Source organism: Variovorax sp. GW821-FHT10B04 (genome assembly GCF_059415645.1).
Map to the genome: position 1 here is coordinate 1 of NZ_JBWKNQ010000012.1, position 113,472 is coordinate 113,472.

Below are 113,472 nucleotides of genomic sequence, written 5' to 3' on the forward strand. Positions count from 1 at the left end.
GCAGATGCCGACCCCGAGCACATTCGTTGGTACAGGAAGGTCCGCTTCGGAGCAACCTGAACTTCCGCTTAGGGCCCAAAGCTGCCGGTGAAACTTCGTCAAAGCGGTCATTCAACGAGACTGGCCGCAAGCTGACGCGCTTAAAAGAAATAATCCCTACACAAATAAAATTACTTGCAAGGCCGAACTTTTGGGAAAAGCTTGTCCATCTCCATCTGAGTCATGACTTTCGGCAATGGGTCTGACTCTGGAAGCCCATCAGGCCGAAGCCGGTATGGCTTTGGCGGAATTTCATTAGGGCAGCCGGCCGTAGACGGAGGTAGCGAAGCAGCCAATGCGAAGAAGCGTTCCCGCCATGGCTGCCTAGCAACATTGACATTGATCCAAACTTCGTATGAGCGACGTTTTTCTATCCACGAAAGTAGCGATATCGCATTGCCGGAAGGTGCTTCCAAGACCACTAACCGCGCCGGCATTCCGTTCACACGCTCTGGCTCATCTTCTGGCTTTCGCCAAGCACTAGAGCCATCTGCGGACATGTCGTGCTCAAACAAAGTTACCACATACCCTTCCGGGGTGCGAAAGCCACGGTATAACCTCGATTTTTTTTCACCGACGGCCTCTGGCATGAGGCCCAAGCTTTTTAGCTGAGCAAACGGGGTATTTTTGATGCTGACTGGAGGAAAATCCAAACCAGCCTTGTCCAAGTCTATTTTTCGGTAATTTATGTTGAACCGTTTTAAGTCCGCTTCACAGACCGGAAGAAAGCCTTTTTCTCTTATTTGCGCAGCTTTCGTCAACTCGAAATCCGCGTAGTTTGGCGCGTCTGGAGGAGGCCCCAACCCGCAGAAATCTGTGGCACTGTGAGCACTGAAACCGAATGTACTGCTTATGAGAAAATATACAAAATATGCGAAATGCTTTTTCATTTACAAGGATCTAATACTTATTCATTGATAGTGCAGCAAATACCGCAATGCGGAATTTCAGCTCCGTCCGCTTTTTGGCCGGTAGCAGACAGTTTGCCTGCGGCATGAAAGCTTGATGCTAGCAAACCGTTGACGGCCATTTGGGTTAGTTTTTCTGCGATTGACGCGCCTCGAAAAACGCGTTGAATGTCCCCTCGTGGCATAGCTCGGCCTGATAGAGATCTCGGCCCATTCCCGAGGTGTCGGCGGTTCGAACCGTCTGCCTCAACAGTTGTCTCCGGAACGCCCGCAAGGCTTTCTTTCCAACCTCGCCATCGGTGTCTACCGGTGGCGGGGTTTTCTTTGGCAGGTCGAAAAGCATGAGCACCAAGAAACCCGGCGAGCAGGTCATCCAGGCCATCGCAAACCTTCAGGCAGTCGGCGCCACGCCCACGCGCAAGACCATTGCAGAGGAGGCCGGCCTGCCGCTGTCGGTCATCGACTGGCACCTGCGCGCGCAGCGCGATCTTGGCCGGATCCACTCGCCCGCGAACGCCGTGTGGAACGTCGTGCACCAGCAGCACGAGGACCGCGCCATCTCGTGCACGCACCTGCCCGGCGGGCGGGTGAAGCTGGAGATCGGTGACGCCTGCATCGAGATGAGCCTGCGTGAGGGCCGCATGGTTGCCATGGCGACCGGCGGCATCGCGCTGTCGTTCGGTAAGTGATCCCAATCCGTCCGATAGAGCGCGCCAGCAGCACGGCCACGCCAGACTTCGCTTCGGCTCGATTTCAGATGCGCGGCGATTCGCACGGGCATCTGTGGATTGCCATCTGCCTGGTTGTGGTCGACGGTCAGAAGTACCGCGGCAGCGCTCGGGCGTACGTGATGGGCGAGGTCGACACGATCGCACTCGCGCAGGTTCTCGAAGCTGAAGCGCTGGAAGACGCGCGGCGTCTTGTTGCCGCAAGGAGGCTCCCGCACGACGGGCTTGGAACAACACCCCCGTAGTGTTTGCGCGTTGCAGGACCGGTGCAGATCATGCTCCGCATGATTCCGGCCTTTCATCCACTCACCCGCAACCGTCCGCCTTCCGTGAAAGGGCGTGGCTAATGGCGCGTCGCACCGACATCGACTGGTCTCCGATCCAGCGCGCCTATCGTCTCGGCAACCAATCGAACAAGCAGCTCTCTGAGGTCTTCAAGGTTGACGCTGCGACGATCGGTCGGAAAGCCAAGAAAGACGGCTGGGTTCAGGATAAGCGGAAAGATGTGCAGGCCGTCACTGACAGCGTGCTGATCCAGGCAACAGCCAATGCAACCCCGGGTTCGGGCAATGCAACCCCCAAAGTCAATCCGAATGCAACCCCCACTGCATTGGAGATCAAGGTCGCGGGAACAGTGGCGGCGGAGAAGGTCATGGCGCACCGCGTCGGGCTCCGCCGCCTGGCTGATCTCTGGAACAAGCTGGTCGGCGAAATCGAACTGATGACCGACAGCGCGGTGGTCCTGAAAGAGTTCGTTGACGCGATCGACGAGAGCGGCCCGACCGAGTCTGGCGGCTGGTACACCGACAAGAAGGCCGCGATGATGCAGGCCATCCTCGGCGCGCCCGACCGCATCGACAGCCTGAAGAAGCTGGCCGAGATCGACGAGCGCATCCGCAAGGGTGAACGTGAGGCGTTCGGCATCCAAGCCAACCCGGGCGATGAACCCGACGCGCTGGCGTCGCTCATTGCATCGTTCGGTCGCAGTGCGCTGCCGGTGGTCCATGAGGTGCCTGACGATGTCTGACGCATCGCAGACCCATTGGATGGTGCCGACCACGCCCACCGAGCTGGCGGTGTGCCTCTCCGATCCCATGTGGCGTATCTGCTCAGGGCAGATGTACCGCATCATGATCAAGGCCGGCGATGACGCGCAGGGTTCGGTCATCCCGTTCATCCCGAACCTGTCTCAGCGCCGGCTGCTAAAGCGGCTGTGGCACCGCAATATCATCCTTAAAGCCCGTCAGCTGGGCTTCACGACGCTCGTGGCCATCCTCTGGCTCGACCACGCGCTCTTCAATGCCGACCAGCGCTGCGGCATCATCGCGCAGGACCGGGAGGCTGCCGAAGCCATCTTCCGGGACAAGGTCAAGCTCGCCTATGACCGGCTGCCCGATGCCATCAAGGCGGTGCTGCCCCTTGCTCGCGACAGCGCGGCGGAGTTGCTGTTCTCGAATAACTCGAGCATCCGCGTGGCCACGTCCATGCGGTCCGGCACCATCCACCGGCTGCACATCAGCGAGTTCGGGAAGATCTGCGCCAAGTTCCCGGACAAGGCTGCTGAGGTCGTCACCGGGTCGCTACCAGCGGTACCCGACGACGGCATCGCGATCATCGAATCGACCGCGGAAGGTCGCGACGGCGAGTACTACAAGATGACCCAGCGCGCGATCGGCATGGCCGACGCGAAGACGCCGCTGACCATCATGGACTACCGCTTCCACTTCTTCGCGTGGTGGCAGGACCCAGCGTACCGCCTCGAGTCGACCCACGTGGTGATGACCGACCGGGACCGCGAGTACTTTGCCGTGGTCGAGGCGGCGTGCTCGACGACGCTCGCGCCCGCGCAGCGCAACTGGTACGTCGCCAAGCGCGACAGCATGTTCAGCGGCGACGAACAGAAGATGTGGCAGGAGTACCCCAGCACGCCCGCCGAGGCGTTCCAGGTCTCCACCGATGGCAACTACTTCGCCAAGCAGGTGGCCGCGGTGCGCAGGACCCAGAGACTTGTGCGCGTGCCGGTGCTCGAAATTCCGGTGAACACGTTCTGGGACATCGGAAACGGTGATGGCTGCGCGATCTGGTGCCACCAGCAGGTCGGCGCGGAAGACCGCTTCATCAACTACCACGAGGCGCACGGCGAGTCGCTGATGTACTACGTCAAGTGGCTCAGGGACACGGGCTACCTGTTCAACAAGCACTTCCTGCCGCACGACGCGGCCCACAAGCGGCTCAGCGACACGAACAACAGCACAGAAGAGATGCTGAACGAGCTCGGGCTCGTCAACACCGTCATCGTGCCCATCATCACCGACTTGAACACCGGCATTCAGATGGCGCGGAAGCACTTCGCATCGTCGGTCTTTGACGAGGAGGGCACGAAGCTCGGATTCAGCCGGCTCGAGAACTACAAGAAGAAGTGGAACCGCGCTGATGGCCGATGGGGTGACGAGCCTGACAAGGCCAACGGCTGCAGCGAGGGCGCAGACGCGTACCGGCAGTTCGCCCAAGCCAAGGAAGGCCAGCTCATCACCATGGCCGGGCGCACGTATCAGAGCGCCCGCCGCGCGCCTCCTGACTGGCGCTCATAGAGACCGCAATGAACCTCATCGACAATACCGACCAACCTGACAGCGATGGCCTGTCGCTCGAGACCTTCACGAGCTACTTCCGCGAGATCGACCAGCAGCCCGCCTGGCGAGCAAAAGCCGATCGCGAGATGGACTACGTCGACGGCAATCAGCTCGACAGCGAGATCCTGCGCAAGCAGGCGATGGTGGGCATGCCACCAGCGATCGAGCCGCTGATCGGCCCCGCCATCGACAGCGTGCTCGGCCTCGAGGCGAAGACGCGGACGGACTGGCGCGTCATCCCCGACAGCGACAAGGCGGGCGACGACGTGGCGGCGGCGCTGAACCACAAGCTCAACCAGGCAGAGCGGCACAGCAAAGCCGACCAAGCGTGCAGCGACGCTTTCAAGCCGCAGGTCGCAGTGGGCGTCGGCTGGGTGGAGGTCTCGCGCGAGTCGGACCCCTTCAAATATCCGTATCGGTGCAAGGCGGTCCATCGCAATGAGGTCTGGTGGGACTTCCTGAGCGTTGAGCCGGACCTCAGCGACGCGCGGTACCTCGTGCGCCGGAAATGGATTGACCGATCGCAGGTCGCGCTGAAGTGGCCGGACAAGGCGGAGCTCGTGCGCCTGGCCTCGAATCGCTGGTTCGGCATTCAGGACATGACGCTGGATGGCGGCGGCAGCACGAACCTCGCGATGTCGATGGTCGACGAGCGCGGCTGGAGCGTCGAGGAGCAGCAGTGGCGCGACATCGAGAACAAGCGCGTGTGCATCTTCGAGGTCTGGTATCGGGTCTGGGTGCGCGCGATCGTGCTGAAGGCGCCGGACGGGCGCATCGTCGAATACGACTCGGCCAACCCGGTCCACAACCAGGCCATCGCTTCGGGCGTCATTCGCCCTGAGTCGGCAGTGGTCTGCAAGATGCGCGTCTCCATGTGGATGGGCCCGCACAAGCTTTCCGACGGTCCCACGCCATACCGGCACAGCAAATTTCCCTATGTGCCCTTCTGGGGCAAGCGTGAGGACCGAACCGGAGTTCCCTACGGGCTTGTGCGCGGCATGATGTACATGCAGGACAACGTCAATGCGACCCAGTCGAAGATCCGCTGGGGGCTTTCGGCAGTGCGGACCACACGCACCGCTGGCGCCGTGTTGCAAGAGGACGAGGCTTTCCGGCAGAACATCGCGCGCATCGATGCGGACATCGTGCTCGATCCCGCGGCGATGGCCAAGAATGGCGCCGTGTTCAAGGTCGAGCGCGACTTCCAACTGAATGAGCAGCAGTACAAGATGCTCGCGGACTCGCGCATCGGTATCCAGCGCACCAGCGGCATCGCTGATGTCATGCAGGGGCGCAGCAGCTCGGCCACGTCGGGCGTGCAGGAAGCCACTCAGGTCGAGCAGGCGACCCAGGCGCTGGCCGACCTGATGGATAACTTCCGCACGGCGCGCATGGCCGTCGGCGATCTGCTGGTTTCCCTGCTCATCGAAGACATGATCGGCAAGGAAGAGGAGGTCATCATCTCCGGCAAGGGCTTGAAGCCGGATCGCGTGATCCGGCTGAACACGCCGGCGGTTGATCTGGACACCGGCTTGCAATATCTCGACAACGATGTCGAGCGGACCAAACTGAAGATCGACCTGCAGGATGTGCCCAGCACGCCGTCGTTCCGTTCGCAGCAGCTCGCCGCGATGTCGGAGGCTTTCAAGTCCATGCCTCAGCAGTACCAGGTCATCGCGCTGCCGCACCTGCTGAACCTGATGGACGTGCCCGACAAGGAGGACATCATCCAGGCGATCCAGCAGGCGGCCGAACAGATGACGCCGGAACAGATCCAGCAGAAGATCGACGAGGCAGTGAAGCTGGCCCTGTCGCAGTCGGGCGCGGAGCTGAAGGCGCGCGAGCTCGAGCTGAAGTACTCGCCCGCCATGCTGGATGCGCAGGTGCGGCAGATGGTCGCCAACGCGTTCAAGATCAACGTCGAGGCGCTCTACTCGGCGAACCAGACTGCCGCGTCGCTGGTGATGAACCCGGCGATCGCGCCGGTCGCTGACGTGGTTGCGCAGGTGTCCGGCTACCAGGCGCCGTCACCGGCCGGCGTGGACCCGAACCTGCCGATCCCCACGGGTCTGCCAGCGCCCGTCGCCACTCAGGCGCTGCCTGGCACTCACACGAACACCAGCCCTACGCAGCCGCCTGTGCCACAGACGCCGCCCGGTCCGTTGGTCGGCAGCGAAACCTTGCGCACGTCGGACAACGCGGGCGCCGCGATGCCATCGTGACACGCGCGGAACGACCAACACCCCCTTAGTGGTAGTCGCGCGGCACGCGCGTGGTTACCTTCCATCTCCAGCAACGTCGTGATGACGTGGCACCCGCAACGTCGTGAGACGAGGCGTATCCCACGAGATGGAGGGCGGGGCTTCGGCCCCTTACCCGAATCTTGGACCTCACTGCGGCCACGGCGATATGTGGCAGAGGATCAAGTTGAAGCTGGACCCAATCGAGCAGTTCTACGAAGCCCACAAGGATGCCGACGGCAACCTGAGTGATGCAGATAACGCCCGCATGCTGATGCTGGACGTTCAGGGCGATACCGGCGCCGTCGTGCGGCCGGAAGGTGGTGCGCCCGACACCACGCTGGTCACTCCGCCCGTTGCGGCTCCTGCCGCCCCTGCGGTCCCCGATCCCAATGCCGCCGCGCCAGTTGCTGCTCCTGCAGCCGCTGCTGGCGCACCTGCGGAACCTGTGCCCGTTGTGCTCGCGAAGGATGGTGTGCACACCATTCCCTTCGAGAAGCTCAGCCAGGCGCGCGAGACCGCAAAGCACTGGGAGACGGTGGCGCAGCAGACGCGCGCCGAACTCGATGCCCTGAAGAATGCGCCGGCCCCTGCGCCCGCAGCTGTTGTCGCAGCGGCGCCTGTCGCTCCGGCAGGAGATGCAGCAGCGGTGCCGGCCGACGTGTTCGGGGACTACTCGGAAGAGGCGATCGCGAAGGGCGTGGCAACCCTCGTGGATGCGAAGGTCAAGGTGATCACCGAAGCGCTCGAAGCGAAGTTCACGTCTGCGCTGGCACCCGTCCAGCAGAAGGCCGTGATCGACGCCAACGCCGCGCACTACTCGGCGATCTACACGGCCCACCCGGATGCCGACAGCGTGGTCGAGAGCGCCGAGATGAAAGCGTACATCGACTCGCAACCCACCTTCATGCGTGCTGCGATGCAGGACGTGCTGGAGAAGGGCACGGCGGATCAGGTGGTCGAGCTGCTCGATACGTACCGCAAGGCTCACCCGGCCATCGCGGCACCTGCAGCTGCACCAGCGGCAGCGCCCGCAGCTGCTCCAGCTGATGCGGCTGCGGAAGCGGCTGCGAAAGCGAAAGCCCTCGTTGCGGCGGCCAAGTCGGCGACGCCCACCAGCCTGTCGGATCTTCCGGCGGGCTCGGCGGCGCATCACGACGAAGCCGCCGCCATCTTGGAGATGTCGGACGCGGCCATCGCCGAGAAGTTCGCGGGCAAGAGCCCCGAGCAGATCCGCGACCTGATGAGCCGGCTGCTTTGAACCCATTCGTGCACCGCCGTGAGGCGGAGCCAGTCCTCAATACGGAGTTTTCATGACCCAAACCGTCATTCCCTACGGCTCGCCGCTCGCAGTGCGGTTGCAGTCGGCCGGCCTGTTCGCTGCCAACATGCAGCGCAACACCACGCTCAACCGCCTCACGGGCAAGTTCTCCCAGCAGAGCGATGCCGAATCGGTCCTGAAGCAGCAGTCCAGCAACGACTATCCGATCGTGCGTTGCATGGATCTGACCAAGACCGCTGGCGATGAAATCACCTTCGACCTGATCAACCCCATGGGCGGCAAGCCGATCATGGGCGAGCGCATGGCAGAAGGCCGCGGTCGCAGCATGTCGTTCACCCAGGACAAGCTGCGGATCAACCAGACCCGCTACCCCATTTCGGCCGGCGGCCAGATGACCCAACAGCGCACGCCTCACCAGCTGCGCCGCCTGGCGCGCGCGCAGGGTCAGAGCTACATGGACCGCCTGCAGGATCAGCTGACGCTGGTCCACATGGCCGGTTCCCGCGGCTACCACAACAACATCGAGTGGGCCGTGCCGTTGGCCAACGATCTGGACTTCGCCGACATCTGCGTGAACACGGTGAAGGCACCGACGCGCAACCGCCACTTCCTGTCGACGGGCACTGGCATAGAGCTGGTCAACGCGGCCGGCAACGAGATCGGCATCGCGACCACCGACGTGCTGAATTCGGACGTGGTCGACGCGCTGCGTACCTACCTCGACTCCATGCCGCTGCCGCCGCCCGCCGTCATCTTCGACGGCGACAAGATGGCTTCGGACGCGCCGGTCCGTGTGCTGCTGGTCTCCAGCGAGCAGTACACCTCGTTTGTGAAGTCGACGAACTTCCGCACGCTGCAGGCCAATGCGATGGCGCGCGCCTCGTCGGCTGGTGGGAACCCGCTGTTCATGGGGGAAGCCGGTCTGTGGAACGGCATCCTGATCGTGAAGATGCCGAAGCCGATCCGCTTCTACGCCGGCAGCAGCCTGCGCTGGTGCCCGAGCTACACGAGTGAGGTCGAGACCACGACCGACCTCGTGCCCGCATCGTTCGGCACCACCTATGCGGTGGACCGCGCGATCCTGCTGGGCGGCCAGGCGCTGGCGGAAGCGTTCGGCAAGAACGGCCACACCGGCAATCCATTCTTCTGGAGCGAGAAGCTGCTGGACCACGACGACAAGCTGGAAGTCCTGATCGGGATGATGGCTGGCAAGTCGAAGGTGCGCTTCGAAGTCGACTACGGCGACACGAAGCAATACACCGACCACGGGATCATCGTCATCGACACGGCGGTCGCCATCAGCGGCCAGTAAGCGACAGGCCCGGCTTCGCGCCGGGCTTCGCTGCGAACCCTCGCACCAACCCTTCTTCCCCTTCAGGAGCCTGTCATGGTCACTGTCAACAAGAAATACATCGCCAGCCAGGGCCGCTTCGGCGGCACGCCATATGGCAATGCCACCCTGCATTCGTTCAAGCTGGCCGCGCTCGCTGGCGGCGTCCTCATCGATTCCGACAAGGCCACCGCGCCGGCCGTCGGCGATGTGATCCGCATCGGTATCCTGAATGCCGGCCTCTACATCGTCGATGGCAAGGGCATCGTCTCCACGGCGTTCACGGCGGCCACGAACTGCAAGGTCGGTTTCGCCTATGTGGACGGTGTCGACGATGCCACCGTGCCGCAGGACGACGACTATTTCCATGCCGCGCTGTCCCTCAACGCGATCGGCCGCACGGAATCGAACAACAACACCGTCGTGCCGCTCACGCTGCCGAAGGACGCCTACCTGATCTTGACCTGGGCGGGCGCGGCCAACGCCGCAGCCGGCGTCCTCGACTACATCGTGTCCGGCATCGAGAGCGGACCCAAGTAATTCCCCACGCACCCCAACCCACGGGCGGACTGGCTTTCACGGGCTCGTCCGCCCTTTTTGCTCAGGATCACCATGAAGAAAATCTTGCTCCTCGCCGCACTGGCGCACACGGTCAATGCCGCCTACTGCGCGGCGCTCGGCGACACCAGCCAGGTGCCGTGGGAGGAGGCGCCGCAGTGGCAGAAGAACAGCGCCGTGTTGGGCGTTGAGCTCCATCTCGAGAACCCGAACCTCGGGCCGCAGGCCAGCCATGAAGCCTGGCTGAAGGTCAAGGCGGAGGAGGGGTGGGCCTACGGTGAAGTGAAGGACGTGGAGAAGAAGCTACATCCGTGCTTCGTTCCGTTCGAGCAGCTGAGCCAGGCGCAGCAGGCCAAGGACTTCATCTTCCGCGCGGTCGTCCTGGCCGGCGCGGTGCTGTACGACACGCTGGGCGAACTCCCAGAGCCGGTCGTCGACACCTTCACGAAGGTCATGGTCAAGACGCACGTCGAGGGCAAGACGCCGGTGAAGTATGTGGGCCTGCGGGAGGTCTACACCGACGGCCTCTTCGGCACGCAGATCCTGTTCCGTCGCGACGAGACCAAGCTGGTGCCCGATGACATCGCGCACAAGATGTTCAAGCACCCGTCGGTCTATGAGCCCGGCGACGCGGCGGAGGCCGTCGAGGTGCCGGTGCCGGCCGCGGAGAAGAAGGCGGACAGCTCGGAGGAGGATCTGCAGAACCTGCGCGACCAGGTGGCGGCGATGGACAAGACCTCGGTCATTGCCTACGCGCAGAACCACTACCGCATGGACTTCTCCAAGCACGCCACGCTGGACTCGCTGCGCGCCAAGCTCATCGGCCTGATCGATCAGTACGGCGCCGCGCAATGACCCTCGCCGATCTGATCGCGCAGTTCCGCACGGATGCGGACGACACCGTTGCGCCATTCTTCTGGTCCGACGAGAGCGTCGCGGGCTGGTTGAACGAGGCGCAGGAAGAAGCTTGCATCCGTGCGAAGCTGATCTTCGACGCCAGCACGCCGGCGGTGTGCGCGATCGTCGTCGTCGCGGGCACTTCGGTGTATCCGCTGCATCCGGCAGTGCTCGACATCAGCTACGCCACGCTGGTCGACCAGACGGAGGTCGTCGAGCTCGGGCGCACCGACCGTATCGAGCAGTCCCGGCTGAACCCGCATTGGCGCGTCGATGTCGGCCGGCCGACTGCGCTGATCCAGTACGACACCTCGATCGAGCTGAACGCCAAGCCGCCGGTCGCCTATGCGCTGCGGCTCGAGGTCAACCGATTGCCGCTGGAGCCGATGAAGGTGAGCGAGCCGACCACGGCCCGGCCCGAGATCGCGGCGGTCCATCACCGGCACCTGGTGCTGTGGGCGCTGCACCGCGCCTTCAGCAAGCCTGATGCCGAGACGATCGATCCGGCGCGCGCGACGCTCGCCGAGAAGGCTTTCGAAGCGGTGTTCGGCCGCCGCCCTGACGCGAACCTGCGGAAGAGCGAGCAGGCCAACCTGCCGCACGTCAACAAGGTGTTCTGGGGCTGACCATGGCGGCGGACCTCACCTACACCGGCTTCGCCGGCATTCAGAACACGCTCGACGCCAAGAGCCTGGGCACGGGACGAGTCGCGGATGCCGTGGACGGCTACTTCGATGCCGCGCGGGTCTTCGAAGCGCTGCCGGTGCCTGCGGCGCGCGATGGCGTCGCCTGGCGCACGACCTGCGGCACGCTGGGTGTTGCGGCGGACGGGGCGCTCTATCGGATCGGCAGCCCCTCCATCGCGCTGTCGGCGCAGCTGGCCGGCGACCACCTGGCCGGTGCCACGCTCAGCGGCGTGTCCTTCATCACGGACGGCGAGCAGGGGCTGATCATTTCGACCGATGGTGTGCGGCCATGGGGCTTTCCAGAGCCGGTGCCTGCGATCACGCTCGGTGCCGGTGCGCTGTCGGCGGGAATCTACCGCGTGGCATGCACGTGGGTGCTCGACGATGGCCGTGAGAGCAGCGCGACCGTCGTCGATGTGCAGGTGGCCGAGGCGTCGTCCCTGATCCTGACGCACATGACGGCAGCGCCTGCGGCGGCCGTGCTGGCGCGGGTGTATGTCTCGGATGTCGACGGAGCAGAGCTGTATCAGCGGCGGGAGGTCGCCGCGGCGCTGGCCAGCGTGACCGTGTTGGCGCTCGGTGAGGCCGGGCCCGTGCTCGAGAACGCGGAAACAGCGCCGATGCCAGCGGGCCGTTGCGTTGCCATCTGGGGCGCCCGCGTCGCGGTGGCCGCCGGCAATGAGGTGCTGGTGTCCGTGCCGTACCAGCCGCACCTGCATCAGGCCCTGCTGCGGTTCCGGTTCGAAGGCGAGGTCCGTGCCCTGGCGGGCGTGGACAGCGGCCTCGTCGTCGGCACGTCGGTGGGCACCTGGTTCCTGCCTGGGCTGGACGCGCAGGCTGCAGCGCTCTTCCGCCTGAATGACTCACCAGTGCTGCTGCAGAACCCCACGTTCGTGCGCGCCGGCGACTTCCCCCACGGCGATGGCACCTTGCCCGCCGGCGCGCTGCTGGTGACCCGCCAGGGCGTGCTCCACGTTTCCGACGCTGGCGAGGCCATGCCGGTGACCGCCAACGTCTTCCACATCCCCGCAGGCGAGCGCGCATCCGGCGCGGTCGTGCCACTCGGCGGCGGGGCTCAGTTCATTTTCACAGTCGAGGAGTGACCCCATGACCGTTCGTCTCAGTTCCAACCTTCGCCGCTTCCTGGCGGGCTCGGGCTCGCTGAAACAGGCTCTCACCAACGCGGAGATCCGCGTCTACACCGGCGCGCAGCCGGCCAGTGCTGATGCGGCACCCACCGGCACGCTGCTGGTGACCTACACCGCTGCCGCCGCCGCGCGCGTCGCAGAGGCGCAGGCCGTCGGCACGGTAACGCTGGCCGGTGCTGGCGGCTCGGTGAACACGCTCACGATCGGCGGTGTCGCGGCCATCGCCGCGGCGGTACCGTTCACGACCGACCTGGCGACCACCGCCGGGCTGCTGGCCACCGCGATCAACGAATATCAGTCGAGCGAGGAGTTCTTCGCGGTCGCGGCCGGCGCGGTCGTGTCGATCTATGCGCTGCCCGGTACCGGCGCCACCGCCAACGCCAAGGTCATCGCCACCACCGTCACGACGATGACGGCCACGCCTGCGAACTTCGCGGGCGGCACGGCGGGCTCGAATGGTTTGACGTGGGGTGCGGCATCGACTGCCGGCGTGCTGCCGCGGCTCGCCAGCCAGACCGCATCGGGCGTCGGCGTGGCCGGCGGCAACGGCGGCTGGTTCCGCATCGTCTCGGGCGCGGCCGACCCGAACACGGCCAGTCCGTCGCACCCGTTCGTGTTCCGCGTGGATGGCAGCATCGGCGTGGGCGCGGGCAACGGCGACATGACGCTGGAGGGCAGCAGCTACTTCGGTGCGGACGCGACCCACACGATCGCGACCTTCACCGCGTCGATCCTGAACCCGAGCTGATATGCCGACGCCGGTCGCCGTCTCCCCGGCGGTATCGCTGACCCTCACGGGTCGGTACCTCATCGCCGACAATGTCCCCGGTGCCGCGCTGTATGGCGATGCGTCGTCGGGGCTGCTCGTCATCGGCGCGTCGCTGGTCACTGGCACGGAGACGGACTCGCGCGTTGGTGTCGTGGAATTCGCAGGCGGCGCCGCGTTCACGCAACTGCCACGGGGCAGCCTTTCGGACATTGCGTCCACGAACCCGGTTTCGCTCGCTGGCTGGCCACATGCGACCACGCCGCGCGTTGCTGCCGCCATCGGCGGCGCCGGCGGGCGAATCGTGCTGTGGGAGAAGACCGGCAGCACCTGGGCCGTGAAGGCGAGTCTTTCAACGCCAAGCGGCGGTGTGCGGGTAGTCAGCTTCGATCCGACCACCGGCGACCTCTACGCCGTCAATTCGAACATCGGCGGCACCTTCGCGACCTATCTGCTGGCGCCCAGTGCCGGCGCGTTGACGGCCTCACTTGTTGTGAGCAACCCGGCCAGCATCACCAATGCCGGTAGCAACTATGGCTACGGCAATGCGTGCGTCGCGACGGGCAAGTTCGTGCTCCACAACGGCAGTTCGACGATGGCTGTCGGCGGACCATCGGGCTCGACCACGTGGGTGCAGACGGCTACGCCCCCGAACTCGCCGCCGGTCGTGGTCAACCCGCTCCATGCGCACTCGGCGCTCGTCTACTGGGCTCCGGCCGAGTCGCCAGCGAAGTTCTATTCGGCCGATCCGGTGACGCTGGCAAACGTCGGCGTTGTGACGAGCACCGCGAGCGGGCCTTCGTATCACTGGGTCGGCGTCAAGAACTCGAGTGCGAGCCTGATTGCTTACCGCAATGAGTCGTCGAACCGGCTTGACGTGTACAGCACGGCGGACACCTCCGACTTTCAGACGATCGCGCCGCTCACCGGCACGACGATCATGGCGCTCGGCGGCGGCGCGCTCGCCGTATTCGACAACTACTACGACGCGGGCCCGCTGCTGCGCGTCTATCCCTACATCGTGGCTCCGGCGCCGACCAACACCGTGTCGGACGGCGCGGTCGGTGTGCGCGTGAGCACGGTAGGCGAGGCAATCAGCGGCGAGAACGGCATTCGGCTGAATGCTGCTGGCGCGCTCTCGGCGGTGGCCACGGTCGCCGGCACGCGTGGGCCGTCGACATCGGTCGCCTACGGCGTGATCGGCGCTCAACTGGGCGTGGATGCCGCGGCCGGTGCGCCGCAGGCAGGCACGGCCATCGGCGCTGCCGTCAGCGTCACGGGGACCATGCAGCCCGGGCAGGGCATGCGCGGCGGCATCTCGGCGCTGGTCGGCAGCAGCGGCACGGCGGCGAGCGGGCGGCTCAGCGTCGGCGCCATCACCACGACCGTCAGGGCGGCCAGCACTGGGCGCACCCTCACCTCGGCGCGCGGCGCAGCTGCAGTCGCTGTCGGCGCCGCTGGCGCTGTGCGTGCCACGACCTCGGCGGCTGGCAGCCTGGGCGTGCTGGTCACGGCCGCCGGAACGCGCGGCACCGGCACGACGGCTTCGGGCGCAGTCTCGGCGGCTACCGGCGCAGCGGCCACCGCGTGTCTCGGCACGCGCGCGTCGGGCCGCGTGGCGGTTGCTGTTTCCGCCGCCGGGCGCGCCGCGCGTGTGCGCATCCGCCGCGGGTACCTCATGGGCCCATACGCGGCGATGGCGCGGCACACGATCGATGCTGTTGGCTACGCCGTTGTCGACGGCGCTCCTCTGGTGCTCGGCGCCGGCACGCTGGGGCTGGACGGCGCGGCCAACATGCCCGCGGCTCTCACCACGCGCAGCTCTGACTTCGGCGACCCGCGCGCCAAGAACTTGCCGCTGGTCTGGCTAGACGCCGACCTCTCCGCCGACGCGGTGCTCACCGCATCGAACGAGCAGCGCAGTGACACCTACCCCGTGGCCTATGTCGCCACGGCATTGACGACGCGCGTGACGCTGGGCCGCGGCTCTCAGGGGCGGTACTGGCAGCTCACGGTGCAAGGGCAGGGCGGCGCGCTGCGGTTGCGCGCCTTGGAGGCCATCGGGGGCAGCAAGCCCACGCGGCGAACGAAGTAAGGAACAGACGTGGCAGCAGAAGACATCATCAACGCCGCACAGGTGAACATTGCATCGACAGTCAGCCAACTGCAGTCGATGGTCACCGAGCTGCGCGGCATCGCAACGGCGGCGCCGGTCATCTCGGCCACACCGCTGCAGGACTACACGCCCTCGTTGATCGGCGCGGATCCCAACTATCAACCGCAGGCGCTGGACTCGTTCAGCTCACCCAACGCGGACCCGCTGGCGGGGGTGACCTTCCCCGGTGACGCGCCGGTCGCGCCAGCCTACACGCCGAGCACCGCCTACAACCCGGTTGAATGGCGCGACACCGTGGATCCGACGCTGCTGCCCGTCGACATGCCTGATGCGCCGGTGGTCCAGTTCGCTGCGCGGCCCGACCTCATCCCGGTGAGCACCAACGTGCAGGCGCCTCAGGTGAACCTCGCGGCGCTCGACCTGAATGCATTCCGGCCGGCGGATGGGCTGCCGGCTGCACCCGATCTGTCCGCCTCGAGCGTGGAACGTGAGTTCGCGCAGGCCATCACGGACGAGCGCTTCGCCACCTGGTTGCAGTCCCTGTGGGACGGCACGAACCTCGACAACGGGCACCGGCTGTTTCAAGCCGGCCGCGATCGCATCGTCGGGGAGGCGCGCCGCGGCCAGGCGCAGGTCATGAACCAGTTGAGCGCGCGTAACCTCCGCATGCCCTCGGGGCTCATGGCTGACGCGCTGCGTGAAGTCGCGCGCGACACGAATGGCAAGCTGGCGGACCTGAACCGCGAGATCACCCTGAAGCGCGCCGACCAGCTGGTGCTGCAGCAGCAGGACGCCAGCGGCAAGGCCATCCAGTTCATCGATCTGCTGAAGCGCTACGCGCAGTCGGCGATGGACCGCGCGCTGCAGCTGCAGCGCATCAACATCGACGCGGCGCAGGTCAAGCTGCAATATGCCGTGCAGGCCTACAACGCCAAGCTCGAGGCGCTGCGCACCTACCTGGCCGCGTGGACCGAGGAGCGGCAGCGCGCCCTGGTCGCAGTCGAGGTCTTCCAGCAGCTGATCGCAGCCGAGCGGCTGAAGGTCGATGTGAACGCGCAGCAGATCGCCGCATGGGATGCCAGCATCCGCGCCGAGCGGGCCAAGATCGATGTCTACAGCGAGCTGGTGCGTGGTGTCGGCATGCGCGCGACGGTCAATCAGTCGATCCTCGAGGCCTACCGCACGCGGATCCAAGCAGAGGTCTCGCGCTTCGGCCAGAACGAGCTGAAGCTGCGTGCCATCGAGGCCGAGCAGCGCGGCGAGCAGACCAAGTTCTCCGCGTTCGGCGAGCAGGTGCGGGCATACGGCGCGCAGGTGGAAGCGGCCAATGCGAAGGTGCAGGCGCGCGTTGCCGCGCTGCAGGCGCAGGTCGCTGCCTACCGGGTCTATGTCGACCAGGTGCGCACTGGCAACGCCAACCTGCTCGATGGCGAGAGACTGAAGATCGAGGCGTCGAAGCTGGACGTGGACATCGAGGGGGTGAAGCTGTCGGCGAACCGGGCGATCAACGATCGCTTGTCCAACGACTTTGCCGTGGTGTCCCGCGATGCCATTGCCGCGCACCAGACCGCCGTGCAAGGCGTCGCCGCCGCAATGCAGTCTCTCGGCAGCGCCATCGGCGGGGCGTCGAGCTCCATCGCTGGCGTGGCGCAGGACAGCGACATCAGCTACACCTGACGATGGCACCCCAGATCATCGTGCAGGGCGGCACGCAGGCCTGCCGTGCGTGGGTTCGGAACGTGGCGGCGATGGCGCTGGCGGCCGACCCGAACCGCACGCACCAGAGCGTGCGCGTGCTGGGTGACGAGGTCGCGCACATTCGGTACACCGGGCAGGGGCGCTGCACGATCCGCATTGACGGCGGCGAGGAGGCCAAGGGCGTGGCGTTCCAGCTGCTGCACGACCAGCAGTTGCAGCCCGAGTGGTACGGCGTGAGCTACGAAGGCAGCGGATTTCGCGTGCGTCGCATCGCTCCGCCGCAGTTCGATCGCACCTGGTATGGGCCCGGCACACGCAAGCTGCATTGGTGCGCCGGCAAGCCGCCGAGCGCCGCGCAGCTGGAGGCCTGGGCGAAGGTGCGCGGCTCTTCGGCGGCCGGCGCGCTGGTGGCGATCGACGAAGAAATTCTGGCGGCTGGCGCCGCGGCCGGTAGCGGCACCGCGAATCTGCTGATCCTGAAGGGCGCGCTCGGCGCCCAGCTGCAGGTGATCGCCCGCTGGTATTCGACCGGCAGCGCGAGCTATCAGGACGCGCCGGTGCTCGCCGTGCCGGCCTACAACGGCATGGGCGAGGTGAAGCGGCAGGTCATGTGCAGCAGCTTCAGCCCGGACGGCCTCAAGGTGGTCGTGGCAGGCATGCGTGCTGGTGCCGTCGACGTGACGTTTCGTTTCGGCGCGGCGCCGGTGCTGGCGCAGATGCGCGACGCCGACGTGCTGCCGGCAGAGTTCGTCTCGTTCACGGGCGGCTACGCGCGGGAGGCGCACACCCGCAGCGACATCGGCGAGCCGGTCTATGCCGGCGTGCGCACCGCCGGCGCAGGCTACTGGGTGGGTGACGCGTGCGTCGAGGAGGTTGTGACGGAGCCGGCGCTGTACGAGGCCTATGCGGTCAGCAAGAAATCGACGACCCAACGCATGGAGATCGACACGCTGGATCTGCATCGCAGCAACGACGCGGCGGACGCACTCATGTGGGTGCACCGGGAGATCGGCAGCGAGGAGCACACGCATGCGCTGCCGCTGCCCGTGTTGCGCGCGGTCGGGGCGGAGGGTGACTGCGATCTGGGTGACGGGTTGTGGGCGACGATCGATGTGACGATCCCGGCCGGCACCATCTTCGGCTCCATTCCTGGCCTCGGCGATGCCAACTACCAGGGGCGTTACTGGATAGACCACGACGCCCCGGCGGGCGGCATGTTCCCGGCTTTTCTTGGGCCCGTGGAATCCCATGGTCTGATCATGCTGTCCCTCGAGACGCGCTCAGTCACATCACCATTCGGGGCTTTGGAGGCGTTGCCTGGCGTGGCTCCGGGTTATCCGCCCATCGACGGCGCGGCCGGGGAGCGGTCATACGAGGAGTACGCCGCCCAGTGGGACAGCTACGTCAGTGGCGGGAGGTGGAGTGGCCGCGACGAGCACAACGAATGGACTGGACTGCCATTCGTGCGCCCGCTAGTGGTGCCCGAAGGGGTAGAGGGGCAAGGCAGGTTGCTCGGGCTGAAATATGGCAGCGGTACACCCAGCTTCGGGGAGGACGCGAACACGCTCTTCAGCTACCAGAACTTCACGAGCATCGAACAGAGCGGCATCACGACCTATGGTCGGTCCCTCTACACGGCGGCCATCCGGCAGGTTCGGCAGTTCGACCCCGCCGAGACGGTGGACGGCGCGCCGCTCTATACGATCGTCACGCAGGATGTTGTCGTCACGGAATCCTTGGGGGTCGGCACCACCCTGACCTACACGGTGCTGTACTACCGTCTCAACGCCGACATCGTGGTCCAGCTGAGAAAGTGGCCGCTCGAGCGCCTGCCCGATCCCGGTCTGCCGGTGCGAGGCTACCTGGCTGACAACGACTATCCATTTGGGAAGATCGACCAGGCGCAGACGCTGAACAGCGCCTCGTTCCTCGTCGCCGGCAAGGTCGCAGAGCAGGTGCAGCAGCTCGCGATGACGACGACTACCACGCTGGCGACCACAGGCTCTGATCCCTATGCGTCGGCGGTGCTGACAGTCGCGCGCAACACAGTGCGCGGCGCCGGCACGCTCGACGATGCGCGTCCGACGGTCATGTTCCCGCTGGCGGCGCGGCTGCTGGCCGGCGCGCGCGTGATCGACCACGTGGCCGGCGAGATGCTCACGCGCGACGGCCTGGCCGGTGCGCTCTCCAGCAGCAGCGGGTTCAATACGCCCGCCGTGCGGGACTTCAGTGTCACGGCCGCGCTCGACTTGGATCTGCGGCTGCCAGGGTGGGACGACGCGCTCGTCGCCTCGCTTGGCGGACGCGGCGTCGTCTCCGCGCCGATCGAGAACGCCGTCGTGAAGCGCCAAGTCTGGGCCTTTGGCACGCTGGTCGCGACGGTGACGATTCAGGATTCAGCGCCTGCGTTGACCAGCCGAAAGCACCTGATCATGTCGCGCGCGTTCAGCGAAACCGAACTCCCGTTGATCGATGCGAATGGTGCTGCCGCGCGCATCGCGGACTATGGCCTGCAGCACATCGGCGCGATGGGCGCGCACGGCGGGCTGCGGGACTTTTCCGTTGGCTACACCGGCAGCTTCTACGGCGCGGTGTCGACCAACGTGTTTGGGTACGGCGGCGCGGACTTCGGTCTGGGCACGTATCGGGCGCAGCGGACGCCCGGCTCGACCTTGCCCTGGTACAGCCAGTTCTCGTGGGCCTTCAGTCCTGGCAGCACGGCACTCGACGGCGAGGCGCTCTCATACCCCGAAGCCTACGGATACGGCACCTCGACCGATCCTGCCTTCGTGGCGCCATACCCCGGCAGGGTCTGCGACGTGGCCTACAGCCAGGACACATCGATCGTCGTGACCACGGCTCGCGGCACCGCGCATGTGGCGCACCGCACCGCCGCTGGCGCTGTCGTGCACGCCGACCTGCTGGCGCTGCTCGGCAAGGCTGGCGCCGCAGGCTACAGCCGGTCTTGGTGGGTGGTGAGCCTGACGGAGCTGTAGCAACACCCCCTTAGAGATTGCCCCATGGGAGGGCCGCCGATTGAATCCCCGCATTGGCCGCGGCCATCTGAACGGGAAACACCATGGACCAAAACATCAACTCGGGCATCGGCGTAGCCGAGAAAATGAAGGACATGGGCGACGGCACGCATGCGCGCGTCGTCTACCTCGGCGGCGTGACTGCAGTCGACGGCGCGGATGCGACCTTCGGCGCGAAAGCCGACACGCCGGCCACCAACGACACCGGCGCATTCAGCTTCATGGCGCTGTTCAAGCGCCTGCTGTCTTTCGTGGCGCGCGAGACCTACAGCGCTGTGACGATCACCTCGGTGGCGACCAATGCCACTGGTGCCAACTTCAACGCGTTCGCGGCGCTGGCATGCTCGTCGCTCGACATCGTCAACACGACGGGCACCGACATCGAATACCGGCGCGGTGGCGCTGGGTCCACCATCGTCGTGCCCACTGGCACATCGCGCCTCGTGCAGGGCATCACCAACGCCAACGCGATCAGCCTGCGCCGCGTGGACCAGGGCGCGACTATCGTGACGGTAGCGGCTGAAGCGTTCGCAGTCTGAACATGAAGGTCAGTCGCTCCCGCACCGGCCGCGTCGGCCGCAACCGGCCCACCTCGCGCTCGATCTACTGGGGATTGTGGAATCCGACCGCAATGTTCAAGTTCGGCGAGCAGGGGCTTTGGTACGACCCGAGCGACCTGACCGATGCAAAGATCGCGTGGCGTCGGAATTTGCTGCTCTACAGCAACGACTTCACGCGAACCAATTGGCCCAAGACGGGCGATTTGACGGTCGCAATTCAGAGTGACGGCAGCCAGCTTGCCACCCGCAGCACCTCGGGATATTTTGCCCAACAGAATTCGAATTACGCCAGTGCACCAATTGGCAGCCAATTCGCTTTGCAGCTCAAGGTAAAGCAGGGCGTCGGCTTCTATGGAATGCGGGTTCAATCCACCTACCCGTCCCGTGTGGACATGGTAGTCAACCTTGCAAACGGCACCGTTGCCTATTCGGGATTCAATACCGGATACACGCTGCTTGAAGCCAGCGCCAGCGCGCTCGATGCGCAGGGCTTCTACACGCTTATTCTGAGGGGCGTGGTCGGCACTACCGTCCTGTCTCAAGTCGTGCACGGCCCGGCCCGGGATGCAAGTGCATCATGGGAGGGGGCACCGACCGGAAGCATCTCGGCTTATGTCAAAGAATCTCAATTTGAGCTGGCGAATTCGGCATCTGCCTATCAAGCAATTACTGATTACAGCGCGGAATTCATGGCTGCATTTCCGCAGCACACGCTATTTCAGGACAATCTAGGCGTTACTCCAGTCACTGCTTTCGAGCAGGGCACCGGCCTCTTGGGAGATAAGCGATTCAACGGTGCTCGTAGCACGGAAATGCTGAGCGCATTGAGCGCGGGCGGCCCGTTCACCTCTGTTGGAAACTGGACCACGACCTCGGGCAATTCATCGTTGGCAGTCGTCAACGGGGAAATTGCCGTGACCACCGTTGGCACCGGGTCAACGTGGAGCGCCCGTGTCCCCGGAATTGTCCTGACCGCGGGTATTGCTTACGAATTCATGGTCACCCTGCGAGCATCCGATGTGCTGTTTGCAGGCGGCGTGAAGATGTCGCTCTATAACGAGACGGCGTCAACGAGTGCATACGGCGCAGCGGCCCTGCCTTCACTTACCAATACGACTTTTCGCGTCATATTCACGCCGGCAACGAATATGAACGTGAGTCTGATCGTTGACCGCAGCACCGCCAACTCCGCGGACAACGGCAAGATCATTTATATCGTCAGCGCGTCGGTGAAGCCGTTCATCGGATCCCACGCGAGCCAGGCCACGACGACTGCGCGTCCACTGCTTTCTGCGCGCGTCAACAAGTGCCTCAACTACAACGCCAACCCTACCGATCTGACCGGCGTTACGTTCACCAATGCCACCAACGGCCTGGCGACCGCGACCATCGTTGATGACACCGCGGCACTCGCTGCTGCCGGGCTCTCCGGCCAGGCGACGAGCGGCAAGGTCTACCGCATCGACAACAGCGCGGGGAACAGCAGCGCCTACCTGGTGGCCTCGGGTTCCGTCGGCAATGTCAGCCCACATACCGTGTCAGCCTACGGCCGCCTCATCTCGGGCTCGCTGGTGCGCGTGGAACTCCAAGGTGGTGCCGGCGGCACGACCTCGGCCAATGCGGCCTACACCAAGATTTCCACCACGGTGACGCCAGACACCACGGCGCGCGGCTTGGTGATGCTGGTGCCGGCGGGCGCGGTGGGGCACTTCATCCTGAACCAGCTCGAAGAAGGCAGTACGCCAGCCGCCCGCGTTCAGACCACCACCGGCTCGACCTACGACGCCACGGGCTGGCCGCGCTACCTCTCATTCGACGGCGTGGACGACAACCTGTTGCTCACGAATCTCGACCTGCTGCGCAACACGCCATCCGCCTTCCTGTCGCTGGCCGCCTATGCCCCGCCCACCGGCGCCTCGGGACGCCTCTTCGCGGCCGGGTCGGATCGCTTCCTCTTCTACAAAGGTGCGACCGACAACATTTCGATGGGCGCCCGTGGCCCGGATGCTGATGCCGCTGTCTACGGCGGTGTGGGCGCGGCGCTCGCTGCATCGGAGCAGTTCTCCCTCCTGGCCGCTTATGCGCGGGGCACCGTGCAGACCCGCCGGAACCGGGGTGGGACCATCGCCAATACCGCAATGACTTCGGCCGCCAACACGAGCGACACGGCAAGCGCCGCAATCCGAGTGGGAGCGAATGCCAACGGCGCGTCCGAGTTCGTCAGAGGCAGGCTCTACAACATGCTGCTGCTGTGCACGCGCGAGCCGAGCACCGCCGAAATCACGAAGACCGAAAACGCGATGGAAGCGAAGAGGCTGGCCGCATGAGCTACATCCACCGCTGTCTGGTCGTCCCCGCGGCCCTCGCGCCCACGGTGCGCGGCATGTGCGCTGGCCTCGCCGGCCCGCCGGGCGAAGGCATGTTCACCGTCGGGCTCTCCGCTGACGGCACGGCACCCGCAACGCATTTCATCAGCTCCGGCCCGATCGAAGACACCTTCGCGGGCGTGCTGGCTGACCCTCAAGTCATGTTCGACGCCTGCCAGGCTGGCGGCGTTGCCGACGCCACGCTCGAGGTATGCACCGGCTTGCTGGCTGCCTGCGATGTCTCCGAGCAGCAGCCGTTCGAGGCGCTGGAGCGGCTCGGCTTGCGCCTTCTGATTTCCCCCACCTGAGAGCCATCATGCCCACCGAAGAAGAGCCGCTGGCTTTCTCACAGAAGTACATCGACATGCGCATCCCGCTGTGGGGCGTGCTGTGCGCGGCCGCGTCGGTCGCCTTCCTGCTCGTCAGCATGTACTTCACCACGAACCAGACCGCCAAGGACGTGGCGGACCTGCAGATCACTGTGAAGGCCGGCAACACGCAGGCCATGACCCTTGCCGGCGAGCAGGCGCTCCTCAAGTTCCGCATGGAGAACATCGAGGGCGAGATCCGCACCATCCGCGCGCTGACCGGAACCCAGAGCTCGAGCTTGCTGCCTCCGGCGCAGCAGAGGCGGCAGTGATGCTGGCGCCAATCTCCCGCCGCTGCGCCGCGCTGCACGTGCGCGCCATCGCTTTCTACAACCGGCGCATCGTGCTGGGCTGGTACCGCAAGTGGTCCACCTGGGCCATGGCCGCGGCGATCGTGCTGCCTGACGGCGTGCAGCTGCTGCTCGACCACCTCGACCTCCTGTCCGTGGCCATCCCGCAGCTTGACCCCGTCACGAAGGAGCGTCTGCGCCTCGTGCTGATCGCGCTGGCGTTCGTGCTGCGCCTGGCCAAGCAAAAGGAGCCCCGGCCATGACATCTCCGGCTCAATCCGCACCGGTGGCGACCAAGCCCAGCGCATCGTCCAACCGGACACTGGTCGCGCTCTCTATCGCGGTCGCCATCGCTGGGCCGTTCGAAGGCCTGCGCAACTATGCGTACCGCGACCCTGTCGGCATTCCGACGATCTGCCGCGGCAGCATCGTGGGCGTGAAGATGGGCGACTACAAGACCACGCCCGAATGCGAAGCGCTGTTCGGCAAGGAAATGCTCGAGCGCATTGAGGTTGTCGAGCGATGCGTCCCCGCTTTGCCGATCAACATGCTGGCCGCCTGGGCGAGCGCCATCTTCAACACCGGCAGTGCGATGGTCTGCAACCTGAAGACCTCGACGGCCGCACGGCTGCTGAAGGCCGGCAAGTTCATCGAGGCGTGCCATCAGCTTCCCCGGTGGAACAAGGCCACCGTCAAGGGCTTCCTGATCGAACTGCCTGGTCTGACGCGTCGCCGCAATGCCGAGGAGGCCCTGTGTCTGACGCCCTGAAGTCTGCAGTGATTGCGGCCCTCATCGCTGCATGCGTGGCGCTCGGCCTCGCGGCGTACGGCTACCGCGACCGAGCGCTTCGTGGCGAACTGGCACTGGCCAGCGAGCAGCTGTCTCGCTCTCAGGAAAACGAAGCCCGCAACCGTGTGGCCCTGCGCGAGGCCGAGCGGGTCGCCGCGCTCTCGTCCGCGCATGCCGCGCAGCAACAGGAGAACGTCCATGCCTACAACGAACAGAAGCGCCTTCGGGCCGCTGCTGATGCTGCTCATCGCACTGCTGACGACCAGCTGCGCCACCTCATCGCCTCCGCCAGCGCCGCCCCCAGTGGTGGCGCCGGGCCCGACGCTGACGCCGCTGCCTGCCGAGCTGCTGGAGATCGATCCAAGCTCCTCGGCGACCTACTTGGCGAAGCTGTCGGCTTGGCGCGAGAAGGTCAGGACCTCATTGAGCAGCGTGATGGGGAAGTGACACTGCTGCTGCAGGCGATCAGCGCTGATCGGGCAGTGCTCTCACAAACGCGTTGAGCCAGCAGAGCATGAGTGCCTCTGCGGCGAGTCCGCTGAGTTAACCGTCTTGATGTCTTTTCCGCACTGACACACTGTGGCATCCTCGGCGCTGGCAGTTTTCGGCCAGAAGCAGTCAGCCATCCAGGCCTCCGATCAAAACGGTGGTGCACTACCAATATGTCCTCAAAAGCCGTTCTCAAAATCGTCACCATCCTCGCAGTTCTTGCTCTCTCAGGCTGCGCCTACCATCACACACCTTATGCGATGTATGAAGGCACACCGTCCCTGGCAGACACCACTGTCTTCGTGGCGATAGACGATAAGCAGGAAAAGCACACGGCCATTGGCATTCAGTTGATTGATGGAAAGGAGCCCTCCTGTTGGCAGGTCGGTTGCCCCATTTGGACCCGGGTTCTGCCCGGCACACACAAGTTCTCAGTACGTTACTCCTCGAATTTCGGTTTGGCAGTGGGGACGATCTTCTATCAACGGGCCGATCTAGAGATCGAGGTGAAAGATATGAAGCCGAGGCACGTGTACGTCGCGCGCTATCGGGAATCTTCCGGCAGGGTGAACTTTCTCGTCGAGGATTTAGGAGAGAACCCCGAGTTCGGCGTCTGGGTTGGACTCGAGGGCGCAAATCGAAAGTATCACCGGGTTGACTTCTGAATTAGGTGATCGAGCATCTGCGAACAACTCGGCGAGGGCATTTCGGGCCACGACCTCATACCTCAAGTGTGAAGGGGCCTATGGCTCGGATGACCGCTCGCGCGAAGGTCGCTACTTCCGCTTTGGGCCCGTTGCTGACCTTCGACACTTTGAATTGAAAGCCAGAAAGCGGACGTCCAGTTACCCTTCACGCCGCTATCGCCGGCCAATGTTTCGCCTCGAAGGCATCAGAAATCGCGTTAGCGCGGGTTCTCGCCATAATGCCCCGCATCACACAGGCGACAAATAGCGCCCAGCCGCACAGGCGACACGGCTCCCAAGGAGGCTCGCGATGGACTCACAACCGACGAACGAGACGTCGAATGCCGAAGACAAGGCGTTTTCGGACCTTAACCGGTTCATGAAGCTGGTCCGCGACCAGGACGACCGTGCCATGGTTTTGTCGATGGGGTCGTTTATAGAGGAAGCGCTTGGCAGCCTGTTGCTCGCCTACTTCCGCAACTGTAAGGCGACCCGCGAGCTCGTGGAGGGTTTCAACGCACCGCTGGGCACGCTCGGCGCGCGCATCAAGGCCGTCTACGCGTTTGGCCTCGTAGGCGAAGACCAGTTCAAGGATATGGAAATTCTGCGGAAAGTGCGCAACCTGTTCGCGCACGACTGGGAAGGTATCAGTCTGGAGCGCAACGACGTTGCCGCGTTGATCGGGCAACTCAGTGGCTACTCGTTTGAGGGCGTTTCCAAAGACGGGCCTCCACGCGAGCGACTGACACGCACCATCGGATGCATTGCAACCGAGCTGCACATCTTCGCCGGTCGCATCCTTCTCGGTAAGCAGAACAAGGCCCAAGACGTCAGCTTCCGTCTGACAACTACGCCGCCAGTTGCCACGTATCGGCAGCGGTTCGTTTAGCCTACCCGCAACCGGCTTGTCGCGACCGGCACCTTCTGGCCGGATGCTGTCCTCATGGTGGAGGTCGCTTCGGGCCCATAGGCATTACTGGCGCTGCGCGCGACGAGCGATATACACGGCTGCGGCGACGGCCAACGCTGCCCCAACCGCGCCGGATATCAGCAAGTGATCCCGGACGAACGAGTAGCCCCACCACACAGGAACGACCACTACAAAGATCAGAAGCGGCAGCATGTACAGCCACTCTCCGATCTCCGCTGCCGCGCCTATGACTTCGCAGGTTCTACGCCAGCGCCGTGATTTGAGCTTTGTCATAGTGTCGTCAGTTATCGAGGACATCACATAGCCGCGACCGCTTATGGCCGGATTCTGCCCGAGGCGGACCAGATCGGAGGGGGCCCTTACCGGCTGCAAGGTTTAGTCGAAAGCGGATGTTGGGCTAGTGCTTGCGGAACTTCCACCTAGAACGTCTGTCAGGCTTGCTCGCCGCAAGCTTTAATTCCTCAGGTTCAAGGCGCCAGAAACCATACGGATTGTTGAAAAGTGATGAAGCGTCGTACTGCACGCCTATGTCGTCCACGATTCTGTACACGGGAGCGTCGGAAGCCAAAGAGAAGGTCTGTCCAGATCGAATGTTCGCCTTCTCGGCGAAAGCATAACGTGTGAAGGTCCGAACAAGCTCAACGGGGTCTTCCGTGCCCTCTGCTGCGACGACGACATCCTTCAGGCCAAGATTGTGCATGCCGCACGAGTAAATATCAGCGCCCGTGAGGTACACGACGCAAGCTTCGTGAACACTGAAAAGGTGCAACTCATCGCAAAGCCTTCGCCACGCCTCTGGGCTATGTGCAAGGCCCGCACTCTCGACCTTGACACCAAATCCTCCTGCATCTAGGAGCGCACGTGCAGCCCGCATCAAAGGAGCGAAATTGGTCTCCGAGCCGCCGTGACCGATCAGATAAATGACGGATTCATGATCGGTGATGCGCGTCATTTCATTTGTATGCGACCAGTGCGGTCCAGACACTTTAAAAGCAGACAACATTCTCTCGTCGCGTGCTTGCATTTGAAGCTCACATGTCGTACTGGTCTTCATGTCCATCAACAACATGCCAGCAAGAATGTAGCTCGCGTTTGACTCTACGAGTCGCCTCGTCAGGTCCGCTCTATCAATCCAGGGGCCAGGGATGCACAACACGGCCTCAGGAACGGCAACGCCATCTTTCATTCAATGCTTTCCTTTCGACTGTTTGGTGCGAATGTCCGCTCTTGGCCGCACACGGTCAGGGACGCCAAACCTCCAGGCTGCCCGTCGGGATCGAAGCAACAAGCACCATCTGGCTCCGCCAATCAACAAGGATGATGTCCTTTGACTTTCTGAGCGCGAGGAAGGCGCTCGTCAAGGAGGTATCGTCCGCCCCTCTGTCGAGAATGGCGGCTAGAACATTGATGCCTGCCCGGTCCGCCAAGCCGTACAGGTGGACCTTATCGCTGAGACGTATGCTGAATCCGCTCTCCACCTGCCCAAGCGGCTTTGACGCTGTGGTCAAAATCGGCGCTGGCACGCGCGTGCCGTGAACCTCAGATGCCAGTTCATCAACGGCGGTCGCCCCGCCGAGGATGGCCGCGGACCTAGAGACCCGACGGGCGTAGATGTCTGTCCAGCCGTGGGGGCCGCGATGGCGTTGCTCAAAGGCTTTGTATTCCACGAGGCGGCGCTGAACCTCGCCAAGCCGGGCCGACGGAAAGAATTCAACTTGCGCCCACTCGTCCTCGTGGAACTGGGGCGCGTCATCGAACGTTTGGGCGGTCGGCATTACGAACTTGAGGTCGTCAGTCGCGACCGTCGGCATGGTGAACCGAATCGACTTCGTGTTGATTGTCTCAATCTTGCTTGGAGCTTGCGCGGCTGCAGGCGCCGCGCCTAGCGCGACCATGAGCGAGGAAAGCAGTTTCTTCATGTGTTTGTGTGTTCTTCGGCGGCGAGGTCGGCACCAAAACAAGGCCAATTCTTCATGCTGACGAGTTTGGGTGCACACACTTCGGTTGATGGGCTCCATCCCTCCCATCAAACCGTTGCGTGGACGCCGCGAATGACCGCTTCTTCCCGATTTGAGCGGCGATGGCGAACGGCTGGTTCTGGCCGGGAGCCGTCATCGTAGCTGAGGCCGCGATGGATCGACCGAACCGCGCAGACGGGGGACATCCCCATTAGGTTCGCCAATTGCGCCGCCCAGCGTTGGAATGCCGAGAGCATCACCTGACGACCCTACGCTCGCTGTCATCAGCACCCCCATAGTGGTCGCCAACGGGGCGCTTGGCCGTTTGAATGCCGAAGGCATCAACCGACCCAAGGTACCCGCATGGCAACGACTCTCCCCGAAGACCCGACGAAGAAGAAAAACGCATTTGGGGACGCTGCAGCACAGGCGGCAAACCCTTCCGCCGGCTTCGTCGCGCCAGGCGGCATCCTCAATCGCCCGGCCACGCCGGCGGCACCTTCGACGCCGGCCTTGGGCATCACACCGTCGGCGGCTGTTCCGCAAGCAACGACTGCCGCTCCACCGCTAGGCATGAGCCAGCGGCCGAGTCAGGTGTCCAGTGGTGCTCCGCTGGATGCACAGGCGCAAGCCGACCGGCAGGCCGCGTCGGGCTTCGTTGCTGGCGTCAAGGACATCAACGATCGTGCTGGCGCCGCAATTCTCGATGTTGCGACTGCAGTGCCACGCGGGATCCTCGGCGCTTACGACTCCGCGGTCGTGCGTCCGGTGCGCGCCGCCGGCTTGAACATGGCCTACACGACGCCGCTGCTCACTCCGAGCGGCGTCGACCCGTCGTCGATGACGCCGTACTACGACAAAGTCCGCGCGGCGGATGCAGCCGCCGCGCCTGCTACCGCCGTCACCGCTGCCGCGCCGCCGCCTGCTGGTCCTGGTCGCGGGATTCTCAATCCGCCCACCGTGCAGGGCGGCCCCGCACCTGTCGCGCCGACGGACGCTTCTGCTGGCGGAGCCGCTGCGGCCGGCCCAGCGGGACAGATCCCCGGCGGCATCACGCGCGTCGGCAACTCCTATTCCGGGACCAACGTCTCGGGCAGCCCTTCTATCAATGGCGCACCGGGCCGCGGAACGGTCAGCGACCTCAGCGGCTCAGGCGTCACGTCGGCTGATCGCATCGCCCAGTACCAGCGAGACGGGCAGCACCTGCGCGACATGGCCGGCATCCAGCGCGAGATCGATGCGCAGAACGGTCAAGCGCCGGGCATGATGGTGTTCGGCACGCGCCCTGTCCGCCCCTCGCGCACGGCGATGGAGCAGGCGGGCGAGACGGCCCGAGCCGGCATGCGCGAGGCGGGGGAAAACCGGCGCGCTGCGGCCTCAACCGCGCAACTCGGCTTCCGCAATGCGCTCGATCGCGACGAGTTCGCGCTGAAGAAGGACGCGGCTGCCTTCGACAGCCGTAGCCGGAGTCGTATCGAGGCCGCGCAGCTGAAAGTTCAGAACGCAGCGACGCCGGAAGCGCGTCGTGCGGCTGCCGAAGAGCTGGCCGCCCTCAGCGGCAAGGCCAATCAGGACAACTTCTCCGCCGTGGAGATCGGCGGCGGAACCGAGCCGATCGACCCAGCGAACCCGATGCTCGGCGTGCGCACGCTCCCGAAGACGCCCGTGATCTTCAACAAGGCCACCGGTCAGATCGTCACGCCGCCGGCGGCGCCAGCTGCGCGGCCGGCGATTGCCGAGGGGTCCATCTCCACGGTCAACGGCAAGTCCGCGCGGTTCACCGGCGGCAAATGGGTTCCCCTCTGAGGACTGACGGCATATGAGCGCAATCGACTGGTCCAAGGGCACCATCACTCCGCCGGCGAACGCCGAACCCGACTGGGATCACGGCACCATCACGCCGCCGCCACCACCCACGAGCATCGCCCGCCGTGTTGGCGATGTGGGTGTCTCGCTGGCGAAGGGCATCGTGGGCGTGCCTGAAGCGGCGGTAGGCGTGGCCGACCTCGCCACCGGTGGCCGCGTAGGCAAGGTGCTCGGGCAGGGCGTCGGCGGCATCGGCTTCCGTCCGAAAGAGGCCAAGGCCTATCTCGACACGCTGTACTCGCCAGCTCAACAGGCAGCGAGCAAGACCGTGCAGGACGCCAAGGGGTTCTTCCCCACGGTCGGCGCGATGGTTCGGAACCCATCGACCATCCTGCAGAGCGCCGTCGAGTCGGCGCCGTCGATGTTGATCGGCGGTGCTGCGGCGCGCGGGCTGCTGGCCGCTGCGCCGCGGATCGGAGCGATCGCCGCTGGCGCTACAGGTGAGGGCATCACGGCCGCAGGGCAGAACGCCGAGCAGGTTCGTCAGGAGGATCCCAATGGGACGCTCACGCCGCAGCAGTCCGCCATTCTTGCTGCGTCTGGTGTGCTCACCGGCGGTATCTCGCTGGGTGCCGGCCGGGTCGCGAATAAGCTCGGCATCGGCGACATCGAGACCATGCTGGCCTCCGGCAAGCTCGGTGCCGTGGGCGAGGGCGCTGCTGCCGGGGCGAACAAAAGCATCGTGCGCAAGGCTGCCGAAGGCGTCGCGTCCGAAGGCGTGCTGCAGGAGCTGCCGCAGTCCTATCAGGAGCAGGTCGGCCAAAACCTGGCGCAGGGCAAACCGTGGGACGAGGGTGCCGCAGAAGCTGGCGCTCAGGGCATGCTCGCCGGCGGGATGATGGGCGGTGTCGCGGCACCGCTCGGCGGCCATGGAGAAGCCGCTCCAGCTGCTGCACCGATCGTTGCGCCCCCGCCAGCGGCGCCTCTGCTTGGACTTCCGGCCCCCGTCATCACGGTCGGTCCTGACGGCGTTGCACAGACCACGGCGGACCGGCAGACGCAGCGGGGCCGTGCCGGCGACATCATGGAGTCTGCGCCGCCCGAGGGCGCTGCGCTGCCACCACCGCTTGGCCTTCCCGCTCCAGTCGTGTCGGTTGATGCTGCAGGAAATGCACTGACGACCGAGCAGCGCAACGAACTCCAAGGCGGCCAGGTCGCAGTGCGTCGCGATGGTTTGCGCGAGCTCGACAACCGTCCGGGCGCGCCGCGCAGCCCTTTAGCCTCAGCTGCGGGCGCCGATGTGACCGACGTTGTAGCGCGCGCGGCGCCGGCCGCGCCGCCGCCCATTGATCCGACGCGCCCGCTGTCTTCGGCCGTGCGTGCCGCGCTCGGCGGCCAGGTGGTCCAAAACCCTGGCAACGCGGTGATCCCCGGTGTCGCGCCAGCGGCTCCCGCGCAACCGCAGCAGGCGGAGTTCCCGAGCGTCGATGCGGCGGCGGCCTTCGTGCGCGAGCAGCGCACCGCCGGAAGCAACATCACGGCGGCACCGTTCATTCGCCCTGACGGCACGATCGGTCTCGCGCTGAAAGGCTCTCCCGATTACGAAACAGCGCTCGACCAGCGTCAGCAGCGTCAGGCGGCAGAGGCCGCCGGCAAGAAGAAAGCGATCGATGGCGCAAGCAATGCGGTTCCCCCGGTGGCTGGACCTGCCGCTGCAGGCGGGCGTGCTGACGCCGGTGCAAGCGTGGAGCCTGTACTGGACGGACGTGATGGACTCGACAGCGCCGTGGTCACCGGAGGAGATCGCGCGGCTGGCGCAGAAGGTGCAGCAGTTCCACTTGGCGCAGCAGCTGGCGCCCCATCTGCACCGGTAGCCCCTGTCGCGTCGGCAGCAACCGTCAAGCAATCCTTGACTGTTGCGTCGGCTGCCGCCGCACCGACCGTCACTGCCGAAAGTGGCAAAACTTTGGCCGCGAGCGAGCCATTGCCCAAGGCGAGTGTCGAGCCTGTCAATTCGGCTGCAGCTCCAGTGTCCGCGATCGATGAAGCGGCGCATCAGGCGGCGACCTCACCGCTGAACGACCTTCCCGAACCAACCGATGCGCAGAAGAAGGCCGGCAACTACTCGCTCGGGCATGTCAAGGTTCAAGGCCTCGACATCTCGATCGAGAACCCGCGCGGCTCGACGCGCAGCGGCAAGCGCCCGGACGGCTCCACCTGGTCGCACGAGATGTCTGACCACTACGGCTACGTGCGCGGCACCGTCGGCGCCGACGGCGAGCAGGTCGACGTGTACGTCGGCCCGAAGCATGAGAGCGCCAAGGTCTTCGTCGTCGATCAGGTGAATGCGGACGGTTCGTTCGATGAGCACAAGGCCATGTTGGGCTTCGACAACCAGTTGCAGGCCAAGCGCGCCTACGCGTCGAACTTCGACAAGGGCTGGAAGATCGGCAAGGTCACCGCGATGTCGGTTGACGAATTCAAGACCTGGCTGTCGAGCGGCGATCTGACCAAGCCGCTCGCGATCGCGGCAGAGGCGCCAGCATCCGCAGCTGGCGCGCCGGCAGTGCCGGCCGCGCCGAAGCCGAAGGTTGCAAAGGCAGTGGCGCAGGCGCGCGCGCAGCAGGAGTCCGCCCGCGCGGCCTACTTCGCGCCCGGCAACGTGGTGCGCAGCTACGGTGGCTTCGATCGCGTTGTCTCGTACGCGCCGGGCGTCGATGGTCGCCCGTGGAGCGTCACGGTCCATGCTGTGCAACAGGACGCCGATGGGAAATGGATCGATGTGCCGCGTGAGCGCGATCGGGTGCACTCGACGCAGCCTGACGAGCGGTTGCTGAAGAATGGCCCTCGCGCGAACATGCTGGCGCCCACCGCCGCGCCGGCTCCAGCGGCCTCGGTCAGCCCGCCCGCCGTGGCCACGCCTGCGGCTGCGAAGGAGGATGTCGCTCGCGCCGTCGCTGCGCCCTCGACCAAGATCGAGGACTTCGGCGAAACGCTACATGGCGCCCGGAAGATGCTCTATTCCGATGCCTACCGCAGCGCATTCGACAAGGCAAAGGAACTGCCGGTAGCGGCGCACCCGTTGTCGAAGACCTGGCCGGAGCCCGACTACCAGAAGCTGCTCGACCAGGGCATGAGCTCGTGGGCCGTGGCGTTTGCTCATGCGGCGCGCGACCAGGTGCCGACCAAGCCGCAATCCGCGTGGAAGCTACGGGGCTGGGCCGCACAGGTTGAGCAGCTGCGCGACCTGACCGAGCGCGCGCTGGGCGGCGCTGATGCAGCATCCGCCGTTCGCACGGCGCTGGGTGGTGCCGAGTTCGCCACGCTGCGCGATGGATTCGAAGGAAACATCGAACTCTACGAGGCGCTGGGTCATGCCAATTCGCTCAAGGGCGTGCATGTCCGGTCGGGCTCATATTCGCTCTACAAGGGTGTGGAGTACAGCCCGTCGAAGCAGATCTGGACCGTCGAGCGCAGGGGAACTGGCTTCGGCAACTGGCCGACGATCATGGCGGAGGGCGACACCCGTGAGCAGGCGATCGAGCGCTTCAAAGCCAAGGCTGGCGCCGCACTCGAGACGGCGGAGAAAAAGGGCACGACCTTCGAGATCTACTCGCAGCGCGGCCTCAAGGAAGGCGCCATCTTCATCGGGAAGAAGATCGGCCGCGATGTCGCGAAGCTCAAGACCGGATTCGACAGTGCGAAGGAGGCCCGTGCATGGAAGGCCGATAACCAGGCTGAGCTGGAGCGGCTGCTGGCCGCATACAAGCACGTGCCATCGGTGCGCAAGCCGGAGAACGCGCCGCGCGTGGGGCAGGACCATCGCAGCAACGGCGACGTGTCTGCGCAGCAATTCAGCGATGCCTTCGGCTTCCGCGGCGTGCAGTTCGGCAACTATGTCGAGGGCAAGCGTCGGCAGGCTGACCTCAACCGCGCATATGACGCGCTGATGGACCTCGCGGCCGTCGTCAACGTGCCGCCGCGCGCGCTGTCGCTGAACGGCAAGCTCGGGCTCGCTTTCGGTGCGCGTGGCACTGGCGGCAAGGACCCGGCTGCGGCGCACTACGAGCCGGGCACCGTCGTCATCAACCTGACGAAGAACGAGGGCGCCGGCAGCTTGGCGCACGAGTGGTGGCACGCGTTGGACAATTACTTCGCGAAGGATGCCAACGGCAAGGCGTCCGGCACCGGCTACATGACCGAGGACGCCACGCAAGGCACTGCACGTGAGGAGATGCGCGCTGCGTTCGTTGGCATCAAGCGCGCGATCTTCGCGACGAACTTGGAGGCGCGTTCGAAGGAGCTAGACAAGCGCAAGGGGAAGGCCTACTGGGCTGTCGGGCGCGAGATGTCGGCGCGGTCATTCGAGAGCTACGTCATCGCGAAGCTCGCGGACCAGAACGCGTCGAATGACTACCTGGCCAATGTCGTGCCGCAGATGAGCTGGGTCATTGATGGCGGATTCCCGTACCCGACCGTGTCGGAGCTCCCGTCGCTGCGCGCCGCGTTCGACAACTTCTTCGGTGTGATCGAGCACCGACAGGCTGAAGACGGTAACGTGCCGCTTTTCAGCCGCGCGCCGGTTGCGGGCGACCAGTCGGATCGGCTGCCCGCCGAAGAGGTTCGCAGTGTGGTCGACCAACTCGCTTCGGGATGGAAGAACGCGCCGGAGATCGTTGTGGCGACGGGCATGGATGACGAGGTCGTGCCGGCGGCTGTGCGCGAACATGACGCCGGCCAGCGCGCTCAGGGCGCCGAGGGCAACGCCAAGGGCTTCTTCTACCGGGGCAAGGTGTATCTGCTGGCCGATCAGATGACTTCCGCGTCTGACGTGACGGAGATTCTGTTTCATGAGGCGCTTGGGCATGCTGGGCTGCGCGGTGTGTTCGGCGACTCGCTCAAGCCCGTGCTTCAGCAGGTGGCGGGACTGCGCCGCGCCGATGTGGCCGCGAAGGCAAAGGAATACGGCCTCGACATCGGGCGCGAGCGCGACCGCCTGATCGCCGCTGAGGAGGTGCTGGCGGAGATGGCACAAGCGCACCCCGAGGCCGGTCTGGTGAAGCGCGCGATCGCGGCCATCCGGACGTGGCTGCGCGAGAACGTGCAGGCTTTCAAGGGGCTGGCGCTGTCGGATGCGGAGGTCCTGCGCAACTACCTGCTGCCCGCTCGCGGCTGGGTGCAACGTGGCGCTGCTGCGGCGCGTGCTGGCGCGGCCGTCCGCTTCAGCCGTGGCCGGCCTGAAGACGTTGCCGCGGTTTCCCGCGACGGGTACAGTGGAGCTTATGAACTCAACGAACCCGGCCAACCAGACGACGGCGTTGCCGGCGACCTCTCCGGAGCCGGAGCATCTCCCGCTGTGGGTGTGCGGAGGGATTTCGACCCCGTACGAAGTGTCGCCCGAGTCACTGCACTGGGAATCGCTGGACGAATCGAGCGGACCGGATCTGAAGCCCTCGTCGGCCAGATCGTCCGCACCGCTGACGATCTAGCCGCGCTGGCGCAGGTCTACCGCGATCCGCGCTACGAGACCACCCGCACGTTCTTCCTGAAGGGCGACACCGTTGTCCATGCCACGGGCGTGAGTTCGCGGATGCCCGGCTACACCCCACTGGCGCCTGGCGGGTGGAGCGATGAAAAGACCATTGCTTGGTATGCCGATCAGATGCAGCGGACCGGCGCTGATGGCTACTACCTGCTGCACAACCATCCTTCAGGTGATCCCACGCCGAGCGATGCCGACCTGCGCGCAACGGAGGTACTGGCACGTAGCGTGCCAGGCATGAAGGCGCACGTTGTCATCAACAGCGGAAAGTTTGCTGTCATCGATGTCGGTGCTGGCGGCGCGGCCACGGGCGTGGTGAAGATGCGCGATTTCGGGCCTGACGCGCTGCTGCAGGCGAGCAAGCCTGCCGCCGTGCTCTGCCGCGAGATGAAGGGCTCCAAGCAGTTGGCCATCGCGTCAAAGTCGATGCAGAAGCCCGGTTGGATTACGTTGGTGGGCACAGACGCCCTGCATCGTGTACGCGTCGTTGCAGAGGCTCCTTCGTCAATCCTGACGCGCAACCCGCTCTACCTCGCGGCGCTCGTGCGTCGGTTGCAGCGCAATTCCGGATCCGATCACGTGCTCGCGATCGGATCGAATTCGGACATGAATGCTGCACCGGTCGTGCAGGCAGTCAAGGCCGGCATCCTGACGGATGCGCAGCCAACTGTCGGGGACTCGCTTCGTGATGCGGGCGTGCCTGCGCCGAGGACCCGCCCTCGGGTTCCCGGACGCTTCCTCGCCCAGGACGGTGCACCCTACAGCGTGGATGGGCTGCGGCCGCTGCGCGCGAAGGCCATTGAGCTGTTCAACACGGCATTCAACACGCCGGGGACGGTCGGCTGGTGGCACAAGACCGTCGGCACGCCGTACAACTTGGCGCAGCGGCATCCTGAATTCAAGCGGGTGTATGACTCCGTTCAGGGGTTCATCGGCGACATCTCGCGCTACGCGACCGAGGCCGCCAACATGGCGCCGAAGATCCTGCCGCAGCTGAATGACCTTTCGGATCTGGCGAAGCAGCCGATCAGCAGCGCCGACTCGAAAGCTATCGCGGCGCCCATCTTCGAGGGCACGCTGTCGTGGACGCGGGACGAGCGCGGCCAGCCGGTGAAGCTGGCGGACCAGGAGGAGCGCTTCGCCGACCTCACGGCAGAGCAGAAGAGCGGCATGCTGCTGGCGAAGCGGCACGTGACCGAGCAACAGTTGAAGAACTGGCGCAATCTGCCGGTCGCCAGCTACGAAGGCGCGATCCGCAACGTCTTCGAAGACAAGTTCCTCAAGGCCGGCGTGGTCTGGAAGGACGCCGAGCTGCGCTCCCTCTTCGGACTGACCGACGATCAGATCGGCCTGTACCGCGAGTTCCGCGCCGGTATCGACAAGAGCCTGGCGCAGCTGGCGATGAGCGACATGGTCCGCTTCGCCGGCGAGGACGCTGAGGGCGTGCGCGAGATGGTGATGGACGCACCTGATGTGCACGCCGCGGCGGTGCTGCTGCGCGACCACCTGCTTGAGATCGGCCGCGACCAGCCCGCGCGCGCTGATCTGCTGCGCGACACCGCCGACAAGATCATCATGAACGCCGACCGCGCATCCGAGCTGATGACGCAAGGCTACGCGCCGTTGTCGCGCTTCGGTCGTTACAGCGTCGACGTGCTCGATGAGGCCGGCGATCGGGTCTATTTCGGCCTCTTCGAAAGCCGCTTCGAGGCCGACAAGATGGCCAAGCAGATGGCAGCGAACTGCCCCGATGCGAAGATCGACCAGGGGACCATGTCCGAAGAGTCATACAAGCTCTTCGCCGGCGTGACGCCCGAGACGCTCGAGCTGTTCGGCGAGATGCTGAACCTCGAGGGCACGGGCTCCGATGCAGCGAGCCAGGCGTTTCAGGAATACCTCAAGCGGGCGAAGACCAACCGCAGCGCGATGAAACGCCTGATCCAGCGCAAGGGCATCGCCGGCTTCAGCGAAGACCCGGGCCGCGTGCTGGCGGGCTTTGTATATTCGAACGCGCGGCAGACCTCCGGCAACCTGCATGCAGGCGAAATCAAGCAGTCGACGGCTGCGGTGTCGCAGGGCGCGGGCGAGCTCAAGGACGCAGCGATCCGGCTGGCCGGCTACGTCAGCGAGCCGCAGGAGGAGGCGGCCGGCCTGCGCGGGCTTCTGTTCACGCAGTACATCGGCGGCTCCGTCGCGTCGGCGCTGGTGAACTTCACTCAGCCGCTGCAGACCACCTTCCCGTATCTCAGTCAGTTCGGCGGCGCGGCCGCTGCAGCGAACCAGGTGCGCAAAGCCATGGTCGACGCCCGCAAGAAGCGGACTGGCGATGCGGAACTCGACAAGGCGCTGAAGCTGGCCGAGGAGCGGGGCGACGTGTCGCCACAGGAGATCCACTACCTGCAGGCGCAGGCCGGCGGCAGCGCATCGCTGTCGTCCGGCGACGGCACGCGGCTCGGCGACGCCCGCGCGCGGGCCGGCAACTACTTCGCGAAGTTCCAGCTTGCATGGGGCAAGCTGTTCGGCGCCGTCGAGCAATACAACCGGCGTGCGACCTTCATCGCGGCCTACCGCACGGCCCTCGCGCAGGGCATGTCGAACCCGGCCGCCTTCGCAGTGAAAGCGATCGCGGAAACCCAGTTCGTCGCGAACAAGGGCAACCGTCCAGAGTGGGCGCGCGGTGCCGTCGGTGCCACTCTGTTCACGTTCAAGAGCTACGGCGTGAACTACGTGGAGCTGCTGAGCCGGATGGCCACTGCTGGCGAGAAGGGCTCCGCTGAGCGTGCGGCCGGCCAGCGCGCGGCCATGCTCGCGATCGGCATGCTGTTTCTGATGGGCGGCGCTGGCGGTCTGCCCTTCGCCGAAGACATGGAGGATCTGGCCGACGCGCTGATGCAGCGCCTGGGCTACAACTGGAACACTAAGCAGAAGCGGCAGGACCTGCTCGAGGAAGTGCTGGGGAGAGCTGGCGCGCAATTCGTCGAACGCGGCGTTTCTGGGCTGCCCGGCGTGCCGCTCGACGTGGCCGGCCGCATGGGCATGGGCAACCTCATCCCGGGCACTGGCCTGCTCACCGTGAAGGCGGACCACTCGCGCGACGTGGCCGAGCTGTTCGGCCCGGCCGGCGATTTGGCGAAGCGAGGGGCGGAAGCTGCTGGCGCGCTGGTCGAGGGCAAGCCCGCGGACGCATTCTTCGGCCTGGCGCCGAAGGCCATCGGCAACCTGCGGCAGGGGCTCGACATGGCGACTTCCGGTTTCTACAAGGACCAGGCGGGCCGCAAGGTGGTCGATACCGATGGGTACGACGCGGCGATCAAGGCGATCGGCTTCCAGCCGAACAGCGTCGCTGCTGTGCAGGACGCCACGGCCGACGTGCAGAACTCGATCGCGCAGAACCGCGTGCGCTCAAGCCAGATTCTCGACCTGTGGGCCAACGGGATCGCGCAGAAGGACCCGAGCATGATCGAGGAGGCGCGCCGCGACCTGCAGCGCTGGAATGAGAGCAACCCGACCGCGCCGATCACGATCAAGCTGCCCACGGTGCTGAAGAAAGCCAGGACGCTGCTGACCTCGAAAGAACAGCGCATTGCCGCGACTGCGCCGAAGGCAATGCGAGGAGAGATTAGGAGCAGCCTCACTGCTCAGCTGCAGTGAACGGGCAGTGCGGCCTTGCCATCGATCCATTCGCATTAGCGTCAGCTTTTAAAAAAGAAGCGTCGAAACCCCCAGAAATGTGGTGCATCAGCACCATAAACGAACGTTTACTTACATTAAGAACGTTTGCTTTACGATTGGACAGCCCTTGTAAACGCATGGGTTTTTCGTATCAAGATAACTCGGGAAAAGTAATGAAATGGTATTCAGTGGCGGCAGCCATATTTGCCGCAGCAGTTGGTCTTTCGGGCTGTGGCGGCGGTGGGGGTGGTGGGAACTCCAGCGCTGAGGTTCCGGTTATTCCGGTGACTCCGACGCAGCCAGAACAACCGACACCTACACCGCCCACTGAATCCGAGCCAATTCAACCCACACAGCCAGTTGCGGAGTTCAGGATTGGCGGATCGGTGACAGGGTTGGCTGCAGGTGCGCGGGTTGTATTGCAGAACAACGGTTCGGACGACATCGTTGTCGCATCAAACGGGACGTTCAGCTTCACCAAAGCGGTCAGTACTTATGCAGTGACCGTCGAGACCAATCCGCGCTGGCAGTTTTGCAACGTGACCAATGGCAGCGCTAGCGCCACGGGAGACATCACCAACGTCGAAGTTCAATGCGCAAATGCGGCCGCAAAGGTCTCGACCTTGGCTGGTGTTGTGGGCAGTATTGGCTATGCAGACGGCGCGGGGACAGAAGCCTTGTTTGGTATGCCTGATGGGGTGGCAGTCGACGCGGGCGGAAATGTCTATGTGGGTGAATACATCAACTTTCTGCTGCGCAAAATCACGTCAGCTGGTGTGGTCAGCACATTCGTCGGAACGCGAGGGGTAGGTCAAATTGTTGACGGCACGGGTACCAGTGCGTCCGTTGCTGCCGTAACCGGCATCGCTGTTGGCCCGGATGGCAACTTCTATGTTGCCGACTTCTATGGCAATGTCATCCGTAAAGTGACGCCCGAGGGTGTCATCACCACGATCGCTGGCACGCCAGGTACTGAGGGCTCGACGGATGGTCTAGGCGCCGCCGCGCGCTTTCGCAGCCCTCACGATTTGACCATCGATGGTGACGGGACTATCTATGTGGCTGATAGCGGGAACAACGTGATCCGCAAGATCACGCCAGCAGGGGAGGTCTCAACGTTTGCAGGTGTCGCTGGCGATCGCTCAACTGTCGATGGCACGGGTGCGGCTGCAAGGTTCGAGGTGCCTTACACGATCGCAACGAATGGTCACGGGGTCATCTATGTTGGTGACAGCGCGTCAAATCTCATCCGCAAGGTCACGGCAGCAGGTGAAGTCACCACATTCGCTGGGACGGCGGGGGTGCGGGGCTCTGCGGATGGTGCTGGCCTCGCCGCGTCGTTCAAATTTGTGTCTGATCTCGCGGTAGACGTAAACGGCGATATCTACGTTGCCGACAGCGACAACAACTCGATCCGAAAAGTCACGCCGTTGGGTGTTGTCTCGACCCTCGCAGGCAATCCGCCCTTTTCGGGCTCTGCCGACGGTATCGGCATGGCTGCGACCTTCTCCAGCCCATCAGGAGTGGCGGTTGATGCACTTGGAAACTTGTACGTCAGTGACGCTCATAATTACGTGATTCGCAAGATCACGCCGGTGCCACAACCAGCGCCGTTGCCATAAGCACGCAGAAAGCTGCCGGACATTGTTGGTAACTCCAGCCTGCTGACGCACCTAGTTTCACGGGATGCGTCACGCTGCTAGCAGCTCAATAGTGTCCAGCTCCGCACCGAGCTGATCTTTCGCTACCGCCGCCTCGTAATCTCGCTGCAAGTTCGTCCAGAAACAGTCGCTCACGCCAAAAGCACGAGATAGACGCAGGCCCGTGTCTGCAGTCACGCTGCGCTTGCCAGCGATGATGGCAGTGATGCGAGTCAGGGGCACATGAATCGCCTGGGCGAGCTTGTAGGGCGTGATGCCCATGGGCTGCAGAAATTCCTCGGCCAGGATTTCGCCGGGATGCGGGTACGGTACTTGGCGTGTCATGGAAACTCCTTCTCAGCGCGAAAACACACAGCGATCAGGGCTCAGTGGTAGTCGACGATCTCTACGCCTTCGGGGCCACTCTCGGTCCATTTGAAGCAGACGCGCCACTGATCATTGACGCGAATGCTGTGCTGACCGGCGCGATCGCCAACCAGTGCCGCAAGGCGATTGCCAGGCGGCACGCGAAGGTCAGTGAGTGCCCCGGCTGCATTGAGCATCGCGAGTTTGCGAAGCGCCACCTTGTCGATGTTGGCCCACCGCGGGACTCGGGCACCCTCAAAAAGACTTCGGGTGTCGTCGCAGTGGAAGCCCTTGATCATTGGTCTCAATGGTAACGCGGCACGTTGGTATCGTCAAACGTAACCATGACGTCGCCGCTGATTGTCAGCGGATCATGCCTCGTTCAGGCCATGCCAATCTGTGAAATACTGGATGAATATACAGTAACTCGCTAGACTGGCGTAATGGAAACAGAACTGACCCCCACATGGAAGGCGGCGTGCGCGCACCGCCTCCAACAGCACTGGCGCACCATTGATCCCCGAGAGCTTGAGGCCGTGGCTGAAGAGATCTGGGCGGACCCGCTTCGGCAAGAGAACGACCCAACTGCGGCTGCTACCGCATGGCTTGCTCCCATCGCGACCGGCGAAATTCATGCAGGTTGACCAGGTCGCGATCATGTTGCTCGGCGCTGCGGCGGCATGGCTGTCGCAAGAAAGGCGCGCGTCGTGGCGTCGCTGGGCATGCGTGTTCGGGATGGTGGGGCAGCCGTTCTGGTTCTGGGCGACTTGGCAGGCCGGCCAATGGGGGATGTTCGCACTGAGCGCTGTGTATATGGCAGCGTGGATGCGGGGATTCTGGGTGCACTGGATTGCGCCACGTCGAACACAGCTGGCGCGGTAGTTGCCGCGGCACAAACGTTGGCCGGCGGCATAATAAGTCAGGCGCTTCATGAGCCCCAAAGGGCTGCAAAATCTGCTCAAAAAATGAGCAAAAGGTAGCAGTTTGGGTCGCAAGAAGCTAAGTTATTGATTTATATGGGATTGCCCGGACTTAAAATCCGCCGCCATTAAAAAGGCATACGGGTTCGATTCCCGTTCCGGGCACCACCAGACTCAGACTACAACGGAGCAAAGTCATGCCTCGCTACAACGCTCCATTTGAGATTCATGTGCATGGAGACGTGCCGTTGCGTTCGGATGTGACGCTGGCTCAGATTCAGGAAGCACTCAAGCCCATCTGGTCCTATGCCGGCGCGCGTTCGCTGGCCGATGGCGCCACGAGTTCCTACGAGGAAGAGCCCGGACTCCGCTTCGAGCCCAAGGAGCGCATGCTCCAGATGTGTTGGACAGTTCCTGGCGACGAGGACTTTCGCCAGGCGCTCGACGAGATGTGCATGGCGCTCAACGACCTGGCGGAGCAGGGTGCTGCGATCGAGGTCACCTTCTACGACAACGATTTCGATGAAGACGAAGGTGACCCTGAAGAGGAGTCGCGCGACGACTTCGTCATGATGTTCGTTGGCCCCAATCCAGCGGCCATCATGCAGGTCCAGCGCGACCTGCTCGTCGAGGACGTTGTCAATCTGATGGAGCGTCACTTCGATGGCGCCGAGTTGGGTGGCGTGGTGGCAGAGATCGACAAGCTGTTCGGCGATCGTTTCGATGCGCTGGTCAATTCGCTTGAAATCGGAAAGCGGCCGCGTGGCAGCGGTGGGGCCGGTGGCCCGGGCGGCCACGGCGGTGGTCGCCGCCCGCGCCACCTGCACTGAATCTGCCGCTGATCGTCAACTCGCCGGAGCGCATTCCCATGTCCCCCTTTCCGGCGTCGGCCTTGCAGCCGGGTGTACGCAAGCGCGAGGTGTTCGGTTGGGCGATGTACGACTTCGCCAATTCGGGCTACACGACGGTGGTCATCACCGCCGTGTTTGCGGCCTATTTCGTGGGCGGCGTGGCGGGCGGTGCACCCTGGGCCACGTTTGCCTGGACCGCAGCCCTGAGCATGTCTTATGCGATCGTGATGGCGACCATGCCTGCCATCGGCGCCTGGGCGGACCGTCATGCGGCGAAGAAGCGCGCATTGATCGGCGTGACCGTCGCTTGCGTGCTGTCGACCGCCGCACTGGCCTTGATCCCCTACTTCCACGGAGCGACAGCCGTGGCGGTGGCGATGCTCTTCGTGATCGTTTCCAACACCTTCTATTCGTACGGCGAGTCGCTCACCGGTGCTTTCTTGCCGGAGCTTGCAACGGCCGATGGTATGGGCAAGGTGAGCGGGTGGGGATGGGGTTTCGGCTACGTCGGCGGCATGCTGACCCTGGGTCTTTGCCTGGCCTATGTGTTGTCGGCGCAGGCGCATGGGTTGCCTGCCTCGCACTTCGTGCCGGTCGCCATGTTGATTGCTGCAGGCATGTACGGCCTGGCCGCATGCGCAACCTTTCTCTTGCTGCCCGAGCGCGCCGAGCCGCAGCCGTCCATGGCGCGGCAGAACGCCTGGGCGCAATTTCGCAGCACCTTTCGCATGGCACTTGGCTATCGCGACTTCGTCTGGCTGCTGGCTTGCACGGTCTGCTACCAGGGTGGCGTTGCCGTTGCCATCACGCTGGCGGCCATTTATGCGGAGCAGGTGATCGGTTTCGTCGCCAAAGAAACCATGGTGCTGATCTTCGTGTTGAACATCGCGGCGGCGCTGGGTGCTTTCGGCTTCGGCTACATCCAGGACCGCATCGGCCACAAGCGTGCCCTGGCGGGAACACTCGTGGCATGGGTCGCAGCCTGCGTGATTGCAGCGTCAGTGACCACAAAAGGCGAGTTCTGGTGGGCGGCGACGATCGCTGGCCTGGCCATGGGGTCGAGCCAGTCGGCCGGGCGCGCGATGACCGGGCTTCTGGCGCCGCCGCGCCAGCTCGCCGAGTTCTTCGGCCTGTGGTCGTTCGCAACCAAGTTGGCCAGCATCATCGGGCCGCTCAGCTACGGTGCGATCACCTGGATGACCGGCGGCAACCAGCGCATTGCGATCCTGGCAACGGCCGGGCTTTTCATCGCCGGGCTTCTGCTGCTGTTGCCGATCGACATGGCGCGCGGACGTGCGACCGCGCTGGCCGATCAGCCGGATCCGGGTCCGGCTAGTTGAGCGTCACGCCTGCGGGCGCGCGGTAGATCTTGCCGTCGAAATGGAGCAGCGCGGCGTGGAAGCTGGCCGGCTTCTCGCGCGTCATGCATTCCTCGCCTTGTGATTCGGACACGCTTTCAGACCGGGTCTGGCGCAGTTGAAGGTCGGCGTAGCCGTTGCTGGTGCTGCGCAACACCGAAAGGCCGCTGCGAACCGTTTCGAAGTTGCCGGCGCAGTTGGTGTCCCACTCGCCGCGCTCCAGTGTGAGTTCGAGGCTGTCGAGCACGCGGACGAGCTTGTTGCCCTCCGGTACGAACAGCGACAGCCTGTCGCTTTCGTAGGGATTGGTGCGCGAGCTGGCACGGTAGACGACCCGCACACCGAAAGCATGTGCATCGCTGGCGAGCGCATAGCGCGCCGTGTCCACTTTCAGATCGGCGATGCGGATCGCGTCCTCGGTGAGCGCCGAGGCCTGGAAGAAGCGGCTGACGACCCGCGCCCGTTCGGTATTGCCGTTGTCCGCCTGCTGCACGACCAGCACCGCGAGATCGTAGGTCGAGAGTTCGGGCGCGGAAGGCAGGCGTGGGCGCGGCATCGGCAACACGACCACGAAGCGGCCCATGAAGCCGCGCCAGGGCTCGCAGAGCGCACGCTCATGGTCGAGCGCTCGACCCGGGTACAGCTTGGCCTGCATTCGCTCCGCGAGGCCGGTGTCGCAGGCGGCATGCCCCGCAAGGCAGAAGCTCGCCGCAGCGAAAGCCAGCAGGCGGCGGATCATGCGAAGGTGGCAGGCTGAGCTGTCCATTGGGCGACGGCGCGTTCCAGCGCTGACGCCGGCCCGCTCCCGATGAACGAGGCTGCGCCGATACCCTTGTCGGCCAGCAGGCCGGCCGTGGCGAGCAGTCGCTGCGTCTGGCGCGCAACCGCTTCACCCGTGTCGATGAAGGTGACGTCATCGCCCGTGTGGCGCCGCAACTCAGACGCCACGAAAGGGTAGTGCGTGCAGCCAAGGACCAGGGTGTCGATCTGGCCCGGTGACGTGCCGAACGTACCCGCGGCATGTACGTAGCGGGCGCACAGTGTTGCGATCTCGGCGCTGTCGGCGCGCTCGATGGCACCCGCCAGTCCGTCGCAGGCCACGACGCTGAAGTTCGCCTGATCGGCGAACGACCGTCGCAGCGCATCGAACTTCCGGCTGGTGACCGTGCCGCGGGTTGCGAGCACGGCGATGTGTTGGGTGGCACTGCGTGCAACCGCCGGCTTGAGCGCCGGTTCGAGCCCGACGAGCGGGAGCGACGGATAGGCTTCGCGCAGCAGGTGGATGGCCGCAGCCGTGGCCGTGTTGCAGGCCACCACCAACGCCTTCACGCCGGAAGTCGCCAGCAGGTGGTCTGCCACGAAGCGCGTTCGTTCGATCACGTAGGCGTCGGTGCGTTCGCCGTAGGGCGCGTGCCCCGTGTCCGCGAAGTAGATGAAGCGCTCGTGAGGCAAGGCCGCACGCAGCGCGTTGAGCACGCTCAGCCCGCCGATGCCGCTGTCGAAGACGCCGATCGGAGCGCTGGCGCTGCCGGCCGGCTCGACGCGGCGGATATGCTGGGCATCGGCGTGCAGAGGGTTCAAACGGCTTCCAGCGCGATGGTCTTGAATTCGCCGCTGGCGATGCGCTTCTGCCACTCGGCCGGGCCGGTGATGTGCGCGCTCGTGCCGCCGGCGTCGACCGCCACCGTCACGGGCATGTCGACCACGTCGAATTCGTAGATGGCTTCCATGCCGAGGTCTGCGAAGCCGACCACCTTGGCGGTCTTGATCGCCTTGCTCACGAGGTAGGCGGCGCCGCCCACGGCCATGAGGTAGGCGCTCTTGTGCTTCTTGATCGCCTCGATCGCGACCGGGCCGCGCTCGGCCTTGCCGATCATCGCGATCAGGCCGGTCTGCGCCAGCATCATCTCGGTGAAGCCGTCCATGCGCGTGGCGGTGGTCGGGCCGGCGGGGCCGACCGCCTCGCCCTTCATCGGGTCGACGGGGCCGACGTAATAGATGACGCGGTTCTTGAAGTCCACCGGCAGCGGCTCGCCCTTGGCCAGCATGTCGGCGATGCGCTTGTGCGCGGCATCGCGGCCGGTCAGCATCTTGCCGTTGAGCAGCAGGGTGTCACCCGGCTTCCAGCTCGCCACTTCTTCGTGCGTGAGTGCGTCGAGGTCGACCTTTTTGCTCTTGTTGTAGTCGGGCGTCCAGTCGACGTCGGGCCACAGGTCCAGCGATGGCGGCGTGAGGTAGACCGCGCCGCTGCCGTCCATCACGAAGTGCGCGTGGCGCGTGGCCGCACAGTTCGGGATCATCGCGACCGGCTTGCTCGCGGCATGCGTCGGATACATCTTGATCTTGATGTCGAGCACGGTGGCGAGGCCGCCCAGGCCCTGCGCGCCGATGCCCAGCGCGTTGACCTTCTCGTACAGCTCGATGCGCAGCGCCTCGACCTTCGTCAGTTCGGCGCCCGAGGCCTTCTTGGCCTGCAGCTCGTGCATGTCGAGGTCGTCCATCAGGCTTTCCTTGGCCATCAGCGCGGCCTTCTCGGCGGTGCCGCCGATGCCGATGCCCAGCATGCCCGGCGGGCACCAGCCGGCGCCCATCGTCGGCACCGTTTTCAGCACCCAGTCGACCACGCTGTCACCGGGGTTCAGCATCACGAGCTTGCTCTTGTTCTCGCTGCCGCCGCCCTTGGCCGCGACGGTCACTTCCAGCTTATCGCCCGGAACGATCTCGGTGAAGATCACCGCGGGCGTGTTGTCCTTGGTGTTCTTGCGATCGAACTGCGGGTCGGCCACGACCGAGGCGCGCAGCGTGTTGTCCGGATGGTTGTAGCCCCGGCGCACGCCTTCGTTGATCGCGTCGTCGAGCGAACCCGTGAAGCCGCCCCAGCGCACGTCCATGCCGACCTTGAGGAACACGTTGACAATGCCGGTGTCCTGGCAGATCGGGCGCTGGCCGGTCGCGCTCATCTTGCTGTTGGTCAGGATCTGCGCGATGGCGTCCTTGGCCGCGGGGCTTTGCTCGCGCTCGTAGGCCTTGGCCAGGTGCGCGATGTAGTCGGTCGGGTGGTAATAGCTGATGTACTGCAGCGCGGCGCTGATCGATTCGATCAGGTCGGCCTGCTGGATCGTGGTCGTCATGGTGGGGTGTTTTTTAGTGGGGAATACAAACGCAAAAGCCCCGCGATTATCTCAGCCACCACCAGGCCGACGTTGCCGCTCTACTTTGCGGCCGCGCGCGCCTCGGCAAGCCAGCCGTCGAAGATGGTCTGGTGCGCGCGGATCCAGCCATCGGTCTGGCGCGCCACGTCCTGCTCGCTGTTCTGGCCTTCGCTCATGCGAAGGTTCTGCGCATTGATGTCGGAGATCGGCAGCGTCATCACCTCGAACAGGCGACCCGCGGCAGGGTTCTTCTCGACGAACGCGCGGTTGGCGACGATCTGTTCCTGGTTGGCCCTGAAGCCGTAGTTCCTGCCGTTCGGCAACTGCGTGTCGACTTCGTCGCCGCCCTGCGAGGACGAGAACGGTACCTGCAGCCACACCACGTCGGTGCCCGGACGCAGCACGGCGCTGACCCAGTAGGGCGTCCAGGTGTAGTACAGCACCGGCTTGTCCTGCCTGAAGCGTGCAATGGTGTCGGCCATCAGCGCGGCATAACTGCCTTGCTTGTGGGTGACGGTGTCGCGCAGCTGGTAGGCATTCAGATGGCTCTCGATCGCCAGCTCGCAGCCCCAGCCCGGGTTGCAGCCGGTGAGGTCGGCCTTGCCGTCGCCGTCGGTGTCGAACAGCTTCGCGATGTCGGGGTTCTTGAGTTGCGCGATGTTCGTGATGCCGTATTGCTCCGCGGTCTTGCGGTCGATCAGGTAGCCCTGCACGGCGCCGTCGGAATACACACTCTTGCGCCACAGCTTGGCGTCACCGCCGCTGTTCTTGTAGAAGTCCGCATGCAACAGGCTCCAGTGGTTCGCCATGAAGGTGGCGTCGCCGTTGGCGATGGCGAGGTGTTCGGTGGCGGGCTCGAGGTCCTTCATCGGCTCGACCGTGTAGCCGAGCTGTTCGAGTGCGCGCATCACCAGCAGCGTCTGGAAGGCTTCCTCGGCCAGCGAGCTTTTCAGCGGCTGCACGGTGACGCCGGTGCCGGGCAGATCGCTGGCCGCCTGAGCCGCCACGCCTGAAGTCAGGAGGGCGATGGCGAGCAGGCAGCGAGCGACGAGTTGGGTTTGCTTCTTCATTCGACGGGGTTCTCCAGCTTGCGTGTTCATCGGGCTTGCGTGGTGGACAGCGCGAGGGCCGGTTCTTCAACGGGTCGCGCAGGCGCCACGGCGCGATGCAGCAGCCGCAGCGTGAAGCCGGCCGGCCCGGTGTGCCACCAGCGGCGGCCTGCGGCGCGGCGCGATTGCCCCATCGCCTGCGTCAGCCGGTCCAGCGTGATGGCGAGCAGCACGATGCCCAGGCCGCCCACGGTGGCCAGGCCCATGTCCAGCCGCCCGATGCCACGCAGCACCATCTGGCCCAGGCCGCCGACGGCGATCATCGAAGCGATCACCACCATCGACAGCGACAGCATCAGCGCCTGGTTGATGCCGGCCATGATCGAAGGCATTGCCAGCGGCAACTGCACCTTCACGAGCATCTGCCAGGGCGATGCGCCGTAGGCGCGCGCCGCCTCGATCAGGTCCGGACGCACCTGGCGCAAGCCAAGGTTGGTCAGTCGCACCAGCGGCGCTAGCGCGAACACGATGGTCACGATCACGCCCGGCACGTTGCCGATGCCGAACAGCATCACCACGGGCACCAGGTAGACGAAGGCCGGCGTGGTCTGCATGGCGTCGAGCACCGGCCGCATCACGCGCTGAGCGCGGTCGCTGCTGGCCAGCAGCACACCGAGCGGCAGTCCGATCACCATGCAGAACACCAGCGAGGTCAACACGAGCGACAGCGTCACCATCGCCTCGGGCCAGATGCCGAGCATGGCGACCAGCAGCAGCGCGACGGCCGTGCCGATGGCCAAGGCGCGGCCCGCGAACTGCCAGGCCAGCAGGCCGATCAGCGCGATCATCGCCAACGCCGGCAGGCCGGTGAGCAAGGCCTGCACGTGGTTGAGCACGCTGTCGATCGGCAGGCGCACGGTCTGGAAGAAAGGGCGGAAGTGTTCGACGACCCAGCCCAGGCCGTGGTTGATCCACGCTTCGATCGGCAGCGAGCCGTCCCAGAGACGAGACAGGTGAAAGCCCGGGTTCGCATCGACGGCGCCGGTGCCCGCGGCGTGTGCGGCGCTGGCCGGCGCGTCGAGCCAGGCACTGGTCGCCGTGGCATCGGGCGCGGCAGACAGCGCCTGCCACGGGTCGAGCGGCGTGGCCGCGGGCATGGCCGGCGTGGGGTCGACGGCCTGGATGTTCAGTTCGGACGAAAGGGTGTTGTCGTTCATCGGTTCGGGGTCCTTCGTTCGGAATCAGTGCGGCTCGGCGGCGAGGGCGGGGGGCGCGTTGGCGGGCACGGCTTCGATCGGCGGCGTGTCGCGATCGAGGAACTTGAGCAGCGTCGTCTTGCTGATCGCCCCGCAGAAGCGGCCGTCGTCGGCCACCACGGGCAGCGCGCAGGGCGCCTGCGCCAATTGGCCGATCAGGCCGGCGACGGGCGCGTCGGCCTCGATCGACGGCAGGCCGCCAAGGAACGCGTGCTGCAGTCCGAGCGGGCCGGAATGCCCGTCGAGCGCCGCGCGCAGGGTGTCGGCCGACACCACGCCGAGAAAGCGCTTGGTCGGACTCGTGACATAGGCGAAGTCGCGGTCCTGGTCTTCCAGCAGCTTGAGCGCCGCGCGGGCACCACGCTCCGGGTGCTCGCTGACCACGGTGAGCGACTTGCGGGCGATGTCGGCCGCCTTGAACACCGCGGCTGCGTCCACGCCGCGCACGAAGCTTCGCACGTAGTCGTCGGCGGGGCTGCGCAGGATCTCGTCCGGCGTGCCGACCTGGATCACGTGGCCGTCCTTCATGATCGCGATACGGTCGCCGATGCGCATGGCCTCGTCCAGGTCATGCGAGATGAAGACGATGGTGCGGCGCTGTTCCTGCTGCAGGCGCAGCAATTCCGACTGCATCTCGGTGCGGATGATCGGGTCGAGCGCCGAGAAGGCCTCGTCCATCAGCAGGATCGACGGGTCCGACGCCAGTGCGCGCGCCAGGCCGACGCGCTGCTGCATGCCGCCCGAGAGCTCGTCGGGATAGCTGTCGCCCCAGCCGGCCAGGCCGACCTGCGCCAGCGCCTTGTCCGCCTGCGCGAGCCGTTCTGCCTTGCCGGTGCCCGACAGCTCCAGGCCGAAGGCGGTGTTCTCGCGCACCGTCATGTGCGGCATCAGCGCGAAGGACTGGAACACCATGCTGATGTCCTTGCGGCGCAGCGCGCGCAGCCGGGCATCGGAGTGTTCGTTGATGTCGGCGCCGTCGATCACGATGCGGCCGGCGGTCGGCTCGATCAGCCGGTTCAGCAGCCGCACCAGCGTCGACTTGCCGGAGCCCGACAGACCCATGATCACGAAGATCTCGCCGGCCTGGATCTCGAACGTGGCGTCGAACACGCCGATCGACTGGCCGGTGCGCGCGAGGATCTCCTTCTTCGAAAGTCCTTGGCGGACCAGCTCCAGTGCCTGTTGTGGCTGATCGCCGAACACCTTGAAGACATGGTCGATGAGAATTCCTTTGGCCATATGCCGGGCTCCTTTGTGGGGGGTGGACAGGGCGCGGACGCATGAGCGACCGCAGCCACGCCGCAGCCGATGGGGCTGCCGACAAGGCACTGAAGACGACACATCGATGGCGACGCAACCAGAGCCTCGTGCGAAATACGCGCAACGTGGCAGTGGGGACCGGAGAAGGCTCCGGCCGGGTGCCGGGCTGGGCCCGGCGAAGATCCCTGCGCCGCGACGGGATTCGGAGATCCGCGAGTAGCACAGGTTCGACCGACGCAGTCATCATGACTTGCCGGTCGTCTGAAGTCGTTGATTATGACTTTTATGCATGAAGAGGTCAAGCTGCTCGACGTATCGTGCTGTCGGCGGCCAGGCAATGGCCTCGTCAGATGCGATCCATTCCTATTGGGCCGATACTCTGCCCCGCGCCCCGCGAGCGGGCGCTTTCTTCCATGACTGCGGAGCTTTTTTCATGACGACTTCCCCCAAGACCCGTGCCGAGCGCGATACCTTCGGACCGATCGACGTGCCGGCCGACAAGCTGTGGGGCGCGCAAACGCAGCGCTCACTGCAGAATTTCGACATCTCGGGCGAGCAGCAGCCGCGCGAGATCATCAAGGCGCTGGCCCAGGTGAAGCGCGCCTCGGCGGTGGTCAACCACGCGCTGGGCCTGCAGGACGAAAAGAAGACGAAGGCGATCGTGGCGGCCGCCGACGAAGTCATCGCCGGCCAGCATCCGGACGAATTCCCGCTGGTGGTGTGGCAGACCGGCTCCGGAACGCAGAGCAACATGAACGTCAACGAGGTGCTGGCCAACCGTGCCAGCGAGATCCTCGGCGGCGAACGCGGCGAAGGGCGCCTCGTGCACCCGAACGACGACGTCAACCGCAGCCAGTCGAGCAACGACGTGTTCCCGACCGCCATGCACGTGGCGGCGGTCGAGGCGCTCACCCACAAGCTGCTGCCGGCCATCGCCAAGCTGCGCGGCACGCTCGAGCAGAAGTCGATCGCCTTCATGGACATCGTCAAGATCGGCCGCACCCATCTGCAGGATGCGACGCCGCTCACGCTGGGTCAGGAGTTCTCCGGTTACGTGGCGCAGCTCGCGCACGGCGAAGCGCACGTGCGCGCCGCATTGCCGCACCTGAGCGAGTTGGCGCTGGGCGGCACGGCCGTCGGCACCGGCCTGAATGCGCCCAAGGGCTATGCCGAGCAGGTCGCCGCCGAACTCGCCAAGCTCACAGGCCTGCCCTTCATCACCGCGCCGAACAAGTTCGAGGCCATGGCGTCGGTCGACGCGCTGGTGCATGCGCACGGCGCGCTGAAGACGCTCGCCGCCAGCATGATGAAGATCGCCAACGACGTGCGCTGGCTGGCCAGCGGTCCGCGCAGCGGCATCGGCGAACTGAGCATTCCCGAGAACGAACCCGGCTCGTCGATCATGCCGGGCAAGGTCAACCCGACCCAGAGCGAGGCGGTCACGATGCTGGCCGCGCAGGTGTTCGGCAACGACGTCGCCATCAACTTCGGCGGCGCATCCGGCAACTTCGAACTCAACGTGTTCCGCCCGATGGTGGCCCACAACTTCCTGCAGAGCGTGCGGCTGCTGGCCGACGGCATGGTGAGCTTCAACGACCATTGCGCGGTCGGCATCGAGCCGAACCGCGAGCGCATCACCGAACTGGTCCAGCGTTCACTGATGCTGGTGACCGCGCTCAACACGCACATCGGCTATGACAAGGCAGCCTATATCGCCAAGAAGGCACACAAGGAAGGCTCGAGTCTGCGCGAGGCCGCTGTGGCGTCGGGCCATCTCACGGGCGAGCAGTTCGACCAGTGGGTGGTGCCGGAGAACATGACCGGCCGCTGATCGTCGGCCATGAAAAAGCCCCGGGGGACCGGGGCTTTTTTCATCGGGCTTCCGGTGCGTCGAGCAGCGTATCAGTGATTCTTGCCGTTCGGCGTGCTGCTCATCAGCTTGTCGGTGTACGCAATGGCCATCGCCGACAGCAGGAACGCGATGTGGATCGTGGTCTGCGCGATCAGCACGCGGTCGGTGTAGTTGTCGGCATTGATGAAGGTCTTCAGCAAATGGATCGAGCTGATGCCGATGATCGACAGGCCCAGCTTCACCTTCAGCACCGACGCATTCACGTGGCTCAGCCATTCGGGCTGGTCGCGATGGCCATCGAGATCCATGCGGCTCACGAAGGTCTCGTAGCCGCCGACGATCACCATGATCAGCAGGTTGGAGATCATGACCACGTCGATCAAGGCCAGCACCACCAGCATGATCACTGTCTCGTTGAGCGTCGTGATCGGCAGGTCGGGCTTGTAGCCGATGCTGCTGACCAGCGCCTGCAGGGCCGTCTGGCTGCCGAACGCGGCTTCCACCAGGTGCAGCAGTTCCACCAGGAAGTGGACCACGTACACACCCTGCGCAACGATCAGGCCGAGATAGAGTGGAAGCTGGAGCCAGCGGCTCGCGAAGATGAGCTTGGGCAGCGGACGCATCGGCGAACCGCGGCGTGCGGAGGGCGGATCGAAGGGGTCTAGGTCGGGTGCGGACATCGGGAGTTGGTGAATTCGGTGGCGGGGGTAGTCAGGAGGCGTTCAGGAACGACGGCCGCGATTCTAGGATGGCCCTCGTGTCCGGACGGTGATGCCCTTGCGGTACTAACATCGTTGCGTCAGTGGCCCGTAAGTGCCCGCATCGACATTACGGCCGCATTCCACACAGCTCCAGGAGACACGCAATGAGCAGCCCCACCCACATCGAATCCGTCCTTGTCGAGAACCGCGTGTTCCCGCCCGACGCGCGCGCGCAGCAGGGCGCGCGCATCAGCGGCATGGCCGCCTACGACGCGCTGTGCGCCGAAGCCGCGAGCGACTTCGAAGGCTTCTGGGCACGCCACGCCCGTGACAACGTGGTCTGGACCAAGCCCTTCACGCGCACGCTCGACGAGTCCAATGCGCCGTTTTACAAGTGGTTCGACGACGGCCAGCTCAACGCCTCGGCCAACTGCCTCGACAAGCACATCGGTACGCCGGTCGAGAACAAGACCGCGATCATCTTCGAGGCCGATGACGGCGAGGTCACCGAGATCACCTACAAGCAGTTGCTGCTGCGCGTGTCGCATTTTGCGAATGCGCTGAAGGCCGAGGGCATCAAGAAGGGCGATCGCGTCATCATCTACATGCCGATGACCGTCGAAGGCGTGATCGCGATGCAGGCCTGCGCGCGCATCGGCGCCACGCACAGCGTGGTGTTCGGCGGCTTCTCGGCCAAGGCGCTGCAGGAACGCATCATCGACGCCGGCGCGGTCGCCGTCATCACGGCCAACTACCAGCTGCGTGGCGGCAAGGAACTGCCGCTGAAGGCCATCGTCGACGACGGCATCGCACTCGGCGGTTGCGAGTCGATCAAGACCGTGCTGGTGTACGAACGCACGCTGACCGACTGGAAGCGCGTCGAAGGCCGTGACAAGACCTTCGACGAGGTGATCGAGGCCCTCGAAGGCCAGGCCAACGAATGCCCGCCGGAGCCGGTCGATGCCGAGCATCCGCTGTTCATCCTCTACACCTCGGGTTCGACCGGCAAGCCCAAGGGCGTGCAGCACGCCACGGGCGGCTACCTGCTGTGGGCCAAGCTCACGATGGACTGGACCTTCGACCTGCGTCCGGACGACGTGTTCTGGTGCACGGCCGACATCGGCTGGATCACCGGCCACACGTACGTCACCTACGGCCCGCTCGCGGCCGGCGCCACGCAGGTCATCTTCGAGGGCGTGCCGACCTTCCCGCATGCCGGGCGCTTCTGGCAGATGATCGAGAAGCACAAGGTGTCGATCTTCTACACGGCACCGACCGCGATCCGTTCGCTCATCAAGGCCGCGGAGTCCGACGACAAGGTCCATCCGAAGAACTGGAACCTGTCGAGCCTGCGCATCCTGGGTTCGGTCGGCGAGCCGATCAACCCGGAGGCCTGGATGTGGTACCACCGGAACATCGGCCACGAGAAGTGCCCGATCGTCGACACCTTCTGGCAGACCGAGACCGGCGGCCACGTGATCACGCCGCTGCCGGGCGCGACGCCGCTGGTGCCGGGCTCCTGCACGCTGCCGCTGCCGGGCATCATGGCCGCGATCGTGGACGAGACCGGCAAGGACCTGCCCAACGGCGCGGGCGGCATGCTGGTCATCAAGCGGCCGTGGCCCTCGATGATCCGCACCATCTGGAACGACCCGGAGCGCTTCAAGAAGAGCTACTTCCCTGAAGAGATGGGCGGCACGATCTACCTGGCGGGCGACGGCGCGGTACGCAGCGAAGACCGCGGCTACTTCCGCATCACCGGCCGCATCGACGACGTGCTGAACGTCTCGGGCCACCGGCTCGGCACGATGGAGATCGAATCGGCGCTGGTGTCGAAGACCGATCTGGTGGCCGAGGCCGCCGTGGTCGGCCGGCCCGACGACGTCACGGGCGAGGCGGTCTGCGCCTTCGTCGTGCTCAAGCGCGGTCGCCCGACCGGCGACGAGGCCAGGCAGATCGCGGCCGAGCTGCGCGCCTGGGTGGCGAAGGAGATCGGCCCGATCGCCAAGCCGCGCGACATCCGCTTCGGCGAGAACCTGCCGAAGACGCGCAGCGGCAAGATCATGCGGCGCCTGCTGCGCAGCCTGGCAAAGGGCGAGGCGATCACGCAGGACACGTCGACACTCGAAAACCCCGCCATCCTGGACCAGCTGGGCCAGGCCTATTGAGCGACATGCCGGCCGGGCCGGCGCACGGTGTCCGACACGTGTGCGCCGGCGCATGGGTTACAAGCTCTCCCTGATGTCACTTCGAGGAGATTTCCCATGGGTCTGAGAACAGGTGTTCTGCTGGTCGTCGTGCTGCTGATCGCGGCGCTGGCTGCGCTCAACTGGGGCGTGCTGGCTGCGCCCGTCGCGATGTCGATCGGCTTCATGGACGTCACGGCGCCGCTCGGGCTGATCATGCTCGGCCTGACCGCGCTGCTGGCCGTGTTCTTCGTGGTCTACGTGGTGTACCTGCAGAGCTCGGTTTTGCTCGAGACGCGTCGTCACACGAAGGAAATGCAGGCACAGCGCGACCTGGCCGACAAGGCCGAGGCCTCGCGCTTCACCGAACTGCGCAACTTCCTCGAAACACAGGAGAACACGCACATGGCGCGCAACGCGGATCGCCATGCGGCGCTGCTGGCGCGGGTCGAGCAACTCGAGAGTGCGGTCCGGCTTCGTGCCGAACAGACCGAGAACACGCTGGCCGCGCACATCGGCCAGCTCGAGGATCGCATCGAGGGCCGGACGGTCGTTCCCGCCCCGGTGGCACCACAGTTCTAGGCAGCAGCCACGACGGCCGGTCGCCCGTCCGCCGCCGCGACTTGCCTGCTGCTACTTGGTCGACAGCACCCAGGCCGCGAGCTTCTTCGCATCGGCCTCGCTGACCTGGTTGTTGGCCGGCATCGGCAGCGGGCCCCAGACGCCGGAGCCGCCCTTGCGGATCTTGTTGGCCAGCGCGTCGGCCGCGCCCGGGTTGTCCTTGTAGCGCGCCGCGATGTCCTTGAACGCCGGGCCCAGCACCTTGCGCTCGACCTGGTGGCAGCTCATGCAGTTCTTGGACGTCGCCAGCGCCAGATCGGCGAGTGCCGGCGTTGCCAGGCAAAGGCCCAGCAACGCGAGCAGCAGGGCTTTTTTCGTGGTCATCCGGATCAATAGTTGTCGAGCACTGCGCCCGTGCTGGCGCTCGAGGCGTTGAACGCGAACTTGGCGAGCACGCCACGTGTGTAGCGCGGTGCCGGCGCCTTCCAGCCTTCACGGCGCTTGGCGATCTCGGCGTCGGGCACGTTCAGTTCCAGCTTGAGCGTGTGCGCATCGATGGTGATCGAATCACCCTCGTTGACGAAAGCGATCAGGCCGCCTGCATAGGCTTCCGGCGCCACATGGCCGACCACCATGCCCCAGGTGCCGCCGGAGAAGCGGCCGTCGGTGATCAGCCCCACGCTTTCGCCCAGGCCCGCACCGATCAGCGCGCCGGTCGGTGCCAGCATTTCAGGCATGCCCGGTCCGCCCTTGGGGCCGAGATAGCGCAGCACCATCACGTCGCCGGCCACGATCTTGCCGGCCAGGATGGCGGCCAGCGCCGACTGCTCGTCGTCGAACACGCGTGCCGGGCCGGTGATCACCGGGTTTTTCAGGCCGGTGATCTTGGCGACCGCGCCCTCGGGGCTCAGGTTGCCCTTGAGGATGGCGAGATGGCCTTCGGCGTACATCGGCTGATCGATCGGGCGGATCACGTCCTGGTCGGCGCGCGGCGCGTCCGGCACGTCGGCCAGCGTCTCGGCGATCGTCTTGCCGGTGATGGTGATGCAGTCGCCGTGCAGCAGGCCGGCCTTCAGCAGCACCTTCATGACCTGCGGAATGCCGCCGGCCTTGTGCAGGTCGACAGCGAGGTATTTGCCGCTGGGCTTCAGGTCGCAGATCACCGGCACCTTCTTGCGCATGCGCTCGAAGTCGTCGATGGTCCAGTCGACTTCGGCCGCGTGCGCGATCGACAGGAAGTGCAGCACCGCGTTGGTCGAGCCGCCGGTCGCCATGATCACGGCCACCGCGTTCTCGATGGCCTTCTTGGTCACGATGTCGCGCGGCTTCAGGTCTTTCTTGATCGCCTCGATCAGCACCTTGGCCGATTCCTTGGCGGAGTTTTCCTTCTCGTCGTGCGGATTCGCCATGGTCGACGAGTAGGGCAGGCTCATGCCCAGCGCCTCGAACGCGCTGGACATCGTGTTGGCGGTGTACATGCCGCCGCAGGAGCCGGTGCCCGGGATCGCGCGCTTCTCGATTTCCTTCAGGTCCTCGTCGCTCATGTTGCCGGCGGCGTTCTGGCCGACCGCCTCGAACACGCTGACGATGTTCAGGTCCTGGCCTTTGTAGCGGCCCGGCAGGATGGTGCCGCCGTAGACATAGATCGCCGGCACGTTGGCGCGCAGCATGCCCATCATGCCGCCGGGCATGTTCTTGTCGCAGCCGCCGACCACGACCACGCCGTCCATCCATTGGCCGCCGACGCAGGTCTCGATGCAGTCCGAGATGACCTCGCGGCTGACCAGCGAGTACTTCATGCCTTCGGTGCCCATCGCCATGCCGTCGGAAATGGTCGGCGTGCCGAACACCTGCGCGTTGCCGCCCGATTCCTCGATGCCGGCGATGGCCGCATCGGCCAGCTTCTGCAGGCCGGAGTTGCAGGGCGTGATGGTGCTGTGGCCGTTGGCGACGCCGACCATCGGCTTCTTGAAGTCGCTTTCTTCGTAGCCCATCGCATAGAACATCGAGCGGTTGGAGGCGCGCGCCTTGCCTTCGGTGATGTTCGCGCTGCGGCGGTTGATCTGGATCGTCTTGGTGTCCATGGCGTCTCTTGTCTGGGGGAATCGGGGGACGCCAGTATCCGCGCAATGACTCATTCATTCCAATCCATTTGGAGTGGTCGATTGATATGCTCGGCATATGAAAGAAACCCAGATCGACTTGCGGGTCTGGCGCCAGTTCGTCGCGGTGGCTGAAGAGCTGCACTTCGGCCGCGCCGCGCAGCGCCTGAACCTGACGCAGCCGCCCGTCACGCAGGCGATCGCCCAGCTCGAGAAAACGCTGGGCATCGTGTTGTTCGACCGCACGCGCCGGCGCGTCGCGCTCACGCCGGCCGGCGAGGCGTTGCTGCCCGACGTGCGCGACCTGCTCGACCGGGCACAGGCGCTGCCGGCACGGGCGCGCGCCGCTGCCGCCGGCGAGGTCGGCCGCGTGCGGCTGGCTTTCGTCTCGACCATCGGTTTCGAGCGCCTGCCGGCCTGGGTGCGCGAGTTCCGCCGGATCTGCCCGCAGGTCGCGCTGGAGCTGGTCGAGGCGACCGGCGACGTGCAGCTCGAAGCCCTGGCGCGCGGCGAGATCGACGCCGGCCTGATGCTGCATTCACCCGGCTTCGCGCCGCCGGCGCTGGAGCGCCTGCCGGTCGCGCAGGAGCCGCTGGTGCTGGCGCTGCCGGCGCAGCATCCGCTGGCCGTCGACGACACGCTGTCGCTGGCCGACGTGCTGGCCGAGCCGCTGGTGATCTTTCCGCGGCGCATCGTGCCGTCGCTGCACGACGCGGTCTTCGGGCTGTACCACGCGGCCGGCCGCATGCCGACGATCGCGCAGGAGGCGATCCAGATGCAGACCATCGTGAACCTGGTGTGGGGCGGCATCGGCGTTGCCTGGGTGCCGGCGAGCGTGATGCAGTTCCGGCGCGAGGGTGTCGTCTATCGCGCGGCCGAGGCGTTCGCGCCCGCAGGGCGGCGCAAGGGCGCCACGGCCTTGCCGGCCTGCGAGACCAGCCTGGTCTGGCCGGCCGATACGGCGAATCCGGCGCTCGCGCGTTTCGTCCGCTTCGTGCGCGACGCGGGCTCGGCCGCCGCCTGACCCGGCGCAGCGACACACGAACGTCAGGCGGCGCACGGCACAATCGCCGGATGCTCATGTATCCGCAGATCAACCCGATCGCACTGCAGATCGGTCCCCTGGCCATCCATTGGTACGGCCTCACCTACCTCGCGGCCTTCGCGCTGTTCTTCTTCCTCGGCACGCGCCGGCTGCGGCACGAGCCGTTCCGCTCGATCACCGGGCCGGGCGCCTGGAGCCGCAAGGACGTCGAAGACATCCTGTTCCTCGGCGTGATGGGCGTGATCGTCGGCGGCCGGCTCGGCTACTGCCTGTTCTACAAGCCCGGTTTCTACCTCACGCATCCGCTGGAGATCTTCATGGTCTGGCAGGGCGGCATGAGCTTCCACGGCGGGCTGCTCGGCGTGATCGCGTCCATGCTGTGGTTCGCGCATTCGCGCAAGCGCCCGTACTGGCAGGTGATGGACTTCGTCGCGCCCTGCGTGCCGACCGGCCTGGCCGCGGGCCGGGTGGGCAACTTCATCAACGGCGAACTCTGGGGCCGCTTCAGCAGCCCGGACCTGCCCTGGGGCATGGTGTTTCCGCAGAGCGGATCGATGCTGCCGCGGCACCCGTCGCAGGTCTATCAGTTCCTGCTCGAGGGCTTGCTGCTCTTCGTCATCCTGTGGCTTTACGCGCGCAAGGAACGGCCCGAGCGCCGCGTGTCGGCGGTGTTCCTGATCGGCTATGGCCTGATGCGCTTCATCGCCGAATATTTCCGCGAGCCCGATGATTTCCTTGGCCTGCTCGCGCTCAACATGAGCATGGGCCAATGGCTCTGCGTGCCGATGATCGCGTTCGGGATCTGGCTCTACGCCACGGCGCCGAAGCGGCGCACGGCCTGAACCCTGGGCATCGATGGCAGCCGCTGACCTGCGGCTGCAGCCCTCACCGCACTCAGGCGCCCGCGCCGACCAGCACCGGCGCTGCGCGGTAGACCGCCGGGAAGACGCGCTTGAGCTCGTCGATCTTCGGCAGGTCGTTGTAAACGATGTACGGCTGGTTCGGATTGCGCGTCAGGTAGTCCTGGTGATAAGCCTCCGCCGGGAAGAAGCGCTTCTGCATCTCGATGGTCGTGACGATCGGCTCCCCAAAACTCTTCGCCTTGCCCAACTGGTCGATGTAGGCCTTCGCGACGCGTGCCTGTTCGGCATTCTGCGGAAAGATCGCCGAGCGGTACTGGGTTCCGTGGTCCGGTCCCTGGCGGTTCAGTTCGGTCGGGTTATGTGCCACCGAGAAATAGATCTGCAGGATGCGGCCATAGCTGATCTGCTTGGGGTCGTAGGTGATGCGCACCGCTTCGGCGTGGCCGGTGCTGCCGGAGCTGACGATCTCGTAGCGCGCCGATTTCTCGTCGCCGCCCGCATAGCCCGACACGGCGTTCGTCACGCCCTTCACGTGCTGGAACACGCCCTGCACACCCCAGAAGCAGCCGCCCGCCACCACCGCGGTGGCGCTTGTGCCTTCCGATGCGGCCGGCGCATCGTCGGCCGGCGCGGCAATCGCCACGGCCTTTTCCGCCGCGCCCGACGGCGCTGCCGGATAGATCGCCATCACGCCGGCCAGCAGCAGGCCGCCGCCCAGCAGCCATCGGCGCGAGAGCAGGGGGTGTTGCAGGGTGGCGCGTTGCGTCGGATCGTGTCTCATGGCGTGTCGCTTTCTGTCGGGATGGAAGAAATGGGCGGGCACGCACATGGGTTGCGCGTGCCGGTCTTTCTAATTCGATGCCGGAGCGCTTCCGGTTACACCGGCGCCGATGGTGCGGCGGTCGCCGCCGTGGCGGCTTTCAACGCCAGCGCCAGGCGCGCGATGCTGGCATCCTCGATGCCCAGGTCGCGCAGCGCGTGCGCCGTGTTCTCGAAGTACTCGGCGCAACTGCCCAGGCTGCCATGCCCGGTCGCGATGAAGTGCGCAGCCTCTGCATCGCTGAGTTCGCCCGTGTAGCGGACGTGCTCGCGGTTCGCGACGAAGGTCAGGGCAGGCACCGGTCCGGCCGGCGTGACGGCGTCGACCCAGCGTGCGTGGTACGTGCCCGACATCATCTCCCGCTGCCAGAGAACCAACAGTTCCTCGCGCGCACGTTCGCCCGCGATGCGGAAGACGACGCCATCGCAGCTGCCGCCCTGGTCGAGCGCCAGCATCAGCCCGGGCGTCTGCATCGAGCCGCGCGCCATGTAGAGGCGCAGGCAGAAGCGCCGGTGCCAGCCCTGCACGCTGGCGCGCATCGATTCGGCGTAGTGGATGGCGGGGTTCCACATCAACGATCCATAGCCGAAGACATGGATGTCGGCGCCGTCCTTCTGGCCGAGGAGCGCGGCGTCCAGCGTGGCTGCCAGTTCGGCCGGCGAGCGCATCGTCGTGCCCGGCGGCGCCGTCGCGCGCAAGGCCGACATCAGCGAGCCGTCTCCCAGGTTTTCCCGGGTGATGGCAAAGGTGCGGCATGGGCCATCCGGTTGCGCGGGCATGGACATGACGGGTGGGCGGTGCGGAGGATGCGAGAGCGACGCCGGCGCGCTGCCGCGTCAGATGCAGCGGAACATCACGCCGGTTTCACCGGCCGCCTTCCCGCGGATCTGCGCCGTCAGGCCCTTGTCCCGGCAATAGCTGGCGGCGTCGGCGGACGTCGGCGTGCGCGTCGTGCCATCGGGATAGGTCACGATTTCATGGGAAGGCGTGCCGCAACCGGCGAGAACGCATGCGAGCGCAAGAGGAGAGAGGTATCTGAGGCAGTTCATCCGCTCGATTCTGGCGCAACCTGCCCGCGCATGGCGGTCAAGGGGCTCCGGCGCCTGAACGCCGCGACAGGCCGACGCCGGCGGACGCTCAGTGCACGTCGTGCACGATCTGGCCGGCGCTCAGCGTATTGACGGTCGGGCCCGGAATGTCCATCAGGATGCGGCTGTGTTCGGGTGACATGTAGGCGGTCAGGTGCTGCACCGGCCGCGCGGCGGTGTCGTGCATCACGCGGACCAGCTTCAGCAACGGCGCGCCCACTTCGGTCTGCAGCACCTGTGCGCGTGCCGGATCGGCCGCCACGGCCGTGATCTCCTGCACCACGCGGCCGAATTCGACGCCCTGCGCCAGCAGCAGTTCATACAGCGCGTTCTTGCGCAGCGCGCTGGCCGACACCTTCTTGCCGAGGTCCGTCGGCACCCAGGCGTCGGTCAGCATCACCGGCGTCTCGCGGATGCTGCGCAGCCGGATCGCGTGGACCGCCTGCACGCCGGGCTCGAGGTGCAGCAGCGTCGCGATGTCCCGCGGCGGCGCGTCGTGCGCGACTTCCAGCACCTTGACCTGCGTTTCCAGCGCGGCCTTCTTGAGGCTGTCGATCAGGCTCAGGCTCGGGACGGCGCGCGCCATCGGCAGGTCGGCGCGCACGAAGGTGCCGAGCCCGTGCCGGCGCTCCACCAGCCCCAGCGCCGCGAGATCCGCGAGCGCGCGGCGCACCGTGATGCGCGACACGCCGAAGCGCTCGCACAGCGCCTCTTCCTTGGGCAGCACGCCACCCGGCGCGAACGCGCCCTGCGCAATCTGGTCGCGCAGCACCAGGAACAGCTGTCGATGAAGCGACGTGCCCTTGGCCAGGGCGACGCGTGCGGGCGCGGAGGAGGACGAGGACGTCAGCGGGTTCATGGGCGATGCAGGGAAGGAGGGGAAAGAGGTCGATGGACGCGTCGAAAGCGGGCCGAAAGCCGGCAGCATAGCTTCGTTGACTTGTGTTTATGTTGTGATATTCTTAGTACAACTAGATCGACAACATCACGAAACGTCCCACGGAGACACCGATGACGAACCCGCAACCCGCCTCCGGCCTGCGCCGGCAACTGCAATCCCCCGGCATGGTGATCGCCCCCGGTGCATACGACGGCATCGGTGCCCGGCTGATCGAGCAGGCCGGCTTCTCCGCGGTCTACATGACCGGCGCCGGTACCTCGGCTGCACGCGGCTTTCCCGATTTCGGCCTGCTCACGATGAGCGAGATGGTCGACAACGCCGCCGTCATGGCTCGCGCCGTGTCGATCCCGCTGATCGCCGATGCCGACACCGGCTACGGCAACGAGCTCAACGTGACGCGCACCGTGCGCGAATACGAGGCGCGCGGCGTCGCCGCGATCCACATCGAGGACCAGGTGTCGCCCAAGCGCTGCGGCCATCTCGACGGCAAGCAGGTCATCTCGCGCGAGGAGTTCGTCTCGAAGATCCGCGCCGCCGTCGAGGCGCGCCGCACGCCCGACTTCGTGGTCATCGCCCGCACCGACGCCCGCGCGATGCTCGACCTCGACGAAGCCGTGTGGCGTGCCAATGCGGCGCTCGAGGCCGGTGCCGACGTGGCCTTCGTCGAAGCCACGCAGACCCTCGAGGAAGTCGCGGCCGTGCCCCGGCGCGTGCATGGCCCCTGCCTGCTGAACGTGGTGCCCGGCGGCCGCACGCCGAACATCGATCTGCGCGAGGTCGAAGCCATGGGCTACAAGCTCGCGATCCTGCCGGGCCTCATGCTGAAGGCCGCGATCGAGGCCGGCGACGCCGCGCTGGCCGAGCTCAAGGCGACGCACAAGGCGCCCGCGGTGAACCAGACCGTGGCCCAGACGTTTCGCCGTTTCGGCGCCGACGAGTGGGACGCGCTGCGCACCCGCTTCAACGCCGGCGCCACGATGGGCCAATGACATGGCGCGCACGCTGTTCGACAAGCTGTGGGACGCCCACGTGATCCGCGAGCTCGGCGACGGCTGGGCGTTGCTGCACATCGACCGCCATCTGCTGCACGACCTGTCGGGCCCGCCCGCGCTGGCCGAGGTCGCGGCCCGCGGGTTGCCGCTGCATGACCCGGAGCTCGTCTTCTCGACGCCCGACCACGCGGTGTCGAGCCAGCCGGGCCGCGTCGCGACCACCTTTCCGCTGGGCGGCCGGCTGCATGCGGCGCTCAAGAGCCGCAGCGCCGAGATGGGCGTGCGCATGTTCGATCTCGGCGAGCCGGGCCAGGGCATCGTGCATGTGATGGGGCCGGAGCTCGGCATCGTGCTGCCCGGCCTCACGCTGATCTGCGGCGACAGCCACACCTGCACCAACGGCGGCCTCGGCGCGATGGCCTTCGGCGTCGGCTCGTCCGAGAGCACGCATGCGCTCGCCACGCAGACGCTGCGCCAGCAGAAGCCCAGGCAGTTGCGCATCCGCTGCGACGGCGCATTGCGCGCCGGCGTCACGGCGAAGGACCTGGCGCTGCACATCATCGGCCGGCTGGGCGCCGCGGCCGGCGTGGGCTCGGCCATCGAGTTCGCCGGTCCGGCGATCGAGGCGATGGACGTCGAGGGCCGGCTCACGCTGTGCAACCTGTCGGTCGAGCTGGGCGCGCGCTTCGGCATGGTGGCACCCGACCAGCGCACGGTCGACTACCTGCGCGGCCGGCCTTTCGCGCCGCAGGGCGCGGCCTTCGACGAGGCGGCGGCCTACTGGCGAACATTGCCGAGCGACGCCGATGCGGCGTTCGATCGCGAGGAAGTCATCGATGCCTCGGCGGTGCGGCCCACCATCACCTGGGGCACGAGCCCCGAGCACGCCATCGCCATCGATGCCCGCATTCCCGATCCGCAGGCCAGTGCCGATCCGGCACAGCGCGACACGCTGGCGGCGGCGCTCGACTACATGGGGCTGGCGGCCGGCGAGGCGATTGCGGGCACGCCGGTCGACTGGGTCTTCATCGGCTCCTGCGCCAACTCGCGGCTGTCGGACCTTCGCGCGGCGGCCGACGTGGCGCGCGGCCGGCAGGTCGCCGCGGGCGTGACCGCCTGGGTCGTGCCGGGTTCGGAAAACGTCAAGCGCGCAGCCGAGGCCGAAGGCCTGCGCGAGGTCTTCGAGGCCGCGGGCTTCGCCTGGCGCGAGCCCGGCTGCAGCATGTGCGTGGCCGCCAATGGCGAGCAGGTGCCGCCGCAGCGGCGCTCGGTGTCGACGTCCAACCGCAACTTCGTCGGTCGCCAGGGGCCGGGCGCGCGCACGCATCTGGCCAGCCCGGCGATGGCCGCCGCCGCTGCCATCGCCGGCGCCATCACCGACGTGGCGGCGCTCGGCGCCGTCGCCCGCAGCGCCGAGGTGATCGAATGACCATGCAGCCCTTCACCACATTGACCGGCGCCGCGGCGCACCTGCCGCGCGCCAACGTCGACACCGACGTCATCGTGCGCATCGAGCGTCTGACCGCCTCGACATCGCGCGATGGCCTGGGTGCCTACGCGCTGGAAGCGCTGCGCTATCGCGAGGACGGCAGCGAGGATCCGTCCTTCGTGTTCAACCGTCCGGCCTTTCGCGGCGCGCCGATCCTGCTGGCGGGCGACAACTTCGGCTGCGGCTCGTCGCGCGAGGGTGCCGTGTGGGCGCTGCAGGGCATGGGCGTGCGCTGCGTGATCGCGCCGAGCTTCGGCGACATCTTCTTCAGCAACTGCTTCCAGAACGGCATGCTGGCGATCCGCTGGCCGGCCGGGCGGGTCGACGCGCTGGCCAGGCTCTGCGCAGATGGCGCACCCGCCACGATCGACCTGCAGGCCCGCCATGTCACCGCGCCGGACGGCAGCGTCCAGGCCTTCGAGGTCGATCCGTTGCGCCGCGAAGCCCTGCTGCACGGGCTGGACGACATCGGGCTCACGCTGAAGGACGACGCGCTGATCCGCGAATGGCAGGCCGCCGACCGGCGCCGGCGGCCGTGGGCCTGGCCGTCGGCCGGCGCGAAGGCGGCGGCATGAATCGCTTCATGCTGCGCTGGATCGGGTTGCCGCTGCGGGGCCGCCATGCCGGCGATGCGACGCTGGCCTGCAACGATCCGGCCTTGGCCTCGCTGCCCGACGGGCCGGCGTTGCGCAGCGCATCGTTCACCCACGACGGCGCGCTGGACCTGCGGCAGGCCGGCGAGGGCGTCGGCGGCAACCTGTCGCCCGAGCTGCACTGGAGCGCATTGCCCGCGGCCGCCACGCACTGGGCGCTGATTGTGGAAGACCCGGACGTTCCCTTGCGCCACGCCTTCGTGCACGGCATCGCCACCGGCACAGCGAGCACCACATGCCTCGCGGAAGGCGCCATGGCGGGCTACGCGGGCGCGCGGCCATTGCCCGGACATGGCACGCATCGCTATGTGTTCCAGCTGTTCGCGTTGCTGCAGGCGCCTGGCGCGGTGCCCACGCGCGAGCGCTTGATGCCGGTACTGCACGACAGGGCCGTGGCGTGCAGCCGGCTCGTCGGGCTGTTCAGGCGCGACTGGCTGCACGCGCGGCCCGTGAAGCCGCAGCCGCCCTGAAGACGCGCCGAGCCCGCCGGCGCCATACAAGAAGACAAGAGACATACGGAGACAACACGAATGACAAGACAACGACGACAGACCCTCTTCAACGTCGGCGCACTGCTGGCGGTCGCCATGGCATCGCCCTGGGCCCATGCGCAGGCCGTGTGGAAGCCCGACCGGCCCGTCACGCTGGTCGTGCCCTACAGCGCGGGCGGCGGCACCGACGCCACTGCACGTGCCGTGTCGAAGCAGCTCGGCGTGCTCTGGGGGCATCCCGTGGTGGTCGACAACGTGCCGGGCGCCGATGGCCTGATCGGCACGCGCCGCGTGATGGAAGCCAGGCCCGACGGCTACACGCTGCTGCTGCAGGTGCCGGCCATCGTCGTCACCAAGTACACGCCGGGGCTGAAGGGCATCGACCCGCTGGCGAGGCTCGATCCGCTGACCGCCGTGTCGCAGTCGCCGGCGGCGATCGTCGCGAGCGCCAAGCTGCCGGCGCGCACGTTCGCGGAGTTCATCGCTTACTGCAAGACGGCGGTGCAGCCGTGCTCGCTGGCGAGCGGCGAGAGCCTGGCGCGGATCTCCGCCAGGCAGCTCGCGGCCGAGGCCGGCATTCCGAACCTGATCGTCGTCAACTACCGCGGCACCGGCGCGATCGTGACCGACCTGATCTCGAACAACGTCAACATGGCGTTCACCGGCATCACGGCCGCCTTGCCGCACTACAAGGCCGGCACGCTGAAGATCTTCGCGACGCAGGGCCGCCAGCGCGCCGCCGTGCTGCCCGAGGTGCCGACCACGGCCGAGGCGGGCTTTCCGCAGTTCCAGTCGGTCACGTGGTTCGGCCTGTTCGCGCCCAAGGGCACGCCGGCGGCCGTGGCCAACGGCATCGTGGCTGCGTTGCGCGAGGCGGTGAAGGACGCCGACGTGCAGAAGACCATCGCTGCCGCGGGCGCGGAGCCGGTCGTCAATTCGCCCGCCGAATTCGCCGCGCAGGTGCGCGAGGAGAGCGAGCGGCTCGGCGCGCTCGTCAAGACCTATCCATTGGAGTGAAAGCCCATGACCCCGCTACATGATCCCGATGCCGAACAGACCGAGGTGCGTTGCGTGCTGATGCGCGGCGGCACGAGCAAGGCGCTGTTCTTCCACCAGGCCGACGTGCCACCGCCCGGCCCTGCGCGCGACCGCCTGCTCAAGCGCGCCATGGGCACGCCCGACGTGCTCCAGATCGACGGGCTCGGCGGTTCGCGGCTGGTGACGTCCAAGGTCGCGATCATCCAGCGCTCCGCGCGCGAGGACGCCGACGTGGACTACACCTTCGCGCAGGTCGACGTCGATCGCGACCTCGTCGGCTACGACGCCAACTGCGGCAACATCTCGTCGGCCGTCGCCCCGTTCGCGATCGACGAAGGGCTGGTGACAGCCGTCGAGCCGGTGACCACGGTGCGCATCCACAACACCAACACCGGCACGCTGCTGGTGTCGAAGGTGCAGGTGCGCAACGGCAAGGCGCGCGTGCACGGCGATTGCGCGATCGCCGGTGTCCCGGGTACCGGCGCCGAGATCCTGATGGACTACACCGACACGCTCGGTGCCAAGACCGGCAGGCTGCTGCCCACCGGCCAGGCGGTCGACACCATCGCGCTGGAAGACGGCCGGCGCATCGAGGTGTCGGTGGTCGACGCCGCCACGCCCTGCGTCTTCATCGCCGCCAGTTCGCTCGGCCTGGGCGGCAGCGAGCTGCCGCCCGGCATCTCGGCGGACCGTGCGCTGATCGAGACGATCGGCGAGCTGCAGGCCAAGGCCGGCGAGCGGATCGGCCTGTACCGGCATTGGCGCGACGTGCATCTGCCCGGCCTGCCGCTGGCCGTGATCGTGGCCGAGCCGGCCGACTACGCGGACACCAACCACAGCGTCGTGAAGGCCGGTGGCTGCGACCTGCGGGCGCGTCTCGTCTTCCTCGGAAAGTGCCACGACAGCATGGCCGGCACCGGCTCGCTGTGCACGGCCGCGGCATCGCGCGTGCCGGGCACGCTGGTCCATGCCGCCGTGGGTGCGCGCAACGGCAGCCACACGCTGCGCATCGGCCATCCGCTGGGCGTGATGGACGTGAAGGTCGTCGTCCGCCCCGCCGCAGACCCGGCACAGACGCGCTTCGACGCGCTGGGCATCGCCCGCACGGCACGCCGGCTGATGGCCGGCACCGTGTACGTGCCCACGGACGCCGCCTGATCCTCATCACCAGAACAACCACGAGACATTGCCATGCCAACCATTTCCATCCTGCGCGGACTCGGCGCCGCCTGCCTGGCGCTTCCGGCGCTGCTCGCCGTGCCGGCGTCGGTCTTCGCGCAAGGCCTTCTTGCACCCAAGCCCTTGCGCATCGTCGTCGGCTATCCCGCGGGGCAGACCGTCGACATCGTGGCCCGCAATTTCGCCGCGGCACTGACGAAGGAGCTGGGCCAGCCGGTGATCGTCGACAACCGCCCGGGTGCCAACGGCAGCATCGGCGCCCAGGAGGTGAAGCGGAGCGCGCCCGACGGCACCACGCTGCTGCTCGGCACGCTGGGCCAGATGGCCATCAACCCGACGCTCTACAAGAAGCTGCCGTACGACACGCTGAAGGACTTCGCCCCGGTGGCGCAGGTGAGCACCGGCGCCTTGCTGCTGGTGGCGACGCCGTCGTTCCCGCCGAACAACCTGCCGGAACTGGTCGTCTACGCCAAGGCGCGGCCGGGGAAGGTCGACTTCGCCTCGGGCGGCAACGGCATCACGGCCCATCTGGCGATGGTGGTGCTGGAGCGGCAGGCCGGGCTGCAGCTCAACCACATCCCCTACAAGGGGTCGCCCGCCGCGGTGAACGACGTCATGGCCGGGCAGGTGCCGATCATGTTCGACGCCATGGCCAGCACGCTGCCGCAGGTGAAGGCCGGCAAGCTGAAGGCGTTGGCCATTTCGAGCCTCAAGCGCAGTCCACAACTGCCCGGCACCGCCACTGTCGACGAGCAGGGCTTGAAGGGCTTCGACATCAGCTCGTGGGTCGGCTTCCTCGCGCCGGCCGGCACGCCGCCGGCCACGGTGAGCCTGCTGCACGACGCCATCCGGCGCGCGGCCGCCAGCCCGGAGATCCAGGAGTCGATCCGTGCCACCGGCGGCGAACTGGCGATCACCACGCCCGCGGAGTTCGGCCGCTTCCTGCATGCCGAGGTGCAGAAGTGGGGCCAGGCGGTGAACGACAGCGGCGTGCAGGTCGATTGAGGGGCAGCGCACATGCAGACTTCCAATCCTCACGCCACGCCCGCCCGCAGCGGGACGACCGACCCTGAAGGCCCCACCGGCCGCCTGTGCCACTGGCTTGCGGACTTCACGCTCGACCAGGCACCCGACTCCGCGCGCGAACGCGCCAAGGCGCTGACGCTCGACGGCATCGGCTGCGCGATCGTCGGTGCCCAGCTGCCGTGGTCGCGCACCGCCGCGGACATCGTGCGCAGGTTCGAGGGGCAGGGCGACCGCACGATCGTCGGCTGGGGTGCGCGCACCAGTGCGCCCGGCGCGGCGCTGCTCAACGGCACCTTCATCCAGGGCTTCGAGCTCGACGACTACCACCCGCTCGGCCCGTTGCACAGCGCATCCATCGTGCTGCCTGCGCTCTGGGCCGCCGCCGAAGGCGATCTGCCAGTGAGCGGCCGGCGCTTTCTCGAGGCCGCGATGGTCGGCTACGAGGTCGGCCCGCGCGTCGGCATGGCGCTGCACGGTGCGCAGATGCTGTCGCGCGGCTGGCATTCGGGTTCGGTGTTCGGCACGCACGCGGCGGCGGCGGCAGTCGGCAAGCTGCTGGGGCTCGATCCGGCGCGTTTCGAGGACGCACTGGGCCTGGCCGGCACGCAGTCGGCAGGGCTCATGGCGGCGCAGTACGAGGCGATGTGCAAACGCATGCACCATGGCTTCTCGGCGCGCAACGGGCTGTATGCCGCGGTGCTGGCCGAAGGCGGCTACACGGGCATCAAGCGGGTGTTCGAGCGCGAATATGGTGGGTTCCTGTCGACCTTCGGCGAAGGCCACGACCCGGACGCCTCGCAGATCACCGCCGGCCTCGGCACGCGCTGGGAGGTCGAGCGCATCGTGATCAAGCCCTACGCGGCCATGGGCGGCATCCACTCGCCGCTGGATGCGCTGTTCGACGTCGGTGCCCAGCGGCCGTTGAAGGCGGGCGAGATCGAGCGCATCGAATGCCATGTCTCGCATGCCGTGTATCACCACGGCTGGTGGGTGCCCGAGCGGCCGCTCACGCCGATCGGTGCGCAGATGAACATCGGCTACGCGCTGGCCGTGGCGGTGATCGACGGAGCGGCGATGGTCGCGCAGTTCTCGCCGGCCCGCATCGATGCCGACGACGTGTGGGCCTTGCTGCCGCGCATCGCCGTGTTGCACGAGCCGGCCTTCGATGCGGGCGGCCCGCTGGGCCGCGGCCAGACGCGGGTCGCGGTGACCTTCACCGACGGCCAGCGCATCGAGGTGCGGCGCAACGCGTCGCGGGCGATCGAGCATCCACAGGACAGCGACGCGGTGGCCGCCAAGTTCCGCGCGCTCACCGACGGCCTGATCGACACGCCGCGCCAGCAGGCGATCGAGCGCGCCGTGCGGTCGATCGAATCGCTGGGCGACGTGCGCGAGCTGCTGGCGCTGTTGGCGCCGGCCGTCCGGCCCGCTTTCGACTGAGCCCGTCAGAACGAGGAGACATTCGCATGCGCATTCCTTCTCTCCTGCTGCAGCGCCGCGCGCTGATGCTGGGCGCGGCCGCGTGGGCCGTGCTGCCGGCCGGCGCACGCGGCCAGGCCGCCTGGCCGGACCGGCCGATCCGGCTGGTGCTGCCGTTCTCGGCCGGCGGACCCGGCGACACCAACGTGCGCGCGATGGCGCAGGCCATGAGCCGGCTTCTGGGCCAGCCCATCGTGGTCGATAACCGGCCCGGTGCGGGCGGCATCATCGGCTCGGACATGGTCGCCAAGAGCGCGCCCGATGGCTACACGCTGCTGTCGGCGGGCAATGGCGCCATCGCGAATCCGCTGCTGCGCGTGAAGATGCCCTATGCCGACAGCGACCTCGTGCCGGTGGTCGCGACCAGCACGGCACCGTCAGTGATCGTCACCAGTGCGACGTCGAGCGTGAAGAGCCTCAAGGACCTGCAGGCCTACGGCAAGTCGAAGGGCGTGATCACCTTCGGCACCGCGGGCCCTGGCAGCACCGGCCACTTCGTCGCGGAGATGGTCCAGGAGGCGCTGGGCGTGCCGGTGACGGTCGTGCACTACAAGAGCGGCTCGCAGACCACCACGGCGCTGATCGGCGGTGAAGTCGACATCGCGTCGGAGGCGCCGATCGGCGTGGCCGGCTATGTGCGCGGCGGCAAGCTGCGCGCGCTGGCGCTCACCGCACGCGAGCGCAGTGGCGCGTTGCAGGATGTCGAGACCACGGTCGAGCAGGGCTTTCCGACGATCCAGATGCAGCACTGGGGCGGCATCTACGCGCCGAAGGGCACGCCACCGGCGGTCCTCGACCGCATCGCCGGCGCGGCCCAGCGCGCCTATGCGAGCGATCCGGAACTCATCGCCGTGATGGAGCGCGGTGGCGCGCAACCGATGCGAGGCGCGCGGCCCGATTTCGAACGCTTCGTCCGGACCGAGAAGGAGCGCCTGGCGAAGCTGGTCGCGGATTCGGGCATGAAGCTGGAATAGTCCGCGCGACCGGGGTGCGACGGCAGCGGCCGTTCAGCCTGCAAGCCGCAGCGTCGACGCGAAGCTGCGCGCCTTGCCGTTGCACGGGTCCGTGAAGGCGAGCGTCTTCGCCAGCAATTGCAGCGGCTGCGCATGGTCTTCGCGGTCGGCCGGCAGCAGTTCGGGGTAGATCGGGTCGTTGACGATCGGCATGCCCAGCGCGTTGCAGTGCACGCGCAACTGGTGCTTGCGGCCCGTGACCGGCGACAGGCTTAACCGGGCGCGGTGATCGCCCAGGCGTTCGATCAGTTCGAAGAAGGTCTCCGAATTCGGCTCGCCATCGGCCTCTGCCGTGCGCAGGAAGGACGCGTCCTGCACCAGCCGGCTGCGCCGTGCGGCGGGCAGCTGCATGCCGGCGGGCCAGTGGACGATCGCCTCGTAGTTCTTGTGCACGCCGCGATCCGCGAAGAGCTTCTGGTAGGCCGCTCGATCCCCTGGCTGCACGCAGAACAGCACCAGCCCGGCGGTACCGCGATCGATGCGATGGATCGGTGCCAGCGTGTCGATGCCGAGCTTGCGCCTCAGCCGCACCAGGAGGCTTTCCTGCAGGTACTTGCCGGTGGGCGTGACCGGCAGGAAATGCGGCTTGTCGGCCACCACCAGGTGCGCATCCTGGAACAGCAGCACCTCGTCGAAGGGGATGCGCGGCTCCTGCGCGATCGCACGGTAGTAGTACAGCCGCTGATGACCCTGATAGGGCGCATCGATGCCGATCGGCCTGGCCTGGTCGTCGACCACGTCGCCGGCCTGCATGCGTTCGCGCCAGGTGTCCCGCGCGATCCGCGGGAAACGCTCGCAGAGAAAGTCCAGCATCGTCGGCCACGGGCCGGCCGGCAGCCCGACGACGCTCGGGCCGACGCCGTTGCGCATGGGCAGGGGGCGGTCGGCGGGTGCGGCGGTGTCGAGAGGCGCTGCGGCGGGCAGGTGTGTGGAGGAGGCGGAGGGCACGGCGCATCGACTGTAGCCGCAGCGCGTCGCTGCGTTGAAGGTCCTGTTTGTCGATCGACCTTTCCGATGAGAGGGCGAGATTCGTGACAAGAACGCCGAAACCGACCCGTATGCCGGTGCGTACCAACGACAGAATGCCCGACGAGGTTGTTTTGCCGCTCAACGTGATCGCACTAAAATAGCGGCACCACTCCTCCTTTGTGGCGCCGTTCAGTTGGCGACTGCTTGGGAAGAAAAAACCGCCCGAGGGCGGTTTTTTCACGCCCGGATATTTTGGGGAGCCAGGGGTGGAGCAGAAGAAGACGGCCGTCTACGTTGATGGCTACAACCTGTATTACGGGCGCTTGAGAGGCTCTGCTTTCAAATGGCTCGACATGCCTGCGCTGTTCGATGCGTTGCTGAACACCCAGGATCCGACCTCGGTCGTGGAGGCCGTCAAATTCTTCACTGCGCCTGCGCTCGGCTCGTTCGCATCACACGGACAGGATTCCGTGGACGCCCAGGACAGCTATCACCGCGCGCTTGCGCATCGTCATCCTCGCCGGTTCTCGATCAAGCTTGGCAACCACAGCATGGATCGAAAGGGTGCGCTGATGCCGGCCTTCGTCGATGGGCAGCCCTACGATCGGCAGCGCTTGACGAGGGTATGGCGGATCGAGGAAAAAAAGACGGATGTGAACATCGCCATGGCGATGTACAGGGATGCCTGCAAAGGGCTTTTTGACCAGATCGTTCTGTGCTCCAACGACAGCGATGCGGAGCCGGCACTTGAAGCGCTGCGGGAGGACTTTCCTGCGATCGTGATCGGGCTCGTCACCCCGGTCAGGCCGCCAGCGGAAGGTTCAGCGCAGCGCCGGTTCAGTGTCAGCCTGGCAGCGCATGCGCATTGGACACGCAGATACATACTGGACGAGGAACTGGCCGCCGCGCAGCTCCCAGACATTGTTCCGACGAGGAAAAAGCCTGTCAGAAAGCCCGGTCATTGGTAGGCCGCGTGACGGCCACGACGTATGGTTGCCCGAGGTACGGGTTCGAGGGTTACCCCCAGCGGCACCGCCGTTGCCACGAACGACATGCCTTCCCATAATTACGCGTAATTACCGGAAATTACGGCGCCACTGCCCGACACATCGGGCGCGTCGCCACCAGCGCCATGCAACTCGTCCCCAACTCGCTGCACGACGAGGTCGCCACCCGGCTGCGGGAGGAGATCTTCTCCGGCGCGCTCGCGCCCGGCAGCTTCCTGGACGAGCTGGCGCTGTGCGAGCGGCTCGCCATCTCGCGCACGCCCTTGCGCGAGGCGCTCAAGGTGCTCACGGCCGAAGGCCTGCTGCGCCACGTGCCGCGCCGAGGCTGCTTCGTGGCCGAGGTCACGCAGCGCGATCTCGACGAGATCTTCCCGGTCATCGCGCTGCTGGAGGGCCGCTGCGCCTGGGAGGCCGCGCGCAACGCCAGCGACGCCGACATCGCCGCGCTCGAGACGCTGCACGAGCGGCTCTCACGGCATGCGCGCGCCAAGCGCATCAACGACTACTACGCGACCAACTTCCAGATCCACGAGGCCATCATCACGCTGGCCGACAACCGCTGGCTGGCGGGGGTGATCGGCGATCTGCGCAAGATCCTCAAGCTCGCGCGGCTGCAGCAATTGCGGGCGCCGGGCCGGCTCGAACAGAGCCTGTCGGAGCACCTCGCCGTGTTCGCCGCGCTGAAGGCGCACGACAGCGACGGCGCCGAAGCCGCCATGCGCACCCACCTGACCCGCCAGCGCGAAGCCCTGCGCGCGCTGGCCCTTCCACAGAAATCGAGGATCGTTTCATGAATGCTTCCACCTGGATCGCGAGCAAGGTCTCGCGCCTGAAACCCGGTGCGGGCGACGGCGATGCCGCGGCCGCCGACGGCGCCGCGGGCAAGAAGGACAAGGCCACGCCGGCCCTGCCGCCGCGATCGCTGGCCGAGCGGCTCGAAGCCACGCTGCGGCGCCACGGCGAAGGCATGGCGCCGCGCACGCTGCGGCGCGTGCTGGGCGAGCTCGAAGCCGTGCTCGATGCGCGCATCAGCGAAGTCGAGGCCGGCCGCCGCGCCTGCGAGATCGTGCGCTGGTATGCAGGCTGCGAGCCGGCCGAGCGCCGCGACCTGTGGCTGCTGATGAGCGAACGCTTCGCGCCCGACCCGAAGAAGCTGCGCACCGCGCGCGATCGGCACGAGGCCGCGGTCGGCACGCCGGACGAAGGCCAGGCCGAGGTGCAATTGCGCCGCGCGCTGTCGTCGCCGCGCGCGCGCCTGCTGCAGCGCTTCGCGATCGATCCGGGCGGCATGCGCTTCCTGGTCGACCTGCGCGCCGAACTGCTGCCGCAGCTCAAGTCCGACCGCCGGCTGGTGCCGCTCGATGCCGAACTCGAGCACCTGTTCTCCACCTGGTTCGACGTCGCCTTCCTCGAACTGCGGCGCATCAGCTGGGACTCGCCCGCATCGCTGATCGAGAAGCTGATCCAGTACGAGGCGGTGCACGACATCAAGAGCTGGTCGGACGTGAAGAACCGGCTCGACGACGGCGACCGCCGCTGCTATGGCTTCTTCCATCCGCGGCTGCCGAACGAGCCGCTGATCTTCGTGGAGGTGGCGCTGGTCGACCGCATCAGCGAAGGCATCGTGCCGCTGCTGGACGAGACCGCGGCGGTCGCGCATCCCGACAAGGCGACCACGGCGATCTTCTATTCGATCAGCAACACGCAGAACGGCCTGCGCGGCGTGAGCTTCGGCGACTCGCTGATCAAGCGTGTGGTCGAGACGCTGCAGGCCGAATTGCCCAAGCTCAAGACCTTCGCCACGCTGTCGCCGATCCCGGGCTTCCGGAGCTGGCTGGCGAAGAACGCGGGCGGCGTGCTGGACAAGCTCGACGGCAAGCGTGCCGCCGCGCTCGGCCGTCTGTTGGGCTCGCTGCCGCCGACGCCCGACCGGCTGCTGGCCGCGGCCGACGACGTGCTTTCGCTCGACGCGAAGTCGCCCGTGCGGCAACTGCTGCTGAACGCCGCGGCCGAGTACCTGGGACGCACGATGGTCGACGGCAAGCCGGCCGATCCGGTGGCGCGGTTCCACCTCGGCAACGGCGCGCGCGTGGAGCGCCTCAACTGGGCCGGCGATCCGTCGACGAAGGGCCTGAAGCAGTCGCACGGACTGATGGTCAACTACCTCTACGACCTGAAGCGGCTCGACAAGCATCGCGCCGCGCTGGCGCTGGGCAAGGTCGCCGTGTCGGGCGAGGTCGAGAGCCTGTTCCTCAAGGGCTGAGCCGGCGACGACGCCGGCCGGCACTCCCTGACGCAACGATTTCGAAGGATCGCTTTTCGAGGGCCGACACACGGCGCGCCACTGGCCCGGGCGCATTCGCAGTTCAACAACGACAGGAGACAAAGACATGACCCACTGCATTCAACGGCGCGACGTTCTGCGCCTGGCCGCCGCCGCGGCCGCACTTGGCGGCGGCGCCGTCCGGGCGCAATCGGGCTGGCCGACCCGGCCCGTGACGCTGGTGGTGCCGTTCCCCGCCGGCGGGGGCACCGATGCCTTCGCACGGCCGCTGTCGGCGCAGTTCACGCGGATCGCGGGCCAGACGCTGGTGATCGACAACCGCGGCGGCGCGGGCGGCACCGTCGGCGCCAGCGTCGCGGCCAAGGCCCAGCCCGACGGCTACACGCTGTTCATGGGTGCGGTGCACCATGCGATCGCGCCGGCGATCTACCCGAAGCTGGACTACGACATCGAGCGCGACTTCGTGCCGCTGATGCTGCTGGCCAACGTGCCGCAGGTGGTGGTGGTCAATCCGAAGCGCGTCACGGCCAACACGCTGCAGGAGTTCGTGGAGCAGGCGAAGAAGAACCCCGGCAAGCTCAACTACGCCTCGGCCGGCGCGGGCACGTCGCACCACCTGGCGGGCGAGCTGTTCAAGCTGCAGACCGGCACCTTCATCACCCACATTCCCTACCGCGGCGCGGGGCCGGCGCTGCAGGACCTGATCTCCGGCAACGTCGACGTGCTGTTCGACGGACTGGGCTCGTCGGCGCAGCACATCAAGGGTGGGCGCATCAAGGCGTTGATGGTGGCCGGCCGGCAGCGCAACGCCGCCTTTCCGGACGTGCCCTGCGCGGCCGAGGTGGGCCTGCCCGACTACACGGTGACGACCTGGTACGGCCTGTGGGCACCCAAGGGCACGTCGGCCGAGGTGCAGGCGAAAATCATCGACGACATGAAGAAGGCGCTCGCCACCGACGAGCTCAAGACCATCTGGGCCGCCAACGGCTCGGAAATCCCGAACCTCACGATGGCGGCCTACGGCGGCTTCGTGAACGCGGAGATCCGGCGCTGGGGCGAGGTCGTCAAGGCATCGGGCGCCAAACTCGAATAGCACTGCAAACACAGGATCTGCATGACCGGACAGGTAAGGACGCGCCGCGACGGCGCCATCGCTTTCGTGACGCTGGACCACCCGGGCCGGCTCAACGCCATGAGCCGCGCGATGTGGCGCGAACTGCGCGCGACCTTCGAGACGCTGTCGCAGGACGCGGCCCTGCGCTGCGTGGTCGTGCAGGGCGAGGGAGGCGCGTTCTGCGCGGGCGGGGACATCTCCGAGTACCCGTCCTTCCGGTTCGCGGAGCCGGGCCTGCGGGCGTTCCACGAAGACGAGGTCTGGGCCGCGCTGGCCGCCATGCTGGCCTGCGAGGTACCGCTGGTCGCACGGATCGAAGGCGCCTGCATGGGTGCCGGCATCGAGATCGCCAGCTGCTGCGACGTCCGGCTCGCGGGTGAGTCCGCGAAGTTCGGCGCGCCGATCGCCAAGCTCGGTTTTCCGATGGCGCCGCGCGAGGCGGCGCTGGTGCGCGGCGCCATCGGTGACGTGCTCGCGCGCGACATGCTGCTGGCCGCCGGCGTGCACGACGCGCGACGGCTGTACGACGCCGGCTTCCTGCTGCGCGTGCTGGCCGACGCCGACGTGGCCGACGCCGCGCTCGCGCATGCGCGCCGCATCGCCGGCCTGGCGCCGATGGCCGCGCGGCTCAACAAGCGCACCTTCGCGGCGCTGGCCGCGCCCTTGCCCGAGGCCCTGCTGGCCACGGCCTACGACTACGCCGATTCATCCGAACATCGCGAAGGCATCGCCGCCTTCATCGCCAAACGACCGCCCGTTTTCTGAGCCTTCGAGCACGACGCACCATGACCACTTCGGCCACTTCATCCACCACCAACGCCAACCTGTTCGCGGCACTGCGCGCCGCCTTTCCGGCCGACCTCGACGGCATCGCCGTCGAGACCGACGACGGGTTGTTCTATTCATGGCGCGACCTCGACCGCGCGAGCGCGATGGTCGCCAACCTGCTCGATGCACTCGAACTCGAGGCCGGCGCACGCATCGCCGTGCAGGTCGAGAAGTCGGTCGAGGCCATGATCCTGTACCTCGCGACCCTGCGCGCCGGCTATGTGTTCCTGCCGCTGAACACCGCCTATCGCGGCGCCGAGATCGAGTACTTCATCGGCAACGCCGAACCGGCCGTCGTGGTGTGCAGCAGTGCCAACACTTCGTGGGTCGGACCGATCGCGACGGCGGCCGGCACGCAGCATGTCTTCACGCTCGACGACGACCGCACGGGCACGCTGCTGGAGGTCGCGGCGCTGTGCAGCGACCGGCACACCATCGCGCAGAAGAGCGACGACGACCTGGCCGCGATCCTCTACACCAGCGGCACCACCGGCCGCAGCAAGGGCGCGATGCTGACGCACCGCAACCTGCTGTCGAACGCGCAGGTGCTCAAGGACTACTGGGGCTGGCGCGGCGTGGCGGAGGGCGGCGACGTGCTGATCCACGCCTTGCCGATCTTCCACGTGCATGGCCTGTTCGTCGCCATCCATGGCGCGCTGATCAACGGCAGCAAGATGATCTGGCTCAACCGTTTCGACCCGAAGCGCGTGGTCGCGCGCCTGCCCGACGCCACCGTGTTCATGGGCGTGCCGACGCTCTACGTGCGCATGCTGGCCGAGCCCGGCCTCACGAAGAAGGCCTGCGCGCGCATGCGGCTGTTCATCGCCGGCTCGGCGCCGCTGCTGATCGAGACCTTCGGCGAGTGGCGCGAACGCACCGGCCACACGATCCTCGAGCGCTACGGCATGAGCGAGACCGCGATGCTCACGTCCAACCCCTACAGCCCGGTGCAGGGCGAGCGGCGCGGCGGCACGGTCGGCTTCGCGCTGCCGGGCGTCCAGCTGCGGGTGCGTTCGTCGGAGGAAGGCCGTGAAGGGCTCGATTGCGGCACCGACGAGATCGGCAACATCGAGGTCGACGGGCCGAACGTGTTCGCGGGCTATTGGCGCATGCCGGAGAAGACGAAGGAAGAGTTCACCGCCGACGGCTTCTTCAAGACCGGCGACGTCGGCAAGATCGACGGCCTGGGCTACATCACGATCGTCGGGCGCAGCAAGGACCTGATCATCAGCGGCGGCTACAACGTGTACCCAGCCGAGATCGAGGGCTACATCAACGAGCTGCCCGGCGTCGCGGAAAGCGCGGTGGTCGGCGTGGCGCACGCGGACTTCGGCGAGGTCGGCGTGGCGATCGTGATCGCGAAGCCGGGCGCGGTGGTCGACGGCGACGCCGTGCTCGCCACGCTGAAGGCCAGGCTCGCCAACTTCAAGATCCCGAAGCGCTGCTTCGTGGTGTCCGAGCTGCCGCGCAATGCGATGGGCAAGGTCCAGAAGGCGTTGCTGCGCGAGCAGCACAAGGATCTGTTCAAGCGCTGAGCTCAGGGTTATTCCGGCAAGTCAGCCGGTGGTCAGGCACGAGTTTCGAGTGCCTGGATGTTTTGGGGCCGAAAACCGCGTTATCGCGCCGATTTCGGGCCCGGCGTGTGGGTAGGGTGCGGCCAGACGTGCAGCGGCGCCACAGGGGCTGTCGACGACACGGATCTGTCACGCGGGATTTCTACCGTTGACCTGCCGCAATCTGACTGCGACGCCCCGGCAGAAGGGGCGCCCGCAGACGTGTTGCGACATCACCCCTCAGGTCCAACAACACACCACATCCCATGAGAACATCGACTCACAGCAAGGTGCTGAACACCACGCTGACGTTGCTTGCCGCGTCCATCCTCGCCGCATGCGGCGGCGGCAACGACTCGGTATCGACAGCGTCGACCACGCCGCCCACCAACAGCTCGCCGACGCAGGACAACCCCGGAACCACCACCGTCACCATCAAGGGCGTGGTGACCGGCACCAACCTGGTCGCCGGCAGCACGACCGACCCGACCATCCAGGCCGCCTACTACAAGGGCGCCAAGGTCTGCGTCGATGCGAACGGCAACGGCGTTTGCGACACCGGCGAGAGCGCCGTGACCACCGACGCCAACGGCAAGTTCTCCATCACGCTGCCGGCCAACGCGGCACTGATCGCCGACATCGGCACGGACGCCGTCAACACCGCGAGCGGTACCAAGGTCGCGAGCCGCGACGTGCTGCGCGCATCGCTCGAGCAGGTGGTGGCGCAATCCGGCGCCGTGGTCATCAGCCCGCTGTCGTCCGAAGTGCTGCGCCTGCGCGAAGCCAACGGCACGACGCAGGACGTCGAGGCACAGAATCTGGCCAAGCGCATCGGCGTGCCGGCAGCCACGCTGCTGACCGACGTCAATGGCGTGACCGGCGCCAATCAGCGGGCGATGCTCGCGGAGTCGCGTGCGCTCGACAACCGCTTCACCTATGCCGTCACCAAGCTCGATCGCGGTGACCTCTATCCCGACGCGCTGGCCGTTGCCGGCGGCGACCCGCGGCTCGTCAGCCAGCCCAACGTGACGCAGGCCACGGTGCCCGCCAAGGCGGACACCCGCGCCCGCATCACCTTCGCGCAATCGCAACAAGCCGCCTTCGAGATCGAAGGCGTTCCGCGCTACGACAACATCTTCGTCGTGATGCTGGAGAACAAGGCGACCTCGTCGATCCTGAACTCGGCCTTCGCGCCCAAGATCAACGCGCTGCTCAAGGCCGGCAACCAGCTCACCAGCTACTACGCCACCGGCAACCCCAGCGAGCCGAACTACACCGCCCTGGGCGGCGCAGACGACTTCGGCATCACCGACGACAGCCAGTGGAACTGCGACGCCACCGGCGCCAACGCCGTGCAGGACTTGCCGGTGCCCGACAACACGCAGCCCGGCCTCGCCAAGTCGCCGTTCGCCGCCACCTGCACGCAGGCCGCCGCCGTCAACCACAACATCACCGGCAAGCCGAACCTGTTCAACGCGCTCACCTCGGTCGGCCTGAACTGGCGCACCTACAACGAGTCGCTGAACCCCGGCCAGGACTTCCGCACCGACAGCGTGGCCGATGCCGCAGTGATCGCGCAGGACCACGTCTACGCGCCCGGCACGCTGGCCGGCAACTCCGTCGCCATCGGCACCGCCGGCCTGAACCTGCCGATGCCAGCCGGCCTCTACAAGACCAAGCACCATCCGGGCATGGCCTACCAGAACGTGCGCAGCGCGCCGGAATGGAAGTACAGCAACCGCACGATGGGCGGCGGCCAGTGGGATGCCGTGTTGAACAACAGCACGGCCTATGCGATCCCGACGGGCTATGACGCGGACCAGCTCGGCACCGACCTGGCCAGCGGCAACGTGGGCACGATCAACTTCGTGGTGCCCGACCAGTGCGACGACATGCACGGCATCTCGGTGACCGGCACCATCGCCGGCGGCGGCGCATCGATCACCGCCAGCGACTGCGGCAGCGTTGCCAACAACGTGGCCGTCACGACCGGTGGCGCCATCATCACGCGCGGCGACAACTACGTCGATGCGCTGGTGAAGAAGATCCAGGCGTCGCCGATCTGGCAGAACCCGCAGAAGCGCGTGGCCATCGTGCTGATGTTCGACGAGGGCAATGCGACGGCCGGCTTCAATTCCTGCTGCGGCTGGAACGTGTCGAACAGCACGAAGGCGAACCCGCTGAAGGACAACGGCGACGGCACCTTCTCGCCCGACACGTCGGTGGTCAACTACACCAAGGGCAACCGCGGACACGGCCAGAGCGTGTTCGGCATCCTGACCAACCAGGCTGCGGCGCCCAAGGGCATTTCGGACGGCGACGCATACAGCCACTTCTCGCTGGTGCGGACCTTCCAGGACATGTTCCAGCTGGCCGACCCGGCGGTGGAAGGCTCGTACATGAACCGCTCGAAGTACACCGAGCATTTCGTGGCGGCCAACATCATCAACCTGCCTGAATACGCAGGCAGCGCGGACACCCACTTCGACTCGGTGCGCCCGATCAACCACGCATGGGTGGCGCCTTACAACTATGCGCAGAAGCAGTCGGCCGACGTGTCGACGCCGGCGCAGGTCGGCGCGGATGAGATCCAGACCAGCGTCTGGGCACTGAAGTAAGGAAGCGGTGCCGCCCGGCCCCCCGCAAGGCAGCGCTGCTGCGCCGCGCGGGGCCGGGCGGCCTTTGATCATGGACAAGTTCGTCATCACCCTGGCGCTGGCCGCATCGGCGGCATTGAGCGGATGCGGCAAGAGCGCCGACACCGCCGCCGCGCCCGGTGCCACGCCCAGAACTGCCGCGGTTGCGGCAGCCCCCACATCCCGGACATCCCGGCTCAGTCCCGCCGCCCAGGTCGGCGAGAAGATGTTCGTCGACGCCACGCTGTCGGGCTCCGGAAAGATGTCGTGTGCGAGCTGCCACGACCCGAAGTCGGCCTATGGCCCGTCGAACGATCTCTCGGTCCAGCTCGGCGGCACCGACCTCCAGACACAAGGCACCCGCGCCGCGCCCTCGCTGCGCTACAAGGACGCCACGCCGGCCTATGCCGACCTGCTCGACAACCCCGACGGCATCAGCGTGCCCGGCCCCGGCGGTGGGCTGGCATGGGATGGCCGCGCACCCACGCTGGCCGAGCAGGCCCGCATCCCGCTGCTGGCCGCCAACGAAATGGCCAACGCCAGCATCTCCAATGTCGTGGCCAGGCTGCGCGACGGCAGCTACGCCGACCTGTTCCGGCAAGCCTTCGGCAAGGATGCCTTCGCCACCGACGACGCGGCCTTCGCCGATGCGCTGAAGGCGCTGCAGGCCTACCAGCTCGAGGAGCCCGACTTCCATCCGTACAGCAGCAAGTTCGACCTGTATGCCGGCAACAAGATCGGCGGCACGTTGACGCCGGCCGAGGCACGCGGCCTCAGGGTGTTCTCGAATCCGGCGGTCGGCAATTGCGCGTCCTGCCATTACCAGGGCGCAGGCTTGAACGGCACTTCGGCGCTGTTCACCGACTTCTCCTACGAGGCGATCGGCGTGCCGCGCAACCGCAAGATCGCGGCCAACGACGACGCCGCGTACTTCGACCTCGGCCTGTGCGGACCGGCGCGCGACGACCATCCGCCCGCCGCCGGCAACACCTTCTGCGGCATGTTCAAGGCGCCGACGCTGCGCAACGTGGCCACGCGCAAGAGCTTCTTCCACAACGGCGCGATGCATTCGCTGGAGCAGGTCATCCGCTTCTACAACACGCGCGACACCATGCCCGAGATCTGGTATCCGACCGTCGGCGGCAAGCCGAAGGCGAAGCCCGATGCGGGCTTCCCGTCCTACGGTCTCATCACCACCCAGTACGTGGGCGGCAAGGTGCAGAAGTTCGACGACCTGCCGCCCGGCTTCGTCGGCAACATCGACACGCAGATGCCGCAGGACGGCCGACCCGCGCACAGCAAGCCGCCGATGTCCGAGCAGGACATCGCCGACCTGGCCTGCTTCCTCAACACACTGACGGACGGCTATCACCCGCCCGCCGAAGCGCCGACTTCCGGCCCCTGCATCCAATGACCTTCATGCGATCACTTCCTTCCATCGCGCTCTGCGCACTCGCCGCGGGCCTCGGCGCCTGCAGCGGCACCGGTGCCGATGCGCCGAGCGATGCCGTCTTCACCACCGCGATGCAGAACTACCTCGCGCGGCACGGCGACCTGTGCCTTGCCAAGAACCACTGGCCGATCGACGTCACGCAGCACGAGATCGATGTCGGCGGGCGCAATGCGCGCCAGATGCCGGTGCTCGAACGGCTCGGCCTCGTGGACTCGACGGTCGCCGAAGTCGATGTCGACGACGAAGGCACGCTGCACCACATGAAGGTGCGCCGCTTCGCGTTGACCGATGCCGGCCGCAAGTACTACGTGATGCGCGATGTCAGCGGTGCCGGCAGCGGCGGCGCGGCAGTGCAGGGCGACTTCTGCGCGGCGCACCTGAGCCTGGACCGCGTCGTCGGCTGGAAGCTCAACCCCTCGGCCGAAGGCCGCCCGCAGCGTGCGGTCGTCAGCTACACCTACAAGATCGATCCGGCGCCCTGGACGTCCGACGCCGAAGCGCAACGCGTCTTCCCGGTGGTGGCCGGCGTCGTGCGCGGGGCGGGCACGGCACAGTTGCAGGAGAGCTTCAGGCAGACGAAGGACGGTTGGGTTCCCGCCGAACTCGAAGGCTCATGAACGGCGGCATGCACGATGCGGTGCCGCAGGTCGTGCGCTTCGCACCGGCGCTGGGCGCCTGGGTGCGCGGACACCTGGATGGCGGCCATGCGCCCGACGCGCTGGTCGACGCGATGCGGGCGCAGGGCATGGCCGTCGACGCTGCGCAGGCCATCGTCGCTGCGTTCGTGCGGGCACTGCGCGACGGCACGGCGCCGCCGGTCGATGTGGTCGACCTGCCGATGCCTTCGGTGGCCGGGCACGCCGGGCGGGGCGGTCCGGGTGACGTGCCGGCCTACCGCTACGGGCCGCAGCGCCTGAAGCCGGCCCGCGTGCTGGCGGCGGCCGATCGCAGCGTGCGCGTCGTCGCGCGTGTCGACCAGCCGGTGCTGGCCGTGCTCGACGGTGTGATCGATGCGGGCGAGTGCGAGGAACTGATCGCACTGGCCCGTGACCGCCTGCGGCCATCGACTGTGGTCGACCCGGCCACCGGACGCGACACCGTGAGCGGCCTGCGCGCGAGCTTCGGCATGTTCTTCCGGCCGCTGGAGAACCCGCTGGTGGCGCGGTTGGACCGGCGCATGGCCGAGCTCATGAACCTGCCGGTCGAGCACGGCGAAGGGCTGCAGGTGCTGCACTACCCCGAGGGCGCGGGCAGTGCGCCGCACTTCGACTTCCTGGTGCCGTCGAATGCGGCCAACCGCGAGTCCGTGGCGCGCAGCGGTCAGCGCGTCAGCACGCTGGTCACCTACCTCAACGATGTGCCCGAAGGCGGCGAGACCGCGTTTCCGGCGGTCGGCTGGACCGTTTCGCCGCAGCGCGGCCATGCGGTGTACTTCGAGTACTGCAACGACGAGAACGAGGTCGACCACGCATCGCTGCATGCGAGCCGGGCCGTGCTGCGCGGCGAGAAGTGGGTCGCGACCAAATGGATGCGCGCCCGGCGCTTCGTCAGCGCGGACGCTCAGGCAAAGCCGTAGGGCCCCGGGAACCGGCCGATGGTGCTCAGGTGGCTCAGCATGCCCTGCGCCGGGTCCCACCGGTGCAGCATGCAGGCCGCCGGTGCCAGCCAGGACTGCGGCTGGGCATCCGGCGCGAACTGCAGCGCGATCTCCGTCGTGGTGCTGGGACATGACGCCACCACCGTGCCGGCCCAGCGCCGCAGCATCGTGCGGTGCACGTGGCCGCACAGCACCAGCTCGACGCAGCCGAAGTCCCGCAGCACGGCGGCCAGCGGCGCCGGTTCCATGTAGCGGTAGGTGTCCATGTAGGGAATGCCGCTCGCGAAGGGCGGGTGGTGCAGCAGGACGACCGTCGGCCGGGCCGGATCGGCCGCCAGCGTCGTCCGCAGCCATCGCAGCCCTGCGGCATCGATGTCGCCGTGATGCTTGCCCGGCACGCAGGAGTCGAGCCCGATGATCCGCACCGGATGGGTGTCGACGCACCAGTGCAACGGGCCTTCGCGCGGCAGATAGGCGTGGTCGGCAAAGGCCGCGCGGAAGTTCTCGCGGTGGTCGTGGTTGCCAGGGATCACCAGGAAGGGCATGGCCAGCTGCGCAAGGCGGGCGCGCGCGGCCTGGTACTCATCGGCTTGCCCGTGGTCGACGATGTCGCCACCGACCAGCACCAGGTCGGGCCGCGGGTCGAGCGCGTTCAGGTGGCGCACCGCGTCTTCGAGCATCGCATTGGAATCGACCACGCCCTGGTAGAGCTGGCCCTCGGGTCGGACGTGGAGATCGGAGATATGGCCGATGAGCATGGCGTGTCATGAAGTGCGCGGGACGCCAAGCATGCGGCATGCCGGGCCCGCGGTGGGTGGCCGCATCTCGAGCGTTGTCTGCCTGCGACAGCCCAGTCCACATTCGGTTGACAGTGTTCGGAGCGCTCATCGTCGATGGGCTCGGCCATGTGCAAAAAGCTGCTCCCGCCGGGGCGATTCGGATGCGTCGCCGTGCTTGTCATGCCTGCACCTCGAAGCCAGACTGGCCTCCTTCAAAAGGGAGTCCAAGCATGGCCAAAGCCATCGAACCATCGTTTCTGTATCTCAAGTCCAGCGACTTCCTCCGCACCTGGAAGGCGCGGGAGTGCACGCCCTGCAGCGTGACGGGCGCGCAGTTGACCTTCGCGCGCAAAGCGCCGCGCACGGCCCATCAGCGGCCGAAAGTGGAGGTGCCCGAACGGGCGCAGAAGGAGGTGGCTCCACGGCCTCGCCACGCGCCGGCCGAGCCGCCGCAAAGGATGTCGAAGCGCTTCATGGACACCTGGGATGCCGTGGAAGGCTGGATGAACCAGCCGTCGCCGATCCCGTGGCGGCCGTTTGCGGTGCCATCGCTACCGGTGCCACCCAAGGCACCAGCGCCGCCACCTCCATCGGTGCCGCTGTTCGACCTGCAGGAGATACCCGGCGCGATGCGGAAGGTCGGGATGCCGGTGGCGGCGAAGCTGCAGGAGCGGTGGTTTGCGGGGGAGGAGAATTATTCGAGGTCGGCGCAGGATATTCTGGATGAAATCGATCAGAACGGAGCACGCTATGCGCCGGCTTTCGTCGACTCGACGACAGTGACGATGGAATGGGTGCTGTCGTTTCGGCGAGCGAAGCGGGCATTGGATGAGCTCGTGCAGAAGCAACTTAGCGCTCCGGATGCGCTCGGCAACTTGAAATCTATCTTGACGCCGTATCGGGATGCCAAAGATGTTGTCGGCTGGCATGCTGCCGGAGCGGATTTCTTCCGATTCCACAAGAAATTTCAATTCCAGCGCAAGACGGTTAACTCGACGCTCGGACAAAAATTGGCTGAGTTCCTGAGGCGCGAGGCTGTTGCAGAGGGCGTTCCCGATGACCTGACGGGCGCACTCGGCGCATTCAACTTCTACGCCGCAGTTCAGTACGCGAGATTCGACCATTCGATGAGGGGAAAGATCACGGCGGAAGTGACTCATATCTCGGTCTATGTGCGCGATGCTTACGAGTTTTCCGACGATCAATATTTGGGGCACTGGAACGCAAAGCATGTCGCGGTGGTTCCGGCGCATCAGGCAGTTAACGGGAGCGGCACTGGCGAATGGCTTCGGCAGCCGATCAAGGATGCCAGGGAAGACGACTTCTTCTATCCCGTCACGAACGAGGACTATCGGAACTGGCGTGAGGTCCACAGGCAAGGCGGCGACTTCATGATCTACACGGACCGCCTTCAGATGCGGCTTGATTGTCCAATTCGAGTGGTGCTGTGATGAACTTCGATCGTTATAGAAAACTCTCGATTCGACTGGTTCGATTCATCACATGGATCGTTGCGTTGAGCATCATCGTTCTCTTGCTCGACTACAGCCTTGATGTCAGCAAGCGCTTGTCCAGGGAGCCTGCTTGCAAATGGAATATCGTCCCGAACCCCGAAAATCTTCCCTATGTTGCTCGCTGGTGCAAGCTGACCAAGGACACCGCATTGCTGCAACTTTATGCACCTGGAGAGAAGACACTTCTTGCCGAGAGGATGTTTATTGAGTTGGATGCTCCCCTTTTGTGGTGGACTCCGGATAAGTTGGGCTATGACGTTCAAATGGGGCACTCGATCAAGCTTCCTCCCACCCTGATCGATCGCGTGCGAGCGAGACTGCCTTAGCGATGAGGGCGAATTTCTCACTTGTCGCGAACGAGCGCCGTCGAAAGTGGTCCCAAGTCCGCAGCCAAGGCGATGACTTCAGGACCTGCCTGGATCGATTGCAAATTCGGATCGATTCAACGATTCGGGTTGCACTGCCATGAGAACCGGTCGATCCGTAAAATTCTTCATGGCGCCGAGTCGATCCCTTTCTTTGATCGTTGCGTTGAGTAGCATCGTCTTGTTGCTCGACTACAGCCTCGATGTCAGCAAGCGCCTGTCCCTGGAGTCTGTGTGTCAATGGGACGTCGTTCCGAACCCCGAAAATTACCCCTACGTGGCGCGCTATTGCTATCTGAACAAAGAAACCACTTTGTTGAGACTCTATGACGCCAAAGGGGAAGCGCTGTTGGCGGAGCGAATGTATTCCGAACAGAACGTGGCGTTGGCGGTCTGGACTCCTGCCGAGTTGCTCTATCGAAATTCGACGGGCGACGCGATCTCATTGCCTCCCACCATCCTCGACCGCCTGCGGGCCAAACTGCCGTAATGAAGTCCCGCAATCGACGAAGCGTCGTCGCCTCAATATGAGGCACATCGGTCGCCACAGAAACTCCACGATCTCGCTGCCTCGATTCATCGCCTGGATCGTTGCGTTGAGTAGCATCGTCTTCCTGCTCGACTACAGCCTCGATGTCAGCAAGCGCCGGTCCCTGGGGTCTGTGTGCCAATGGGATGTTGTTCCGAATCCCGAAAATTACCCCTACGTGGCGCGCTATTGCCATCTGAACAAAGAAACCACTTTGTTGAGACTCTATGACGCCAAAGGGGAAGAGCTGCTTGCGGAGAGAACGTATTTTGAGCTGGATATGGCCAGAATATTTTGGACTCCAAGAAGGCTGCTTTACGACACTTCGACGGGAGGTGCGATCTCATTGCCCCCCAGCGTTCTCGACCGCCTGCGCGCCAAGCTACCCTAACGAAGCCCCCCGCAATCGACGAAGCGCCATCGCCCCAACGGCCGCGCGATCGGCGACGGCGCATCACCCCGCGTCCATCCGCTCAGTGAGACATCAGAACCGGCACCGTCATCGACTGCAGCATCGACATCGTGGCACCGCCGAGCACCCATTCGCGGGCGCGGCTGTGGCCGTAGCATCCCATGACGAGCAGGTCGGACCCCAGGTCCGCGGCCAGGGACAGGAGCTTGCCGCCGACATCGCCTTCCTCGGTGCCGCCGGCATGCAGCGTGACCTGCGACACCGCGTGGGTAGAGAGGTAGCCTTGCAGGCTCGCCAATGTCGGCGCCGCGTCCTCTCCATACGCCACGGCATGGACCTGGGACGCTCTTCGCAGCCACGGCAGTGCCGCGGTCACCGCGCGTGCGGCTTCGCGCGTCTCTTTCCACGCGATCAGAACGTTGTTCCCCACGGGGCCGACAGGCCCGGCATAAGGCAGCACGAGCGCCGGCCGGCCGCTTTCGACGAGCAGGGTCGCAACGAAGTCTGCGGGCAGCTCTCCGTCCATCGGATCGACGGGGTCGCGCTGGCCCAGGACGAGCAGGTCCGTGTAGAGCGCTTGCCGTGCAAACCCCCATAGCCCGTCGGGCGCAGCCTCGGTCCAGCGCAGCCGTTGCGAGCCCGCGCTGTTCGCCATGAAGACGGCATGCATCCTGTCGCGGGCGGCCGCATCCATCTCCTGCATGATGGGCATGGCCTCGGCCGCCGCTTCGATGGCGAACGGGTAGCGCAGCAGCGATGACAGCGTGCAGGGCTGCGCCGACACTTGCGCATCGAAAGTCTCGGCAAGCTGCGCGGCGAGCCTGACGCGCTCTGCCGCGCGAGCCGAGCCGTCGATGTGAAGAAGGATGGATCCGGGTGTCTGCATGATGGTGTCTCGGGTTCTGCTGGGATGGATCCACGTTAGCGATGCGTCCGGGGCAACGGTTTGCGCCCGGTCAAACCGAGAGGCGAACACCTGGCCAAGATGGCATCCATGAATCCGAAGAGCGAATCGACAACGGCAGCGCGGGATGCCGGCCGGCGCAAGCAGACGGACGCTTCGCCGCAGGTGAAGCCGACCGGGGTGCCTGCGCATTCCGGCGCGTGCGCGAGTGTGCCGGGCCGCATCGAGCTGCCGCGCCATGTCGACCTCGAAAGCGGCTTTCAGCACATCGCGCGGCATTGCCTTCGGCAGGTCCAGTGCCACGGCGACGGCGTGGTCCGGAGCACCGATCCGGAGTGCGTGCATCTCATGCGGGTCGGCCTGCGGCGCCTGCGTTCGGCACTGCGGCTGTTCTCTCCCTGGATCGCATTGCCCCGCGATCTGCGCGACGGACTCGACTGGCTCGGCGACGCCCTGGGTGCGGCGCGCGACGCGGAGGTGCTGGCGCATGGCACGCTGCCCGCCCTGGCGGCAACGGCACGGGCGGACCGATCGTGGGATCTGCTGCAGCAGGCTGCCGCAGACAACGCCCGCGAGCGCCGCTGCATCGCCGCCACTACCGTGGCATCGGCGGGCTACGCCGGGTTGATCGATGGCCTGGCGGCATGGGTGCAGACAGCCCCTTGGCGGGCGTCGCTCGACAAGGCTGCGTTGCGGGCGCTGCAAGAGCCCCTGGACCAGCATGCCGGCAGGATGCTCGTTCGCCTGCACAGGAAGCTTCTCGCGGCCGGCCGGCACCTGCCCAAGGCCAGTCCGGAGAAGCGCCACCGGGCGCGGCTCGCGGCCAAGCGCCTGCGCTATGCGGCGGAATTCTTCGAGACGCTCTATCCGCCCACGGCCATGCAACGCTACATCCGGCGGCTGACTTCGCTGCAGGATGCGCTGGGCCTGCTCAACGATGCGGCCGTTGCTGAAGCATTGCTGCGCCGGACGGCCAAGGCCCACCATGCCGATGCGTCGCTGGCCGGCACCGCGCGCCTTGCCAGGGCCGCGCTGCGCAGCGGCGCCCGCCAGAACAAGCGTGCCCTGCGCAGACATTGGACGCGGTTTCGGCGCACCGAACTGCCCTCGGTGCGCTCCGAATAGTGCGCGTCGCGCGGTCCGTGCTGCCGTCCTATTTCGGCCGGTTCGCCATTTCCCGTGCGATCAGATTGGCCCTCATCTCCATCCACCAGGCCGGCGTGTCTCCCGGCATGGTCTCGGTGACGGAGGCGAGCGGATGAAAGGCACCGGAGAAGGTGCACACGACGGCGCCGTCCTTCAGTTCGACCTCCGCCGACGCGCCAAGCCATCCGCGCGGCAGTGGATGGCGGGCGAAGGGGTTGTGGATCAGCATGGTCCCTTCGTTCCAGCTCTCGTGCGCGTCTTCGCGCTGGCCGACCTCGTAGAGAAAGGGCGACGCGGTCGACGTCGCGTCCGCGGCAGGTTCGCAATGTCCGTGCCGCAGCATCTTGACGGTCTTCGCGTGGTGCGAGCCCTCCTGCCCGATGCGATTGAATTTGGCGAGGGTGCCATGGTCGTGGCACAGCAGCACGGCCGAGATGTTCTCCGATTCGACCTGGCTGAAGAAGCCGTTCGGAAACATCCGAGCCATCTCGTGGGACGCCGCGGCATGGCTTTCGGGCTTCAGGCCCCGGACGTTCCCGAACAGGAAGTGCAGCATCGCCGCCGAGCCGGCTACGCCTGCCTCCTCGCCGCCACGGGAGTCTTCCACGGCGAGGATGAGCGGCTTGCCCGAGGCGTCGTCCGCCTGCCAGGGATGTTCCTGCAGCTTGAGGAACAGCGCGCCGCCCAGGCCTGCGCCCGCGGGATGTTCCGGGTCCGGCGGCGCCGACACGGTGTCGACCGCGGCCGTGGCGCCATCCTTGCCGATCAGGAAGCGCGGGTGCCGCTGCCGCACAGAGACGCAGTGCCCGGCGGCGCTGAAGATCGCGAACAGCGAGACATCGAACAGCGCCGAATCGAAGGTCGGCGTTCGCAGCGCCTCGACGAGGCGGCGGCAGTGCGCCGATCCGGCACACATGTCCCGCAGGACGTCCCGCGCCGGTGCGAACAGCGGCGAGTCCCGCAGCAGCCTGAAGTGCGGATGCAGGGTGTCGTCGGGCGGCGCCGAAGGTGCGAAGACATCCTCCGGCGGCGCGGCCGAGCTGGCGGGGCTGGCAGGCGATTCAGGCGTTTCTGGTTCCGGGCGCATGGGTGTCGTCCTCGAAGTGAAGTCTCGACGCTGCGCTTGAAATCGATGCCAGCGTCTTCGGCTGGGAGTCACTGTAGGCAGCGTCTCGGCCGCGCCCTTGATCCAGCGCAACTCCGGCGCGGTCGATCGTCTCCCCTCGCGAGCAGGCCTGTCCGGCAGGCGGCAGAATCCTGCCCATGCAGCTCGCCGTTTGTAGCCAGCCCGTTCGTCTCCACGACATACTTTCTCCGGGACGCAGTCCCGAAACCTCACGAATGTCCTGGACGGTGGCATGAAGATCACAAGATTGAAGGGGGCCTTGCTGGACTACATGGTCCTGAAGGCGGAAGGCTATGCGCCTCACAACGGCGGCCCGTACTGGGTGAAGGACGGCATGCCGGTCGTCAAGCTGTCCGAGTGGCAGCCATCGGTCAACTGGGCCCAGGGCGGACCGATCATCGAGCGCGAGAACATCGAACTCCTGCGGTTCCAGGGAACGCGCAGCGACGGGAGCTTCGGTTCGGTCTGGTACGGCGGCAGGGACCTGCGGCGGCAAGGCGCGGACACGCCGCTGGTCGCCGCGATGCGCGCCTACGTGGCGGCGAAGTTCGGGGAAGAATTCCCCAGCGAAGAACTCGGCGTTCAAGCGTAGCCGCCGGGCTCGCGGGTGCGCTGCAGGTCTCGCGCGCTCAGCGCAGCACCAGCACCGGCAGGCTCGAATGCGTCAGCACGTGCTGCGTTTCGCTGCCCAGCAGCAGCCGCTTGATGCCCTTGCGGCCGTGCGAGGCCATGACGATCAGGTCGCACTTGTGCTTCTTCGCGGCCGCGATGATCGACTCGGCGACCAGGTCGGAATGGACGATCGCGGTCTTCACGCTCACGCCGCCGCTCTTCGCCCGCGTGCTGACCAGGTCGAGCGTGCCCTGCGCCGCATCGGCCCATTGCTTCTCGATGCGTGCGATGTCCTCGGGCGTGAAGACCATCGCGCCGTCCATGTAGCTGGTCGGGTAGCGTGGCACGACGGTCAGTGCGACCAGTTCGGCGTTGCCCTGCGCGGCCAGCGCGATGGCGCTCGTGACGGCCTTCTTCGACAGCACCGAGCCGTCGGTGGCAACGAGGATGCGCTTGAACATGAGGCTTCTCCTTTTTTGACGATGGGCTCAGGTTAGGGCGGGTCGGGCTCGGCACCTTGATCCACGTCAAGGCGCGCCGCGAAGGCGCCCCATACCCTCATGGCATGCAAGCTGCCGTCTCTGTCGCTTCCGTGGTTTCTGCCGCCGTGGCGATGCCTCGCATGCCGCATCCCGATGCAAGCGCCCCGGACGCGAACGCGGATGCCGTGGTGCTCGACGATGCGGCCGAGTGGCCGATGTTCGGCCGGCTGCTGGACGGCGAACCCGACGCGTCCAGGGGCCGGTGGGCCTCGCAGGTCGTGGTCGAGGGCATGCATTGCGCCGCCTGCGCCTTCACCGTCGAGGCTGCGCTGATGCAGGTGCCGGGCGTGCTCGAGGCGCGCGTCGATGCCGCGAGCCGGCGCGCCCGCGTCGTGTGGTCGGCGGCGGCGGTGCGGCCGTCGCGCTGGTTCGCCGCATCGCGCGCCGCCGGCTACCCGCTGGTGCCGGCCGGCGACGCCGCCGTCCGCGCACGCCGCGCGGCCGAGGCGCGCACCGCGCTGTGGCGCTGGCTGGTCGCGGGCTTCTGCATGATGCAGGTGATGATGTACGCGTACCCCGCCTACATCGCGCAGCCCGGCGACATGTCGGACGATGCGTCCCGGCTGCTGCGGTGGGCGTCGTGGATGCTCACGCTGCCGGTGCTGCTGTTCGCCTGCGGCCCGTTCTTCCGGAGCGCCTGGCGCGACCTGCGGCAGCGCCGCATCGGCATGGACCTGCCGGTGGCGCTCGGCATCGCGATCACCTTCGTGGTCAGCAGCGCCGCGACCTTCGATGCCACGGGCCCGCTCGGGCACGAGGTCTACTTCGATTCGCTCACGATGTTCGTGTTCTTCCTGCTCACCGGCCGCTGGCTGGAAGCCCGGCTGCGCGACCGCACGGCCGGCGCACTCGACGCGCTGATGAACAGGCTGCCCGACAGCATCGAACGGCGCACGGGCGACGGCAGCTTCGTGCGGGTCGCGGTGCGGCGCATCGTCGTCGGCGACGTGCTGCGGGTGCGGCCCGGCGAGGCCTTTCCGGCCGACGGTACCGTGACGCGAGGCGACACCGCAGCCGACGAGTCGCTGCTGACCGGCGAGTCGCGCCCCGTGCCACGGCCGTGCGGCACCCATGTGCTGGCGGGCAGCCACAACCTCGACGCCGTGGTCGAGATGCGCGTCGACGCGATCGGTGCCGGCACCCGCTTCGCGCAGATCGTGGCGCTGATGGAAAGCGCCGCCGTCGACAAGCCGCGGCTTGCGCGACTGGCCGACCGTGTCGCGCGACCCTTCCTGCTGGCCGTGCTGGCGGCGGCGGGCGTGGCGGCCGCACTGTGGTGGCAGGTCGATCCGGGCCGGGCGCTGATGGTCGCCGTGTCGGTGCTGATCGTGACCTGTCCCTGTGCGCTGTCGCTGGCCACGCCCGCGGCGATGCTGGCCAGCGCGGGCGCGCTCGCGCGCGGCGGCGTCATGGCCAGCAACCTGCAGGCGCTCGAGGCACTCGCCGCCGTCGACACCGTGGTGTTCGACAAGACCGGCACGCTCACCAGCGGCACGCCGCGGCTCGCGCGGGTCTACAGCCGCGAAGGCGTGCGGCCCGGCGATGCCGTCGAGCTGGCCGCGGCACTGGCGGGGCAGTCGCTGCATCCGGTATCGCGCGCCTTGCTGGCGGCCTGGCAGGCGCGCCATCGCACGCCGCCGGCCTGGGATGTGTCCGGCGCGGCGGAGCGGGCCGGGCAGGGCGTCGAAGGCCTGCTCAGCTACCGCGGCAGCCTGCTGGCCCTGACGCGCCGGATGCGCTTCGGCTCCGCGGACTTCTGCGGCGTCGCGACGCTCGCGGTCGATGCGGCGCAAGTCCATCTGAGCGATGCGCAGGGCTGGGTCGCCAGCTTCGTGCTCGCGGAAGACCTGCGGGAGGACGCGGCGGCCGCCGTGGCCGCGCTGGCGTCGCAGGGGATCGAGGTGCGGCTGCTGTCGGGCGACCGCGATGCCGCGGTGCACGAGGTGGCGCAGCAGGCCGGCATCCGCCACGCGACGGGCGACTGCCTGCCCGAGCAGAAGCTCGACGCGCTCAAGCGCCTGCAGGCGCAGGGGCGGCGTGTCGCGATGGTCGGCGACGGCCTCAACGACGGGCCGGTGCTGGCCCAGGCGCATGCGTCGTTCGCGTTCGGCCAGGCCGTGCCGCTGACGCGGGCGCGCGCCGATTTCATCGTGCTCGGCGATGCGCTCATGGCGATCCCGGACGCCATCGCGCAGGCGCGCCGCACCTTGCGCGTGGTGCGCCAGAACCTCTGCTGGGCGGCCGGCTACAACGCGCTGTGCGTGCCGTTGGCGCTGGCCGGCTGGCTGCCCGCCTGGCTGGCCGGGCTGGGCATGGCGGCCAGTTCGCTGGTCGTGGTGCTGAATGCGGCCCGGCTCGCGCGGCCGCCGATGCGCGCGCCGCTGGCACAGGCGACCTAGGGCCATCGCGATGGACGTGCTGTTCCTGCTGATCCCGTTCTCGGTCGTGCTGGTGCTGGTGATCGTCGGCGGCCTCTGGTGGGCGGTCGACCGTGGCCAGTTCGACGACGTGGAGCGCGAAGGCGAGCGCATTCTCCGGGACGATTGACTTAGGTCAAGACGCAGGAGACGTCCGACTCCGACACTGGGCCAAGTACAACCAGAAGGCCCAGACGATGCAAGTTCCCAACCCTCCCGCCGCGGTCTACAGCGATACCGTGGTGCGGCAATTCGCGCTGATGTCGGTGGTCTGGGGCGTGGTCGGCATGCTGGTCGGCGTGATCATCGCGTCGCAGCTCGCATGGCCCGAACTCAACCTCGGCATTCCATGGCTCAGCTACGGACGGCTGCGTCCGTTGCACACCAATGCCGTGATCTTCGCCTTCGGCGGCTGCGCGCTGATGGCGACCAGCTTCCACGTGGTGCAGCGCACCTGCCAGGTCCGCCTGTTCGCGCCCGCGCTGGCTTCCTTCGTGTTCTGGGGCTGGCAGCTGGTGATCGTCGCCGCCGCCATCAGCCTGCCGCTCGGCTACACCAGCGGCAAGGAATACGCCGAGCTCGAATGGCCGATCGACATCCTGATCGCGGTGGTCTGGGTGGCGTACGCCGTCGTGTTCTTCGGCACGCTGGGCACCCGCAAGGTGCGTCACATCTACGTGGCCAACTGGTTCTACGGCGCCTTCATCATCGCCGTGGCGCTGCTGCACATCGTCAACAGCGCGGCCGTGCCGGCCGGCTGGATGAAGAGCTACTCGGCCTATGCCGGCGTGCAGGACGCGATGGTCCAGTGGTGGTACGGCCATAACGCGGTCGGCTTCTTCCTGACCGCGGGCTTCCTCGGGATGATGTACTACTACATCCCCAAGCAGGCCGGCCGGCCGGTGTATTCGTACCGGCTGTCCATCGTCCACTTCTGGGCGCTGATCTTCACGTACATGTGGGCCGGCCCGCATCACCTGCACTACACCGCGCTGCCCGACTGGACGCAATCGATCGGCATGGTGTTCTCGCTGATCCTGCTGGCGCCGAGCTGGGGCGGGATGATCAACGGCGTGATGACGCTGTCGGGTGCCTGGCACAAGCTGCGCACCGACCCGATCCTGCGCTTCCTGATCGTTGCGCTGTCCTTCTACGGCATGTCGACCTTCGAGGGTCCGATGATGTCGATCAAGACGGTCAATGCGCTGAGCCACTACACCGACTGGACCATCGGCCACGTGCATTCCGGCGCGCTCGGCTGGGTCGGGCTGATCAGCATGGGCTCGCTCTATTACCTGATCCCGCGCATGTACGGCCGCACCGAGATGTTCAGCATCAAGGCGATCGAGCTGCACTTCTGGATGTCCACCATCGGCATCGTGCTGTACATCGCCGCGATGTGGATCGCCGGCGTCATGCAGGGCCTGATGTGGCGCGCGGTCAACCCCGACGGCACGCTGACCTACACCTTCGTCGAGGGCGTGAAGGCGACCTATCCGTACTACGTGGTGCGGCTGGTCGGCGGCCTGCTGTATCTCGGCGGGATGCTGGTGATGGCCTGGAACGTCTGGATGACGGTGATCTCCGGGCGCTCCACCAAGGCCCCGATTCCGCAGCTGGCCCACGCCTGAGGTACCGCCATGAGCTCCAAGACACCTTCGACACCCTCCGCCGGCGCCACCGGATTCACCCACGAGAAGATCGAGACCAACAACTTCCTGATGATCGTGCTGATCCTGCTGGTGATCGCGATCGGCGGCCTGGTCGAGATCGTTCCACTGTTCTTCCAGAAGTCGACCACCGAGGCCGTGACCGGCGTCGAGCCGCTCAAGCCGCTGCAACTGCTGGGCCGCGACATCTACATCCGCGAGGGTTGCTACAACTGCCACTCGCAGATGATCCGGCCGTTCCGCGCCGAGACGCTGCGCTATGGCCACTACTCGGTGGCCGGCGAGTTCGTATACGACCATCCGTTCCAGTGGGGCAGCAAGCGCACCGGCCCCGACCTGCACCGCGTCGGCGGCAAGTACAGCGACGAGTGGCACCGCATCCACCTGAACAACCCGCGCGACCTGGTGCCGGAGTCGAACATGCCGGCCTACAGCTGGCTCGAGAAGACGCCGCTCGACGCCACGCAAGCGGCACCGCACATGCGCGCGCTGAGCCATGTCGGCGTGCCCTACACCGCCGAGCAGATCGCCGGCGCCCAGGCCGAGGTGCAGGGCAAGACCGAGATGGATGCGCTGGTCGCCTATCTCCAGTCGCTCGGTCTCGCACTCAAGTAAGGAGCACGCCATGGACGTCACCACCCTTCGCATCGTGGCCACGCTGGCCTCGTTCGTCACCTTCATCGGCATCTGGGTCTGGGCCTGGTCGCGCCGCCGCGATCAGGCTTTCGAGGAAGCCGCCCAACTGCCGTTCGAGCAGGACTGAGGACCGGAAAAAGCCATGAACGATTTCATCAGCGACTTCTGGTCGAACTACGTGGCCTTTGCTGCGGTCGCGAGCATCCTGGCCTGCGGACTGCTGCTGTGGCTCACCGCCCGCGCCCGCACGCCGGCATCGGACGACAACACCACCGGCCATGTCTGGGACGAGGACCTGCGCGAGGCCAACAACCCGCTGCCGATGTGGTGGGTCGGGCTGTTCGTCATCACCATCCTGTTCGGGCTCGGCTACCTGTTCGCGTTCCCGGGCCTGGGCAGCCGGCAGGGCGAGCTCGGCTGGAGCGCGCGCGAGGAATATGCCGGCGAGGTGGCCAAGGCGAATGCCGAACTCGCGCCGATCTACGCGCGCTACGTCGCGATGCCGGCCGAGCAGGTTGCAGCCGATGCGGGCGCGATGGCGATCGGCGAGCGGCTGTTCCTGAACAACTGCGCCCAGTGCCACGGCTCCGATGCGCGCGGCAGCAAGGGCTTTCCGAACCTCACCGACGGCGACTGGCTGCACGGCGGAACGCCGGACAAGATCCAGGAGACCATCACGCTCGGCCGCATCGGCGTGATGCCGCCGATGGCCGAGGCCGTCGGCAACGCCGAAGACGTGAAGAACCTCGCCAACTACGTGCTGAGCCTGTCGGGCAGTGCGCACGACTCGGTGCGCGCCGGCCTGGGCAAGAGCAAGTTCACCGCCTGCGCGGCTTGCCATGGCATCGGCGGCGTGGGCAACCAGTCGATCGGTGCGCCCAACCTCAGCGACCGCATCTGGCTGCACGGCTACGGGCAGGACGCGATCATCTCGATCATCAACACCGGCAAGACCAACCAGATGCCGGCGCAGCAGGGCCGCCTGACCGAGGCGCAGATCCACGTGCTCGCGTCGTACGTCTGGGGGCTGTCGAACACGCCGGGCGCGGCGCGCTAGCGGGCGGGAGAGCCAGGCCATGCCGCCCAGCCAGAACCCCGCAACGACCGCACCGGCGCCGCGCCGCGTGATACCGATCGCCGTCGACGCGCGCGGCCACGGTGCCGGCGGGACCGCGCCCGCGGCCGAAAGCGCCGGCCTGTACGCCGCGCAGAAAAAGATCTATCCGCGCAGCATCGACGGCTTCTTCTCGCATTGGCGCTGGGCCATGGTGTTCCTCACGCAGCTCGTGTTCTACGGCATGCCGTGGCTCGAATGGGGCCAGCGCCAGATGGTGCTGTTCGACCTGGCCGCGCGCCGCTTCTACATCTTCGGGCTGGTGCTCTACCCGCAGGACCTGATCTATCTGACCGGCTTGCTGGTGATCGCGGCGCTGTCGCTGTTCCTGTTCACCGCCGTCGCGGGGCGGCTGTGGTGCGGCTATGCGTGCCCGCAGACGGTCTATACCGAGATCTTCCTGTGGATCGAGGAAAAGATCGAAGGCCAGCGCAGCGCACGCATCCGGCTCGACAAGGGCGCGATGTCCCTCGAAAAGTTGGTCAAGAAATGGTTCAAGCACCTGGTGTGGTTGTGCATTGCGCTGTGGACCGGCTTCACCTTCGTCGGCTACTTCACGCCGATCCGCGAGCTCGCCATGGCGTTTCTGCAGACGCAGATGGGCTCGTGGGAAGTGTTCTGGGCTTTCTTCTACGGCTTGGCGACCTATGGCAACGCGGGCTTCATGCGCGAGCAGGTTTGCAAGTACATGTGCCCCTATGCGCGCTTCCAGGGCGCGATGTTCGATCGCGACACGCTCGTCGTCAGCTACGACGCCGGCCGTGGCGAGGCGCGCGGTGCCCGCGGCAAACAGCACGACCGCAGCGGCCTGGGCGACTGCATCGACTGCACGCTGTGTGTGCAGGTCTGCCCGACCGGCATCGACATCCGCGAAGGCCAGCAGTACGAGTGCATCGGTTGCGGCCTTTGCGTGGACGCCTGCAACACCGTGATGGACAAGATGGCCTACCCGCGCGGCCTGATCCGCTATGCCACGCAGAACGGCATCGCCGCGCAGTGGTCGCCGCGCCAGGTGCTGGCGCGCGTGCTGCGTCCGCGCGTGCTCATCTATGCCAGCGTGCTGACGGCCCTGTGCATCGGTCTGCTGGCCAGCCTGGTCGTACGCACGCCGCTCAAGGTCGACGTGGTGCGGGACCGCGCATCGCTCTCGCGCATCGTCGAGGGCGGCATGCTGGAGAACGTGTACCGCCTGCAGGTGATGAATGCGACAGAGCGGCCGCAGCGCTACCGCATCTCGGTGCACGGCCTTGACGGTCTGACCGTCGCCGCCGGTGACCTGGCCGTGGTACAGCCGGCCGAATCGCGCTGGGTCGCGGTGCGGCTGCAATTGCCCTACGGCACCGCGCCGGCCGGCTCGCACACCGTGCACTTCGACGTGCAGGCGATCGATGGCGACGCCCGGGTGTCGGAGAAGGCCATCTTTCTCGTGCCTCGTTGAACTCGGAGAACAAGCCATGAACACCCTTGCATCGAACACGTCCACCGCCGCCGATACCGGCGAGGGCGTGCGACCCTGGTGGAAATTTCCCCTGGTCTGGATGGTGATCGCCGGCCCGGCCATCGTGGTGGTTGCCGGCTTCGCCACCCTCTGGCTGGCCATTCGCACACCCGACCCCGTGGTGGCTGACGACTACTACCGCCAGGGGCTGGAGATCAACAAGACGCTGGCCGCCGGCAAGACCTTGCTGCCCGCACAGACCGGCCGCAACCACGCGGCGACGCCGGGCAACGACCTGCCGTTGCTCCGGCGCTGAACCCCGACGCGGTGCCATGAAACGCCGAATCCGCCGCCTGGCCTGGATCCTCTGGCCTTCGTTCCTGCTGGCCTGCGTGGTCGAGATGCTGGTGTTCGCCTTGGTCGACCCGAGCGACGTGCATTGGCGCGGCGAACCGCTGCCGCTGTCGCGCCAGGGGCTCTACACGGCGAGCTTTTTTGTGTTCTGGGTGCTGGCGATGGGGTCGAGTGCGATGACGGCGTTGCTAGCTATGTCGCGGCGGGAGGTGAATGCGGTGGGAGGTGAGGGCGGGCTTCAGAGTGCTAAGGTTGATGACGGTTAGCTTGGCTACAGCTGCTTTAGACTGATCGCGGTCGTTCGCGGTTTGGGACTGGGGGACTGCTCTCGCCAAGAGCAGCAGTCGTCTCAGCTGGCCGGCGTGTCTACGGCCAGGTAGCGCTGTGCGGCCGCGTGGGGGACAGGTCTTCGATGACGGCACGCAGATGCGCAAAATGGGCGCAGCCCAGCCGCTGGACGTAGGCGCCATCCTCCGCAGTTGTTGTTCGCGGCGTCATGTCAGGCCTCAGTTCGGCCCGCCGACCTACCGGCCTGCGAACTGAGGCGTCAGGAGTTGGCTGCCTCGGTCTTACCATCGCAAGACGCCTGATCGCCCTCTTCAACCGAGCAGTTGCTGGGCCTTCTTGGTGGCACAGCTTTGGGATCAGCGGCGCAGGTCGCTAGCCCCTTTTTGCGTGGGCGCCACCTGTTGCCACAGTTCTACAAGTGCTAGTCGCAAGTCGCTAGTCAGAGACATGTGAGCCTGCACGCGGAGATATTGACGTTGCGATTCGACGTCATTCGCAACCCATGAAGCCTTCCTAGGTCGAACCCCACCAAGGGGCTTTGTTACGATTCGCTACCAGCGAACGAGCCTGCGGCAATCCGGTCTTGCGGCTCTGTTATCGCAGCAAGGTCCTCAAATGGCGGCGGCAAGAACAGACTACGGCGAGAACGAGCACAGCATCCTGTACGCAGAGACCTCCGGGTGCTGCCCGCTGTGCTCGAAGTCAATTCTTTTTCGCAAGCCGGGCTCAAGCAGGTTGAACAAAGGCTACGAAGTGGCTCATATCTACCCGCTGAATCCGACCCCGTCCCAAGTCACGGCTCTTATTGGCCGCGCCGTTCCTCAAGCTATCAATGCGCTCGAGAATGTCATTGCGCTTTGCCCCTCCTGCCACACGAAGTACGACAAGGACTTCAAGCTGGATGAGATGGACAAGCTTAGAAAAATCAAGGACGGCTTTCTCGTTGAGGCGCGCGCCAACGCAACGGTGGCCGACTACAAGATTCAGGAAGAGGTGTACGCAATCCTGGACAGCATTACTTCACTGAGCAGCATCGAGCTAGACATCCCTCCAGCTAGCTTCGACGCCACGACCGTGGACAAGAAGCTACGTACGGGGATGAGCCCTCTGCAAAGGCATGAGATCAAGACCAATGCCGTCACTTTCTATGTTCGCATCCGGGACCAGATCCGCATGTTGGAGCAGAGTGACCAAGTAGCCGTGCGCTTGCTGCAGAGCCAGATCAACACCTACTACTTGGCGATGCAGCAGCAAAACCCTGACAACAAGGACGCGGTCTTCAACTTCGTAGCGCAGTGGATCAGCGCTCGAACTGGCAGGCCACTTCTAGCCGCAAAGGTGCTGACGTCCTTCTTCGTCCAGAACTGTGAGGTCTTCGATGTTGGTCCCTAGCAAGTTCACACGACTTGAAGAGTCGACACTGTTCAAGATGCGGAAGGTCTTGATGGGCAAATCGCAGGGTGAGACCGTGCAGGACGTCTACCGCCGAACTCACGGCGTCTTTCAGGATGCGACGGAGTTCCTGCATGCGCTGGATGTGTTGTTCGTACTCGGCATGCTGACCATTGAAGTAGAGACAGGCTCGATTAGCTATGCTTAAAGAAATCCGCTGCGTTCACTTCAGTCATTCACCGATTAAATTCCGCCCTGGCTTGAACGTCATCCTTGGAGACGATGACGCCAAGAACTCCATTGGCAAATCCACGGTTCTCATGGTCATCGACTTCGTATTCGGAGGCTCGACCTTCGCAGAGAAGGACGATGCGGGGGCCATCCGTGAGCTTGGGCCGCATCGCTACGACTTTTCGTTCGAGTTCGGTTCCGAGCGGATGTGCTTTTCACGCGCGACCGATAGCCCTGACCTAGTGCATGAGTGCAATGAAGAGTATGAGGCACAGCGCGAGCTTGGAATCGACGAGTACAACAGGCTGCTGAAGCGCTTGTACGGGCTGGACGAGCTGGAGGGCACGTTCCGGTCCATCGTGAATCCGTTTTCGCGCATTTGGAAGAAAGGCGGGCTGAACCCAAGCCACCCGTTCGTGGGCGCAGACAAGGAACCAGTCGCGGCGGCCATCACCCGCCTGGTTGACCTATTTGGCCGCAGCCCTGATGTGGCACTAGAGCGCAAGACTTTGGACGGTCTGAAGAACCGCAAGAAGCTCATCAGCGACTCCATGACTGCGAGCATCATCCCGAAGATCACCAAGCCCCAGTACCTAGAGAACACCCGGTCAATCGAGTCCAACCAAGCTCAGATTGAGCAGTTGAAGAACGGGTTCAGCGGCGCCCTCAATGTCTATGAGTCGCTGTTCGACCAAGACTTGCAGAAGAAGCAGCAGCGCAAGCTTGAGCTTGGTAGCCATCGCATCGAACTTCAGACCAAGGTCCGCCGCCTTGAGCGGGAGATCTCGGGCATCACACCGCGCCTTGCGGCCAATATTGCGCTCGTCGCCGACTTCTTCCCGACGGTTGACGTGCAGCGCCTCGAACAGGTTGAGGCCTTCCACCAGAAAATTGGCAGCATCGTCAAGAAGGAATTGAAGGATGAGCTGGCTGCCACTGTCGAGGAAGAGCGCGCAGCAGCGTCTGAGCTGGCTCAAGTGGATGCTGCGATCCAGGCATCGCTGCAGTCGAAGGGCCTGCCTGACGACGTGTTCAATCGCGTTTTCGAACTGAAAGGCGCCGTCGACAAGGCAGCCGCCGAAAACTATCACTTCGAGAGCAAGGTCAACATCGACGCTGCTGTCAAAGGCTCAAACGATCGCCTAGAAGACATCTATGCAGGAATCTTCTTGGCCATCGAAAGCCAAGTGAACGGCAAGCTCAGGTCGTTCAACAAGGTGGTCTACGGCCCGTCGCGGGTCGCCTCAGAACTCCGCATTAGGAATGCTGGGTCTTATCTCTTCACCTCACCAGACGACACCGGCACTGGCAAGTCCTTCGCAGGCCTGGTGGGGTTTGACCTGGCGATGCTGTCGCTCACCAAGTTGCCGATGGCGCTTCACGACTCGGTCATCTACAAGAACATCGAGGTGCCAGCGACGGCGCGCATTTTGCGCATCCTGGCAGCCATGCAGTCGAAGCAGATTTTTCTGTCGTTCGATGAGGCGAAGAAGTTTGGGCCGGAAGTGGAGCAGCTGTTAAAGCGCTTCACAGTCTTGAAACTCGCTCACGACGACCTGCTGTACACCAAGGATTGGCGCACTCGAAAGTAGTCGCTTTTCGGGCGCTGGTTGGGTCTTCCGTTTGCCGAGCATCGCGTCGGCTGACGTGAGCATGTCGCACTGACTTAGCAGCGGCCGCTGGCTCGCCAAAAAGCCAGCGACTCCAGACAGCCTTCTGCTACCACCCGATCAATTTCGGCTTTGGGCACATTGCTGACAGCCCACACGGCAGAGCGATCGTCAGCGACCGCTGCAAAGCAGCGCATTAGCCCGCTCAGCCCACCCCCCTCAACAAGCCGGCGAATTCACAAGACGCCGCAGCGCCTCCGCATCCACGATCCGCACGTGTCTTTGCTGCACCTCCGCAATCCCGTCCTCGACGAACTTCGACAGCGTGCGGCTCACCGTCTCAAGCTTGAGCCCGAGATAACTGCCGATCTCTTCGCGCGTCATCCGCAGCACGAGTTCGGACGCCGAGAAGCCGCGCGCATGCAGGCGCTGCACCAGGTTCAGCAGGAAGGCCGCCAAGCGTTCCTCGGCACGCATGCTGCCCAGCAGCAGCATCACGCCATGCTCGCGCACGATCTCGCGGCTCATGATCTGGTGCACGTGGCGCTGCAGCGCCGTCACCTCGCGCGACAGCTCCTCGATGCGCTCGAACGGCATCACGCAGACTTCGGCGTCTTCGAGCGCGACGGCGTCGCAGGTGTGGCGGTCGTTCACGATGCCGTCCAGCCCGATGATCTCGCCCGCCATCTGGAAGCCGGTGACCTGGTCGCGGCCGTCCTCGGTCGTCACGCGGGTCTTGAAGACGCCCGTGCGGATCGCGAACAGCGACGTGAAGCGTTCGCCGTTGTGGAACAGCGCCTCGCGCCGCTTGACCTTGCGCCGGGTCGCGACGATCTCGTCGATGCGCTCGAGCTCCGAGGCGTTCAGCCCGACGGGCATGCACAGCTCGCGAAGGTTGCAGTTGGAACAGGCGATCTTGATGGTTTCGGGTGTCATGGCGCAGGCGGTGTCGGCCGGCCGCCTGTCTCGGCAGCGCGGTCGGTGTGAGTCCCTTTTGCCGGATTGTCGGCAGGCGGTCCCGCAGGCGGATTGATCCACGTCAAGGGAGAGGGCGGCCGTTGGCGGCACAGTGCCTGCATGCCGATTTCCGTCCTTGCCGATCCCGCTGCGCCCATGGCTGGCGCTTCTGGCACTTCTGCCGTTTCTGCTTCCACCGCCATCACCGCGACGCCGGTCCTGACGCCCGACACCCTGCGCCGCTTCGATGTGGCCGGGCCACGCTACACGTCCTATCCGACGGCGGACCGCTTCGTCGAGGCCTTTGGCGCCGACGACTACGGGCAGGCGCTGCGGCAGCGCGCGGCCGGCGCACGCGGCGGTGCGATGCCGCTGTCGTTGTACGTCCACATCCCGTTCTGCGAATCGCTCTGCTATTTCTGCGCCTGCAACAAGATCGTGACGCGGCACCACGAGCGCGCCGACGAGTACCTCGACCACCTGGAGCGCGAGATCGCACTGCAGGTGGCACAGCTTGGCCGAGGCGCCGTCGTCAGCCAGCTGCACCTGGGCGGCGGCACGCCGACCTTTCTCGACGACGCTGCACTGCGGCGCTTGATGGCCATGCTGCGCGCGGCCTTCACGCTGGTGCCGGGCGGCGAGTACGCGGTCGAGGTCGACCCGCGCACCATCGACCAGAAGCGGCTCGCCGAACTGGCGTCGCTGGGCTTCAACCGGCTCAGCTTCGGTGTGCAGGACTTCGACCCGGCCGTGCAGAAGGCGGTGCACCGCATCCAGCCCGCGCAGCAGGTGTTCGACCTGGTCGCCGCCGCGCGCCGGCTCGGCTTCGGCTCGCTCAACGTCGACCTGATCTACGGCCTGCCGCGGCAGAACGCCGCGTCCTTCGACCAGACGCTGGCGCAGATCTGCACGCTGCGCCCCGATCGCATCGCGCTCTATGCCTATGCGCACCTGCCCGAGCGCTTCAAGCCGCAGCGGCGCATCCATGGCGACGAGCTGCCCGACGCGGCGACGAAGATCGAGATGCTGTCGCGCTCGATCGCGGCGCTCACGGCGGCCGGCTATGTCTACATCGGCATGGACCATTTCGCGCTGCCCGACGACCCGCTCGCGATCGCCAAGCGCCAAGGACGGCTGCACCGCAACTTCCAGGGCTACAGCACGCAGCCGGACTGCGACCTGGTGGCGCTCGGCGTGTCGGCGATCGGCCGTGTCGGTGCGACCTACAGCCAGAACGCGAAGACGCTGGAGGAGTACTACGACCTGATCGGCCAGGGCCGCCTGCCGGTGGTGCGCGGCCTGGCGCTGTCGCGCGACGACGTGCTGCGGCGCTCGGTGATCATGGCGCTGATGTGCCAGGGCCGGGTCGACTTCGAGTCGATCGAACTCGCGCACCTGATCGATTTCCGGCGCTACTTCGAAGCCGAGCTGGCGGCACTCGCACCGCTGGAGGCGACGGGCCTGGTCGTGCTGGATGCGCGCGGCGTGCAGGTCACTGCCACCGGCTGGTTCTTCGTGCGCGGCATCGCGATGGTGTTTGACCGCTACCTGCAGGCCGATCGCAACCGCACGCGCTTCTCGCGAATCATCTAGGGCGCGCGATGCAGACCGCGCTGGCCGGCACCGCACTGCTGATGGGCCTGGCCGGCGGCCCGCACTGCGTCGCGATGTGCGGCGCGGCCTGCGCGGGCGCAGTGCGGCTCGCACGTGCGCGTCTGCCCGGCGGCGGCATCGCGACCACGCTGGCGTCGCCGGCGGCCATGGCCGTTCCCGGGAACGGTGCGGCCACCATGGCGCTGCACGCAGGCCGGATGCTCGGCTATGCGGCCGGCGGTGCCATGGCCGCGGCGACGGTGCAGGGCCTGGGGTTCGCCAGTGCGCATGTGGCGGCACTGCGTCCGCTGTGGGTGCTGCTGCACGTCTTCGTGTTCGCCTGGGGCGCGGTGCTGGCGATCATGGGGCGACAGCCCTTGTGGGCGCATCAGGTCGGTCGTCGGGTCGGCGAATGGCTGCGCCCTTTGGCCGGCTCGCTGCGCGGCGTGTTCGCCGCCGGCGTGCTCTGGCTGGCGATGCCCTGCGGTCTGCTCTATTCGGCACTGATGCTGGCTTCGCTGGGCAATGGACCCTGGCAGGGCGCCGTCGTCATGGCGGCGTTCGCTGCGGGCACCTCCGTGTCGCTGGTGGCGGCGCCGTGGCTCTGGCAGCGCCTGCGCTGGCGGCTCGACGTCGCGCGCCAGGCCTGGGGCACGCGCATCGCCGGTGCGTTGCTGGCGGGCGTTGCGCTGCAGGCGATCTGGATGGATGTGTGGCGGCAGGTCGCGCTGTGGTGCGCCTGAACTTCACTGCGGGGCGCCGAGTGTTGAGCGCGGCTGGACGCCCGGCTCGGAAGGGGCCTCGTACACGAGCAGGTCGCCAGGCTGGCACTGGAGGTAGTTGCAGATCTTCTCGAGCGTGTCGAAGCGCACGCCCTTGACCTTGCCCTGCTTGAGCAGCGACATGTTGGCTTCGGTGATGCCGACGTGCTCGGCCAGGTCCTTCGAGCGGACCTTGCGGCGCGCGAGCATCACGTCGAGCTGGACGACGATCGTCATCGCGGGCCTCGGCTAGAGAAACGCGGCATTTTCTTCGGCCAGCAACTGGCCTTGCCGGAGTACGCCGCTCATCAGCCACAGCACCATCGCGCACAGCAGCACGAGGGCGTGTGCGACGCCGCCTCCGACGACCACCGCACGCGCGCCCACGGCGTTCTCCCAGGTCAGCGAGACCGACAGCAAGGGCACCGCGGCGAAGGCGGCCAGGGCCGTGCAGGCGATCAGCACGGCCAGGCGGCGCATGCAGCGCGCGGCATGCGCCGTGAAGGCCTGGCCCTGCGCCAGGTCGGCCAGGCATTCGCGCGCCCGCCACAAGGTCCATGACATGAGCAGGACGGGCACGGCGCTGACCAGCGCGCCGATGGCGCGTTGCCCGTCATGCAGCGGGCTCCGGATGTCGCCGATGCCGAGGTTCGCGAGGGCCAGCAGGCTGTCGGTGGGCGCCCAGGCCCAGTAGAGCGGCACCAGCACCGGCATGACGAGCGCCAGGACAAGGCAGATCGCCGCAAGTGCCATGCAGAGCTTGCCGAAGTGCTCAGGTTGGTGCGCAGGAATGTCCGCGGATGCCGCGGGGACAACGGTGTGGGTGGACAACTCAGCTCCTTGGCGTTAAAAATATCTGTAAAACAATAATTTATTGTTGAATGGCAGATATCTTAAACCACCCAAAGGAGTGATGCATGCGTCCGTTGTCTTTGTTGCGTGGGGCTTCGAGCCTCTGGATCTGTGCGCTGTTGGCGGGCTGTTCCGGCGTTCCCCTGGGGTCCGTTCCGCGCCTCTTGGCGTTGCGAACCGAATTGCTGGTCGCCGATCCGGCGGAGATCATGCTGGCCGTCGAGATCGATGAGCGGCTGGTGCTGGCGAAGGGCGGCGTGCCGACGCTGGATGTCGATGTCCGTCCTGAAGAGCCGGGCGCATTCGAGCCGATTCATCGTGCGGTACCCATGCGGCTGAAGGCCGTCGGAACGCTGCCACCGGAACTGCCGCGCGCAGGCCCTGGACGGCATTGGCTGGTCTACGACTTCGCTCCCGAATCGCAGAAGGAATTTGCTTCTCTTCAGGCCAGGATCAAGCAGATCCGCAGCGATCGCCAAGGCAGGACGGGCGGCTCGCTGAGCGTCGCCGTCACGCAGGACGGACTCGCGCCGAGCGAATCGAAACTGGGCCGTACGCTGTGGCAGAGCTGGCTGCGAACCTCCGCCAAGACGGGCTTCTTCGAGTTCTGGACGGGCTCGCTCGACGACTTGAAGGCGGCCCGCGAGCGCAAGTGAAAGCGCCAACAGAAACGGCCCCGAGCCGCTGGTGCTGAGGGCCGTCGATCGGCTATGCCGGAATAGGTGTCTGCAGTGTGGTGCGCCGGACCCGCATCCTGAACCAGGGTTCAGGTGGGCGAGGGCAGCAAGGCTTCGGGTTCATCTGACGCGAGATGATCACGCCCGCCAAGCGATGTACCAAGCCCGGCTCCGGAGAGCATTGGAACAAGGAAATATTAAGCCCGACGCGCACTGCAGACGAGGGCAATTCTAAGCGCCCAACGCTCTGGCGGCGCGGATCGTCAGAGCAAATGACCATCGCCCGCAAGGGCTTGGTCGAGACGGCGGATCAGGTCGGCCGCGCGAGCTTCGTCCGCAGTGGTGTCGGCCAGCGGCGCAATGGCTTGCGGCGCTTCGGGCGGTGTTGCTGCGGCAGCGGCTGCGGCCTCCGCCGTGGTGGCCAGCTGCACGCCCAGGTCGAAGGCCAGGTTGAGCGACGCGAGCACCGCGATGCGGTCGCGTGCGCGGACCTTGCCTGCGTCGCGGATGCGGCACATGGCCACGTCGACGCGCTCCACCGCTTCTCGCAACTGCGCTTCGCCCCCTTCGGGGCAGCCGAGCAGATAGCTCTGATCCATGATCTGGACCTCGATCTGTTTCATGGTGCGGCAGCGTCCTGGGTGGGTTCGGCCGGCAGGCGTTCGAGCAGTGCGTCGACCCGGCTGCGTGCCGCGCCGAGGCGGGCGCGCAGCGCGTCGCGCTCGCGCGTGAGCGCCTCGACCTGCTGCTGCAGCAACGCGTTGGTGCGTTGCACTTCCTCGTGTCGCAGGAGCAGTCGTTCCACGCGCTCGGCGATCTGGTCGATGGGGCTCGGTGCGGACATGCTCGGGATTGTAGATTCCACGAGGCGGGTTGCTCTCTGTTTCAAATAGAATCCGCCGCGTTGGTGCTCGCCGCGCGGTTCACGCGTTGCAGTTCAACGGGAAGCAGGAGCCGACGCCCACCGGGCCGACGCCAGCCTGCGCTGCCCCCGCAACGGTCAAGCAGACGGCATTTCGCGATGCCGCTTTCATCACTCAGCCACTGGACGCCCTGAAACAGGCTTCTGGGAAGGCGGTGAAGGTCGCTCTGCCAGCCCGGATACCGGCCAACGAGGAGGCCGCACGCATGCCTGCATGCACTGCGGTCGTGATGCCCATACGTCCGGCGGGGAAGCCGGGCAGGGTTCTTGTTTCGAGTTCGCTCCCATGACACATTGCATTTCTCCCGCAGGCGCACGCCTGTCTGCTCGCGCGCGCCTGGCCGCACTCCCGCTTCCTCTCTCGCTCGCACTGGCTGCTGCGTTTCCGGCCTTCCCGGCCTTCGCCCAGAACGCCGCCGAACCGGCGCTCGCCGAAACCGTCGTGACCGCCACGCGCGTGGCGCAGCCGCTGTCGGACCTGGTGGCCGACGTCTCCATCGTCGACCGCGAGACCATCGAGCGCAGCGGCGCGACCGGCGTGGCCGATCTTCTCGCGCGCCAGCCCGGCGTCGAGATCGTGCGCAACGGCGGCATCGGCAATTCCAGCAGCGTGTTCATCCGCGGTGCGGAGTCGCGCTTCACGGCCGTCTACATCGACGGCGTGCGCATCGACTCGCAATCGACCGGCGGCGCCGCCTGGGAAGCCATCCCGCTGGCGCAGATCGACCGCATCGAAGTGCTGCGCGGCCCGGCTGCGGCGGTCTATGGCTCGGACGCCATCGGCGGCGTGATCCAGCTGTTCACCAAGAAGGGCGAAGGCCCGGCGACGCCCTACGCGGGCGTGGGCTTCGGCAGCCACAACCTGCGGCACACCGAAGCCGGCGTGAGCGGCTCGGCCGGTGTGGGCGGCGCCTTCGACTACTCGCTCGGCGTGGCGCACGACGAGAGCGACGGCTACAACATCCAGCCGCTGGACAAACGCACGCCATCGCGTGACGGCTACACCAGCCCCGACAAGGACGGCTACCGCACGACCTCGGGCAATGCACGCCTGGGCTTCCGGATCAACGATTCGCAGCGCGTGGAAGCCACCGTGCTCTACAACGACCTGCGCTCGCAGTACGACGCTGCCAAGTTCGGCAGCGCGCCGGCCACGTACCCCGACGACCTCAACAGCAGCACGCTGCGCACGGTCGGCGCGGCATGGATCGCGAAGTGGAACGAGATCTACAGCACCCGCGTGCAGGTGACCGACAGCAAGACGACCTACCAGACGCTGCCGTCGTTCTACCGGACCGAAACGCAGCTGCGCGGCTACCTGTTCCAGAACGAATTCCGCTTCGGCCCGCACCTGGTGACGGCCTCGCTCGAGCGCCGCGAGGACGACCTCGAGAACGCGGCGACCTCGTCCGCCGCACTGCTGGCGCGCGACCGTTCGCAGAACGCCGGCGCGATCGGCTACAGCTTCGTGCAAGGGCCGCATTCGATCCAGTTGCACGCGCGCCATGACGACGACAGCGAGTTCGGCGGCAAGAACACCGGCAGCGCGGCCTACGGCTTCGCGATCACGCCGCAGTGGCGTGCCACCGTGTCGGCCGGCACCGCCTTCCGCGTGCCGACGCTGTACCAGCGCTTCAGCGAATACGGCGTGGCCAGCCTGAAGCCCGAAGAGAGCCGCAACGTGGAAGCGGGCCTGAAGTACACGCAGGGTTCGAGTTCGGCCGGCGTGGTGGTCTACCGCAACCGCGTGACCAACCTGATCACCTACGACAGCACCGCGGTCGGCTGCGTGTCGCTCTACGGCTGCTACGCCAACACGGCACGCGCCGAGTACGAGGGCGTGACGCTGTCGGCCGACCAGCGCATCGGCGCGGTGTCGCTGCGCGCATCGGCCGACTTCCAGGACCCGCGCGATCTGGTGACCGGCAACCAGCTGGCACGCCGCTCGCGCCGCCATGCGACCTTCGGTGCGGACTGGCAGGTCGCCGGCTGGACGCTGGGCGCCGAGCTGCAGACCTCCGCCAAGCGCTACGACGACGCGGCCAACACGCGCGTGCTGGGCGGCTACACGCTGCTCAACCTGGTGGCCAGCACGCAGATCACGCGTGACCTGAGCCTGCTGGCGCGTCTCGACAACGCCGGCGACAAGGACTACATGCTGGCGCGCGGCTACGCCACCGGTGGCCGCACCGGCTACCTCGGCCTCAAGTGGACGCCGCAATAAGCCGTCGCGAAGCCTCCGCCGCGGGCGCGACCTGCGCCGCCGTGCTCGTGGCCGCACCGGCCTCGGGCCAGGGCAAGACCACGGTGTCGGCCGCGCTCGCGCGGCTGCATGCG

Annotated in this window: 106 protein-coding genes and 1 riboswitch (1 of these 107 only partly in view); of the genes, 78 read left to right on the plus strand and 28 right to left on the minus strand. The window is 66.3% G+C overall.

Going from position 1 to position 113,472, the window contains the following annotated elements:
* Positions 1-170: 170 nt before the first annotated feature.
* Positions 171-929 (minus strand): hypothetical protein, encoded by a 759-nt coding sequence (locus tag AC07PZ_RS24670; RefSeq protein ID WP_495297794.1) that lies wholly within the window; start codon positions 927-929, stop codon positions 171-173.
* A gap of 359 nt (positions 930-1,288) precedes the next feature.
* On the opposite strand from AC07PZ_RS24670, the gene AC07PZ_RS24675 reads away from it, so the two are divergent.
* From AC07PZ_RS24675 to AC07PZ_RS24790, 24 genes are all read left to right on the plus strand, one after another.
* The gene (locus AC07PZ_RS24675; RefSeq protein ID WP_495297795.1) at positions 1,289-1,636 is read left to right on the plus strand and encodes a hypothetical protein; all 348 of its coding nucleotides are present in this window, start codon (positions 1,289-1,291) and stop codon (positions 1,634-1,636) included.
* Positions 1,637-1,704: 68 nt separating this feature from the next.
* Positions 1,705-1,920 (plus strand): hypothetical protein, encoded by a 216-nt coding sequence (locus AC07PZ_RS24680; RefSeq protein WP_495297796.1) that lies wholly within the window; start codon positions 1,705-1,707, stop codon positions 1,918-1,920.
* 101 nt (positions 1,921-2,021) lie between these two features.
* On the plus strand, positions 2,022-2,702 hold the full coding sequence (locus AC07PZ_RS24685; RefSeq protein ID WP_495297797.1) for a hypothetical protein: 681 nt from the start codon (positions 2,022-2,024) through the stop codon (positions 2,700-2,702).
* Positions 2,695-4,266: a terminase gene (locus tag AC07PZ_RS24690; RefSeq protein ID WP_495297798.1), complete on the plus strand. Its 1,572-nt coding sequence runs from the start codon at positions 2,695-2,697 to the stop codon at positions 4,264-4,266. The genes AC07PZ_RS24685 and AC07PZ_RS24690 overlap by 8 nt, the downstream gene beginning before the upstream one ends.
* Before the next feature lie 8 nt (positions 4,267-4,274).
* Entirely contained in the window at positions 4,275-6,530 is a 2,256-nt protein-coding gene (locus tag AC07PZ_RS24695; RefSeq protein ID WP_495297799.1) for a portal protein, read from the plus strand.
* Positions 6,531-6,633: 103 nt separating this feature from the next.
* The gene (locus AC07PZ_RS24700; protein WP_495297800.1) at positions 6,634-7,809 is read left to right on the plus strand and encodes a hypothetical protein; all 1,176 of its coding nucleotides are present in this window, start codon (positions 6,634-6,636) and stop codon (positions 7,807-7,809) included.
* Between the two features lie 52 nt (positions 7,810-7,861).
* Positions 7,862-9,142, plus strand: a complete 1,281-nt coding sequence (locus tag AC07PZ_RS24705; RefSeq protein ID WP_495297801.1) for a N4-gp56 family major capsid protein — start codon at positions 7,862-7,864, stop codon at positions 9,140-9,142.
* Positions 9,143-9,217: 75 nt separating this feature from the next.
* Positions 9,218-9,700: a hypothetical protein gene (locus tag AC07PZ_RS24710; protein WP_495297802.1), complete on the plus strand. Its 483-nt coding sequence runs from the start codon at positions 9,218-9,220 to the stop codon at positions 9,698-9,700.
* Positions 9,701-9,772: 72 nt separating this feature from the next.
* Positions 9,773-10,573, plus strand: a complete 801-nt coding sequence (locus tag AC07PZ_RS24715; RefSeq protein ID WP_495297803.1) for a RyR domain-containing protein — start codon at positions 9,773-9,775, stop codon at positions 10,571-10,573.
* Positions 10,570-11,241 (plus strand): phage adaptor protein, encoded by a 672-nt coding sequence (locus AC07PZ_RS24720; protein ID WP_495297804.1) that lies wholly within the window; start codon positions 10,570-10,572, stop codon positions 11,239-11,241. The genes AC07PZ_RS24715 and AC07PZ_RS24720 overlap by 4 nt, the downstream gene beginning before the upstream one ends.
* Positions 11,242-11,243: 2 nt before the next feature.
* Complete coding sequence (locus AC07PZ_RS24725; RefSeq protein WP_495297805.1) at positions 11,244-12,404, plus strand: hypothetical protein; 1,161 nt, start codon at positions 11,244-11,246, stop codon at positions 12,402-12,404.
* 4 nt (positions 12,405-12,408) lie between these two features.
* The gene (locus AC07PZ_RS24730; protein WP_495297806.1) at positions 12,409-13,197 is read left to right on the plus strand and encodes a hypothetical protein; all 789 of its coding nucleotides are present in this window, start codon (positions 12,409-12,411) and stop codon (positions 13,195-13,197) included.
* A 1-nt stretch (position 13,198) separates the two neighbouring features.
* Entirely contained in the window at positions 13,199-15,310 is a 2,112-nt protein-coding gene (locus AC07PZ_RS24735) for a hypothetical protein (protein ID WP_495297807.1), read from the plus strand.
* 9 nt (positions 15,311-15,319) lie between these two features.
* Complete coding sequence (locus tag AC07PZ_RS24740) at positions 15,320-17,008, plus strand: hypothetical protein (RefSeq protein WP_495297997.1); 1,689 nt, start codon at positions 15,320-15,322, stop codon at positions 17,006-17,008.
* A gap of 2 nt (positions 17,009-17,010) precedes the next feature.
* On the plus strand, positions 17,011-20,025 hold the full coding sequence (locus AC07PZ_RS24745) for a hypothetical protein (protein ID WP_495297808.1): 3,015 nt from the start codon (positions 17,011-17,013) through the stop codon (positions 20,023-20,025).
* 83 nt (positions 20,026-20,108) lie between these two features.
* Positions 20,109-20,603 carry a hypothetical protein gene (locus AC07PZ_RS24750; RefSeq protein ID WP_495297809.1) on the plus strand — a complete coding sequence of 165 codons (495 nt, stop codon included), beginning with the start codon at positions 20,109-20,111 and terminating at the stop codon, positions 20,601-20,603.
* A gap of 2 nt (positions 20,604-20,605) precedes the next feature.
* Complete coding sequence (locus AC07PZ_RS24755) at positions 20,606-22,951, plus strand: phage head spike fiber domain-containing protein (protein ID WP_495297810.1); 2,346 nt, start codon at positions 20,606-20,608, stop codon at positions 22,949-22,951.
* Positions 22,948-23,298: a hypothetical protein gene (locus AC07PZ_RS24760; protein ID WP_495297811.1), complete on the plus strand. Its 351-nt coding sequence runs from the start codon at positions 22,948-22,950 to the stop codon at positions 23,296-23,298. The genes AC07PZ_RS24755 and AC07PZ_RS24760 overlap by 4 nt, the downstream gene beginning before the upstream one ends.
* Before the next feature lie 8 nt (positions 23,299-23,306).
* On the plus strand, positions 23,307-23,630 hold the full coding sequence (locus tag AC07PZ_RS24765; RefSeq protein ID WP_495297812.1) for a hypothetical protein: 324 nt from the start codon (positions 23,307-23,309) through the stop codon (positions 23,628-23,630).
* Positions 23,630-23,911, plus strand: coding sequence for a hypothetical protein (locus tag AC07PZ_RS24770; RefSeq protein WP_495297813.1), 282 nt, complete (start codon positions 23,630-23,632; stop codon positions 23,909-23,911). The genes AC07PZ_RS24765 and AC07PZ_RS24770 overlap by 1 nt, the downstream gene beginning before the upstream one ends.
* A complete protein-coding gene (locus AC07PZ_RS24775) occupies positions 23,908-24,417 on the plus strand; it encodes a lysozyme (protein WP_495297814.1) in 510 nt (169 codons plus the stop codon). Before AC07PZ_RS24770 ends, AC07PZ_RS24775 begins: the two co-directional genes overlap by 4 nt.
* On the plus strand, positions 24,402-24,941 hold the full coding sequence (locus AC07PZ_RS24780; RefSeq protein WP_495297815.1) for a hypothetical protein: 540 nt from the start codon (positions 24,402-24,404) through the stop codon (positions 24,939-24,941). Before AC07PZ_RS24775 ends, AC07PZ_RS24780 begins: the two co-directional genes overlap by 16 nt.
* 159 nt (positions 24,942-25,100) lie before the next feature.
* Positions 25,101-25,592 (plus strand): hypothetical protein, encoded by a 492-nt coding sequence (locus AC07PZ_RS24785; protein WP_495297816.1) that lies wholly within the window; start codon positions 25,101-25,103, stop codon positions 25,590-25,592.
* Positions 25,593-25,923: 331 nt separating this feature from the next.
* Positions 25,924-26,502, plus strand: coding sequence for an MltR family transcriptional regulator (locus tag AC07PZ_RS24790; RefSeq protein ID WP_495297817.1), 579 nt, complete (start codon positions 25,924-25,926; stop codon positions 26,500-26,502).
* Positions 26,503-26,941: 439 nt separating this feature from the next.
* On the opposite strand, the gene AC07PZ_RS24795 is transcribed toward AC07PZ_RS24790, so the two are convergent.
* Entirely contained in the window at positions 26,942-27,730 is a 789-nt protein-coding gene (locus AC07PZ_RS24795) for a hypothetical protein (RefSeq protein WP_495297818.1), read from the minus strand.
* A 55-nt stretch (positions 27,731-27,785) separates the two neighbouring features.
* Positions 27,786-28,463 carry a hypothetical protein gene (locus tag AC07PZ_RS24800; RefSeq protein ID WP_495297819.1) on the minus strand — a complete coding sequence of 226 codons (678 nt, stop codon included), beginning with the start codon at positions 28,461-28,463 and terminating at the stop codon, positions 27,786-27,788.
* A gap of 402 nt (positions 28,464-28,865) precedes the next feature.
* Here AC07PZ_RS24800 and AC07PZ_RS24805 point away from each other — a divergent pair, with 402 nt between their 5' ends.
* Genes AC07PZ_RS24805 through AC07PZ_RS24815 form a run of 3 tightly spaced genes read left to right on the plus strand, consistent with a single transcriptional unit; the run spans position 28,866 to position 41,144 of the window.
* Entirely contained in the window at positions 28,866-30,308 is a 1,443-nt protein-coding gene (locus AC07PZ_RS24805) for a hypothetical protein (RefSeq protein WP_495297820.1), read from the plus strand.
* Between the two features lie 13 nt (positions 30,309-30,321).
* A complete protein-coding gene (locus tag AC07PZ_RS24810) occupies positions 30,322-39,501 on the plus strand; it encodes a PLxRFG domain-containing protein (RefSeq protein WP_495297821.1) in 9,180 nt (3,059 codons plus the stop codon).
* Positions 39,498-41,144: an NHL repeat-containing protein gene (locus AC07PZ_RS24815; RefSeq protein ID WP_495297822.1), complete on the plus strand. Its 1,647-nt coding sequence runs from the start codon at positions 39,498-39,500 to the stop codon at positions 41,142-41,144. Before AC07PZ_RS24810 ends, AC07PZ_RS24815 begins: the two co-directional genes overlap by 4 nt.
* A gap of 69 nt (positions 41,145-41,213) precedes the next feature.
* Here AC07PZ_RS24815 and AC07PZ_RS24820 read toward each other — a convergent pair whose 3' ends face one another.
* Both AC07PZ_RS24820 and AC07PZ_RS24825 read right to left on the minus strand, forming a co-directional pair.
* Entirely contained in the window at positions 41,214-41,507 is a 294-nt protein-coding gene (locus AC07PZ_RS24820; RefSeq protein ID WP_495297823.1) for a HigA family addiction module antitoxin, read from the minus strand.
* Between the two features lie 41 nt (positions 41,508-41,548).
* Positions 41,549-41,827, minus strand: a complete 279-nt coding sequence (locus AC07PZ_RS24825; protein WP_495297824.1) for a type II toxin-antitoxin system RelE/ParE family toxin — start codon at positions 41,825-41,827, stop codon at positions 41,549-41,551.
* Positions 41,828-41,971: 144 nt separating this feature from the next.
* Between AC07PZ_RS24825 and AC07PZ_RS24830 the strand changes: the two genes are divergently transcribed.
* The 4 genes from AC07PZ_RS24830 to AC07PZ_RS24845 all read left to right on the plus strand — a co-directional run bounded on the left by AC07PZ_RS24830 (position 41,972) and on the right by AC07PZ_RS24845 (position 44,639).
* A complete protein-coding gene (locus AC07PZ_RS24830) occupies positions 41,972-42,172 on the plus strand; it encodes a hypothetical protein (RefSeq protein WP_495297825.1) in 201 nt (66 codons plus the stop codon).
* On the plus strand, positions 42,162-42,410 hold the full coding sequence (locus AC07PZ_RS24835; RefSeq protein WP_495297826.1) for a hypothetical protein: 249 nt from the start codon (positions 42,162-42,164) through the stop codon (positions 42,408-42,410). The genes AC07PZ_RS24830 and AC07PZ_RS24835 overlap by 11 nt, the downstream gene beginning before the upstream one ends.
* A gap of 235 nt (positions 42,411-42,645) precedes the next feature.
* Positions 42,646-43,278 (plus strand): DUF6806 family protein, encoded by a 633-nt coding sequence (locus tag AC07PZ_RS24840; protein ID WP_495297827.1) that lies wholly within the window; start codon positions 42,646-42,648, stop codon positions 43,276-43,278.
* Positions 43,279-43,316: 38 nt separating this feature from the next.
* Positions 43,317-44,639 carry an MFS transporter gene (locus AC07PZ_RS24845; RefSeq protein WP_495297828.1) on the plus strand — a complete coding sequence of 441 codons (1,323 nt, stop codon included), beginning with the start codon at positions 43,317-43,319 and terminating at the stop codon, positions 44,637-44,639.
* On the opposite strand, the gene AC07PZ_RS24850 is transcribed toward AC07PZ_RS24845, so the two are convergent.
* The 6 genes from AC07PZ_RS24850 to proV all read right to left on the minus strand — a co-directional run bounded on the left by AC07PZ_RS24850 (position 44,632) and on the right by proV (position 51,353).
* Entirely contained in the window at positions 44,632-45,396 is a 765-nt protein-coding gene (locus AC07PZ_RS24850; protein ID WP_495297829.1) for a PA3715 family protein, read from the minus strand. The genes AC07PZ_RS24845 and AC07PZ_RS24850 overlap by 8 nt on opposite strands.
* Positions 45,393-46,229: a glutamate racemase gene (murI, locus tag AC07PZ_RS24855; protein WP_495297986.1), complete on the minus strand. Its 837-nt coding sequence runs from the start codon at positions 46,227-46,229 to the stop codon at positions 45,393-45,395. Before murI ends, AC07PZ_RS24850 begins: the two co-directional genes overlap by 4 nt.
* 5 nt (positions 46,230-46,234) lie before the next feature.
* Entirely contained in the window at positions 46,235-47,788 is a 1,554-nt protein-coding gene (locus AC07PZ_RS24860) for a fumarate hydratase (protein WP_495297830.1), read from the minus strand.
* A gap of 80 nt (positions 47,789-47,868) precedes the next feature.
* Positions 47,869-48,879, minus strand: coding sequence for a glycine betaine/L-proline ABC transporter substrate-binding protein ProX (gene proX / locus AC07PZ_RS24865; RefSeq protein WP_495297831.1), 1,011 nt, complete (start codon positions 48,877-48,879; stop codon positions 47,869-47,871).
* A gap of 26 nt (positions 48,880-48,905) precedes the next feature.
* Positions 48,906-50,075, minus strand: coding sequence for a glycine betaine/L-proline ABC transporter permease ProW (proW, locus tag AC07PZ_RS24870; protein WP_495297832.1), 1,170 nt, complete (start codon positions 50,073-50,075; stop codon positions 48,906-48,908).
* A gap of 24 nt (positions 50,076-50,099) precedes the next feature.
* On the minus strand, positions 50,100-51,353 hold the full coding sequence (gene proV, locus AC07PZ_RS24875; RefSeq protein WP_495297833.1) for a glycine betaine/L-proline ABC transporter ATP-binding protein ProV: 1,254 nt from the start codon (positions 51,351-51,353) through the stop codon (positions 50,100-50,102).
* Between the two features lie 454 nt (positions 51,354-51,807).
* On the opposite strand from proV, the gene fumC reads away from it, so the two are divergent.
* Positions 51,808-53,205, plus strand: a complete 1,398-nt coding sequence (gene fumC, locus AC07PZ_RS24880) for a class II fumarate hydratase (protein ID WP_495297834.1) — start codon at positions 51,808-51,810, stop codon at positions 53,203-53,205.
* A gap of 71 nt (positions 53,206-53,276) precedes the next feature.
* Here fumC and AC07PZ_RS24885 read toward each other — a convergent pair whose 3' ends face one another.
* Positions 53,277-53,906, minus strand: coding sequence for a TIGR00645 family protein (locus tag AC07PZ_RS24885; RefSeq protein WP_495297835.1), 630 nt, complete (start codon positions 53,904-53,906; stop codon positions 53,277-53,279).
* A 185-nt stretch (positions 53,907-54,091) separates the two neighbouring features.
* Here AC07PZ_RS24885 and acs point away from each other — a divergent pair, with 185 nt between their 5' ends.
* Complete coding sequence (acs, locus tag AC07PZ_RS24890) at positions 54,092-56,095, plus strand: acetate--CoA ligase (protein WP_495297836.1); 2,004 nt, start codon at positions 54,092-54,094, stop codon at positions 56,093-56,095.
* Between the two features lie 96 nt (positions 56,096-56,191).
* Positions 56,192-56,695 carry a LapA family protein gene (locus AC07PZ_RS24895; protein WP_495297837.1) on the plus strand — a complete coding sequence of 168 codons (504 nt, stop codon included), beginning with the start codon at positions 56,192-56,194 and terminating at the stop codon, positions 56,693-56,695.
* Between the two features lie 51 nt (positions 56,696-56,746).
* Here AC07PZ_RS24895 and AC07PZ_RS24900 read toward each other — a convergent pair whose 3' ends face one another.
* Positions 56,747-57,058 carry a c-type cytochrome gene (locus AC07PZ_RS24900; RefSeq protein ID WP_495297838.1) on the minus strand — a complete coding sequence of 104 codons (312 nt, stop codon included), beginning with the start codon at positions 57,056-57,058 and terminating at the stop codon, positions 56,747-56,749.
* A 5-nt stretch (positions 57,059-57,063) separates the two neighbouring features.
* Positions 57,064-58,758, minus strand: a complete 1,695-nt coding sequence (gene ilvD / locus AC07PZ_RS24905; protein ID WP_495297839.1) for a dihydroxy-acid dehydratase — start codon at positions 58,756-58,758, stop codon at positions 57,064-57,066.
* 97 nt (positions 58,759-58,855) lie between these two features.
* Here ilvD and AC07PZ_RS24910 point away from each other — a divergent pair, with 97 nt between their 5' ends.
* On the plus strand, positions 58,856-59,800 hold the full coding sequence (locus AC07PZ_RS24910) for a LysR family transcriptional regulator (protein WP_495297840.1): 945 nt from the start codon (positions 58,856-58,858) through the stop codon (positions 59,798-59,800).
* 50 nt (positions 59,801-59,850) lie between these two features.
* On the plus strand, positions 59,851-60,663 hold the full coding sequence (lgt, locus tag AC07PZ_RS24915) for a prolipoprotein diacylglyceryl transferase (RefSeq protein ID WP_495297841.1): 813 nt from the start codon (positions 59,851-59,853) through the stop codon (positions 60,661-60,663).
* 52 nt (positions 60,664-60,715) lie between these two features.
* On the opposite strand, the gene msrA is transcribed toward lgt, so the two are convergent.
* From msrA to AC07PZ_RS24935, 4 genes are all read right to left on the minus strand, one after another.
* Positions 60,716-61,465 carry a peptide-methionine (S)-S-oxide reductase MsrA gene (msrA, locus tag AC07PZ_RS24920; RefSeq protein WP_495297842.1) on the minus strand — a complete coding sequence of 250 codons (750 nt, stop codon included), beginning with the start codon at positions 61,463-61,465 and terminating at the stop codon, positions 60,716-60,718.
* A 95-nt stretch (positions 61,466-61,560) separates the two neighbouring features.
* Positions 61,561-62,289 (minus strand): gamma-glutamylcyclotransferase, encoded by a 729-nt coding sequence (locus AC07PZ_RS24925; RefSeq protein ID WP_495297843.1) that lies wholly within the window; start codon positions 62,287-62,289, stop codon positions 61,561-61,563.
* Between the two features lie 51 nt (positions 62,290-62,340).
* Complete coding sequence (locus AC07PZ_RS24930) at positions 62,341-62,475, minus strand: hypothetical protein (RefSeq protein WP_495297844.1); 135 nt, start codon at positions 62,473-62,475, stop codon at positions 62,341-62,343.
* A 166-nt stretch (positions 62,476-62,641) separates the two neighbouring features.
* The gene (locus AC07PZ_RS24935; RefSeq protein ID WP_495297845.1) at positions 62,642-63,451 is read right to left on the minus strand and encodes a GntR family transcriptional regulator; all 810 of its coding nucleotides are present in this window, start codon (positions 63,449-63,451) and stop codon (positions 62,642-62,644) included.
* Between the two features lie 152 nt (positions 63,452-63,603).
* On the opposite strand from AC07PZ_RS24935, the gene AC07PZ_RS24940 reads away from it, so the two are divergent.
* The 9 genes from AC07PZ_RS24940 to AC07PZ_RS24980 are packed head-to-tail and all read left to right on the plus strand — an operon-like array spanning position 63,604 to position 72,814.
* A complete protein-coding gene (locus AC07PZ_RS24940) occupies positions 63,604-64,482 on the plus strand; it encodes an isocitrate lyase/PEP mutase family protein (protein WP_495297846.1) in 879 nt (292 codons plus the stop codon).
* A 1-nt stretch (position 64,483) separates the two neighbouring features.
* Complete coding sequence (gene leuC, locus AC07PZ_RS24945; RefSeq protein WP_495297847.1) at positions 64,484-65,914, plus strand: 3-isopropylmalate dehydratase large subunit; 1,431 nt, start codon at positions 64,484-64,486, stop codon at positions 65,912-65,914.
* A gap of 2 nt (positions 65,915-65,916) precedes the next feature.
* Entirely contained in the window at positions 65,917-66,549 is a 633-nt protein-coding gene (gene leuD / locus AC07PZ_RS24950) for a 3-isopropylmalate dehydratase small subunit (RefSeq protein ID WP_495297987.1), read from the plus strand.
* Positions 66,546-67,097, plus strand: a complete 552-nt coding sequence (locus AC07PZ_RS24955) for a YbhB/YbcL family Raf kinase inhibitor-like protein (protein ID WP_495297848.1) — start codon at positions 66,546-66,548, stop codon at positions 67,095-67,097. Before leuD ends, AC07PZ_RS24955 begins: the two co-directional genes overlap by 4 nt.
* 60 nt (positions 67,098-67,157) lie before the next feature.
* Positions 67,158-68,135 carry a Bug family tripartite tricarboxylate transporter substrate binding protein gene (locus tag AC07PZ_RS24960; RefSeq protein ID WP_495297849.1) on the plus strand — a complete coding sequence of 326 codons (978 nt, stop codon included), beginning with the start codon at positions 67,158-67,160 and terminating at the stop codon, positions 68,133-68,135.
* A gap of 6 nt (positions 68,136-68,141) precedes the next feature.
* A complete protein-coding gene (locus tag AC07PZ_RS24965) occupies positions 68,142-69,314 on the plus strand; it encodes a 2-methylaconitate cis-trans isomerase PrpF family protein (protein WP_495297850.1) in 1,173 nt (390 codons plus the stop codon).
* A gap of 33 nt (positions 69,315-69,347) precedes the next feature.
* The gene (locus AC07PZ_RS24970; RefSeq protein ID WP_495297851.1) at positions 69,348-70,340 is read left to right on the plus strand and encodes a tripartite tricarboxylate transporter substrate binding protein; all 993 of its coding nucleotides are present in this window, start codon (positions 69,348-69,350) and stop codon (positions 70,338-70,340) included.
* A 12-nt stretch (positions 70,341-70,352) separates the two neighbouring features.
* Positions 70,353-71,801, plus strand: coding sequence for an MmgE/PrpD family protein (locus AC07PZ_RS24975; protein WP_495297852.1), 1,449 nt, complete (start codon positions 70,353-70,355; stop codon positions 71,799-71,801).
* 26 nt (positions 71,802-71,827) lie between these two features.
* Positions 71,828-72,814: a Bug family tripartite tricarboxylate transporter substrate binding protein gene (locus AC07PZ_RS24980; protein WP_495297853.1), complete on the plus strand. Its 987-nt coding sequence runs from the start codon at positions 71,828-71,830 to the stop codon at positions 72,812-72,814.
* 33 nt (positions 72,815-72,847) lie between these two features.
* Here AC07PZ_RS24980 and AC07PZ_RS24985 read toward each other — a convergent pair whose 3' ends face one another.
* Positions 72,848-73,723 carry a pseudouridine synthase gene (locus AC07PZ_RS24985; protein WP_495297988.1) on the minus strand — a complete coding sequence of 292 codons (876 nt, stop codon included), beginning with the start codon at positions 73,721-73,723 and terminating at the stop codon, positions 72,848-72,850.
* Between the two features lie 278 nt (positions 73,724-74,001).
* On the opposite strand from AC07PZ_RS24985, the gene AC07PZ_RS24990 reads away from it, so the two are divergent.
* The 10 genes from AC07PZ_RS24990 (at position 74,002) to AC07PZ_RS25035 (ending at position 86,273) form a co-directional block, all read left to right on the plus strand.
* Complete coding sequence (locus tag AC07PZ_RS24990) at positions 74,002-74,790, plus strand: NYN domain-containing protein (RefSeq protein ID WP_495297854.1); 789 nt, start codon at positions 74,002-74,004, stop codon at positions 74,788-74,790.
* A 164-nt stretch (positions 74,791-74,954) separates the two neighbouring features.
* Positions 74,955-75,623, plus strand: coding sequence for a GntR family transcriptional regulator (locus AC07PZ_RS24995; protein WP_495297855.1), 669 nt, complete (start codon positions 74,955-74,957; stop codon positions 75,621-75,623).
* Positions 75,620-77,092 carry a malonyl-CoA decarboxylase gene (locus AC07PZ_RS25000; RefSeq protein WP_495297856.1) on the plus strand — a complete coding sequence of 491 codons (1,473 nt, stop codon included), beginning with the start codon at positions 75,620-75,622 and terminating at the stop codon, positions 77,090-77,092. Before AC07PZ_RS24995 ends, AC07PZ_RS25000 begins: the two co-directional genes overlap by 4 nt.
* 127 nt (positions 77,093-77,219) lie before the next feature.
* Complete coding sequence (locus tag AC07PZ_RS25005; RefSeq protein ID WP_495297857.1) at positions 77,220-78,206, plus strand: Bug family tripartite tricarboxylate transporter substrate binding protein; 987 nt, start codon at positions 77,220-77,222, stop codon at positions 78,204-78,206.
* A gap of 21 nt (positions 78,207-78,227) precedes the next feature.
* Positions 78,228-78,992, plus strand: coding sequence for an enoyl-CoA hydratase/isomerase family protein (locus AC07PZ_RS25010; protein WP_495297858.1), 765 nt, complete (start codon positions 78,228-78,230; stop codon positions 78,990-78,992).
* A gap of 20 nt (positions 78,993-79,012) precedes the next feature.
* Positions 79,013-80,590 (plus strand): malonate--CoA ligase, encoded by a 1,578-nt coding sequence (locus tag AC07PZ_RS25015; protein WP_495297859.1) that lies wholly within the window; start codon positions 79,013-79,015, stop codon positions 80,588-80,590.
* Between the two features lie 284 nt (positions 80,591-80,874).
* Positions 80,875-83,226: a phosphoesterase gene (locus AC07PZ_RS25020; protein ID WP_495297860.1), complete on the plus strand. Its 2,352-nt coding sequence runs from the start codon at positions 80,875-80,877 to the stop codon at positions 83,224-83,226.
* Positions 83,227-83,296: 70 nt separating this feature from the next.
* Entirely contained in the window at positions 83,297-84,658 is a 1,362-nt protein-coding gene (locus AC07PZ_RS25025; protein ID WP_495297861.1) for a cytochrome-c peroxidase, read from the plus strand.
* A 5-nt stretch (positions 84,659-84,663) separates the two neighbouring features.
* On the plus strand, positions 84,664-85,314 hold the full coding sequence (locus tag AC07PZ_RS25030; protein WP_495297862.1) for a hypothetical protein: 651 nt from the start codon (positions 84,664-84,666) through the stop codon (positions 85,312-85,314).
* A complete protein-coding gene (locus AC07PZ_RS25035; protein WP_495297863.1) occupies positions 85,311-86,273 on the plus strand; it encodes a 2OG-Fe(II) oxygenase in 963 nt (320 codons plus the stop codon). Before AC07PZ_RS25030 ends, AC07PZ_RS25035 begins: the two co-directional genes overlap by 4 nt.
* Here the strand turns inward: AC07PZ_RS25035 and AC07PZ_RS25040 are convergent.
* On the minus strand, positions 86,258-87,052 hold the full coding sequence (locus AC07PZ_RS25040; protein ID WP_495297864.1) for a phosphodiesterase: 795 nt from the start codon (positions 87,050-87,052) through the stop codon (positions 86,258-86,260). The two genes, AC07PZ_RS25035 and AC07PZ_RS25040, sit on opposite strands and share 16 nt — an antisense overlap.
* A gap of 251 nt (positions 87,053-87,303) precedes the next feature.
* Here AC07PZ_RS25040 and AC07PZ_RS25045 point away from each other — a divergent pair, with 251 nt between their 5' ends.
* The 4 genes from AC07PZ_RS25045 to AC07PZ_RS25060 all read left to right on the plus strand — a co-directional run bounded on the left by AC07PZ_RS25045 (position 87,304) and on the right by AC07PZ_RS25060 (position 89,872).
* The gene (locus AC07PZ_RS25045) at positions 87,304-88,524 is read left to right on the plus strand and encodes a DUF6402 family protein (protein ID WP_495297865.1); all 1,221 of its coding nucleotides are present in this window, start codon (positions 87,304-87,306) and stop codon (positions 88,522-88,524) included.
* Positions 88,524-88,913: a hypothetical protein gene (locus AC07PZ_RS25050; protein ID WP_495297866.1), complete on the plus strand. Its 390-nt coding sequence runs from the start codon at positions 88,524-88,526 to the stop codon at positions 88,911-88,913. The genes AC07PZ_RS25045 and AC07PZ_RS25050 overlap by 1 nt, the downstream gene beginning before the upstream one ends.
* 220 nt (positions 88,914-89,133) lie before the next feature.
* The gene (locus tag AC07PZ_RS25055; RefSeq protein ID WP_495297867.1) at positions 89,134-89,442 is read left to right on the plus strand and encodes a hypothetical protein; all 309 of its coding nucleotides are present in this window, start codon (positions 89,134-89,136) and stop codon (positions 89,440-89,442) included.
* 106 nt (positions 89,443-89,548) lie between these two features.
* Positions 89,549-89,872, plus strand: coding sequence for a hypothetical protein (locus tag AC07PZ_RS25060; protein ID WP_495297868.1), 324 nt, complete (start codon positions 89,549-89,551; stop codon positions 89,870-89,872).
* Positions 89,873-89,954: 82 nt separating this feature from the next.
* Here AC07PZ_RS25060 and AC07PZ_RS25065 read toward each other — a convergent pair whose 3' ends face one another.
* The gene (locus AC07PZ_RS25065; protein WP_495297869.1) at positions 89,955-90,779 is read right to left on the minus strand and encodes a universal stress protein; all 825 of its coding nucleotides are present in this window, start codon (positions 90,777-90,779) and stop codon (positions 89,955-89,957) included.
* 108 nt (positions 90,780-90,887) lie between these two features.
* On the opposite strand from AC07PZ_RS25065, the gene AC07PZ_RS25070 reads away from it, so the two are divergent.
* Complete coding sequence (locus AC07PZ_RS25070; protein ID WP_495297870.1) at positions 90,888-91,922, plus strand: CHAD domain-containing protein; 1,035 nt, start codon at positions 90,888-90,890, stop codon at positions 91,920-91,922.
* A 28-nt stretch (positions 91,923-91,950) separates the two neighbouring features.
* Here the strand turns inward: AC07PZ_RS25070 and AC07PZ_RS25075 are convergent, their stop codons facing one another.
* Positions 91,951-93,030, minus strand: a complete 1,080-nt coding sequence (locus tag AC07PZ_RS25075) for a hypothetical protein (RefSeq protein ID WP_495297871.1) — start codon at positions 93,028-93,030, stop codon at positions 91,951-91,953.
* A 271-nt stretch (positions 93,031-93,301) separates the two neighbouring features.
* On the opposite strand from AC07PZ_RS25075, the gene AC07PZ_RS25080 reads away from it, so the two are divergent.
* Positions 93,302-93,661, plus strand: coding sequence for a phage protein NinX family protein (locus AC07PZ_RS25080; RefSeq protein ID WP_495297872.1), 360 nt, complete (start codon positions 93,302-93,304; stop codon positions 93,659-93,661).
* 37 nt (positions 93,662-93,698) lie between these two features.
* Here the strand turns inward: AC07PZ_RS25080 and AC07PZ_RS25085 are convergent, their stop codons facing one another.
* A complete protein-coding gene (locus AC07PZ_RS25085; RefSeq protein WP_495297873.1) occupies positions 93,699-94,142 on the minus strand; it encodes a universal stress protein in 444 nt (147 codons plus the stop codon).
* 152 nt (positions 94,143-94,294) lie between these two features.
* On the opposite strand from AC07PZ_RS25085, the gene AC07PZ_RS25090 reads away from it, so the two are divergent.
* From AC07PZ_RS25090 to AC07PZ_RS25145, 12 genes are all read left to right on the plus strand, one after another.
* Complete coding sequence (locus AC07PZ_RS25090; protein ID WP_495297989.1) at positions 94,295-96,622, plus strand: heavy metal translocating P-type ATPase; 2,328 nt, start codon at positions 94,295-94,297, stop codon at positions 96,620-96,622.
* Positions 96,623-96,632: 10 nt separating this feature from the next.
* Positions 96,633-96,770: a cbb3-type cytochrome oxidase assembly protein CcoS gene (gene ccoS / locus AC07PZ_RS25095; RefSeq protein WP_495297874.1), complete on the plus strand. Its 138-nt coding sequence runs from the start codon at positions 96,633-96,635 to the stop codon at positions 96,768-96,770.
* A gap of 67 nt (positions 96,771-96,837) precedes the next feature.
* On the plus strand, positions 96,838-98,271 hold the full coding sequence (gene ccoN, locus AC07PZ_RS25100; RefSeq protein WP_495297875.1) for a cytochrome-c oxidase, cbb3-type subunit I: 1,434 nt from the start codon (positions 96,838-96,840) through the stop codon (positions 98,269-98,271).
* A 9-nt stretch (positions 98,272-98,280) separates the two neighbouring features.
* A complete protein-coding gene (ccoO, locus tag AC07PZ_RS25105; RefSeq protein WP_495297876.1) occupies positions 98,281-98,925 on the plus strand; it encodes a cytochrome-c oxidase, cbb3-type subunit II in 645 nt (214 codons plus the stop codon).
* 10 nt (positions 98,926-98,935) lie between these two features.
* A complete protein-coding gene (locus AC07PZ_RS25110) occupies positions 98,936-99,073 on the plus strand; it encodes a cbb3-type cytochrome oxidase subunit 3 (RefSeq protein WP_495297877.1) in 138 nt (45 codons plus the stop codon).
* Between the two features lie 15 nt (positions 99,074-99,088).
* Complete coding sequence (gene ccoP, locus AC07PZ_RS25115) at positions 99,089-100,003, plus strand: cytochrome-c oxidase, cbb3-type subunit III (RefSeq protein ID WP_495297878.1); 915 nt, start codon at positions 99,089-99,091, stop codon at positions 100,001-100,003.
* Positions 100,004-100,022: 19 nt separating this feature from the next.
* Positions 100,023-101,498 (plus strand): cytochrome c oxidase accessory protein CcoG, encoded by a 1,476-nt coding sequence (gene ccoG, locus AC07PZ_RS25120; protein ID WP_495297879.1) that lies wholly within the window; start codon positions 100,023-100,025, stop codon positions 101,496-101,498.
* A 16-nt stretch (positions 101,499-101,514) separates the two neighbouring features.
* Positions 101,515-101,814 carry a FixH family protein gene (locus tag AC07PZ_RS25125; RefSeq protein WP_495297880.1) on the plus strand — a complete coding sequence of 100 codons (300 nt, stop codon included), beginning with the start codon at positions 101,515-101,517 and terminating at the stop codon, positions 101,812-101,814.
* A gap of 16 nt (positions 101,815-101,830) precedes the next feature.
* Positions 101,831-102,118 carry a hypothetical protein gene (locus AC07PZ_RS25130; RefSeq protein WP_495297881.1) on the plus strand — a complete coding sequence of 96 codons (288 nt, stop codon included), beginning with the start codon at positions 101,831-101,833 and terminating at the stop codon, positions 102,116-102,118.
* 637 nt (positions 102,119-102,755) lie between these two features.
* Positions 102,756-103,532: an ABC-three component system protein gene (locus tag AC07PZ_RS25135; protein WP_495297882.1), complete on the plus strand. Its 777-nt coding sequence runs from the start codon at positions 102,756-102,758 to the stop codon at positions 103,530-103,532.
* Positions 103,533-103,584: 52 nt separating this feature from the next.
* Positions 103,585-103,740 (plus strand): ABC-three component system middle component 7, encoded by a 156-nt coding sequence (locus AC07PZ_RS25140; RefSeq protein ID WP_369816923.1) that lies wholly within the window; start codon positions 103,585-103,587, stop codon positions 103,738-103,740.
* Positions 103,733-105,355 carry a DUF2326 domain-containing protein gene (locus AC07PZ_RS25145; protein WP_495297883.1) on the plus strand — a complete coding sequence of 541 codons (1,623 nt, stop codon included), beginning with the start codon at positions 103,733-103,735 and terminating at the stop codon, positions 105,353-105,355. The genes AC07PZ_RS25140 and AC07PZ_RS25145 overlap by 8 nt, the downstream gene beginning before the upstream one ends.
* 237 nt (positions 105,356-105,592) lie before the next feature.
* On the opposite strand, the gene fnr is transcribed toward AC07PZ_RS25145, so the two are convergent.
* A complete protein-coding gene (gene fnr / locus AC07PZ_RS25150) occupies positions 105,593-106,309 on the minus strand; it encodes a fumarate/nitrate reduction transcriptional regulator Fnr (protein ID WP_495297884.1) in 717 nt (238 codons plus the stop codon).
* Positions 106,310-106,486: 177 nt separating this feature from the next.
* On the opposite strand from fnr, the gene hemN reads away from it, so the two are divergent.
* Both hemN and AC07PZ_RS25160 read left to right on the plus strand, forming a co-directional pair.
* Complete coding sequence (gene hemN, locus AC07PZ_RS25155) at positions 106,487-107,923, plus strand: oxygen-independent coproporphyrinogen III oxidase (protein ID WP_495297885.1); 1,437 nt, start codon at positions 106,487-106,489, stop codon at positions 107,921-107,923.
* An 8-nt stretch (positions 107,924-107,931) separates the two neighbouring features.
* The gene (locus AC07PZ_RS25160) at positions 107,932-108,666 is read left to right on the plus strand and encodes a sulfite exporter TauE/SafE family protein (RefSeq protein WP_495297886.1); all 735 of its coding nucleotides are present in this window, start codon (positions 107,932-107,934) and stop codon (positions 108,664-108,666) included.
* Between the two features lie 3 nt (positions 108,667-108,669).
* Here the strand turns inward: AC07PZ_RS25160 and AC07PZ_RS25165 are convergent, their stop codons facing one another.
* Both AC07PZ_RS25165 and AC07PZ_RS25170 read right to left on the minus strand, forming a co-directional pair.
* Complete coding sequence (locus AC07PZ_RS25165) at positions 108,670-108,921, minus strand: helix-turn-helix domain-containing protein (protein WP_495297887.1); 252 nt, start codon at positions 108,919-108,921, stop codon at positions 108,670-108,672.
* A 12-nt stretch (positions 108,922-108,933) separates the two neighbouring features.
* Complete coding sequence (locus AC07PZ_RS25170; RefSeq protein ID WP_495297888.1) at positions 108,934-109,515, minus strand: DUF2975 domain-containing protein; 582 nt, start codon at positions 109,513-109,515, stop codon at positions 108,934-108,936.
* Positions 109,516-109,601: 86 nt separating this feature from the next.
* On the opposite strand from AC07PZ_RS25170, the gene AC07PZ_RS25175 reads away from it, so the two are divergent.
* The gene (locus AC07PZ_RS25175) at positions 109,602-110,192 is read left to right on the plus strand and encodes a hypothetical protein (protein ID WP_495297889.1); all 591 of its coding nucleotides are present in this window, start codon (positions 109,602-109,604) and stop codon (positions 110,190-110,192) included.
* Between the two features lie 284 nt (positions 110,193-110,476).
* Here AC07PZ_RS25175 and AC07PZ_RS25180 read toward each other — a convergent pair whose 3' ends face one another.
* Entirely contained in the window at positions 110,477-110,836 is a 360-nt protein-coding gene (locus AC07PZ_RS25180) for a cell division protein ZapA (protein ID WP_495297890.1), read from the minus strand.
* Positions 110,833-111,057 carry a DUF904 domain-containing protein gene (locus AC07PZ_RS25185; protein WP_495297891.1) on the minus strand — a complete coding sequence of 75 codons (225 nt, stop codon included), beginning with the start codon at positions 111,055-111,057 and terminating at the stop codon, positions 110,833-110,835. The genes AC07PZ_RS25180 and AC07PZ_RS25185 overlap by 4 nt, the downstream gene beginning before the upstream one ends.
* A gap of 44 nt (positions 111,058-111,101) precedes the next feature.
* A riboswitch (cobalamin riboswitch) is annotated at positions 111,102-111,340 on the plus strand.
* An 81-nt stretch (positions 111,341-111,421) separates the two neighbouring features.
* On the opposite strand from AC07PZ_RS25185, the gene AC07PZ_RS25190 reads away from it, so the two are divergent.
* On the plus strand, positions 111,422-113,359 hold the full coding sequence (locus AC07PZ_RS25190; protein ID WP_495297892.1) for a TonB-dependent receptor domain-containing protein: 1,938 nt from the start codon (positions 111,422-111,424) through the stop codon (positions 113,357-113,359).
* A protein-coding gene (locus AC07PZ_RS25195; protein WP_495297893.1) for a cobyrinic acid a,c-diamide synthase CobB crosses the window boundary here: on the plus strand, positions 113,344-113,472 show its 5' portion. Its footprint extends 1,275 nt past the window's final position; only the first 129 of its 1,404 coding nucleotides appear in the window; its start codon is at positions 113,344-113,346; its stop codon lies beyond the right edge, outside the window. The genes AC07PZ_RS25190 and AC07PZ_RS25195 overlap by 16 nt, the downstream gene beginning before the upstream one ends.

Bases quoted from the DNA above. Each gene is read 5' to 3' on its own strand.
- AC07PZ_RS24670 (WP_495297794.1), bottom strand. From the start codon at position 929: ATGAAAAAGCATTTCGCATATTTTGTATATTTTCTCATAAGCAGTACA.
- AC07PZ_RS24675 (WP_495297795.1), top strand. From the start codon at position 1,289: ATGAGCACCAAGAAACCCGGCGAGCAGGTCATCCAGGCCATCGCAAAC.
- AC07PZ_RS24680 (WP_495297796.1), top strand. From the start codon at position 1,705: ATGCGCGGCGATTCGCACGGGCATCTGTGGATTGCCATCTGCCTGGTT.
- AC07PZ_RS24685 (WP_495297797.1), top strand. From the start codon at position 2,022: ATGGCGCGTCGCACCGACATCGACTGGTCTCCGATCCAGCGCGCCTAT.
- AC07PZ_RS24690 (WP_495297798.1), top strand. From the start codon at position 2,695: ATGTCTGACGCATCGCAGACCCATTGGATGGTGCCGACCACGCCCACC.
- AC07PZ_RS24695 (WP_495297799.1), top strand. From the start codon at position 4,275: ATGAACCTCATCGACAATACCGACCAACCTGACAGCGATGGCCTGTCG.
- AC07PZ_RS24705 (WP_495297801.1), top strand. From the start codon at position 7,862: ATGACCCAAACCGTCATTCCCTACGGCTCGCCGCTCGCAGTGCGGTTG.
- AC07PZ_RS24710 (WP_495297802.1), top strand. From the start codon at position 9,218: ATGGTCACTGTCAACAAGAAATACATCGCCAGCCAGGGCCGCTTCGGC.
- AC07PZ_RS24715 (WP_495297803.1), top strand. From the start codon at position 9,773: ATGAAGAAAATCTTGCTCCTCGCCGCACTGGCGCACACGGTCAATGCC.
- AC07PZ_RS24720 (WP_495297804.1), top strand. From the start codon at position 10,570: ATGACCCTCGCCGATCTGATCGCGCAGTTCCGCACGGATGCGGACGAC.
- AC07PZ_RS24725 (WP_495297805.1), top strand. From the start codon at position 11,244: ATGGCGGCGGACCTCACCTACACCGGCTTCGCCGGCATTCAGAACACG.
- AC07PZ_RS24730 (WP_495297806.1), top strand. From the start codon at position 12,409: ATGACCGTTCGTCTCAGTTCCAACCTTCGCCGCTTCCTGGCGGGCTCG.
- AC07PZ_RS24735 (WP_495297807.1), top strand. From the start codon at position 13,199: ATGCCGACGCCGGTCGCCGTCTCCCCGGCGGTATCGCTGACCCTCACG.
- AC07PZ_RS24745 (WP_495297808.1), top strand. From the start codon at position 17,011: ATGGCACCCCAGATCATCGTGCAGGGCGGCACGCAGGCCTGCCGTGCG.
- AC07PZ_RS24750 (WP_495297809.1), top strand. From the start codon at position 20,109: ATGGACCAAAACATCAACTCGGGCATCGGCGTAGCCGAGAAAATGAAG.
- AC07PZ_RS24755 (WP_495297810.1), top strand. From the start codon at position 20,606: ATGAAGGTCAGTCGCTCCCGCACCGGCCGCGTCGGCCGCAACCGGCCC.
- AC07PZ_RS24760 (WP_495297811.1), top strand. From the start codon at position 22,948: ATGAGCTACATCCACCGCTGTCTGGTCGTCCCCGCGGCCCTCGCGCCC.
- AC07PZ_RS24765 (WP_495297812.1), top strand. From the start codon at position 23,307: ATGCCCACCGAAGAAGAGCCGCTGGCTTTCTCACAGAAGTACATCGAC.
- AC07PZ_RS24770 (WP_495297813.1), top strand. From the start codon at position 23,630: ATGCTGGCGCCAATCTCCCGCCGCTGCGCCGCGCTGCACGTGCGCGCC.
- AC07PZ_RS24775 (WP_495297814.1), top strand. From the start codon at position 23,908: ATGACATCTCCGGCTCAATCCGCACCGGTGGCGACCAAGCCCAGCGCA.
- AC07PZ_RS24785 (WP_495297816.1), top strand. From the start codon at position 25,101: ATGTCCTCAAAAGCCGTTCTCAAAATCGTCACCATCCTCGCAGTTCTT.
- AC07PZ_RS24790 (WP_495297817.1), top strand. From the start codon at position 25,924: ATGGACTCACAACCGACGAACGAGACGTCGAATGCCGAAGACAAGGCG.
- AC07PZ_RS24795 (WP_495297818.1), bottom strand. From the start codon at position 27,730: ATGAAAGATGGCGTTGCCGTTCCTGAGGCCGTGTTGTGCATCCCTGGC.
- AC07PZ_RS24800 (WP_495297819.1), bottom strand. From the start codon at position 28,463: ATGAAGAAACTGCTTTCCTCGCTCATGGTCGCGCTAGGCGCGGCGCCT.
- AC07PZ_RS24805 (WP_495297820.1), top strand. From the start codon at position 28,866: ATGGCAACGACTCTCCCCGAAGACCCGACGAAGAAGAAAAACGCATTT.
- AC07PZ_RS24810 (WP_495297821.1), top strand. From the start codon at position 30,322: ATGAGCGCAATCGACTGGTCCAAGGGCACCATCACTCCGCCGGCGAAC.
- AC07PZ_RS24820 (WP_495297823.1), bottom strand. From the start codon at position 41,507: ATGACACGCCAAGTACCGTACCCGCATCCCGGCGAAATCCTGGCCGAG.
- AC07PZ_RS24825 (WP_495297824.1), bottom strand. From the start codon at position 41,827: ATGATCAAGGGCTTCCACTGCGACGACACCCGAAGTCTTTTTGAGGGT.
- AC07PZ_RS24830 (WP_495297825.1), top strand. From the start codon at position 41,972: ATGGAAACAGAACTGACCCCCACATGGAAGGCGGCGTGCGCGCACCGC.
- AC07PZ_RS24835 (WP_495297826.1), top strand. From the start codon at position 42,162: ATGCAGGTTGACCAGGTCGCGATCATGTTGCTCGGCGCTGCGGCGGCA.
- AC07PZ_RS24840 (WP_495297827.1), top strand. From the start codon at position 42,646: ATGCCTCGCTACAACGCTCCATTTGAGATTCATGTGCATGGAGACGTG.
- AC07PZ_RS24845 (WP_495297828.1), top strand. From the start codon at position 43,317: ATGTCCCCCTTTCCGGCGTCGGCCTTGCAGCCGGGTGTACGCAAGCGC.
- AC07PZ_RS24850 (WP_495297829.1), bottom strand. From the start codon at position 45,396: ATGATCCGCCGCCTGCTGGCTTTCGCTGCGGCGAGCTTCTGCCTTGCG.
- AC07PZ_RS24860 (WP_495297830.1), bottom strand. From the start codon at position 47,788: ATGACGACCACGATCCAGCAGGCCGACCTGATCGAATCGATCAGCGCC.
- proX (WP_495297831.1), bottom strand. From the start codon at position 48,879: ATGAAGAAGCAAACCCAACTCGTCGCTCGCTGCCTGCTCGCCATCGCC.
- proW (WP_495297832.1), bottom strand. From the start codon at position 50,075: ATGAACGACAACACCCTTTCGTCCGAACTGAACATCCAGGCCGTCGAC.
- proV (WP_495297833.1), bottom strand. From the start codon at position 51,353: ATGGCCAAAGGAATTCTCATCGACCATGTCTTCAAGGTGTTCGGCGAT.
- fumC (WP_495297834.1), top strand. From the start codon at position 51,808: ATGACGACTTCCCCCAAGACCCGTGCCGAGCGCGATACCTTCGGACCG.
- AC07PZ_RS24885 (WP_495297835.1), bottom strand. From the start codon at position 53,906: ATGTCCGCACCCGACCTAGACCCCTTCGATCCGCCCTCCGCACGCCGC.
- acs (WP_495297836.1), top strand. From the start codon at position 54,092: ATGAGCAGCCCCACCCACATCGAATCCGTCCTTGTCGAGAACCGCGTG.
- AC07PZ_RS24895 (WP_495297837.1), top strand. From the start codon at position 56,192: ATGGGTCTGAGAACAGGTGTTCTGCTGGTCGTCGTGCTGCTGATCGCG.
- AC07PZ_RS24900 (WP_495297838.1), bottom strand. From the start codon at position 57,058: ATGACCACGAAAAAAGCCCTGCTGCTCGCGTTGCTGGGCCTTTGCCTG.
- ilvD (WP_495297839.1), bottom strand. From the start codon at position 58,758: ATGGACACCAAGACGATCCAGATCAACCGCCGCAGCGCGAACATCACC.
- AC07PZ_RS24910 (WP_495297840.1), top strand. From the start codon at position 58,856: ATGAAAGAAACCCAGATCGACTTGCGGGTCTGGCGCCAGTTCGTCGCG.
- lgt (WP_495297841.1), top strand. From the start codon at position 59,851: ATGCTCATGTATCCGCAGATCAACCCGATCGCACTGCAGATCGGTCCC.
- msrA (WP_495297842.1), bottom strand. From the start codon at position 61,465: ATGAGACACGATCCGACGCAACGCGCCACCCTGCAACACCCCCTGCTC.
- AC07PZ_RS24925 (WP_495297843.1), bottom strand. From the start codon at position 62,289: ATGTCCATGCCCGCGCAACCGGATGGCCCATGCCGCACCTTTGCCATC.
- AC07PZ_RS24935 (WP_495297845.1), bottom strand. From the start codon at position 63,451: ATGAACCCGCTGACGTCCTCGTCCTCCTCCGCGCCCGCACGCGTCGCC.
- AC07PZ_RS24940 (WP_495297846.1), top strand. From the start codon at position 63,604: ATGACGAACCCGCAACCCGCCTCCGGCCTGCGCCGGCAACTGCAATCC.
- leuC (WP_495297847.1), top strand. From the start codon at position 64,484: ATGGCGCGCACGCTGTTCGACAAGCTGTGGGACGCCCACGTGATCCGC.
- leuD (WP_495297987.1), top strand. From the start codon at position 65,917: ATGCAGCCCTTCACCACATTGACCGGCGCCGCGGCGCACCTGCCGCGC.
- AC07PZ_RS24955 (WP_495297848.1), top strand. From the start codon at position 66,546: ATGAATCGCTTCATGCTGCGCTGGATCGGGTTGCCGCTGCGGGGCCGC.
- AC07PZ_RS24960 (WP_495297849.1), top strand. From the start codon at position 67,158: ATGACAAGACAACGACGACAGACCCTCTTCAACGTCGGCGCACTGCTG.
- AC07PZ_RS24965 (WP_495297850.1), top strand. From the start codon at position 68,142: ATGACCCCGCTACATGATCCCGATGCCGAACAGACCGAGGTGCGTTGC.
- AC07PZ_RS24970 (WP_495297851.1), top strand. From the start codon at position 69,348: ATGCCAACCATTTCCATCCTGCGCGGACTCGGCGCCGCCTGCCTGGCG.
- AC07PZ_RS24975 (WP_495297852.1), top strand. From the start codon at position 70,353: ATGCAGACTTCCAATCCTCACGCCACGCCCGCCCGCAGCGGGACGACC.
- AC07PZ_RS24980 (WP_495297853.1), top strand. From the start codon at position 71,828: ATGCGCATTCCTTCTCTCCTGCTGCAGCGCCGCGCGCTGATGCTGGGC.
- AC07PZ_RS24985 (WP_495297988.1), bottom strand. From the start codon at position 73,723: ATGCGCAACGGCGTCGGCCCGAGCGTCGTCGGGCTGCCGGCCGGCCCG.
- AC07PZ_RS24995 (WP_495297855.1), top strand. From the start codon at position 74,955: ATGCAACTCGTCCCCAACTCGCTGCACGACGAGGTCGCCACCCGGCTG.
- AC07PZ_RS25000 (WP_495297856.1), top strand. From the start codon at position 75,620: ATGAATGCTTCCACCTGGATCGCGAGCAAGGTCTCGCGCCTGAAACCC.
- AC07PZ_RS25005 (WP_495297857.1), top strand. From the start codon at position 77,220: ATGACCCACTGCATTCAACGGCGCGACGTTCTGCGCCTGGCCGCCGCC.
- AC07PZ_RS25010 (WP_495297858.1), top strand. From the start codon at position 78,228: ATGACCGGACAGGTAAGGACGCGCCGCGACGGCGCCATCGCTTTCGTG.
- AC07PZ_RS25015 (WP_495297859.1), top strand. From the start codon at position 79,013: ATGACCACTTCGGCCACTTCATCCACCACCAACGCCAACCTGTTCGCG.
- AC07PZ_RS25020 (WP_495297860.1), top strand. From the start codon at position 80,875: ATGAGAACATCGACTCACAGCAAGGTGCTGAACACCACGCTGACGTTG.
- AC07PZ_RS25025 (WP_495297861.1), top strand. From the start codon at position 83,297: ATGGACAAGTTCGTCATCACCCTGGCGCTGGCCGCATCGGCGGCATTG.
- AC07PZ_RS25030 (WP_495297862.1), top strand. From the start codon at position 84,664: ATGCGATCACTTCCTTCCATCGCGCTCTGCGCACTCGCCGCGGGCCTC.
- AC07PZ_RS25035 (WP_495297863.1), top strand. From the start codon at position 85,311: ATGAACGGCGGCATGCACGATGCGGTGCCGCAGGTCGTGCGCTTCGCA.
- AC07PZ_RS25040 (WP_495297864.1), bottom strand. From the start codon at position 87,052: ATGCTCATCGGCCATATCTCCGATCTCCACGTCCGACCCGAGGGCCAG.
- AC07PZ_RS25045 (WP_495297865.1), top strand. From the start codon at position 87,304: ATGGCCAAAGCCATCGAACCATCGTTTCTGTATCTCAAGTCCAGCGAC.
- AC07PZ_RS25050 (WP_495297866.1), top strand. From the start codon at position 88,524: ATGAACTTCGATCGTTATAGAAAACTCTCGATTCGACTGGTTCGATTC.
- AC07PZ_RS25065 (WP_495297869.1), bottom strand. From the start codon at position 90,779: ATGCAGACACCCGGATCCATCCTTCTTCACATCGACGGCTCGGCTCGC.
- AC07PZ_RS25070 (WP_495297870.1), top strand. From the start codon at position 90,888: ATGAATCCGAAGAGCGAATCGACAACGGCAGCGCGGGATGCCGGCCGG.
- AC07PZ_RS25075 (WP_495297871.1), bottom strand. From the start codon at position 93,030: ATGCGCCCGGAACCAGAAACGCCTGAATCGCCTGCCAGCCCCGCCAGC.
- AC07PZ_RS25080 (WP_495297872.1), top strand. From the start codon at position 93,302: ATGAAGATCACAAGATTGAAGGGGGCCTTGCTGGACTACATGGTCCTG.
- AC07PZ_RS25085 (WP_495297873.1), bottom strand. From the start codon at position 94,142: ATGTTCAAGCGCATCCTCGTTGCCACCGACGGCTCGGTGCTGTCGAAG.
- AC07PZ_RS25090 (WP_495297989.1), top strand. From the start codon at position 94,295: ATGCCTCGCATGCCGCATCCCGATGCAAGCGCCCCGGACGCGAACGCG.
- ccoS (WP_495297874.1), top strand. From the start codon at position 96,633: ATGGACGTGCTGTTCCTGCTGATCCCGTTCTCGGTCGTGCTGGTGCTG.
- ccoN (WP_495297875.1), top strand. From the start codon at position 96,838: ATGCAAGTTCCCAACCCTCCCGCCGCGGTCTACAGCGATACCGTGGTG.
- ccoO (WP_495297876.1), top strand. From the start codon at position 98,281: ATGAGCTCCAAGACACCTTCGACACCCTCCGCCGGCGCCACCGGATTC.
- AC07PZ_RS25110 (WP_495297877.1), top strand. From the start codon at position 98,936: ATGGACGTCACCACCCTTCGCATCGTGGCCACGCTGGCCTCGTTCGTC.
- ccoP (WP_495297878.1), top strand. From the start codon at position 99,089: ATGAACGATTTCATCAGCGACTTCTGGTCGAACTACGTGGCCTTTGCT.
- ccoG (WP_495297879.1), top strand. From the start codon at position 100,023: ATGCCGCCCAGCCAGAACCCCGCAACGACCGCACCGGCGCCGCGCCGC.
- AC07PZ_RS25125 (WP_495297880.1), top strand. From the start codon at position 101,515: ATGAACACCCTTGCATCGAACACGTCCACCGCCGCCGATACCGGCGAG.
- AC07PZ_RS25130 (WP_495297881.1), top strand. From the start codon at position 101,831: ATGAAACGCCGAATCCGCCGCCTGGCCTGGATCCTCTGGCCTTCGTTC.
- AC07PZ_RS25135 (WP_495297882.1), top strand. From the start codon at position 102,756: ATGGCGGCGGCAAGAACAGACTACGGCGAGAACGAGCACAGCATCCTG.
- AC07PZ_RS25140 (WP_369816923.1), top strand. From the start codon at position 103,585: ATGGGCAAATCGCAGGGTGAGACCGTGCAGGACGTCTACCGCCGAACT.
- AC07PZ_RS25145 (WP_495297883.1), top strand. From the start codon at position 103,733: ATGCTTAAAGAAATCCGCTGCGTTCACTTCAGTCATTCACCGATTAAA.
- fnr (WP_495297884.1), bottom strand. From the start codon at position 106,309: ATGACACCCGAAACCATCAAGATCGCCTGTTCCAACTGCAACCTTCGC.
- hemN (WP_495297885.1), top strand. From the start codon at position 106,487: ATGGCTGGCGCTTCTGGCACTTCTGCCGTTTCTGCTTCCACCGCCATC.
- AC07PZ_RS25160 (WP_495297886.1), top strand. From the start codon at position 107,932: ATGCAGACCGCGCTGGCCGGCACCGCACTGCTGATGGGCCTGGCCGGC.
- AC07PZ_RS25165 (WP_495297887.1), bottom strand. From the start codon at position 108,921: ATGACGATCGTCGTCCAGCTCGACGTGATGCTCGCGCGCCGCAAGGTC.
- AC07PZ_RS25175 (WP_495297889.1), top strand. From the start codon at position 109,602: ATGCGTCCGTTGTCTTTGTTGCGTGGGGCTTCGAGCCTCTGGATCTGT.
- AC07PZ_RS25180 (WP_495297890.1), bottom strand. From the start codon at position 110,836: ATGAAACAGATCGAGGTCCAGATCATGGATCAGAGCTATCTGCTCGGC.
- AC07PZ_RS25185 (WP_495297891.1), bottom strand. From the start codon at position 111,057: ATGTCCGCACCGAGCCCCATCGACCAGATCGCCGAGCGCGTGGAACGA.
- AC07PZ_RS25190 (WP_495297892.1), top strand. From the start codon at position 111,422: ATGACACATTGCATTTCTCCCGCAGGCGCACGCCTGTCTGCTCGCGCG.